The sequence below is a fragment of the Micromonospora sp. LOL_014 genome (assembly GCF_048060245.1).
GTDB lineage: Bacteria > Actinomycetota > Actinomycetes > Mycobacteriales > Micromonosporaceae > Micromonospora_E.
In genome coordinates, this window is sequence record NZ_JBHMIP010000002.1 from 1 (window position 1) to 112,969 (window position 112,969).

The 112,969-nt window shown below is 70.9% G+C and carries 110 protein-coding genes and 4 pseudogenes (1 of these 114 cut by a window edge); 53 read left to right on the plus strand and 61 right to left on the minus strand.

The annotated features are described in order from the left end of the window. Positions 1–304 precede the first annotated feature (304 nt). Both ACFHW1_RS01705 and ACFHW1_RS01710 read right to left on the minus strand, forming a co-directional pair. Positions 305–1,105, minus strand: a complete 801-nt coding sequence (locus ACFHW1_RS01705) for an NPP1 family protein (RefSeq protein ID WP_416552358.1) — start codon at positions 1,103–1,105, stop codon at positions 305–307. A gap of 103 nt (positions 1,106–1,208) precedes the next feature. Further along, a complete protein-coding gene (locus tag ACFHW1_RS01710) occupies positions 1,209–1,508 on the minus strand; it encodes a SelT/SelW/SelH family protein (protein WP_416552357.1) in 300 nt (99 codons plus the stop codon). A 124-nt stretch (positions 1,509–1,632) separates the two neighbouring features. Between ACFHW1_RS01710 and ACFHW1_RS01715 the strand changes: the two genes are divergently transcribed. Beyond that, complete coding sequence (locus ACFHW1_RS01715; RefSeq protein WP_416552356.1) at positions 1,633–2,268, plus strand: helix-turn-helix domain-containing protein; 636 nt, start codon at positions 1,633–1,635, stop codon at positions 2,266–2,268. Between the two features lie 413 nt (positions 2,269–2,681). Then, complete coding sequence (locus ACFHW1_RS01720; RefSeq protein ID WP_416552355.1) at positions 2,682–2,987, plus strand: hypothetical protein; 306 nt, start codon at positions 2,682–2,684, stop codon at positions 2,985–2,987. Positions 2,988–3,227: 240 nt separating this feature from the next. Here ACFHW1_RS01720 and ACFHW1_RS01725 read toward each other — a convergent pair whose 3' ends face one another. After that, positions 3,228–6,539: an SNF2-related protein gene (locus ACFHW1_RS01725; RefSeq protein ID WP_416552354.1), complete on the minus strand. Its 3,312-nt coding sequence runs from the start codon at positions 6,537–6,539 to the stop codon at positions 3,228–3,230. Between the two features lie 47 nt (positions 6,540–6,586). On the opposite strand from ACFHW1_RS01725, the gene ACFHW1_RS01730 reads away from it, so the two are divergent. From ACFHW1_RS01730 to ACFHW1_RS01740, 3 genes are all read left to right on the plus strand, one after another. Beyond that, positions 6,587–7,090 (plus strand): SRPBCC domain-containing protein, encoded by a 504-nt coding sequence (locus ACFHW1_RS01730; RefSeq protein ID WP_416552353.1) that lies wholly within the window; start codon positions 6,587–6,589, stop codon positions 7,088–7,090. Between the two features lie 340 nt (positions 7,091–7,430). Continuing rightward, complete coding sequence (locus ACFHW1_RS01735) at positions 7,431–7,931, plus strand: SigE family RNA polymerase sigma factor (RefSeq protein WP_416552352.1); 501 nt, start codon at positions 7,431–7,433, stop codon at positions 7,929–7,931. Positions 7,932–8,014: 83 nt separating this feature from the next. Next, positions 8,015–8,980 carry a hypothetical protein gene (locus ACFHW1_RS01740; RefSeq protein WP_416552351.1) on the plus strand — a complete coding sequence of 322 codons (966 nt, stop codon included), beginning with the start codon at positions 8,015–8,017 and terminating at the stop codon, positions 8,978–8,980. A gap of 960 nt (positions 8,981–9,940) precedes the next feature. Here ACFHW1_RS01740 and ACFHW1_RS01745 read toward each other — a convergent pair. From ACFHW1_RS01745 to ACFHW1_RS01760, 4 genes are all read right to left on the minus strand, one after another. Next, a complete protein-coding gene (locus ACFHW1_RS01745) occupies positions 9,941–10,465 on the minus strand; it encodes a GNAT family N-acetyltransferase (RefSeq protein ID WP_416552350.1) in 525 nt (174 codons plus the stop codon). Between the two features lie 14 nt (positions 10,466–10,479). Beyond that, the gene (locus ACFHW1_RS01750) at positions 10,480–10,674 is read right to left on the minus strand and encodes a DUF397 domain-containing protein (protein WP_289207543.1); all 195 of its coding nucleotides are present in this window, start codon (positions 10,672–10,674) and stop codon (positions 10,480–10,482) included. Between the two features lie 362 nt (positions 10,675–11,036). Continuing rightward, entirely contained in the window at positions 11,037–11,231 is a 195-nt protein-coding gene (locus ACFHW1_RS01755; protein ID WP_123605197.1) for a DUF397 domain-containing protein, read from the minus strand. Then, positions 11,218–11,991: a helix-turn-helix domain-containing protein gene (locus ACFHW1_RS01760; RefSeq protein WP_416567580.1), complete on the minus strand. Its 774-nt coding sequence runs from the start codon at positions 11,989–11,991 to the stop codon at positions 11,218–11,220. Before ACFHW1_RS01760 ends, ACFHW1_RS01755 begins: the two co-directional genes overlap by 14 nt. A 49-nt stretch (positions 11,992–12,040) precedes the next feature. Here ACFHW1_RS01760 and ACFHW1_RS01765 point away from each other — a divergent pair, with 49 nt between their 5' ends. Together ACFHW1_RS01765 and ACFHW1_RS01770 are read left to right on the plus strand one after the other, a co-directional pair. Beyond that, positions 12,041–12,520 (plus strand): hypothetical protein, encoded by a 480-nt coding sequence (locus ACFHW1_RS01765; protein ID WP_416552348.1) that lies wholly within the window; start codon positions 12,041–12,043, stop codon positions 12,518–12,520. Next, the gene (locus ACFHW1_RS01770; RefSeq protein ID WP_416614679.1) at positions 12,510–12,797 is read left to right on the plus strand and encodes a hypothetical protein; all 288 of its coding nucleotides are present in this window, start codon (positions 12,510–12,512) and stop codon (positions 12,795–12,797) included. The genes ACFHW1_RS01765 and ACFHW1_RS01770 overlap by 11 nt, the downstream gene beginning before the upstream one ends. Positions 12,798–12,925: 128 nt before the next feature. Here ACFHW1_RS01770 and ACFHW1_RS01775 read toward each other — a convergent pair whose 3' ends face one another. Both ACFHW1_RS01775 and ACFHW1_RS01780 read right to left on the minus strand, forming a co-directional pair. Continuing rightward, positions 12,926–14,041, minus strand: coding sequence for an FHA domain-containing protein (locus ACFHW1_RS01775; RefSeq protein ID WP_416552346.1), 1,116 nt, complete (start codon positions 14,039–14,041; stop codon positions 12,926–12,928). A gap of 75 nt (positions 14,042–14,116) precedes the next feature. Further along, positions 14,117–14,410: a 4a-hydroxytetrahydrobiopterin dehydratase gene (locus ACFHW1_RS01780; RefSeq protein ID WP_278167350.1), complete on the minus strand. Its 294-nt coding sequence runs from the start codon at positions 14,408–14,410 to the stop codon at positions 14,117–14,119. Positions 14,411–14,509: 99 nt separating this feature from the next. Between ACFHW1_RS01780 and ACFHW1_RS01785 the strand changes: the two genes are divergently transcribed. After that, positions 14,510–15,334 carry a hypothetical protein gene (locus ACFHW1_RS01785; protein WP_416552345.1) on the plus strand — a complete coding sequence of 275 codons (825 nt, stop codon included), beginning with the start codon at positions 14,510–14,512 and terminating at the stop codon, positions 15,332–15,334. A gap of 244 nt (positions 15,335–15,578) precedes the next feature. After that, positions 15,579–16,355 carry a hypothetical protein gene (locus ACFHW1_RS01790; RefSeq protein ID WP_416552344.1) on the plus strand — a complete coding sequence of 259 codons (777 nt, stop codon included), beginning with the start codon at positions 15,579–15,581 and terminating at the stop codon, positions 16,353–16,355. A gap of 238 nt (positions 16,356–16,593) precedes the next feature. Here the strand turns inward: ACFHW1_RS01790 and ACFHW1_RS01795 are convergent, their stop codons facing one another. The 5 genes from ACFHW1_RS01795 to ACFHW1_RS01815 form a co-directional block, all read right to left on the minus strand. Further along, the gene (locus ACFHW1_RS01795; protein WP_416552343.1) at positions 16,594–17,619 is read right to left on the minus strand and encodes a fatty acid desaturase family protein; all 1,026 of its coding nucleotides are present in this window, start codon (positions 17,617–17,619) and stop codon (positions 16,594–16,596) included. Between the two features lie 228 nt (positions 17,620–17,847). Further along, complete coding sequence (locus ACFHW1_RS01800) at positions 17,848–21,345, minus strand: SCO7613 C-terminal domain-containing membrane protein (RefSeq protein ID WP_416552342.1); 3,498 nt, start codon at positions 21,343–21,345, stop codon at positions 17,848–17,850. Positions 21,346–21,474: 129 nt separating this feature from the next. Then, positions 21,475–21,795 (minus strand): divalent-cation tolerance protein CutA, encoded by a 321-nt coding sequence (cutA, locus tag ACFHW1_RS01805; RefSeq protein ID WP_123605207.1) that lies wholly within the window; start codon positions 21,793–21,795, stop codon positions 21,475–21,477. A gap of 10 nt (positions 21,796–21,805) precedes the next feature. Continuing rightward, complete coding sequence (locus ACFHW1_RS01810) at positions 21,806–22,828, minus strand: 1-acyl-sn-glycerol-3-phosphate acyltransferase (protein ID WP_416552341.1); 1,023 nt, start codon at positions 22,826–22,828, stop codon at positions 21,806–21,808. Next, complete coding sequence (locus tag ACFHW1_RS01815; RefSeq protein ID WP_416552340.1) at positions 22,828–23,664, minus strand: patatin-like phospholipase family protein; 837 nt, start codon at positions 23,662–23,664, stop codon at positions 22,828–22,830. Before ACFHW1_RS01815 ends, ACFHW1_RS01810 begins: the two co-directional genes overlap by 1 nt. A gap of 203 nt (positions 23,665–23,867) precedes the next feature. Here ACFHW1_RS01815 and ACFHW1_RS01820 point away from each other — a divergent pair, with 203 nt between their 5' ends. Further along, complete coding sequence (locus ACFHW1_RS01820) at positions 23,868–25,379, plus strand: protein kinase domain-containing protein (RefSeq protein WP_416614681.1); 1,512 nt, start codon at positions 23,868–23,870, stop codon at positions 25,377–25,379. A gap of 43 nt (positions 25,380–25,422) precedes the next feature. On the opposite strand, the gene ACFHW1_RS01825 is transcribed toward ACFHW1_RS01820, so the two are convergent. The 8 genes from ACFHW1_RS01825 to ACFHW1_RS01860 all read right to left on the minus strand — a co-directional run bounded on the left by ACFHW1_RS01825 (position 25,423) and on the right by ACFHW1_RS01860 (position 36,154). After that, the gene (locus ACFHW1_RS01825) at positions 25,423–26,793 is read right to left on the minus strand and encodes an ABC transporter ATP-binding protein (protein ID WP_416552338.1); all 1,371 of its coding nucleotides are present in this window, start codon (positions 26,791–26,793) and stop codon (positions 25,423–25,425) included. 99 nt (positions 26,794–26,892) lie between these two features. Further along, a complete protein-coding gene (locus ACFHW1_RS01830) occupies positions 26,893–27,708 on the minus strand; it encodes a hypothetical protein (protein ID WP_416552337.1) in 816 nt (271 codons plus the stop codon). Positions 27,709–27,793: 85 nt separating this feature from the next. After that, on the minus strand, positions 27,794–27,949 hold the full coding sequence (locus ACFHW1_RS01835) for a hypothetical protein (RefSeq protein WP_416552336.1): 156 nt from the start codon (positions 27,947–27,949) through the stop codon (positions 27,794–27,796). A 103-nt stretch (positions 27,950–28,052) separates the two neighbouring features. Continuing rightward, positions 28,053–31,514, minus strand: coding sequence for a cyclic nucleotide-binding protein (locus ACFHW1_RS01840; protein WP_416614683.1), 3,462 nt, complete (start codon positions 31,512–31,514; stop codon positions 28,053–28,055). A gap of 127 nt (positions 31,515–31,641) precedes the next feature. Then, positions 31,642–32,097, minus strand: coding sequence for an SRPBCC family protein (locus ACFHW1_RS01845; RefSeq protein ID WP_416552334.1), 456 nt, complete (start codon positions 32,095–32,097; stop codon positions 31,642–31,644). Between the two features lie 102 nt (positions 32,098–32,199). Beyond that, positions 32,200–33,777, minus strand: a complete 1,578-nt coding sequence (locus ACFHW1_RS01850) for a trypsin-like peptidase domain-containing protein (protein ID WP_416614684.1) — start codon at positions 33,775–33,777, stop codon at positions 32,200–32,202. Between the two features lie 62 nt (positions 33,778–33,839). Beyond that, entirely contained in the window at positions 33,840–35,456 is a 1,617-nt protein-coding gene (locus ACFHW1_RS01855; protein ID WP_416614686.1) for a sensor histidine kinase, read from the minus strand. Continuing rightward, entirely contained in the window at positions 35,453–36,154 is a 702-nt protein-coding gene (locus ACFHW1_RS01860; protein ID WP_416614687.1) for a response regulator transcription factor, read from the minus strand. Before ACFHW1_RS01860 ends, ACFHW1_RS01855 begins: the two co-directional genes overlap by 4 nt. 442 nt (positions 36,155–36,596) lie before the next feature. Between ACFHW1_RS01860 and ACFHW1_RS01865 the strand changes: the two genes are divergently transcribed. The 7 genes from ACFHW1_RS01865 (at position 36,597) to ACFHW1_RS01895 (ending at position 46,689) form a co-directional block, all read left to right on the plus strand. Then, positions 36,597–37,367 (plus strand): hypothetical protein, encoded by a 771-nt coding sequence (locus ACFHW1_RS01865; protein WP_416552329.1) that lies wholly within the window; start codon positions 36,597–36,599, stop codon positions 37,365–37,367. A 13-nt stretch (positions 37,368–37,380) separates the two neighbouring features. After that, positions 37,381–38,295, plus strand: coding sequence for an ATP-binding cassette domain-containing protein (locus tag ACFHW1_RS01870; RefSeq protein WP_416567588.1), 915 nt, complete (start codon positions 37,381–37,383; stop codon positions 38,293–38,295). Next, positions 38,292–39,119 (plus strand): ABC transporter permease, encoded by an 828-nt coding sequence (locus ACFHW1_RS01875; RefSeq protein WP_416552327.1) that lies wholly within the window; start codon positions 38,292–38,294, stop codon positions 39,117–39,119. The genes ACFHW1_RS01870 and ACFHW1_RS01875 overlap by 4 nt, the downstream gene beginning before the upstream one ends. Before the next feature lie 226 nt (positions 39,120–39,345). Then, positions 39,346–43,230, plus strand: coding sequence for a multifunctional oxoglutarate decarboxylase/oxoglutarate dehydrogenase thiamine pyrophosphate-binding subunit/dihydrolipoyllysine-residue succinyltransferase subunit (locus ACFHW1_RS01880; protein ID WP_416614689.1), 3,885 nt, complete (start codon positions 39,346–39,348; stop codon positions 43,228–43,230). 13 nt (positions 43,231–43,243) lie between these two features. Beyond that, complete coding sequence (locus ACFHW1_RS01885; RefSeq protein ID WP_199757927.1) at positions 43,244–43,420, plus strand: DUF6104 family protein; 177 nt, start codon at positions 43,244–43,246, stop codon at positions 43,418–43,420. An 81-nt stretch (positions 43,421–43,501) separates the two neighbouring features. After that, positions 43,502–45,565, plus strand: a complete 2,064-nt coding sequence (gene pta / locus ACFHW1_RS01890; RefSeq protein ID WP_416552325.1) for a phosphate acetyltransferase — start codon at positions 43,502–43,504, stop codon at positions 45,563–45,565. 5 nt (positions 45,566–45,570) lie between these two features. Beyond that, positions 45,571–46,689, plus strand: coding sequence for an acetate/propionate family kinase (locus tag ACFHW1_RS01895; RefSeq protein ID WP_416591450.1), 1,119 nt, complete (start codon positions 45,571–45,573; stop codon positions 46,687–46,689). A 52-nt stretch (positions 46,690–46,741) separates the two neighbouring features. Here the strand turns inward: ACFHW1_RS01895 and ACFHW1_RS01900 are convergent, their stop codons facing one another. Continuing rightward, the gene (locus ACFHW1_RS01900) at positions 46,742–46,912 is read right to left on the minus strand and encodes a hypothetical protein (protein WP_416552324.1); all 171 of its coding nucleotides are present in this window, start codon (positions 46,910–46,912) and stop codon (positions 46,742–46,744) included. 92 nt (positions 46,913–47,004) lie between these two features. On the opposite strand from ACFHW1_RS01900, the gene ACFHW1_RS01905 reads away from it, so the two are divergent. Next, positions 47,005–47,967 carry an alpha/beta hydrolase family protein gene (locus tag ACFHW1_RS01905; RefSeq protein ID WP_416552323.1) on the plus strand — a complete coding sequence of 321 codons (963 nt, stop codon included), beginning with the start codon at positions 47,005–47,007 and terminating at the stop codon, positions 47,965–47,967. A 25-nt stretch (positions 47,968–47,992) separates the two neighbouring features. On the opposite strand, the gene ACFHW1_RS01910 is transcribed toward ACFHW1_RS01905, so the two are convergent. The 3 genes from ACFHW1_RS01910 to ACFHW1_RS01920 all read right to left on the minus strand — a co-directional run bounded on the left by ACFHW1_RS01910 (position 47,993) and on the right by ACFHW1_RS01920 (position 50,645). Further along, the gene (locus ACFHW1_RS01910; protein WP_416552322.1) at positions 47,993–48,946 is read right to left on the minus strand and encodes a zinc-binding dehydrogenase; all 954 of its coding nucleotides are present in this window, start codon (positions 48,944–48,946) and stop codon (positions 47,993–47,995) included. 63 nt (positions 48,947–49,009) lie between these two features. Next, positions 49,010–50,176 (minus strand): NAD(P)-dependent malic enzyme, encoded by a 1,167-nt coding sequence (locus tag ACFHW1_RS01915; RefSeq protein ID WP_416552321.1) that lies wholly within the window; start codon positions 50,174–50,176, stop codon positions 49,010–49,012. A gap of 139 nt (positions 50,177–50,315) precedes the next feature. Continuing rightward, positions 50,316–50,645: a S24/S26 family peptidase gene (locus ACFHW1_RS01920; RefSeq protein ID WP_416552320.1), complete on the minus strand. Its 330-nt coding sequence runs from the start codon at positions 50,643–50,645 to the stop codon at positions 50,316–50,318. 109 nt (positions 50,646–50,754) lie between these two features. Here ACFHW1_RS01920 and sodN point away from each other — a divergent pair, with 109 nt between their 5' ends. Both sodN and ACFHW1_RS01930 read left to right on the plus strand, forming a co-directional pair. After that, positions 50,755–51,162, plus strand: coding sequence for a superoxide dismutase, Ni (sodN, locus tag ACFHW1_RS01925; RefSeq protein WP_123605226.1), 408 nt, complete (start codon positions 50,755–50,757; stop codon positions 51,160–51,162). Between the two features lie 188 nt (positions 51,163–51,350). After that, positions 51,351–51,764: an ATP-binding protein gene (locus ACFHW1_RS01930; protein WP_416552319.1), complete on the plus strand. Its 414-nt coding sequence runs from the start codon at positions 51,351–51,353 to the stop codon at positions 51,762–51,764. 49 nt (positions 51,765–51,813) lie between these two features. Here ACFHW1_RS01930 and ACFHW1_RS01935 read toward each other — a convergent pair whose 3' ends face one another. Then, positions 51,814–52,203: a hypothetical protein gene (locus ACFHW1_RS01935; RefSeq protein WP_416552318.1), complete on the minus strand. Its 390-nt coding sequence runs from the start codon at positions 52,201–52,203 to the stop codon at positions 51,814–51,816. 42 nt (positions 52,204–52,245) lie between these two features. On the opposite strand from ACFHW1_RS01935, the gene ACFHW1_RS01940 reads away from it, so the two are divergent. Both ACFHW1_RS01940 and ACFHW1_RS01945 read left to right on the plus strand, forming a co-directional pair. Then, on the plus strand, positions 52,246–53,196 hold the full coding sequence (locus ACFHW1_RS01940; RefSeq protein WP_416552317.1) for a diacylglycerol/lipid kinase family protein: 951 nt from the start codon (positions 52,246–52,248) through the stop codon (positions 53,194–53,196). Between the two features lie 424 nt (positions 53,197–53,620). Then, positions 53,621–53,878, plus strand: coding sequence for a WhiB family transcriptional regulator (locus ACFHW1_RS01945; protein ID WP_123605230.1), 258 nt, complete (start codon positions 53,621–53,623; stop codon positions 53,876–53,878). Between the two features lie 119 nt (positions 53,879–53,997). Here ACFHW1_RS01945 and ACFHW1_RS01950 read toward each other — a convergent pair whose 3' ends face one another. The 6 genes from ACFHW1_RS01950 to ACFHW1_RS01975 form a co-directional block, all read right to left on the minus strand. Beyond that, the gene (locus ACFHW1_RS01950) at positions 53,998–54,759 is read right to left on the minus strand and encodes a sirohydrochlorin chelatase (protein WP_416552316.1); all 762 of its coding nucleotides are present in this window, start codon (positions 54,757–54,759) and stop codon (positions 53,998–54,000) included. Continuing rightward, positions 54,741–55,502 carry a phosphoadenylyl-sulfate reductase gene (locus ACFHW1_RS01955; protein ID WP_416552315.1) on the minus strand — a complete coding sequence of 254 codons (762 nt, stop codon included), beginning with the start codon at positions 55,500–55,502 and terminating at the stop codon, positions 54,741–54,743. The genes ACFHW1_RS01950 and ACFHW1_RS01955 overlap by 19 nt, the downstream gene beginning before the upstream one ends. Beyond that, positions 55,499–55,663 carry a hypothetical protein gene (locus ACFHW1_RS01960; RefSeq protein WP_416552314.1) on the minus strand — a complete coding sequence of 55 codons (165 nt, stop codon included), beginning with the start codon at positions 55,661–55,663 and terminating at the stop codon, positions 55,499–55,501. Before ACFHW1_RS01960 ends, ACFHW1_RS01955 begins: the two co-directional genes overlap by 4 nt. A gap of 19 nt (positions 55,664–55,682) precedes the next feature. After that, positions 55,683–57,374: a nitrite/sulfite reductase gene (locus ACFHW1_RS01965; protein ID WP_416552313.1), complete on the minus strand. Its 1,692-nt coding sequence runs from the start codon at positions 57,372–57,374 to the stop codon at positions 55,683–55,685. A 326-nt stretch (positions 57,375–57,700) separates the two neighbouring features. Continuing rightward, positions 57,701–59,218 carry a histidine kinase N-terminal domain-containing protein gene (locus tag ACFHW1_RS01970; protein ID WP_416552312.1) on the minus strand — a complete coding sequence of 506 codons (1,518 nt, stop codon included), beginning with the start codon at positions 59,216–59,218 and terminating at the stop codon, positions 57,701–57,703. Positions 59,219–59,258: 40 nt separating this feature from the next. Continuing rightward, complete coding sequence (locus ACFHW1_RS01975; protein ID WP_416552311.1) at positions 59,259–60,311, minus strand: SIS domain-containing protein; 1,053 nt, start codon at positions 60,309–60,311, stop codon at positions 59,259–59,261. A 303-nt stretch (positions 60,312–60,614) separates the two neighbouring features. Between ACFHW1_RS01975 and ACFHW1_RS01980 the strand changes: the two genes are divergently transcribed. After that, entirely contained in the window at positions 60,615–62,351 is a 1,737-nt protein-coding gene (locus ACFHW1_RS01980) for a tetratricopeptide repeat protein (protein ID WP_416552375.1), read from the plus strand. An 87-nt stretch (positions 62,352–62,438) separates the two neighbouring features. Here ACFHW1_RS01980 and ACFHW1_RS01985 read toward each other — a convergent pair whose 3' ends face one another. Next, entirely contained in the window at positions 62,439–62,654 is a 216-nt protein-coding gene (locus tag ACFHW1_RS01985; RefSeq protein ID WP_416552310.1) for a biotin/lipoyl-binding carrier protein, read from the minus strand. 222 nt (positions 62,655–62,876) lie between these two features. On the opposite strand from ACFHW1_RS01985, the gene ACFHW1_RS01990 reads away from it, so the two are divergent. Then, positions 62,877–62,951, plus strand: a complete 75-nt coding sequence (locus ACFHW1_RS01990; protein WP_370461611.1) for a 50S ribosomal protein bL37 — start codon at positions 62,877–62,879, stop codon at positions 62,949–62,951. 49 nt (positions 62,952–63,000) lie between these two features. Here ACFHW1_RS01990 and rsrA read toward each other — a convergent pair whose 3' ends face one another. The 5 genes and pseudogenes from rsrA to ACFHW1_RS02015 all read right to left on the minus strand — a co-directional run bounded on the left by rsrA (position 63,001) and on the right by ACFHW1_RS02015 (position 66,625). Next, positions 63,001–63,285, minus strand: a complete 285-nt coding sequence (rsrA, locus tag ACFHW1_RS01995) for a mycothiol system anti-sigma-R factor (protein WP_278174373.1) — start codon at positions 63,283–63,285, stop codon at positions 63,001–63,003. 5 nt (positions 63,286–63,290) lie between these two features. Then, positions 63,291–63,992, minus strand: a pseudogene (locus ACFHW1_RS02000) (sigma-70 family RNA polymerase sigma factor); the annotation flags it as partial. A 451-nt stretch (positions 63,993–64,443) separates the two neighbouring features. Further along, positions 64,444–65,157, minus strand: a complete 714-nt coding sequence (locus tag ACFHW1_RS02005) for an alpha/beta family hydrolase (RefSeq protein WP_416552309.1) — start codon at positions 65,155–65,157, stop codon at positions 64,444–64,446. 50 nt (positions 65,158–65,207) lie between these two features. After that, a complete protein-coding gene (locus ACFHW1_RS02010; RefSeq protein WP_416552308.1) occupies positions 65,208–65,603 on the minus strand; it encodes a WhiB family transcriptional regulator in 396 nt (131 codons plus the stop codon). Positions 65,604–65,854: 251 nt separating this feature from the next. After that, the gene (locus ACFHW1_RS02015) at positions 65,855–66,625 is read right to left on the minus strand and encodes an SOS response-associated peptidase (RefSeq protein ID WP_416552307.1); all 771 of its coding nucleotides are present in this window, start codon (positions 66,623–66,625) and stop codon (positions 65,855–65,857) included. A 48-nt stretch (positions 66,626–66,673) separates the two neighbouring features. Here ACFHW1_RS02015 and aroA point away from each other — a divergent pair, with 48 nt between their 5' ends. The 4 genes from aroA (at position 66,674) to ACFHW1_RS02035 (ending at position 71,178) form a co-directional block, all read left to right on the plus strand. Next, positions 66,674–67,972 (plus strand): 3-phosphoshikimate 1-carboxyvinyltransferase, encoded by a 1,299-nt coding sequence (aroA, locus tag ACFHW1_RS02020; RefSeq protein ID WP_416552306.1) that lies wholly within the window; start codon positions 66,674–66,676, stop codon positions 67,970–67,972. Further along, on the plus strand, positions 67,945–69,147 hold the full coding sequence (locus ACFHW1_RS02025) for a ribosome small subunit-dependent GTPase A (protein WP_416567591.1): 1,203 nt from the start codon (positions 67,945–67,947) through the stop codon (positions 69,145–69,147). Before aroA ends, ACFHW1_RS02025 begins: the two co-directional genes overlap by 28 nt. Positions 69,148–69,213: 66 nt before the next feature. After that, the gene (hisN, locus tag ACFHW1_RS02030; protein ID WP_123605243.1) at positions 69,214–70,005 is read left to right on the plus strand and encodes a histidinol-phosphatase; all 792 of its coding nucleotides are present in this window, start codon (positions 69,214–69,216) and stop codon (positions 70,003–70,005) included. Positions 70,006–70,089: 84 nt separating this feature from the next. Next, on the plus strand, positions 70,090–71,178 hold the full coding sequence (locus tag ACFHW1_RS02035; protein ID WP_416614774.1) for a hypothetical protein: 1,089 nt from the start codon (positions 70,090–70,092) through the stop codon (positions 71,176–71,178). On the opposite strand, the pseudogene ACFHW1_RS02040 reads toward ACFHW1_RS02035, so the two are convergent. Next, positions 71,154–72,401 (minus strand): annotated as a pseudogene (locus ACFHW1_RS02040) (glycosyltransferase); the annotation flags it as partial. The gene ACFHW1_RS02035 and the pseudogene ACFHW1_RS02040 overlap by 25 nt on opposite strands. Before the next feature lie 514 nt (positions 72,402–72,915). Between ACFHW1_RS02040 and ACFHW1_RS02045 the strand changes: the two are divergent. Continuing rightward, positions 72,916–73,383 (plus strand): hypothetical protein, encoded by a 468-nt coding sequence (locus tag ACFHW1_RS02045; RefSeq protein WP_416567592.1) that lies wholly within the window; start codon positions 72,916–72,918, stop codon positions 73,381–73,383. A 28-nt stretch (positions 73,384–73,411) separates the two neighbouring features. Continuing rightward, positions 73,412–73,993 carry a DUF5709 domain-containing protein gene (locus tag ACFHW1_RS02050; RefSeq protein WP_416591428.1) on the plus strand — a complete coding sequence of 194 codons (582 nt, stop codon included), beginning with the start codon at positions 73,412–73,414 and terminating at the stop codon, positions 73,991–73,993. A 30-nt stretch (positions 73,994–74,023) separates the two neighbouring features. On the opposite strand, the gene ACFHW1_RS02055 is transcribed toward ACFHW1_RS02050, so the two are convergent. Together ACFHW1_RS02055 and macS are read right to left on the minus strand one after the other, a co-directional pair. Then, positions 74,024–74,653, minus strand: coding sequence for a response regulator (locus ACFHW1_RS02055; protein ID WP_416552372.1), 630 nt, complete (start codon positions 74,651–74,653; stop codon positions 74,024–74,026). A gap of 41 nt (positions 74,654–74,694) precedes the next feature. Beyond that, on the minus strand, positions 74,695–75,897 hold the full coding sequence (macS, locus tag ACFHW1_RS02060; protein ID WP_416552303.1) for a MacS family sensor histidine kinase: 1,203 nt from the start codon (positions 75,895–75,897) through the stop codon (positions 74,695–74,697). Positions 75,898–76,035: 138 nt separating this feature from the next. Here macS and ACFHW1_RS02065 point away from each other — a divergent pair, with 138 nt between their 5' ends. Then, the gene (locus tag ACFHW1_RS02065; protein ID WP_416552302.1) at positions 76,036–76,554 is read left to right on the plus strand and encodes an ATP-binding protein; all 519 of its coding nucleotides are present in this window, start codon (positions 76,036–76,038) and stop codon (positions 76,552–76,554) included. On the opposite strand, the pseudogene ACFHW1_RS02070 reads toward ACFHW1_RS02065, so the two are convergent. Together ACFHW1_RS02070 and ACFHW1_RS02075 are read right to left on the minus strand one after the other, a co-directional pair. Then, positions 76,535–77,246: pseudogene (locus ACFHW1_RS02070) on the minus strand (ribose-phosphate diphosphokinase); the annotation flags it as partial. The gene ACFHW1_RS02065 and the pseudogene ACFHW1_RS02070 sit on opposite strands and share 20 nt — an antisense overlap. 9 nt (positions 77,247–77,255) lie before the next feature. Beyond that, positions 77,256–78,230 (minus strand): acetylxylan esterase, encoded by a 975-nt coding sequence (locus tag ACFHW1_RS02075; protein ID WP_416552301.1) that lies wholly within the window; start codon positions 78,228–78,230, stop codon positions 77,256–77,258. 84 nt (positions 78,231–78,314) lie between these two features. Here ACFHW1_RS02075 and glpK point away from each other — a divergent pair, with 84 nt between their 5' ends. Both glpK and ACFHW1_RS02085 read left to right on the plus strand, forming a co-directional pair. Further along, entirely contained in the window at positions 78,315–79,841 is a 1,527-nt protein-coding gene (gene glpK / locus ACFHW1_RS02080) for a glycerol kinase GlpK (RefSeq protein ID WP_416552300.1), read from the plus strand. Between the two features lie 206 nt (positions 79,842–80,047). Next, positions 80,048–80,743 carry a class I SAM-dependent methyltransferase gene (locus ACFHW1_RS02085; protein ID WP_416552299.1) on the plus strand — a complete coding sequence of 232 codons (696 nt, stop codon included), beginning with the start codon at positions 80,048–80,050 and terminating at the stop codon, positions 80,741–80,743. Between the two features lie 87 nt (positions 80,744–80,830). Here the strand turns inward: ACFHW1_RS02085 and ACFHW1_RS02090 are convergent. Both ACFHW1_RS02090 and ACFHW1_RS02095 read right to left on the minus strand, forming a co-directional pair. Next, a pseudogene (locus ACFHW1_RS02090) lies at positions 80,831–81,541 on the minus strand (amino acid--tRNA ligase-related protein); the annotation flags it as partial. Between the two features lie 385 nt (positions 81,542–81,926). Next, entirely contained in the window at positions 81,927–82,679 is a 753-nt protein-coding gene (locus tag ACFHW1_RS02095; RefSeq protein ID WP_416552298.1) for a class I SAM-dependent DNA methyltransferase, read from the minus strand. A 170-nt stretch (positions 82,680–82,849) separates the two neighbouring features. Here ACFHW1_RS02095 and ACFHW1_RS02100 point away from each other — a divergent pair, with 170 nt between their 5' ends. Together ACFHW1_RS02100 and ACFHW1_RS02105 are read left to right on the plus strand one after the other, a co-directional pair. Beyond that, positions 82,850–83,182: a YnfA family protein gene (locus tag ACFHW1_RS02100; protein WP_289207609.1), complete on the plus strand. Its 333-nt coding sequence runs from the start codon at positions 82,850–82,852 to the stop codon at positions 83,180–83,182. 157 nt (positions 83,183–83,339) lie between these two features. Next, positions 83,340–84,269 carry an endonuclease domain-containing protein gene (locus tag ACFHW1_RS02105; protein ID WP_416552297.1) on the plus strand — a complete coding sequence of 310 codons (930 nt, stop codon included), beginning with the start codon at positions 83,340–83,342 and terminating at the stop codon, positions 84,267–84,269. Between the two features lie 48 nt (positions 84,270–84,317). Here ACFHW1_RS02105 and ACFHW1_RS02110 read toward each other — a convergent pair whose 3' ends face one another. Further along, positions 84,318–84,569 (minus strand): DUF397 domain-containing protein, encoded by a 252-nt coding sequence (locus ACFHW1_RS02110; RefSeq protein WP_416552296.1) that lies wholly within the window; start codon positions 84,567–84,569, stop codon positions 84,318–84,320. 7 nt (positions 84,570–84,576) lie between these two features. Beyond that, a complete protein-coding gene (locus tag ACFHW1_RS02115; RefSeq protein ID WP_416552295.1) occupies positions 84,577–85,488 on the minus strand; it encodes a helix-turn-helix domain-containing protein in 912 nt (303 codons plus the stop codon). A gap of 48 nt (positions 85,489–85,536) precedes the next feature. On the opposite strand from ACFHW1_RS02115, the gene ACFHW1_RS02120 reads away from it, so the two are divergent. Continuing rightward, positions 85,537–85,902 carry a hypothetical protein gene (locus ACFHW1_RS02120; protein ID WP_416552294.1) on the plus strand — a complete coding sequence of 122 codons (366 nt, stop codon included), beginning with the start codon at positions 85,537–85,539 and terminating at the stop codon, positions 85,900–85,902. Between the two features lie 88 nt (positions 85,903–85,990). Here the strand turns inward: ACFHW1_RS02120 and ACFHW1_RS02125 are convergent, their stop codons facing one another. Further along, positions 85,991–86,632 carry a class I SAM-dependent methyltransferase gene (locus ACFHW1_RS02125; RefSeq protein ID WP_416552293.1) on the minus strand — a complete coding sequence of 214 codons (642 nt, stop codon included), beginning with the start codon at positions 86,630–86,632 and terminating at the stop codon, positions 85,991–85,993. A gap of 109 nt (positions 86,633–86,741) precedes the next feature. Between ACFHW1_RS02125 and ACFHW1_RS02130 the strand changes: the two genes are divergently transcribed. Continuing rightward, positions 86,742–87,332 carry a helix-turn-helix domain-containing protein gene (locus ACFHW1_RS02130; protein WP_416614691.1) on the plus strand — a complete coding sequence of 197 codons (591 nt, stop codon included), beginning with the start codon at positions 86,742–86,744 and terminating at the stop codon, positions 87,330–87,332. A 94-nt stretch (positions 87,333–87,426) separates the two neighbouring features. Continuing rightward, positions 87,427–88,995 carry an MFS transporter gene (locus ACFHW1_RS02135; protein WP_416567604.1) on the plus strand — a complete coding sequence of 523 codons (1,569 nt, stop codon included), beginning with the start codon at positions 87,427–87,429 and terminating at the stop codon, positions 88,993–88,995. 30 nt (positions 88,996–89,025) lie between these two features. Here ACFHW1_RS02135 and ACFHW1_RS02140 read toward each other — a convergent pair whose 3' ends face one another. Beyond that, positions 89,026–89,856 carry a phosphoribosylaminoimidazolesuccinocarboxamide synthase gene (locus ACFHW1_RS02140; protein ID WP_416552290.1) on the minus strand — a complete coding sequence of 277 codons (831 nt, stop codon included), beginning with the start codon at positions 89,854–89,856 and terminating at the stop codon, positions 89,026–89,028. A gap of 393 nt (positions 89,857–90,249) precedes the next feature. Between ACFHW1_RS02140 and ACFHW1_RS02145 the strand changes: the two genes are divergently transcribed. The 3 genes from ACFHW1_RS02145 (at position 90,250) to ACFHW1_RS02155 (ending at position 93,197) form a co-directional block, all read left to right on the plus strand. Next, a complete protein-coding gene (locus ACFHW1_RS02145; RefSeq protein ID WP_416552289.1) occupies positions 90,250–91,503 on the plus strand; it encodes an ABC transporter substrate-binding protein in 1,254 nt (417 codons plus the stop codon). 149 nt (positions 91,504–91,652) lie between these two features. Then, positions 91,653–92,849, plus strand: a complete 1,197-nt coding sequence (locus tag ACFHW1_RS02150; protein ID WP_416552288.1) for a helix-turn-helix domain-containing protein — start codon at positions 91,653–91,655, stop codon at positions 92,847–92,849. A gap of 180 nt (positions 92,850–93,029) precedes the next feature. After that, positions 93,030–93,197, plus strand: coding sequence for a hypothetical protein (locus ACFHW1_RS02155; protein ID WP_416552287.1), 168 nt, complete (start codon positions 93,030–93,032; stop codon positions 93,195–93,197). 10 nt (positions 93,198–93,207) lie between these two features. On the opposite strand, the gene ACFHW1_RS02160 is transcribed toward ACFHW1_RS02155, so the two are convergent. The 7 genes from ACFHW1_RS02160 to ACFHW1_RS02190 all read right to left on the minus strand — a co-directional run bounded on the left by ACFHW1_RS02160 (position 93,208) and on the right by ACFHW1_RS02190 (position 98,722). Continuing rightward, entirely contained in the window at positions 93,208–93,900 is a 693-nt protein-coding gene (locus ACFHW1_RS02160; RefSeq protein WP_416552286.1) for a DUF1775 domain-containing protein, read from the minus strand. A 16-nt stretch (positions 93,901–93,916) separates the two neighbouring features. Further along, positions 93,917–95,632 (minus strand): copper resistance protein CopC, encoded by a 1,716-nt coding sequence (locus ACFHW1_RS02165; protein WP_416552285.1) that lies wholly within the window; start codon positions 95,630–95,632, stop codon positions 93,917–93,919. 2 nt (positions 95,633–95,634) lie between these two features. Continuing rightward, on the minus strand, positions 95,635–96,360 hold the full coding sequence (locus ACFHW1_RS02170) for a YcnI family protein (protein ID WP_416614693.1): 726 nt from the start codon (positions 96,358–96,360) through the stop codon (positions 95,635–95,637). A gap of 135 nt (positions 96,361–96,495) precedes the next feature. Further along, positions 96,496–97,149, minus strand: a complete 654-nt coding sequence (locus ACFHW1_RS02175) for a GNAT family N-acetyltransferase (protein ID WP_416552283.1) — start codon at positions 97,147–97,149, stop codon at positions 96,496–96,498. A gap of 109 nt (positions 97,150–97,258) precedes the next feature. After that, positions 97,259–97,888 carry a GOLPH3/VPS74 family protein gene (locus ACFHW1_RS02180; RefSeq protein ID WP_416552282.1) on the minus strand — a complete coding sequence of 210 codons (630 nt, stop codon included), beginning with the start codon at positions 97,886–97,888 and terminating at the stop codon, positions 97,259–97,261. Continuing rightward, complete coding sequence (locus ACFHW1_RS02185; RefSeq protein ID WP_416552281.1) at positions 97,869–98,186, minus strand: hypothetical protein; 318 nt, start codon at positions 98,184–98,186, stop codon at positions 97,869–97,871. Before ACFHW1_RS02185 ends, ACFHW1_RS02180 begins: the two co-directional genes overlap by 20 nt. 155 nt (positions 98,187–98,341) lie before the next feature. Then, positions 98,342–98,722: a hypothetical protein gene (locus tag ACFHW1_RS02190; protein ID WP_416614695.1), complete on the minus strand. Its 381-nt coding sequence runs from the start codon at positions 98,720–98,722 to the stop codon at positions 98,342–98,344. A 421-nt stretch (positions 98,723–99,143) separates the two neighbouring features. Here ACFHW1_RS02190 and ACFHW1_RS02195 point away from each other — a divergent pair, with 421 nt between their 5' ends. Both ACFHW1_RS02195 and ACFHW1_RS02200 read left to right on the plus strand, forming a co-directional pair. Further along, on the plus strand, positions 99,144–99,764 hold the full coding sequence (locus ACFHW1_RS02195; protein WP_416552279.1) for a hypothetical protein: 621 nt from the start codon (positions 99,144–99,146) through the stop codon (positions 99,762–99,764). An 82-nt stretch (positions 99,765–99,846) separates the two neighbouring features. Continuing rightward, a complete protein-coding gene (locus ACFHW1_RS02200) occupies positions 99,847–100,263 on the plus strand; it encodes a PRC-barrel domain-containing protein (RefSeq protein ID WP_416552278.1) in 417 nt (138 codons plus the stop codon). A gap of 111 nt (positions 100,264–100,374) precedes the next feature. Here ACFHW1_RS02200 and ACFHW1_RS02205 read toward each other — a convergent pair whose 3' ends face one another. After that, complete coding sequence (locus ACFHW1_RS02205) at positions 100,375–101,292, minus strand: DUF6745 domain-containing protein (RefSeq protein WP_416614696.1); 918 nt, start codon at positions 101,290–101,292, stop codon at positions 100,375–100,377. Between the two features lie 107 nt (positions 101,293–101,399). Continuing rightward, positions 101,400–102,764, minus strand: coding sequence for an Nramp family divalent metal transporter (locus ACFHW1_RS02210; protein ID WP_416614697.1), 1,365 nt, complete (start codon positions 102,762–102,764; stop codon positions 101,400–101,402). A 208-nt stretch (positions 102,765–102,972) separates the two neighbouring features. Between ACFHW1_RS02210 and ACFHW1_RS02215 the strand changes: the two genes are divergently transcribed. Beyond that, the gene (locus ACFHW1_RS02215; protein WP_416552275.1) at positions 102,973–103,482 is read left to right on the plus strand and encodes a hypothetical protein; all 510 of its coding nucleotides are present in this window, start codon (positions 102,973–102,975) and stop codon (positions 103,480–103,482) included. A gap of 114 nt (positions 103,483–103,596) precedes the next feature. On the opposite strand, the gene ACFHW1_RS02220 is transcribed toward ACFHW1_RS02215, so the two are convergent. Beyond that, positions 103,597–104,283, minus strand: coding sequence for an SDR family oxidoreductase (locus ACFHW1_RS02220; protein ID WP_416552274.1), 687 nt, complete (start codon positions 104,281–104,283; stop codon positions 103,597–103,599). 60 nt (positions 104,284–104,343) lie between these two features. On the opposite strand from ACFHW1_RS02220, the gene ACFHW1_RS02225 reads away from it, so the two are divergent. The 8 genes from ACFHW1_RS02225 (at position 104,344) to ACFHW1_RS02260 (ending at position 112,247) form a co-directional block, all read left to right on the plus strand. Further along, entirely contained in the window at positions 104,344–104,727 is a 384-nt protein-coding gene (locus ACFHW1_RS02225) for a MerR family transcriptional regulator (protein ID WP_416552371.1), read from the plus strand. Between the two features lie 233 nt (positions 104,728–104,960). Continuing rightward, the gene (locus ACFHW1_RS02230; protein ID WP_416552273.1) at positions 104,961–106,211 is read left to right on the plus strand and encodes a hypothetical protein; all 1,251 of its coding nucleotides are present in this window, start codon (positions 104,961–104,963) and stop codon (positions 106,209–106,211) included. Between the two features lie 194 nt (positions 106,212–106,405). Beyond that, positions 106,406–106,627 (plus strand): hypothetical protein, encoded by a 222-nt coding sequence (locus tag ACFHW1_RS02235; protein ID WP_416552272.1) that lies wholly within the window; start codon positions 106,406–106,408, stop codon positions 106,625–106,627. A 292-nt stretch (positions 106,628–106,919) separates the two neighbouring features. Continuing rightward, positions 106,920–108,509, plus strand: a complete 1,590-nt coding sequence (locus ACFHW1_RS02240; protein ID WP_416614776.1) for a polysaccharide lyase family 7 protein — start codon at positions 106,920–106,922, stop codon at positions 108,507–108,509. A 573-nt stretch (positions 108,510–109,082) separates the two neighbouring features. Further along, positions 109,083–109,829, plus strand: coding sequence for a polysaccharide lyase family 7 protein (locus ACFHW1_RS02245; protein ID WP_416567613.1), 747 nt, complete (start codon positions 109,083–109,085; stop codon positions 109,827–109,829). Between the two features lie 294 nt (positions 109,830–110,123). After that, positions 110,124–111,341 carry an ISAs1 family transposase gene (locus ACFHW1_RS02250; RefSeq protein ID WP_416614698.1) on the plus strand — a complete coding sequence of 406 codons (1,218 nt, stop codon included), beginning with the start codon at positions 110,124–110,126 and terminating at the stop codon, positions 111,339–111,341. 37 nt (positions 111,342–111,378) lie between these two features. Next, positions 111,379–111,960: a radical SAM protein gene (locus ACFHW1_RS02255; RefSeq protein WP_416614700.1), complete on the plus strand. Its 582-nt coding sequence runs from the start codon at positions 111,379–111,381 to the stop codon at positions 111,958–111,960. Further along, on the plus strand, positions 111,846–112,247 hold the full coding sequence (locus ACFHW1_RS02260) for a dTMP kinase (RefSeq protein WP_416614777.1): 402 nt from the start codon (positions 111,846–111,848) through the stop codon (positions 112,245–112,247). The genes ACFHW1_RS02255 and ACFHW1_RS02260 overlap by 115 nt, the downstream gene beginning before the upstream one ends. Here ACFHW1_RS02260 and ACFHW1_RS02265 read toward each other — a convergent pair. Next, a complete protein-coding gene (locus tag ACFHW1_RS02265) occupies positions 112,239–112,781 on the minus strand; it encodes a class IV adenylate cyclase (protein ID WP_416614702.1) in 543 nt (180 codons plus the stop codon). The genes ACFHW1_RS02260 and ACFHW1_RS02265 overlap by 9 nt on opposite strands. A gap of 127 nt (positions 112,782–112,908) precedes the next feature. On the opposite strand from ACFHW1_RS02265, the gene cutA (ACFHW1_RS02270) reads away from it, so the two are divergent. Beyond that, a protein-coding gene (gene cutA / locus ACFHW1_RS02270) for a divalent-cation tolerance protein CutA (RefSeq protein WP_416552265.1) crosses the window boundary here: on the plus strand, positions 112,909–112,969 show its 5' portion. It continues 269 nt past the right edge of the window; the window shows 61 of its 330 coding nt (coding positions 1–61); the start codon lies at positions 112,909–112,911; the stop codon falls past the right edge of the window.

Here is a 112,969-nt window from a genome sequence, read left to right on the forward strand (position 1 = left end):
GGGCCCACCCGCCGGGCCGCCCGGCCGGTGCCTACCGGCTACGGGCCTGGGCCTGGTGGCCGGCGGCCTGAGCCGGGCTGCCGCAGGCCGGATTGCGTGGCGCGACCATGCACAACGACCCCGCCCGCCGGATCATTCCGCGCCGACCTGGACCTCAGGGCCACCCACGCTCGACGCGCAGCGTCACCTCGATGAGCCCACTGGCGACGCGGCGGGAGAGACCGGGTCGCACCAGAGCCGTCGGGCAGCCGGCTGAGGGCTGGTGTTGGCCTAGGCTCTGGTTGGCCAGTGCAGCCATCATGGGTCAGGCCCACGGGTCGAAGGGGATATCTGCCGGTTTCGAGCGGTTGAGCAGGTTACGGAACCGGTCGTCCTGATCGGTGATCTTAATGCTGGCGGAGCCGAAGTCGGCCGTCATCAACCGGTCCCGCAGCGCCGTGCTGGGCCAGCCGTTCCAGTCGACGACCGGCGGGTACCGCCAGGTGCCATAGTGGTTCTCCGGCGGGTCGTCGTTGCTGCTCGCCAGCCGGAAGTTGTGCGAGCCGAAGGCACCTTCCTTGTGGTAAACGACCTTTGGGTGCGTGCCGTCGAAACGCACCGAGGACCGCGGATAGGTTTGCACCTCACCGTGCACCGTACGGGACACGTAGTCGACCCGGTCCGACGTTTGGTTCACCCAGGAGACGACGTGCTCCCAGTCGTGCCGGTGACCGCAGCAGCCCGGCAGAACCTGGTCCTTCTCAAAGTAACTCGCGTACACGATGGCGCACCAGCCGTTGTTGCACTTCGACCTGGCGTACGTCTGAGTCCGGTCGAGATCGGACTGGTCACGGCAGTTGCCGTTGACCGCACCGCTGGTGTTCAGTCCGCCGTTGAGGGTGCCGTCGGGGGCGATCGCCGCGACCGGGTAGCACCCGTCGCCGTCGTAGTCGTAGGCCGGGGAGAACATCAGCTCATAGCCGCCGGCGGACTGGGGCAGGTTGGGCAGGTTCGCGGCCCGCGCGGCCGTGGCTGAAGCGACGACCAGCACAGTGGACAGCGCTGCGGCCGCGATCCAGTTCCGGCTGCGGGTCGGCGTACGGTTCGGGCTGGCGGATCGACGCAAGGCGGCCTCCCTGGGTGACCGAAGTGACCAGCTTATTGTGGTCAACGTCGATATCCAAGGAGTTGACTACCGGTGGCCGTACGGTGCACAGCCGAGCAGTGGATCAGAGCCCGTGCGGCAGGGCCCGGTCGGTGTGGCCGAGGCTGAGATCGGGCGCGATACGGTCCCGTACCAGTCTTTTCAGCTCGGGGATCCCCGGGAAGCCGCTCTCCCCCCGCGACCAGATCGTCTCGCCGTCCAGCCGGACCTCGAACACGCCGCCGGTGCCCGGCACCAGCGCCACCTCACCGAGCCGCAGCGCGAATGTGGTGAGCAGCTCCTGAGCCGTCCACGCGGCGCGCAGCATCCAGCGGCACTGCGTGCAGTACTCGATCTCCAACCGTGGCTGTTTGGTGTTGGTCACCAACCGAGTATGCCTGCGCCGGGCACTGGGTCGACAAGGCCACTGCCCGGCATGTCCGGCACGGCACCGTCGACTAGGCCACCGTACCGGCAAACGCCTTTGCCGGTCTGGCAAGCTGGGTGGCATGGACGACGACCTCGACCATGCCCTCGACTCGGTCGGCCCCCGGCTGCGGGCGCTGCGCAAACAGCGCGAGACGACCCTCGCGGAGCTGTCGGCTGCCACCGGCATCTCGGTGAGTACCCTGTCCCGGCTGGAATCCGGCGCTCGCCGGCCCACCCTGGAACTGCTGCTGCCCCTCGCCCGCGCCCACGGGGTCAGCCTGGACGAACTGGTCGACGCGCCACCGACCGGCGACCCGCGCATCCACCTGCGGCCGGTCAGCCGCTTCGGGATGACCGTCCTTCCGCTCAGCCAGCGGGCCGGCGGCATCCAGGCGTACAAGCTGATCATCCCAGCACTCAGCCCACGCCGCGAGCCTGAGCTGAAAACCCACGAAGGCTACGAATGGCTGTACGTCCTCGACGGGCGACTGCGTGTCCTGCTCGGTGAGCACGATCTGATCCTCTCCCCCGGCGAGGCGGCGGAGTTCGATACCAGGGTGCCCCACTGGTTCGGCGCTGTCGGTGATGAGCCGGTCGAGTTCCTCAGCCTCTTCGGCCAACAGGGCGAACGCGCCCACCTGCGCGCCCGCCCCCGGGAGCGAGCGCGGGAGCGGGAGCGGGCCGGGGAACGAGCCAGGGAGGGTGGCAGGCCCTGAACCGCGTACGTGTCTGGGCCATGCTCGGCTCCGTCTGCGTCGCCGTCGGTCTGTCGACCGCGATGGCCGCGCCGACCTGACCCTGTTCCTCGACGACGCGGTCCGGGCCAGCGCCGGACAGATCGCGCTGTGCCTGGTCGCCGCCCCGGTCTCGGCGGTGGTGACCGCCACCGTGGTCGGCCGGGTGTTCATCCAGTGCGCTCACCTCGGTCGTACGGACTTCCCGGTCTTTCTGCTCATCACGGTCACCTTGACCGCGTCGGCGCAGGTGATGGTCCCGCAGATGTTCGCCTACGCCCGGGAGGCGCTGGCCGGGTCCGCGCGAATAGCGATGGCGATGAGCACCTTCCTTACGCCGTTCTCCGTCGCCTGGGTGGCCAACCCGCCGCTGGCGTCGCTGCTGCTCACCGCCGGTGGATTCCGGCTCACCTACGCCGCCGTCCGCCCTGGTGTACGCCGTCGCCGGCGGCGTCGTCCTGCTCGCCTTGCGGCACCGTCGTCACCCGGACCTCGGTGCGGCGCGGGACACCGACCGGTACGGGACGGACGCCTCCCGCCGGATGATCTGGTTGAGCGTCGCCGCGTTCGGCCCGCGCGGGTTCCGGGAGACCCGTGGCCCGGTCGCCGAGGTGCGGGCCAGCGATCAGGCCCGGGATCCGGGCAACGGCCGCCGGATGTGGGCGGCGGCGGCCCGGCTCACCGGCGTCACGTACCTTTGACCGCCGCAGGAGATCACCATTGGGCCGATCCGTCGATGGGCGCAAGGTCGACCTCGGCCAACCGTCGGGCTCGACACTGCCGGGTCACCACAGTGGCCGGTCGAGGCAGACGAGGTCACCGCCGCCACCCCACAGGTGCACGAACGCTACGTCGACGTCCGCGACCGGGCGCTGCCGCTGCTCACCTGAGGCCGGCCGCCGCGTACGCCGACCCGATCCGGTCCCCGGTGCCAGATCGGCTCAGTCAAGGTCGAGCAGGTCTTTGATGTCGGCGGCGGACAGCTGCGCGGAGGCGAACTCGCCCCCGTCGAGCACACTGCTGAACAGCTCGGCCTTGCGCTGCTTCAACGCCATGACCTTCTCCTCGATGGTGTCCTTGGCGACCATCCGGTAGACCATGACGTTCGACGTCTGGCCGATCCGGTGGACGCGGTCGACGGCCTGGGCCTCGGTCGCCGGGTTCCACCACGGGTCGAGCAGGATGCAGTAGTCGGCCTCGGTCAGGTTGAGACCGAAGCCGCCCGCCTTGAGGCTGATCAGGAAGACGTCGGCGTCGCCGCGTTTGAACTCGGCGATCACGGCGGCCCGGTTGGTCGTCGACCCGTCGAGGTAGCCGCACCGGACGCCGGCGGCGACGAGCCGGTCACGCGCCGCGCCGAGAAAGCGCGTGAACTGACTGAACACCAGCGTACGGTGGCCTTCGGCGACCAGGTTGGTGATCTGGTCGGCCAGCACGTCCAGTTTGGTCGATGGGACACCCTGGTGTCTCGGGTCGACCAGGGCGACGTCGAGGCTGGCCTGGCGCAGCAACGTCAACGACCGGAAGATCTCGAACCGGTTCTTCTCCAGGTCCCCGAGCAGGCCGAGGACCTTCTGCCGTTCCCGTTGCAGATAGGCCTGGTAAATCCGGCGATGCTTACGGTCGAGGTCGAGCTCCAATACCTGTTCCTGCTTTTCCGGCAGGTCGGCGGCGACGTCGGCCTTGCGACGACGCAACATCAGCGGCCGGATGCGGCGGCGCAGCTGGGCGAGCCGGTCACCGTCGCGGTCCTTCTCGATCGGCGTACGATAGTAGTCGATGAACCGATCCAGCCGGGGAAACAACCCGGGGGCGGTGATCGAGCAGAGCGCCCAGAGTTCGAGCAGGTTGTTCTCCATCGGCGTACCGGTGATGGCCAGCTTGAACGGCGCAGTGAGCTGCTTGGCGCAGCGGTGGCTCTGCGACTGGTGGTTCTTGACGAACTGTGCCTCGTCGAGGATCAGCCCCGCCCAGTCGAGCGCCTGGTAGTCGTCGAACTCCAGCCGCAGCAGCGTGTACGAGGTGACGACGATGTCCGCCCCGGCGGCCGCCCCGGCGAGTTCCATGCCACGCCGTGCCGCGGTCTGGGTGACCGCCCGTACGGTCAGATCCGGGGTGAACCGCGCGGCCTCGGCGACCCAGTTGTGGATGACGCTGGCGGGGGCGACGACGAGGAACGGCACGTCGGCGTGGGCGTGCCGGATCAGGGCCAGCGCCTGCAGGGTCTTGCCGAGACCCATGTCATCGGCGAGGATGCCGCCGAGCTGGTGCTCCCGCAGGGCGGCGAGCCACCGAAACCCGTCAAGCTGGTACGGGCGCAGCTCCGCCCGTACCTGCGGGGGCACCTGGTGGTCGACGGCGGCGCCGGCGGTGGCCAGCTCGCGGACCGCGCGCTGCCAGGCGGCGGCCTGGCCGGTGATCTCCCCCAGCTCAGCCAGTTCGGCCCAGAGACCGGCCTGGAAGCGGCCGACCCGCAGCAGGCCCGGTGGCCGGTCCTCCAGTGCCCGCGATTCGTCGATCAGCTCGCGGAGCTGGGCGAACTCGGGGCGGTCGAGGCTGAAGTACGTGCCGCTGGGCAGGATGAGGTACTGCCGGTCCTGGGCCAGCGCGGTGAACAGCTGATCGAAGACGACCTGTTCGCCGCCGACGCTGACCTGCACTGACAGGTCGAACCAGTCGTGTTCGCCGGGATGGTCGGTGCCGGCGAACCGGATGACCGGCGCCTCGTCCGCTTCCCGGTAGTCCGGTACGGGCTCCTCCGCCGACTCGACCACCTCGACGCCGTCGATGTCGGCGAGCCGGGGCAGGACCTCGCTGAGGAACCGGATCATGGCGTCGCCGCGGAGCGTGGTCAGGGCGACGAGTCGCGGGCCGTTCGGAGTCGACTCGATCGCCTCCGGGACCGCTTTGGCCGTCACCTCGGTGACCTGGCCGACGACGGCGTCGCGTGAGTCGGCGTGCCCGCGTGAGTCGGCGTGCCCGCGCGGACCGGTGGCCCACAGCGGCTCGGTCTGCCGGTGCGCGCCGATCGCGCGGACCCACTGCCAGTGGATCGACAGCGCCTGTTCCGGCATCGGGGTCACGGCGAGGGTGAGCGTGGGCGGCGACACCGGTGGCAGGTGCACCGCCGGGCCGGCGGCGACGACCTCGACCTGTTTGAGCAGCTCCGGGTAGAACCGTTCGAAGAACCGCGCCTCGTCGGCAGCGGGGACGCGGATCGCGGGACCGGCCAAGGACTTCGCCGCCGCCGGGGAGACCGCGCCGGACAGCCGTGCCAGCCGCAGCACCCGGTCCCGGGGCTGCGGCTCGACGCCGCCGCGCTCGGCCCACCAGGCGATCCCGTGCGCCGGTCGGCCGACGAAGACGGAGAACTCGGCGGCTACGGGTACGCCGTCGGCCAGCAGCACCGGCTGCACGATCAACTCGTCGTCGGTGCGGTCGACCTGCACCGACAGTCGTGCCGGCTGCCGGCCGACGACCACCGGCCGGCCGTACTTGCCGGGTTGGACCAGCGGCAGCCCGGCGTCGTCGGCCTCGGCCAGCAGGTCCCAGATCCGCCGGCTCGCGAACGCCTCCAGGAAGATCGTCGTCGGGTGGCTGTAGTAGCCGTAGCGGTCGCTGTCCACCGTCGACAGCGTGAGGATCTCGCCGAGCAACTGGCGGTGCCGTTTGGATTCCGGCGATCTGCCGTGCCCGGCGTACTGCACGTTCGACCAGCTGATGCCGGAGCGGACCCAGCCGTTCTGGCCGGGTAGGACCGGACGCAGTGCGACGCGGCCGGCGAGCGCGCCGACGCCGGCCGCGGCCGGTTTGACCAGCTCGAACTGCAGGCCGACGGTGGCCTGGGGCGGCGCGGCGGTGACGACCGGGGCGACGTCGGAGACCAGCGCCGACAGGCTCTTCTCCCAGTCCACTGTTGGCGCATCCGGCGCCCGCCGCTGCTGCGGGACCGTCGGCGACGCTCCGACGACGGCCCGCAGCACCAGCGCGTACGGGTGGCCGCAGGCCCTCTCGCCGCAGGAGCAGGCCCCGTCGACGGTGGCGACGAGCCCGTCGGGGTCGGTGGTGACCGCGGCCGTCACGGTGCCGCCGCGCCTAGGGTCCAGTCGGCCCTGGGCGTGCCCGGTCGTCGCATCCCACCGGGCGTCGGTCAGTTCGCCGTCCGCGAGTTGGGCACGGGCGCGCAGGAACGCCCGTACGCCGACGATCTCACACAACGCCGCCTCTTCGACGGTAAGTTCCAGCTTCGCCACTGTTCGTCGTCTCCCGATCAGGCCGCGTCGCGACGTAGGTTAGCCGGGTGTCAGCGCAACGATCGAACGCCCGTCCCAGTGACGCATCGTCGACCCGTACCGATTCGGCAGCCGGGGTGGTCGCCGCCCCGGTCGCGCGCGTCTACGCAGCTCTGGTCGACCCGGACGCGCTCGCCGCGTGGCTGCCGCCGCAGGGGATGACCGGCCGGTTCGAGCGGTTCGACGCCCGACCCGGCGGCGGGTACCGGCTGGTCCTGACCTACGCCGACGCGACGACCGCGCCGGGCAAGGCCACCGCCGACACCGACATCGTCGAGTCCCGCTTCGTCGACCTCGTCCCCGGCGTACGGGTCGTGCAGGCCGTCGACTTCGTCGCCGACGATCCCGCGTACGCCGGCACGATGACGATGACCTGGGAGGTGTCGACGGTCGACGGCGGCACCCGGGTGGACATCCGCGCCGACGACGTACCGGCCGGCATCAGCGAGGCGGACCACGCCGCCGGCCTCGCCTCCTCGCTGGCGAACCTCGCCACGTACGTCGAACGGTAGCCTGCGCCGGCTCCGCTGCGGCTGTTCCGTACTGCACTGAGCGACGCACAGGTCGACCAAGCCGGTTGCTGGCCGCCGGGTGGCCCTGTTGGGCGTCTGGTAGCCCGAGGGTCCTAACGGCCGCGCTGCCCGCATGTCCTTCGAGTGCCCCGCCTAGCCCAACTGGTCGCCGATCGTAATAGCTATGACCGAAAGATGACATATAAGATAATAACTTTCACATATCAACACTCATCAGTATATTTGACTACCTGAGCAGTTCAGGGACGCCTTAGGCGTACACGCACAGCCGGGCCCCTTGCGCTGCATAGCCGCGATCATCGGGGAGGCGGGGCTGTCGATGGCACACGACGCAGATGAGGTGGAGTTCGAGCGATTTGTCCGTTTGATACGACATTGGCTACGAAAGGAGGCTTACGACATCTGCGGCGACTGGCACGAAGCGGAGGACCTTGTCCAGATAGCGCTGTTCAAGATGTATCAACACTGGAACCGGTTGGACCGGCGGACAGCGCTCGGCGCCTACGCTCGCCGTATCGTGGTCCGCAACTTCCTCACAGAACGCCGTCGGCCGCGCTGGCGACACGAGAGCGCAACGACGTCGATCACGACAACGGATATCGCGCTGGCACCCACACCGCACACCGCCGTCGACGACCGCGTATACCTGTCACCCGCGCTGCGACGACTGGGGCCGCGTCAACGCGCAGTCCTGGCGCTGCGTTTCTTCCACGACCTCAGCGTCACACAGACGGCACACGCGCTCGGGTGCGCGACGGGAACGGTGACCAGCCAGACGGTGCGGGCCCTCGCGGCGTTGCGGAGAGATCTCCAAACCTGACCGCAACCCATGCAGCATCCGTCGGGCACCGGTACGTGTACGCATCGACACCCATCGAGAGTTGCACGGGAAGGAATCAGTCGATGAGGTTACGTCGCACACTTGCAATCGTCACCGCAAGCCTGCTGGCCGGTGCCGCGCTCACCGCGAACACGTCCGCCCCAGCCAACGCCACCCCGACGGGAACGGCTCTGTCTTCCTGGAACCCCGCACTGATCTCGTCAGAGATGATTTACGATGGTTCCGTCGTCCGGCAACGATTCGAGGACGGCATAACCGTCGTCGCGCCTGCCGAATCCCGGGTGATCTTTAAAGGCCAGGTGCCCACCGGGGAAGCCGGCGCGACTGGCGAGGCACGCGTGATCAACCAGGAGGTCCGGGTCATCCTGCCAGAATCCGGTGAACCGACTATGGCCGACGCGCAAAAATACGCCGAAGCCGGACGCAGCGTCTACGCGGACGCCGTCGCGGCGGGCTTCAGTGCCGCCGAGGCTCAGCAGATCTCCAACAAGCTACGTGCGCGAATGCTCGAAAACCCGCCGATCTGGTCGTCGGGGTGCGTCTACAGCGACGACGTCGACCCGGACCCCGACTACAACTGGGACGGCTGCTTCTCGCGGTACGTCACGGAGGACTCCGACCCCAACAACTTCTACTCGACGGAATCCACCCTGGCCAGCGGATGGGGCACCGGCGTACTCGGTGGCGGCAAGGAGCTGAGTTCGGGCTACACGCGGAGCTTCTACAACCTCTTTGAAGGCGAGCTCGTCGAGTGGTCCCCGCCGGGCAGCCTGACCGGCAACAACTGCAACACCTTCACAATCAGCCTGACTCAGATCGTCGGGCTGGAGTTCGGCGTCCCTCTGTGTGATGACAGGTGGGCGGTGACGAAGAACCAGTGGAGCCATACCTCCGACTGGCAGGGCGGCAGCGCCGGCGGCTCCAGTGACACGCGGTACGCGGCCAACGCCACCACCCTGCGCGTGCCGAACGGCCTCAGTGGCGTCTACGTATACCAGATCGGCTGGTCATACCGCTGCTTCTGCTGACCGACGAGAGCGAGGGGGTGGGGCCGCCATTTGCCCCACCCCCTCTGGTCGTCCCTGCGTCGGGACATGCGAGTAGCCGTCGAAGATGGGAGAATGCCGACATGACGCGGCTACACACGCTATCGCCGAGCCGACAGTTCAGCGCCCGAGCCGCCGTTGCTGCGCTGACCGTCGCAGCCACCATCGGTTTGGCATCATGCGCGCAGCGGCACTCCGACCCGGTTGCACCAGCCAACGCCGCCAGCGTCCAAGAGGAGTGGCTACGTAAGTACCCACCAGTTACTGAGAAGCCGGCCCAGCTCGACCAGCAAGGCCGGGAGTGGACGACCCTCGCCTGGCTGTCCACCAACGACTCGCTATGTGTAGCCAGCATCAGAACCAGCCGGCCGACCGGCGACCTTGTCTCTTGCATGCCGGCGCCCGCTGCCCTTCTCGTCCCAGGGCCGCCGACACTGCCGTCCAAACCCCTGCCCCACCTAGGCCCGGTCAATCCCGACGATCCGGAACTACGACTTTTTGTCGGAACGGTCAGAGGACCTGCCGCGACTGTCGATGTCACTGTGTTTGGTACGACCGCAACCGCACCGGTTGTCGCCTTCTCGACAGCTGACCAGCGTCACGTCGGCGTGTACGCAGTCTGGCTACCAACCGCCGGTCAGGGCGGTTTCCATTGGCCCGATATCACTTCCGTCATCGCCCGTAGCGCGACAGGAGACATCACCGCCCGGCTAAGCTGAACGGCCGCGCTGACTCGACCGGCAATCGGCGGCAGCCCTCACACCCCTACCAGCTGCTCAGAACGTCGATCCCCCGTGCGGACGATCACGCCGATCATTTCGACGCTGGTGTCCGCGATCACTCCGACCGCGAGGTTCGCCATCCATCCTCACCGTCGGCCTCCCTGCAGCACTGCTCATACTGTAGCTTCGAGCGTACGGGGTGATCGACCATGATCGAACATCACCCGGTCGTTGGTGACGTATCGAAGCTGAGGCAGATATCCGCAGGTGCGCCCGGCACCGACGCCACCTCGGACCGGTGCCAGTGCGGTCCGACCGCGTCGGTCGCCACCCGCTGCCAGAACGGCTGCGCTCCTGGGTTGTACGCCTGGAAGGCGATCCGCCACCGGCCCGGCCATTCGGCGATGGCCTGACCAGCGGCCACACGTCCCACGCCGGTCCGCCGCAACGGCCGGACCACGAAGAAATCGTTGATCGAGGCAATCTCATCCGCCCGGCCCGCCATGACGAATCCGCCAAGCTTTCCCGCCACTGTGATCAGCCACGCCCGAGTGTCCGGATCCGCGCCGGCCAGAAAGCGGTCGAGACGGCGATTGTTGTAGGTGCCGTCCGCGTTCGGCAGGTGACGGTACGCCTCGGCAAGGTCGTACCGGTACAGCTGCCCCAGGTTGCCGAGCACCGCACGGTGCGACCGGTCGACCGGCGTCAGGCCGACCGGCGTCGACGGAAGCTCCGGCGGGCGCATGCCGGCCCCGGTGGTCAGCGTACGGCTGACGGGGTGTGGGCAACGAAGGCGGACCAGGCGGCCGGCGCGAAGGCCAACGTGCCACCGGCCCGGTCCTTCGAATCGCGCACCAGCACCCGGCCCGGCAGGTTGTCGGCGACCTCCACGCAGTCGCCGCCGTTCGGACTGCTGCGGCTCGACTTGCGCCAGATCGGCTCACTCGTGTTCATCGATTATCCTCACGATCAGGTCGCGGCCCGGATCCACGCCGGGTGTGAACGAGTGCCTGGTGTTTGGACTCCCACAGCCACCGTACCTGCGGAGGCACGACCTGGGTGGGCCAGAGCCGGACGAGTGTCGGGCCGTCGAGCCATCGAACGAGATCATCTGCCGTCGTCGCTTCGCGGAGCACTGTCTCGTACATGCTGGCCAGCCCACGAGGATTGGCAAGGTACGGGCGCTGGTCGGCGTAGCGCGATCCGGGCGGCGCGGCTCGCGCGGCCGGCCTCGCCCCGGCTGGTGGGACGGGGGCGAGGCCGGTCGGCTGAGTGCACATGCCCAGAGGGCTGGGTGGGGCGGCGTTGGGGGTGGGTCAGCGTACGGCGGACGGGGTGTGGGCGACGAAGGCGGACCAGGCGGCCGGCGCGAAGGCCAGGGTGCCACCGGCCCGGTCCTTGGAATCGCGCACCAGCACCCGGCCCGGCAGGTTGTCGGCGACCTCCACGCAGTCGCCGCCGTTGGAGCTGCTGCGGCTGGACTTGCGCCAGATCGGCTCACTCGTGTTCATCGATCATCCTTAGCATCAGGTCACGGCTCTGGCTGACGGTGAGTGCCAGTCCCGACACAGCATCCCACGTCTGTTCCAGGTCGACCACGTCCTGAGCCTCGGTGACGATCCGGCCGCTCAGCTGGTCATCCAGGTAGCAGGCCCGTCGGTCGTTGGGGAGGCAGGCGATGACGAACGCGCCCGCGATCCCGGGGTGCATGCCGACATCGGCGGGGAGCACCCGGATCTGCACATCCGGGCGGTGACCGATGTCGACCAGGTGCTCCAACTGGTCCTTCATGAACGCGCCGGTCAGGCGCAGCACCGCCTCGGCGATGATCGCGGTGAACTGGATGTCCTCGCCGCGGTCCAGCGTGGCCGACTGGCGTTCCAGTCGAACGGCGAGCGCCTCGTCAAGCCGCCGCCGGGTGCGCGGCCCGGCGGTGAGGACGGCGCGGGCGTACGCCTCGGTCTGCAGCAGCCCCGGGATCACCAGCGGCTGGAACGAGCGCAGCACCAGCGCCCGGCGCTCACTCTCCAGCCAGGAGCGCAGCCACAGGGCCTGCGCGTCCTCCCGGGCGGTCCGGGACAGCCGCTGGATCTGGTCGCCGGTCTCGTAGATGCGGTCGAGGTCGACGGCGGTGTCCGGCAGTGGGATCGACTTGCCGGTCTCGAACGCGCCGATGAGGGAATTGCTGACCCGGATGGCCTCACCCACCTGGGCCTGGGTCAGGTTGCGCTTGAGGCGCTCACTGCGCAACAGATCCTGAAGTTCACTCATCTCCTGGCCTCCATTGGAATCCACTGGTACGCGCTGGAATGACTGACGCATGGCAATCGGTGAACTGAGTATTCCGTGTCGAGGTCGCACAGTCCAGGGTAGAAATCGCCACAGGCGCTTCGACGACGGCAAGGGAGATCACGTGGTACGCAACGACGGGATCGGCGGCACACCCCGCCTCGCCCGCTACACCTCGATCGGCACGCCGCCCGGCGGAGAAAAGGATCATGATTCGACGCCGAACCGACCGCCACTGCCGGACAGCGTCCACCTGTCAGTTGATCATCCGGTGGTACGGCGGGCGCGGGAGATCGTCAGCACGCATCTGCCGAGCCGACTCGCCGAATGCCGGGTGTGCAATTCCGCCGCGCTCTGCGAGCCGTTCACGAAGGCGCTCGCGGTGCTGCGCCGGCACGATCCGGGAAAGGCCCGACGGGTGATGGCCGTACTCTATTTCGCCGGCCTGTGGCCTCCGGTGACCCCCGACGACGAAGCCGATGGGAATGGGGATGGTGACGATGTCGCGTGACGAACTGCTCCGCGTCGGCGACACGCTGCGCCTGGGCAAGGCCGACTGGGTGTACGCCGACCGGTCGATGATCGTCCGGGTCGCCGACATCCGCTACGGGCTCGACCAGGAGCAGTCGCAGGTCGTCGGGCTCATCGGCACCGTCGTCGCCGGTGGCCGGGACGGCCGGATGGTGGCGATCGCGGTCTACAAGAGCGCGCTGACCCGCCCCGGTGTCGTCGAGCGCCCGCGCCCGGTCAACGGCGAGACCTACGACAATCGGCCTCATGAGCACTGAGCGCACACCGGCCGTACCGCCCGACTCCGCGCACGCGGTGACCGCGAGCCGCCTGTGCGCCTGGCTCATCGTGGCGGGTTGGCCGGCCGAGCAGGTGTTGCGGGGCTGAAGGAAACGCGGGTCAAGGGTCAGGGGCGGTCCATCATTCGCAGCGCCATGGTCGGCGCGTCGGCCATCACCGACGTCGGGTTCGACACGCCACCGGTGGCCCAGACCTTCGACCGGGCGATGTGCACCCCCGGGTAGAGCTCGACGACGTCGGTGGCCTGCAACGGCCGGGCCTGGCGTTTGATGGTGCGGCGTTCGTCGTCGTCGGGCGAACCCCCCGGCCGTACGCCGGTGCCGTTGGTGCTGACGTCCTGCACGACGAGGTCCCTGCCGTGCAGCTCGAACCGGACGTGGCTGCGGCTGATCCAGCGCCGCGCCTCCTCGGTGAGCCACTGGCCGAGCATGATGCCTTCGCCGCGCTCGGGTGCCCGGCCGACCACCATCGGGTGGTCGGCGGAGACGACGAACCGCTGCCGGACCATGCCGTCGATCCGGATCGACAGCACCTCGGCCGGCGGGCGGGCACCCGTCTCGGTGAGCCGTTCCCCGTGCCGGGGGCAGGTCGGCTGGCCGGTACGCAGCGTCGGCGGCGGCTGCCCGCCGGGGCGGCCGACCCGCATCCGGCCGAACAACGCGCACTCCGGGTCCGGGCAGCTCCACAGCCGGGCCAGCAGTTGCGCACCGGCAGGCGACGGCTCGGCGGTCGCCGGTGTGTTGCCGCCACCGGCGCGGGCGGTCAGCGCCGGGCCGCCGTGGCCGGGCAGCGGGGCGAGCAGCCGGCCAGGCTGGTTGAGCCACTGGTAACGCCCGCGCATGCCGTCGAACCGGTGGCGGCTGAGCACCGGCAGGCCGAGCAGTTCGGCGACCTCCAGCAGCCGGTCGGCGGGGTCGGCGAGCACCTCCACCAGGCCGTCGTCGGACCACCGGCGGGCGACCATCCGCTCGTTGGAGGTCAGGTCGGCGTCGGAGAGCATGCCTCGGTGCACGACCACGTACACCGGAACGTTCTCCTCGGCGACGCTGCGGCCGAGGGCGTCGATCAGCTGCCCGAGGCGCAGCATGTTGGCCGGCCGACCGTTGTCGAAGTCGACGTACCGGACGACCTCGGCCAGGTCCACGACGGCGCGTGCGGTCGCCGGGTCGGTGCTGAGTCGGCGCTCGATCGCGTCGAGCACCTTGCTGACCTCGAATCTCACCGCGTACCTCCCCCGGTCAGGAATCCCACCGCGTACCTCTCCCGGTCTGGGAATGTCACCGTGTCCGCTCCCCCGTCAGCCCTGCGCCGCGACGATCTCGTCGATCCGGCGGGCCAGCTCGATGTCCAGGGCGGTGGTGCCGCCGGCCGAGTGGGTGCGGCACCGGAAGGTCAGGGTCCGCCACCGGATGTCGATGTCCGGGTGGTGGTCCATCTCCTCGGCGGTGATCGCCACCCGGGTCACCACGGCGACCGCGTCGGGAAAGGTCGCCAACGAGACGGTACGGGCGATCGCCTCGGGGTCGCCTACCCAGTCCGTCAGCTCCGCGAGCGCGGCCTGCACCTGTGCGGTGTCCAGCACCTCTGCCATGCGGTGACCTTACCGTCTGTCCCGCCCAACTGATCGGCACGCGGGTCGCGGCGAGTAGGTTGACCCCCTCATCAGTCATTCCTGTTTGGGAAGGCATCAATGCCACAAACGAGGCAGACCGCTGCAATTGTCGGCGGGCTTGTTGTTTCCCTCGCCCTCGCCGTCACCGGGTGCGGCCGGTCGGGCCCCGCCACCGACCCGGACCCGACGGCCACAGCCTCGGCCACCTCCGCCGACGACCGGGCTGACGACCACGGCGACGCCACGCAGGCGCTGGCCGCCGCGATCGGCAAGGCCCAGGAGCAGCCCGCCAGGGTGCGGTTCGTCATGTCCAGCCGGTCCGGCGAGACGACCGAGGCGCACGCCGAGATCGACCCGGAGAACCAACGGATCAAGGTCGAGTCCTACTTTCCGGAGGACGGATCCACGGTGATGATCACCATGATCCTGCTGGAGAAAGACTTCTACCTCATGAGCGGCAGCGGAGAGCGGGCCGGGGTCTGGTTCCACACCGATCGGGCGAACCTCCCGCCCGGGGGCACCTTCGACACGATGGCCAAGGGCGATCTGATCGGCGCGGCCGGTCTGATCGGCGGCGTCACCGCAGCCGAGTGGACCGGGGACAACGTGATCGCCGGCACCGTCGACCTGACCGAATGGTCCTCTGTGGCCCTGCCCGAACTCGATGAACTCGGCGAACTCGGTGAGCTGGGTGACATGATCCGCGCCGTACCGTTCACCGCCGCCCTCGACCGCGAGCGCCGGCTCGTCGACCTGTCCCTCGGCGACGAGCAGCAGATGCCCGAAATGCCGACGATCTGGCTGCGCCTCGGTAACTTCGGCCGGGCCGAGACCATCGAGGCCCCCACCTACGGCGAGATCGTGCCGATGCCGGAGGCGATGGTCGCCGCCCTCGCCGATTGACTCGATTGACCCGATCGGCACCGGACCGCACCTGTCGGCACCGCGCCGCATCTGTCGGCACCGGACCGCGCACCGATCGGCAGCGGTCCACCCCGGACCGGAGCCGACCGGTAGGCTGACGCGGCACCAGCCGGCGGGCGCCGAACCGCAGTGGTACGGCGACGTCTAAGGCGCCACCATCGTGGCGTGCTCCCGCCGGCAATCATTCACGAGGGGACGGAACACTTTCATGCACATTCGACGGATGACGCACGCCGGAATCGGCGTCGTCGCCGCGCTCTCGCTCGCGGTCTCCGGCTGCGGCGGCACGGCTGACACCGACGCACCCGCGACCGACAGCAGCGCCGAGGCCGGTGCCGCCGACAGCCGGGGTGACGCCACGGAGGCGATCGCCACCGCCACCGCTAAGAGCACCGAGGAGAGTGCACGGCTCACCATGAGCCTGGGCACCGAGGCCGACGGCGCCCTGATGGAGGTCGTCGGCGACGTCGACCCCGCCGGTGACAAGGCGAACATCGAGATCAACATGGGTGCCGACGGCGACACGGTGAAGATCGTTCTTCGCCAGCTCGGCACCGACATCTACATGCAGCTCGGCGGCACGGACATGGACGAGCTCGCCGACGTGTGGATGAAGTCGGACACCTCGAAGCTTCCTGCCGGTGCCGGCTTCAGCATGATGCCGACCGGTGACCCGGCCGAGATGATCGGCAGCGTCGCCGAGGCCGAGTGGTCCACCGAAACCGAGATCGCCGGCTCGATCGACATGACCCAGTCGCCGAGCGCCGACGAGGAGATGCTCGCCGATCTGGGTGACGCCGCCAAGGCGGTGCCGTTCACCGCGGCCCTCGACGCCGAGGGCCGGCTGGTCGAAATGGTCATCGACCTGGAGAGCGTGTCGCCCACCTCCGGCACCATCACCATCGGGTACGCCAACTTCGGCGAGCCGGTGACCGTGGAGAAGCCGGACGGCGAGATCATCGACATGTCGGACGACATGCTGGACCTGTTCGACGCCTGACCGGCAGGCGGAGCAGTCCGACCGGCAGGCAGCGCTAGGCCGACCGGCAGGCAGCGCTAGGCCGACCGACGGTGCGGGGCCGCCCACTGAGGTGGCCCCGCACTTGCCACCCAGCGGTCATCATGATCCCTTGACGCTGAGCTGGGCGACACGCCGGCAGCAGACCGAATTTTCATCAACTGATCATGGGTACGGCGGGGAGCGGAACCGGGTGGATCAGCCGCGGCAGCCGGCCGACTCAACGCAGCGGACGGCCGACGGAGTGCAGGTGGCGCAGCGCCTCGGCGTACGAGTCGAGCAACCCGGCCTCGGTGTACGGCAGGTCGCGTTCCTGGCAGTAGCCGCGCACGATCGGTTGGGCGTACCGCAGGTGCGGCCGCGGCATGCTGGGGAACAGGTGGTGCTCGATCTGATAGTTGAGCCCACCGAGCAGCAGGTCGACGGACCAGCCACCGCGCACGTTTCGGGAGGTCAGCACCTGCTTGCGCAGGAAGTCCAGGTCGTCGTCCGGGCCGAACATCGGCATACCCTTGTGGTTCGGCGCGAACGCGCACCCCATGTAGAGACCCCACAGCGCCTGGTGCAGCGCGATGAAGGCCACCGCCCGCAGCGGCGACAGCACCGCGAAGACGATCCCGAGGTACGCGGCGGTGTGCACCGCCAGCAGCGCCCCCTCCACGGCGCGCCGCTTCACCGGGCCGTTGATCACCGCTTGGATGCTGGCCACCCGCAGGGACAGGCCTTCGAGCAGCAGGAGCGGGAAGAACAGGTACGCCTGCCGGCGGGCCAACCAGCGGCCGAAGCCCCGAGTCGCGGCTGCCTGCTCCTCGGTCCAGACCAGCGCACCCGCTCCGACGTCCGGGTCGTCGTCTACGTGGTTCGGGTTGGCGTGGTGCCGGGTGTGCTTGTCCATCCACCAGCCGTAGCCGAGCCCGACCCCGAGATTGCCGAGCAGCAAACCGGCGGTCTCGCTGGCCCGACGGGTGCGGAACATCTGCCGGTGTCCGGCGTCGTGGCCGAGGAACGCCACCTGGGTGGCGGCGACCGCCAACCCGACGGCGGTCAGCAGCTGCCACCAACTGTCCCCGCCGGCCAGCAGTACCGCCCAGCCGGCCAGGTAGGCCCCGACGGTCAGCACGATCCGGGCGGCGTACCAGGCTGGTCGGCGGTCCAGCAGCCCGACCTGACTCACCCGCCGCGACAGGTCGGCATAGTCGCTGCCCCGCGGCTGGGGACTGGTACGGGTGGGTGCGGCAGCAGTCATCGAATACCTTCCGTGGCTCTCCCGGCCCGTCGGGGCCGGCGATTCGGGGGGGGTGGCGGGTGTCTGGGTAGTGGCCGTGCGCCAGGGCGGCCGTGCCCGGGTGGTCGTGTCGGGGTACTGGCGGTGCCGGGGATGGCCGGGCCAGCGGCGTTTTCAGTCTGCGGGGATCCGCCGCACGGGGTAATCCTGTCTGCCCCCGGAACCCGGGTGACGCTAGCCCCCTCCCGGTCAGGTCATCCGGCCGACAACAGTACGCAATCTGCGCAGATCCCGGCGACGGCGCTCGTAGGTGACCGCCAGAGTGATCAACGCCAGGCCGCCGACGGCCAGGAAGCTCCACCGGGGCAGCAGGTCCCAGACGGCGACGAGCTCCCGCACCGCGAGGACCGCCAGCACCGCACCGCCGATCATGACTGGGGCCTGCCGGCGGTACGCCGCACCGAGCAGCACCGCCGCCACCGCCCCGGCCCCGAGCAGCAGCCGGCGCACCGGCTGACCGTCGGCGACCAGCACCGAGCCGAGGCTGGGCAGCAGGGCGGCGGCCAGCCCGGGGGCGTACCCGAGCCAGCTGGACCGCTGCGGGTGGGCGCGCAGGGTCAGCCAGCCGACGCCGAGCGCGGCCAGGGCCACCGGCAGCGTGTACGCCTCGGTCAGCGCCACCTGCTCGCTGGCCAGCAGCAGCCACCAGGCGATGATCTCGCTGGCCAGGGCCGTCATGGCCAGCGCCCACGGCCGGTGCGGCACCGCCTGCCGTCCGCCTGGCCGCAGCGGCACCGGGTGGACGGTTGCCAGCAGTACCCGGGCACCCAGCACGACGCCCCACAGGGTGCATACCCCGGCGGCGTACCGGGCCGAGCCGACCGTCATCAGCAGGGCCGCACCGGCGACGGCGTGCCCGGCTACTTCGACGCCGATCGACTCGGCCCGCCCCCGTCCGCCCCCGGTGGCCGACCGGAGGGCCAGCACCGCGCCGACGACCAGGGCCAGCGCGGCGACGGCGAGCACCGCGTACCCGCCGACCCGGACCGGCAGGTCAGCGGCGCACACGGCGGTCGCGGCGAGGACACCGCCGGCGACCACAGCGACGATCCCGCCAGCCACCCGCACCGGGGTACGGCGACCCACCGCGCCGATTCCGGCGGCGCACGCCACCACGGCGGCCAGCGCGGTCAGGGTGCTGACCCGGGTGGGCAGTAGACCGGCCAACCCGGACCCGGCCAGTGGGGCACCGACCAGCAGGGTGACCGCCACCTGCGGCGCGGCGGTGGACCGGGCGGCGACCACCAGCCCGACGAGTCCGGCGGCGAGGCTGAGTGCCGGCACCACCGGCCACGGCGTCCCGGCGCTGGCCAGGGCGGCCAGCAGGGCTACGAAGGCGACCGGGCCGCCGGCCGGCATCGCGTACCGCGCCCGGTAACCGGCCACGACGGCCACGGTGACGGCGGCTGCGAGCACGGCCAGGGTGACCGCCTCGGCGGCGGGGACCGAGGCCGGCAGCGCCGGGCTGAGTCCGGTCCCGGCCGGTACGCCGGCCCAGCTGGCGTCCAGCCAGCGGTACGGGGTGAGCAGCAGCGACGCCAGCACCGGCAGGGTGCTGACCGCCGCCGGCAGCACCAGCGCCGCGGCCACGCCGGTCAGCAGCAGCCGCAGTACGCCACGGGGGACGAGGGTCGCGGCGACAGCCAGCAGCAGTGCCGCCGCGGCGGCGTACCCGCCGGTGGACTCCCCCGGCACGTACGGCACGGCCCCGACGGCCGGAGCGACGAGGGTGGCGACGACGGTGACCGGCAGCGCCGCCCCGGCGTACCAGAGGTATCCGGGCCACCAGCGGCGGACCGCGACCAGCGCGACCGGCAGCCCGATGGCGGCGGCCGCTGCGGCGCGGGCCGGCCAGCCCGCCGACGTGTCGAAGGTGTGGACGGCGAGCGCGACGAGGGCGGGCCAGCCGGCCACCGCGACGGCGACGCCGAGGCCGCCGATCGGGGCCTGCCACCAGCAGGCTTCGGGTCGCCGCACGGCGCGGCGGGCGACGGCGGCGACGGCGAGCGCGGTGCCGATGACGACCGCGACGGCGGCCGTGGCGACTGCCGGTCGGCCGGCGCTGACCAGCAGCGCGTGGCCGGTCATCAGGGCGGCGACGGCCGCGCTGGGCAACGCGACGACGGCATGCCGGGACCGGGCGGCCCGTACCGCCGCTACCGCCCCACCGGCCAGGCCGCTCGCGGCGACCGCCCACCACGGCACCGGGATCGCCGCCGGTACGGTCAGCAGGCCGGTGGCGGCACCGACGGTGAGCAGCACCGGCCGGAGCACCCGGGGCAGCAGCAGGATCAGCGCGCCGGTGACCGCGACGACGGCGAACGGCAACTGCCAGTCGCCGGGCGCGTCGACCGGGCCGGTGCCGGCCCGCCACAGCGGGCGGGCCGCCGCAATGCCGGCGACCCCGACGACCAGCGCGGCGAGCAGCATGCCGGTCCCGAGCAGCCCGGTCACCAGCAGCGCACCCGCCCATGGCCCGGTGCGGACCACCGCCGGCAGCCGGCCGCGCAGGTAGCGGCCGGCGAGGGCGAGCCCGACGGCGGTGCTGGCGGCGATGGCCAGAGTCAGCGACGGTGCCGGTTCGGTGCCAGCCCGGATGACGGAGATGGTGACCGCCGGTGCCAGTCCGGCCAGGCTGATCGCCTGCAGCGCCGGTACGCCGGTGAGCCGGCCGGCGACGACCAGCACGGCGGCAACCGCCAGTAGCGGCGACCCGGCCAGGGCGGGGGCGCCGGACGGGTGGCCGAGGATGACGGCGGCCAGGGCGGTGATCCCGGCGGCGGTCAACGCCACGCCGACGGCCACCCAGCCGGTGATCCGCAGCGCCAACCGGGCCGGCGGGGTGAGCGCGATCATCGCCAGGGTGCCCAGGGCGGTGCCGAGCAGCAACAGGGTGGTGCCGGCGGCGTCGGCGCGCAGGTCGGCGGCGAGCAGCGGCAGCACGGGTTGCGCGGCGAGCAGGGCAGCGAAGCGAGCCGCGGCCAGGCCGGTGGTCAGGTGGTAGCCGGCGGCGACCAGGCCGGTGACGGCGAACGCGGCGGCGGCGTACCGGGCGGCGGGCAGGTCGGCGGCGCCGAACAGGTCGACGGAGCGAGCGGCGTAGCCGTCGAGCAACACCAGCAGCAACCCGAGCGCGGCGAACGTCTCGGCAGTGCCGCGCAGGCCGCGCCAGGTGGCCAGCGGCGGCAGGGCGAGCAGTACGGCGGTGACGCCGGCCAGGATCGCGGCCCGGCCACCGACGCCGACGCTGGCCCAGGCGACCGCGGTGAAGACGATCGCGGCGGTGCCGAGCAGAAGTCCACCGAGGACGAAGAGAATGGTCTGCACGGTACGGATGGAGGTCTCCGGCCGTGGTGACGGGCCGCCGGCTGGTGGGGCTGCCGTCGCACCGGCCGGCGCGACGGCTGGCCGGGCCGGTTGGACGGTCGTCGCCCGTACCGCTGCCTGCAGCCGGACCGCCAACTGCTGCCGGCGGACCTGCGCGGCGTGCAACTGCCCACTCAGCGTGGCCCACGCGGACCTGGCCTGTTCGACGCGGGCGGCCAGCCCGGCTATCTCGCCGTCGAGCCGGATCACCTCGGCGGCGACCGGGTCGGGCCCTCGGCCGCAGCCCGGGCAGCCGGCGGCGAGGCTCGCCGGCGTGCCGCAGGCTGGGCACGGGTAGTGGGCTGTCGCGGTACTGCTCACAACCGCATCGTCGTCGCCCGGCCGGGTGACCGACAGAGTGCGGGTACTCAGTCCGACCGAGCGGACGACTCGGGTACGGACGGTTCAGGACCAGCCGACCACGAATGGACGACTGAGCTGAGGAACGACTCAGGGACGGGTGTGGTCGTACACCCACCGGGCGTAATCGGGATTGCCGGCTTCGATGACGGCGACCAGGATCTCGGGTACGTCGTAGGGGTGCGCGGTGCGCAGATAGGTGACCAGTGGGTCGCTACGGTCGGTGGCGGTCTTGAACTGCACAGACCACTCCTTTGTGGTCTCCACCCGGCCTTCCCACCAGTAGGTGCTGGCCACCGGACCACCGATCTGGGCGCAGGCGGCGAACCGGCCGGCAACCGCAGAAGCGGCAAGCACCTCGGCGACCGAACGGGCATCCACCACCGTCGTCACAACGGAGATTTGATCCACGGAGCGAACCCTACGCCCTCAAGGTGTCCGAGCGGTTCTTCTCGATCCACAAATCGATCCGCGCCCACCAGTCGTAGAGCCACTCGATGCGTTCGTCACGGCCGGCCGGGATTTCCTCGGGCGACACCGACCAGAACCGCATCACGATCCGTTTGTCCATCGGCAGTTCCCGCCACACGTCGGCTCCGGTCAGCATCCGGTCCAAACCGGTGTGCGCGACGAAGATGACGCCCGCGTCCGGGGCCGCGTCCAGCGCGGCGAGCAGGCCGCCGGGGCGCGGCGCCAGAACGTGCCGCATCGACTCGGCGCGGGCCGCCATCCCGTGCAGTCCCAACGCGTGCAGCCGCTCGATGGCCCGGCTGCGCCGGCCCGGGGTGAAGTTGCCGCCCTCGGGAAAGATGACGAACGCGTCGTTGGCGTCCAGTCCGGTCGCCAGATGCGCGATCTGGGTCTCGACCGGCTCGGCGCGCCGGTCACCGGGGGCGATGAACCGGTTGGGCAGCCGGTTGAGCAGCACATCGATCGCCGGATCCCACTGCAGGGTCTCCTTGAGCACGATCCGCGGCTCCCGGTCGAACCAGTTGACCAAGCCGTGGATCAGGATGAACGAGTCACCCGGGCCGGCGTGCCGGGACACCACCAGTTCGGGACGGCCGGGCAGCGCGGTGTCCGGATCGGTGCCGACCACGTCGATACTCAGCCGCAACGCCCAACGGGCGTGCCAGAAGAAGAACGTCAGGAACCAACCGGTCAGCACGTAGTGGGCGCGTTGAAAGGCCGGGCTGCGGATCTTCCAGCCGCAGCCGGAGGCCAGCCAGAGTCCGAATAGGGCGGTCAGAGCGGCGGTGTCCCACAGCAGATAGACCACGGCGACCCAGAACAGTCGCAACACCCGCAGCCGGCCGGGCACCAGCAGCGAGGCGGCGGCGGCCAGAAAGATCCAGAACGGCAGCGTGGTGAGCACCGCAGCGGCAAGCAGCGGTACGGCCGGGGCGAGCAGTGCCCGGCGTACCCAGCGGGGTGGCAGCGGCATCAGCAGCCGGCCACGTTGGTCTTGAGGTAACGCCGGGAGGCGGTGTAGGCGCGGCTGATCCGTCGGCCGACAGCAGTCATGTCCCGGTACGCCCAGGGTGTGTCGTCACGTGTCTCTCCCCCACCGGTCGGCAGTACGTGCACCTCCACATCGTGGCCGAGCGCCGCCAGTTCCCGGGCGAACCGGTGCCGGCGGGCGATCTCGAAGGCGACCTGGGCGACCTCCCAGGGCCGCCGGGGCGCGCTGAGTGGCCGCTCGATCCGGCCGACCTGGAGCACGAAGACGCGCTTCGCCCCGGCTTCGACGGCCTTGCCGATCGGGATCGAGTTGACGATCCCGCCGTCGACGAAGTGCTCGCCGTCGATCTCGGCCGGTGGCAGCAGGCCGGGCACCGCGGCCGAGGCGAGCACTGCCGGCACCACCGGGCCGGCGTCGAACCAGTGTTCGGCGGCGCGTTCAATGCTGGCGGCACAGCAGTGGAACGGCACGGCCAGGTCGGCGAAGGTGGTGGTGTCGCCCAGTTCGGCCTCCAGCAGCCGGCGCAGTGGCCGTGGCGAGTGCAGGTGGGTACGGGCGGCGAACCGGCGCAGTTGACGGGCCATCGAGTCGCCGTACACCTCGCTGGCCTCCGGGGAGGCCCAGAGCCGGACCAGCCGCAGGGTGACCGCCTCGGAGGGGTCGGCGGCGACCAGTGCACCGTTGACGGCCCCGATCGAGGTGCCGACGACGAGATCGGGCTCGATGCCGGAGCGGAACAGGGCGCGCAGCATGCCGACCTCGACCGCGCCGAGCACCCCGCCGCCGCCCAGCACGAAGGCGACCGGACCGTTGACCATGGCATTCATCCTGGCACGGGCCCGATGGCCGCCGGTCGGGGTCGGCTCACCGCCCGGGCTCGGTCGGTATTACCGGCTCATCGGCAATCCTGGCCCATGTCGGGCTAAATGATAAATGTTCACCTGTTTACCGTGCCGTTGACAGGACGTGCCAATTCGCGCAGCCTGATACGACCTCCACTCCCCAGGCAGGTGCGACAACGATGGCATCGCTGCAAGCGGGCGAACTGCTCGCCCGCAGATACCGTCTCATCGACCGGATCGGTGCCGGCGGCATGTCGGTCATCTGGCGCGCCCGCGACGAGGTGCTCGACCGGGTGGTCGCGGTCAAGGTGCTCGCCGCGTCGTTGGCCGCCGACGCACGGTTCCGCAGCATGGTGCGGGAGGAGGCACGGTCCGCCGCCCAGCTGATCCATCCACACGTGACCGCGGTGCACGACTACGGCGAGGCGGTCGCACCGGACGGCACCGTCACCGCGTTCGTGGTGATGGAGCTGCTGTCCGGTGAGGAGCTGGACGCCCGGCTCACCGCCGGCCCGCTGACCTGGCCGGCGGCGGTGGAGACCTGCGCCCAGGTAGCCGAGGCGCTGGCCGCCGCGCACCGGTTGGGCATCGTGCACCGCGACGTCACTCCGGCGAACATCATGATGACCTCGATCGGTGCCAAGGTGCTCGACTTCGGTATCGCCACCCAGATCGGCGCCCCCGACGAGGACGAGGAGGGCGAGACCTTCGGCACCCCGGCGTACGTGGCCCCGGAACGCCTCGACGGCCGACCGGCACAGCCCGCCGCCGACGTCTACTCGCTCGGCGTCCTGCTCTACGAGACCCTCACCGGCCGGGTACCGTACCCCGCCGACACTTGGGACGACCTGCACCGCGCACTCGATCAGGAGATCCCGCCGCTGACGGTGCCCGGACTGCCCACCCCGGTCGCCGAGATCTGCCTGCGCTGCCTGTCCCGGGACCCGCTGAGCCGCCCCACCGCGCACCAGGTCGGCGCCGCGCTGCGGGACCAGTTGCTACCGGCCGATCCGCAGGCTGCGACCATGCTCGCGCCGACGATGACCCTGCCGGCGGCGGCCGGGTCCGACGCTCCGCCACCCGCCGACGCCGAAACACCGGCCGCCGACGCCGGGCCGCCGGCTGTCGACGGTCAACGGCGGGTCGGCCGGCTCGATTCCAGGGTCGCCACGCTACTGGTGGTCGGCGCCGTAGCGGTCGCCGTGATCCTGCTGCTGCAGCCCGAGGTGCCGCGGCGGCCGGGCAGCGACCATCCGCCGCCCGCCGGGCAACCGCGGTCCGCCGGTACGCCCGCCGGTCCCACCCCGCCGACGCAGCCAGGGCCGTCGGCAGACGCACCTCCCACCGACGCACCCGCCACCGGCGCCGCGCCGACCCCCGCGGCAACCGACACCGCGCCAGCGGCGACCGCACCGGTCGTTCCGACCGTCGACGAGGCGATCACCCTGCTCGGTCAGGTGATCGACGACGGGCTGGCGGACGGCGCGATCCGCCGCGACGCCGGCCTCGACCTGCAAAACCTGGTCCGTAACCTGCGGACCTCGTTGACCAGCGGCACCGCCGACATCGACCGGGACGTCAACCAGCTGCGCCGCAAGGTGCGGATCCGCGCCGACGAAGGCGCGATCACCTACGCGTACGCCGACGAGCTGGACTCGGCACTGGACCAGTTGGCCGGTGCCGCTGTCTGACCGCCGGCAGCCACGGCACCGACCGGGTCGCGGTACAGGCGCGTCAGTGCAGGCGGATGCGGTGCCCGGACCGGTCGAACAGCAGCAGCCGGGCCAGGTCCAGCGCCATGGTCATCGTCTCGCCGGGCCGCGGCGGTGCTGTCGCCGGCACCCGGACCACGACATCGCCGTCACCGTCCGGTGGATCGGATGGATCCGGCTCGTACACCGGGTAGAAGCCGTACCGGGTCCGGGCGGTCGCCGGCGGGTCCGGACGGCGCTGCTGCGGGATCATCCGGGCGATGGTTTCCCGCAGCTGGTGTCGGGGCGGCGGATCCTCAGCCAGCAGCTCGGCCAGGTGGGTCTGCGGATCCGGCAGATCCAGTTGCGACTCAGCCGGAGAGGTGGGCAGGCCGCCGGTGTCCACCCAGGCCAGTGCCTCGTGGCCGAGGTTCTCCACCGCCCGGACCGTGCCGCGCAGGGAGACCGACAGCCTCCGGTCGGACCCGGCCGGGTCCGGGCCGTCGGGCCGCGCCGGGTCAGCGCCGGTCGGCGGTACGGGGTACAGCGCGTCGGCCCGCAACGCCACGGTCACCCGCTCGGTGTGGTGCTCGGCCAGCCGGGCCACCCGGGCGTCACCCACCGGCAACTCCAGCACCTGCGAACCGAGGTCGATCACCATCCGGTCCGGCTCGGCGTAGACCGCCCCCTGCAGCAGGCTGGTCCGTGGGGTGCCGAGGAACGCCGCGACGAACAGGTTCGCCGGGTCACCGTACACCTGCTCCGGCGGCCCGATCTGCTGCAGCCGGCCCTTGCGGAGCACCGCGAGCTGGTCCGCCATCGTCAGCGCCTCGGTCTGGTCGTGGGTCACGTAGACGGTGGTCACCCCGTGCCGGCGGGCCAGCGCCGTCACATCGGCCCGCAGCCCGGCCCGCAGCCCGGCATCCAGATTGGACAGCGGTTCGTCCAGTAGGAACGCCTTCGGCTGGCGCACGATGGCCCGGGCCATGGCGACCCGCTGACGTTGCCCACCGGACAGCACGGCGGGCTGCCGGTGCAGGTGTTCGGCGATGCCCAGCTCGGCGGCCACCTGCCGGATCCGCTGTTCCACCGCCGGGCCGTGACCCATACGCAGCGGAAAGGCGATGTTCTGGGCGACCGTCAGGTGCGGGTACAGCGCATGGTCCTGGAACACCATGGACACCTGTCGTCGCTGCGCCGACCAGCCGTCCACCACCCGGTCGTCGATCAGCACGTGCCCGGACGTCGGAGTCTCCAGGCCGGCGACCAGCCGCAGGATTGTCGACTTCCCGCACCCGGTCGGCCCGAGCAACACCAGGAACTGGCCGGACGGGACGGCGAGACTCACCCCGTCGACTGCGACAGTGCCGTCGTCGAAGACCTTCGTCAGCCGGTCGGTGGCGATGGCGACCACGCGATCACCTCCTGACCCCATCGTCAGGCCCAGCGGCCATCGACGCCAGCCCCTGTCGACGGGCGGCCCGCGACCGCCGGTGAGCGGTCGGCGGGGAGGTCAGCGCAGTTCCTCGGGAAGCTGTAGGTTGTCGCCGATCAGCCCGCCACCGACCGGGGGCGGTTCGGTGCTGGGCGGCTGGTTGGTGACGCTGCGGTCGAGCCACCCGTCGCCGTCGTCGTCGTAGTGGGTCTGTTCGAAGAACCCGTCACCGTCGGTGTCGTACGCCGCGGAGTCGACCAGACCGTCGGCGTCGTCGTCCCGGCCGACGAAGTCGACCCGGCCGTCGCCGTCCCGGTCGACCAGGATGTCCACCCCGCCGTCCGCCCGTCCTCGGACCATGTGCCGGTCCCACTCGCCGTCGCCGTCGACGTCCACCCGGGTCCGGTAGTCCTCCGGCACCGCTGGCTCGACCGGCTGGGGTGCCGTGCCGAACCCAGCGGACCGGTCCGGCACCGGCGGACCGGCAGCCTCCGGCCGTGCCCCGAAGTCGCTGTCCGCCCCGGCCGGGCCGAAGCCGCTCTGCGCACCGGCAGAGCCGAAACCACTCTGCGCTCCAGCCGAACCGAAGCCGCTCTGCGCACCGGCAGAGCCGAGAGCCTCGTCGACGGCACCGGCCGCCGCGCCGATGTCGCCGAAGCCACCCATCATTCCGGTCAACGGGCTCAGCAGCCCGAACGCGCTGGACTGGTTCGCCCGCGTCTCCACCGCCGCCGTCGGGCCGCCCGCGACACCGCCTATCTGGGTCCGCAGCAGTTCCTGCTCCTCGACGGTGAGCTGATAGCCGGCGAGCGCCGCCGTCGGGTCGGCTGCCAGCGCGGCGGCGAATCCAGGATCGGTCAGTAGGCGTTCGAGCGCGATGTCGAAGTCACTCATCACCGGTCCCCTCGTCGATATCGCTCCAGGGTAGTCCGGGCCAACGATCAGCCACGAGGCCGACGGTGACCCGATTCCTCCGCGATCAGTCCAGCTCCGGCATCGGCACCGGCTGCGGCCTGGGTCGGCAGGCGCCGCACTGCAACGCGTCCTCGACGACCAGACCCTCCGCCCGTCCCCGGTGCTCCGACCGGTGCACCTCCAGCAGATACGGACCGAAGCGGGCGTGGTCCTCACACACGCCTCGACCGCAGAACCGGCAGCCACCCCTGGCCGCCTTCGGGCAGAACCAACAAAGCACCTGTATCTCCGCTCGGGTCGATGTCTACGTCACAACGCCGGGTTCACCCGCAATCGACGACCTCTACCTTGCTCTCCACCTGGCGGCTGAGTCCTCCGCTGTCCGTGACGGTGACCGTGATCGTCACGGTCCCTCCGGCGCCCTGCCGGCTGGCCACCGGGCCGATGGAGCCGCTGTGTGTCCCGGCGCCGCTGAAGGTCTCCGTCCTCTCCACTGGTCCGCTCTGCCTCGCGACGACGGTCAGGCCGTCGGGTGAGTCGTCGGAGACCACGACCATCCAGCGCACGCTGGTCGGGTGATCGCTGCAGGGTCCGTTGTTGACCAGCTGGGTGATCCGGCCCTGCGGCTGAACCTCCCAGAAAATGGTCGGGGGTTCGTTCGGGGGTGGCGCGGTGGTCGGCGGTGGTTCGCTGGTCGGCGGCGCGGTGGTCGGCGGTGGTTCGCTGGTCGGCGTACCGGTCGTCGGCGCTGCCGTGGTCGGCGGCGGGGCGCTGGTCGGCGGCGGGCCGGGTGGGCTCGGCGGCGCGGCCGGAATAGTCGGCTGCGGCTGCGGCTGGCGAGTCACGCCGGGGTTCGGCGCCGGGGCCGGCGTCGGCTGGCCGGTCGCGGAGAGATCCGGCGACGGGCTCTGAACGGTCGGCGATCCGCTGGTGGCGCCTGGAGCGGGAGCGCTCGGCGTACCGCCGGGCGGATCGACCACCCGGCCGTCACCGCAGCCGAGCTGCTCCCCGGTAGTCCGCAGGGACACCCCGTTGCGCCGCACCTCGCCGAGCGACACCCGGGCCGCTCCGGCGTTCACCGCGAACCAGGCCTCGCCCCGGTTCGCCAGTACCGCGTCCTGGCTGATCACGGTCATCGCCAACGGCCGGAAGGCACCGGAGACGCTGGCGGTATCGGCCAGGATCCGGCCCCGGTCCAGGATCAGCTCCCCGCTCGGCGCGACCGGCCGGGTACCGTCGCTCCACAGCGCCCCCACCTCCGCTTCGACCCAGGCGCAGAGCACCGTGGCGGCACCACCACGGAAGACGAGTTCGCCGGTCGACCGGTCGGCGACTTCGATCCGGTCTCCTTCGGAGACGTAGGCCGCCGCACCGTCGCGCAACGTCAGCAGACGCCCCCCGGCGGTGCGCACCTCGACGGTGCCCCGCTCGGCCCGCAGCAGCGCCCGATCGGTCGGCATCTCTGCCCAGGCCGGTCCGGGCATCAGATTGCTGCCGCTGATCAGCAACGCGAACAGCAGCAGGAGCAGCACCAGCCACCACAGCCGGCGCTCGAACCGTCGGTCCACCCGGTCGTCGTCGCTCCCCGGTGGTGGTGGGCCGGGTGGGGCGGCCAGCGGCGGATAGTCGGCAGGCGGATGCACGCCGCTGGTCGGCGGAGCGCCGCGGACCGTCGCCGCGGCGGCATCAGCCACCTGCGACGGTGCCGCGCCGAGCAGCATCGGCAGCCCGGCGACTGCCGGCAACTGCCACAGCCGGGTCTGCGTACGGGTGGTCGCGACCACGTCCGGCGGGTCGGCACCGACCGGGCCGATCATCGTGCCCCGGCGCAGTTCGATGCCGTCCATCAGGGCGATCACACCCGACTCGAGGACCACCGCGTCGTACGGGTCGGACAGCTGGACCGGCGCGCCGGGCGGCAACGCCGCCGGCCGGGCCCGGGACACCAGCCCCAGCCGGTCCTCCGGGGTCAGCCCGGACAGCGCGGGGGTCTCGGCGAACAGCGACTCGGCGGCGGTCCGATCGGCCGGCGGCGGACCGGGCAGCGGGCCGACGACCGTGGCGACCGCAGTCGGCGGCACCGCCAGCAGCGTCGTACCGGCGGTACGCCAGGTGAGCGTGGCCGGCGTACCGGTCAGGGCGCTGGCCAGACCGACCAGACCGCCCGGTCCGAGCCGCTGCCGGACCGTGCCGGCCGGGTCGCCGGGCGCGCGACCCTCCACCGCGCCGTCGACCACGACGTAGACCGCGGGCTGGGCGGCGCCGGCGGCGACGAGTTGCTGACCGGTACGCGGGTGCACCCAGCGTGCCTGGGCGGCGAGCCGGTTCAACGCACTGGCCGGCAGCGTCCGCAGCGCGCTGGCGCGCAGCGCGTCCAGCCGCCGTGGGGTGTCGCTGGCGTGCCGCCGCTCGGCGAACGCGCCGCGCAGCCGCCGCCAGCGCCGGGCGAGCCAGCCGGCCGCCAGGTAGACCAGCGGGGCGGCGAGACCGGCGACCACCGCGGCGAGCAGCAGTCGGGCCGGCCAGCCGGACCGCCACAGGCCGAGGACCAGACCGGCGACCCGGTCGGTCCAGATCCGCCAGAACAGGTTCACCGCGATGACCACCCAGAGCACGGCGAGCATCCCGTACAGGGCGACCAGCCGGCCCTCCCGGTCCAGCACCGACCAGCGCGGGCCGCGCCGGCGCAGCCGGCCGACGACGTAGGCCAGGCCACGGGTACGCAGGTTCGGGATCTCCAGCCAGTCCATCAACAGGTAGTAGCCGTCAAGAGCAAGGAACGGATTGAGGTTGAACAGGGCGTTGAGGTACCAGGCGAAGGCGAGTTTGAACGTCCACGGCGCGGCGGCCGGAAAGATCAGCCCGACGATGCCGGCGACGCCGGCCAGTACCAGACCGGCGGCTGGCCCGGCGGCGGTGGTGATCAGCCGCTGGCGGCGGCCGGCCAGCCAGACGTCGGTGGTGTCGACGAAGACCGACGGGATACCGAAGTAGATGAGGAACCCGGCGGCCGGCACCCGGCGGCCGGCGTGTTTGGTGGCCAGGGCGTGGCCGAGTTCGTGGCAGGCGAGGGCGACGACGTTCAACCCGAGCAGCACCGCCGCCCCGGCCGCGTACGACCCGCTGGTGAGGAAGACCGCCTGCTCGCCGCGCCACCAGGTCCAGCAGAACGCGGCGAACCCGACCAGCGCGACGACGGCCAGCAGCACCGCCGCCAGCCGGGTGAACAGGAACCGACCGCCGCCCCGGTAGAGGGCGCCGACCAGCGGATCGACGTCGGCCAGCACGGTCCGCCGGCCTTGGGCCACGGCCAGCAGGGTGCGACCGAACCGCAGCGGCCACGGCCTGCGATGCACCCGCGCCAGCGGGCGGAACGCGTCGACCGGCAACTCGGCGAGCATCCGGTTGCCGGCCAGGTCGGCGACGACCCGGGTGACCTGGTCGGGGGCGAGCCGGCCGGCGATCCGGGCGAACTCGGCGACCAGCCGGGCCACCGTACGGCTGCCGTCCATCAGCTGGGCGAGCCGCCACTCGTCCGGAGCCAGCCGCAGGTAGCAGGCACCGCCGCGACCGTCCGGCGAACGGAGCATCACGTACGGCATCCCGCGTACCGAGGTCAATTCGACGTGCTCGATGCCGGGCCGCAGCACCGGCCGGGCCCGGGCCGGGTTGAGCCGTTCGACGACGGCGTCCCACAGGCCGGAGTCGGCTGGGGCGACCGGTTGCCCCGGCGCCCGCCCGGCCAGGGCCTCCCACACGCTCATCCTGGTCTCGGCGACCGTCACTGTGCCTGCTCCTCTGCCGCTACTCGCGGCTGCAGGTTAGACCGCCTTGTCGACCGCACGCGACTGCTCGACCGCTTTCGCACAGCATGTCGTGCGGAAGAAGTCTCGTCGATCGACTACGCCGGGGTCAGCCGCTCATCCTTTCGGCCAGGGTACGGGCCCGGAACATCTGCACCCGCCTGGCCGTTCGCACCACATAGGAGCGCAGCAGGGTCGGCATGGTGAGACTGACAGTGACGGTGACCGCCGATCCGGTGCCGTCGGGCTCGGTCTCCATCACGAATCGCACCGACACCCGCGCCGGGCTGCGTACCTGCATCACGAGCCGGCGACCCGGATCGGTCTCGGTCTGCCGGACGTGCAGGATGTTGTCGTACCGCAGCGGCCCGACGATCTTGAACCGCTCCACCGCGACGTACCGCAGCACGATGTGGCCGTCGGCGTCGGCGCTCCGCTCGATGTCACGGACCGCGACGATCAGCGGCGAAAGCCCGACGTGGTTGGCCGGGTCGGCCAGGTGGGCGTGCACCCGGTCCGGTGCCGCCGCGACGGTGAACCGGTCGGTGAAGGTCTCGGTGCGCACGCCAGGGACGGTAGCGAACGGCGGGTGGTGTGACCAACCCCCTTGGTCACACCACCCGCCGCTCTCTCTGGGGGGGCAAGTCAACCTGTCGTCATGTCGCGGTCACGGCGCGTCGACGAGGGTGGCGGAGGCGGTCCGCGCCTCGCCGTCGCGCTCGTAGGTGATCTCAATCTGCTCCCCTACCTGGCCGGACTGCACCGCCGCGACAAGATCATCCGAGTCGTTGACCGGGGTGTCGCCGATCTGCACGACCACGTCGCCCTGGGCCAGGCCGGCCTGGTCGGCCGGGCTGCCGTCCTCGACCGCCGCGATCAACGCGCCGCCTTCGTCGGCGGCGGTCACACTCACCCCGAGATACGGGTGGCTGACCTCCTCGCCGGCCATCAGCGCTTCGGCCACGTCCTTGGCCTTGTTGCTGGGGATCGCGAAGCCGACCCCGATGTTGCCCTCGCCCTGCCCGGAGGTGGCGATCGCGGTGTTGATGCCGATCACCTCACCGTTGGTGTTGACCAGGGCGCCACCGGAGTTCCCCGGGTTGATCGGGGCGTCGGTCTGGAGCAGCCCGGACATCGAGCTGACCTGACCGCCGCCGCCGAACGGGCTCTGCTGCTGGCCGCCACCCACCGAGATGGTGCGGTCCTGCGCGCTGATGATCCCGGCGGTCACCGAACCCTGCAGACCCAGCGGGCTGCCCAGGGCCAGTACGGTGTCGCCGACCCGCATCGTGCTGCTGTCGCCCAGGGTCGCCGGGGACAGCCCGTCCACGTCGTCGACCTTGACCACGGCCAGGTCGGTGCGCGCGTCGGTGCCGACCACGCTGCCGGACCCGGAGCCGCCGTCGGCGAAGTACACGGTGACCGATCCGCCGCGCGCCGACTCGACGACGTGGTTGTTGGTCAGGATGAAGCCTTCGGCGTTGAGCACCACACCCGAGCCTTCACCGGAGCCGGTGGAGATCGACACCACGCTGTCCTGGACGGCGTCGGCGATCTCGGCGAGCGACGAGCGGTCGATCACCGGTGCCGCGCTGCCCCCGCCGTTGCTGCCCCCGCCGTTGCTGCCGGTCTGCACCGCCGGCGCCGCGCTGCCGTTGTCGAAGGCGGCCACCACCGCACCGCCGACCGCACCGGAGCCGAGCATCAGGGCGAGGACGACCGCCGAGCCGGCGACGATCCGACCGACCCGGTTCGGCCGCTGGGTGGCGGCCTGGGCGGCGGCACCGGGCGGCGGCGACCAGCTGACGTGCGGCTGGCTGTAGCCGTGGCCGGCGTACGGCTGGCCATGGCTCCACTGCCCGTGCTGGCCGTGCCCGTACGGCACCTGGGCGTAGCCGGGGGCGTACGGGCCGGGCTGCGGCTGGCCGCTGAGCGGCGGCCCGGTGACCGGCTGCGCCGACGCGGGAGTCGCGGACGCGGGCGCCTCAGCTGCGGGTGAGGTGGGCGCGGGCTGGGCCGGCGCGGGTGAGGTGGGCGCGGGCTGGGCCGGCGCGGGTGAGGTGGGCGCGGGCTGGGCCGGCACGGGTGAGCCGGCGTACGGCTGGTTGGTCGGCGTCCAGTCGGTGGACGAACGACCGGTGGCCGGGTCGGGCTGGCCCGACTCGGCAGGGGCCTGCCAAGGGCTGGCCGGCGGTTGAGCCTTGTCCGACGGCTCCGCCGGCGGCGTGGTCTCGTGCTCGCTCATGTATTCAGATTGCCCCCCGGCACTTTGACGCACCTGATCTGCGGCTGAGGCTTTGCTGAAAATCATGATTCGCTGCCGTCGATGGGTTCGGTGTCGACGAGGTTGGTGTCGGCCAGCGGGAGCCGGACCCGGAAGGTGGCACCCTGACCGGGCTCGCTGTGCACCTCGACGGTGCCCGAGTGGGCGACGACGAGGGCGGCGACGATCGCCAGCCCGAGTCCGGTGCCGGTCGGCCGCTCCGTGCTGCGGGTACGGGCGGCGTCGGCCCGGTAGAACCGCTCGAAGACCCGTTCGGACTGCTCCGGGGTGAGACCGGGCCCCTCGTCGGCCACCTCGACCGTGGCGAACCCCGGCTCGGTGGCCCGCAACCGCAGCGTGACCGGCGTGTCGGCCGGGGTGTGGTTGATCGCGTTGGTCATCAGGTTGCCGATCACCTGACGCAGCCGGGCGTCGTCGCCCAGCACCACCAGCCGGCCGGCACCGGGCCCGATGTCCAGCTCCACCCGGCGCTGCGGGTCGACCGCCCGGGCCGCCTGCACCGCGTCGCTGGCCAGCACCGGCAGCTCGACCGGCGCCAGATCCAACGGGCGTTCCCGGTCGAGGCGGGCCAGCAGCAGCAGGTCCTCCACCAGCAGGCCCATCCGGGCCGCCTCGTCTTCGATCCGGCGGACCAGCCGGCCCGCTTCCTGCGGCGACGCGGCGGCGGCCCCCTGCCGGTACAGCTCGGCGAAGCCGCGGATGGTGGTCAACGGGGTACGCAGCTCGTGCGAGGCGTCGGCGACGAACTGGCGCATCCGCTCCTCGGACCGGCGGGCCCGGGTCTCCGAGGACTGGGCCGCGACGGCAGCTTCCCGGGCCGACGCCTCGGCCATCCGGGCCGCCCACTCGGAGCTCGCCCGCGCGGTGAACGCCGCCTCGATCTGGGTCAGCATCGCGTTGAGCGTGCGGGACAGCCGGCCCAGCTCGGTCTGCGGCACGTGCGCGCCCGGCTCCGGGTCGGGCACCCGCCGGCTAAGGTCACCGGCGGCGATGGCCGCCGCGGTCTGCTCGATCTCGACCAGCGGCCGCAGGTTGGTCCGTACGATCGCGGCGCCGGCCAGCGCCAGCAGCGTCACCACTCCGATGCCGACCAGGATGTCGATCCAGACCAGCCGGCTGACCGCCCGGTCGACGTCGACGAGGCTCTGCCCGACCGCGATGACGTCGCCGGTGGGCAGCGACGCGTAGAGCATCCGCCAGCGTAGGGCGCCGTTGCGGGCGTACACGCTCTTCGGCTCGCCCTGCAGCGCGGCGAAGCCGTCCCAGTCGGCCGGCCAGCGTGGCAGCTCGCCGGTGGCGATCCGGTCGTCGTCGTAGTAGGGCCCGCCGAGCGGGCCGTCCTGGTACGAGACGACCACCAGGTAGTTGGTCGGCAGCGGGGCGGTGACCGAGGCGCGCTGGTCCCACACCGGCAGGCGTTGCGCCTTGCTCACCTCGTCGCGCAGGCCCGTGACGTAGTCGCGCAGGTCCGTGTCGATCTGGTCGACCAGGTAGCTGCGCAGGAAGAATGCGCTGCTCACGCTAATCACCAGCAGCGCGGTGAGGACCAGGCTGAGCACCGACGTGACCAGCTTGACCCGCAGCGGTACGCCGCGCAGCCAGCCCGTCACCGGGGCGGGCGCCAGCGTCGGCCTGTTCACGCCGCTGGTTTGCGCAGCACGTAGCCGACGCCACGCAGGGTGTGGATGAGCCGGGGCTGAGCGTTGTCGATCTTGCGGCGCAGGTATGAGATGTAGGACTCGACGATGTTGTCGTCGCCCCGGAAGTCATAGTTCCACACGTGGTCGAGAATCTGCGCCTTGGACAGCACCCGGTTGGCGTTGAGCATCAGGTAGCGCAGCAGCTTGAACTCGGTCGGTGACAGCTGCACCCGGTTGCCCGCCCGGTAGACCTCGTGGGTCTCCTCGTCCAGTTCCAGGTCTGCGAAGGTGAGCCGGGAGGAGGTCTGACCGCCGTTGCTGGTACGCCGCAGCACCGCCCGGATCCGGGCGGTCAGCTCCTCCAGTGAGAAGGGCTTGGTGACGTAGTCGTCGCCGCCGAGAGTCAGCCCGCGGATCTTGTCGTCGGTGGCGTCCCGCGCAGTGAGGAAGACCACCGGGGTACGGGTGCCGGCCTCCCGCATCATCCGAATCACCTCGAAGCCGTCCAGGTCGGGCAGCATGACGTCAAGCACCACGAGGTCGGGCCGGCGCTCGCGGGCGGCGTTCAGCGCGGCGCTGCCGCTGGTCGCGGTGGTGATGTCGAATCCGGCGAACCGCAGACTGGCGGAGAGCAGTTCGAGGATGTTCGGGTCGTCCTCGACGACGAGCAGCTTCGCCTCGGTCTGCGATGCGATCATGACCGCATCATCCCGGATCGGTCTGGGTTCGGCCTGGGGAGCCGCTGACAATCAGCTGAGAGTGAACTCGATGTCCGGGACGAGTGACCTCAGCCGACGAGGTCGAGGGCGGAGCGGGTCGGTGCCGGGTCAACCGGCCGGCGGCGGGCACGGTGGGCAGGGGGCAGGCAGCCGGCCCGCACCCGGATCGGGGTCGCCAGAAGGTGCCGTGCCCGACCGGTCCCCGGCGGGACCGGTGCGGGTAGCGGCTCGGGTTCGGCGAGCCAGGGACGACGTACTCGCTGGTCCTGGTTGGGGTGGCGGCGGTCAGCAAGACGGCCATGACAACTGGGTAAGGTGCCCCGGAACCGTCGGCGTGTCGGTAGCGGATGGCACCGGTGTCGATCCGGTGAACGGCGGTGGCGATCGAACGGCGGTGGCGGCCGGCTGCGAGGATGGTCCGATGCTGATCTCCGCCCGGTTCAACGGCCCGACCGGCTCCGCCAACGGCGGGTACGCGGCCGGCCGGTTCGCCCAGGCGCTGCTGCGCGCCGAGCCGGCCACCGTGGTCGGGGGTCGACCGGTCCGGGTGACCCTGCGCCGGCCGCCGCCGCTGGACACCGAGCTGCGGGTGGTCCGGTCGGCCGAGGAGACGCTGCGGGTGGAGGCCGGCGCGGATCCGGTGACGCTGATCGCCGAGGCCGAGGCGGTCGACGGCGCGATCGACGGCATGACCGGCCCGGTTGACAGCTCGGGCGGCCCGGTGGGTGGGCCGACCGTACCGCCGGTCGACCTGGCCACGGCGGAGGCCGCCAGCGCCCGGTACCCGGGGCACGACGCGCATCCGTTCCCGGACTGCTACGTCTGCGGTCCACGGCACCCCGACGGTCTGCGGGTGTTTCCCGGGCCGGTGGGTGACGGGCGCAGCGCCGCGCCGTTCGTCGTCCCGGACGACCGTACGGTGCCGACGGTCTGGGCCGCGTTGGACTGCCCCGGCGGCTGGACGGTGCTCGCCCCGGGCCGGCCGTACCTGCTGGGCCGGATGACCGCGACGGTGGCCGCGCTGCCGGCACCGGGCCAGCGCTGCGTGGTGGTCGGCGAGTTGCTCGAAACCAGCGGCCGTAAGGCCGAGGTACGCACGACGCTCTACGATGCTGCGGGACAACCACTGGCGGCGGCCCGGGCGACCTGGATCGCCATCGCCGGCCCACCGCCGGACGACGGGGCGGTGTGACGAGAGGAGCCACATGTCGGAGGACGGACGCATCGTCGTCTCCGGGCTGACCAAGCAGTACCGCACCGTCCGCGCAGTCGACGATCTGTCGTTCACCGTGGAGCCGGGACGGGTGACCGGCTTCCTCGGCCCGAACGGGGCCGGCAAGACGACCACCCTGCGGATGGTGCTCAACCTGGTCTCGCCGACCAGCGGTCAGGCCACCGTGGGCGGGCGGCGGTACGCCGACCTGACCAATCCGCTGCGGCACGTCGGCGCGGTGCTGGAGGCGTCCAGCGCGCACAAGGGCCGCTCCGGGATCAACCATCTGCGGGTGATCTGCGCCGCCGCCGGGTTGCCGCTGCACCGCGCCGAGGAGACGCTCGGCCTGGTCGGGTTGACGCCGGCCGCGAAGCGCAAGTTCAAGGGCTACTCGCTCGGCATGCGGCAACGGCTGGGGATCGCCGCGGCGATGCTGGGCGACCCGAAGGTGCTGATCCTCGACGAGCCGGCCAACGGCCTGGACCCGGAGGGGATCCGCTGGATGCGGGATCTGCTCAAGTCGTTCGCCGCGCAGGGCCGTACGGTGCTCGTCTCCAGCCACCTGCTGGCGGAGATGCAGCTGCTCGCCGACGACGTGGTGATCATCGCGGCTGGTCGACTGGTCCGACACGGCCCGGTCGCCGAGGTGATGGCCTCGATGTCCGGTGCCCCGACGATCCGGGTCCGCACGCCACACGGCGAGAAGCTGACGGCGGCGTTGGGCCGGGCCGAGGCGACGGTGCAGGCCGCGCCGGACGGTGCGCTGCTGGTCGTCGGGGTGGACGCGCCGACGGTCGGCCGGACCGCGCTGGCCGAGGGCGTCGAGCTGCACGAGTTGAGCACCGAACGACCCGACCTGGAACGGGTCTTCCTGGAACTGACCAGCGCGAAGGCGGCCATCCGATGAACCTGGTACGCAGCGAGCTGCTCAAGATCACCTCCACCGCCACCTGGTGGGTCTTCGGCCTGATCTACCTGCCGCTGTGGGCGGTCACCCTGCTGGTCAACTACGTACAGACCGCGGTGCTGTCCGACCCGCAGCGGTTCGGCCCGACGACGCCGGAGAACGACGAGGTGCTCAGCGCCGTCAGTGAGGCGCCGGCGCTGGCGGCCAACCTCTACACCAACGGCCAGTTCTTCGGGCTGCTGGTCGTGATGCTGCTCGGCGTGATCGTGGTGACCAACGAGTACTTCCATCAGACCGCGACCACGACCTTCCTGACCAGCCCGCGACGTACCGAGGTGGTGCTGGCGAAGCTGGCCGCCGCGTCGCTGCTCGGCTTCGTCTTCTGGCTGATCACCACGGTGGTCAACCTGATCGCCGGCGCGCTGGTGCTGGCCACCTTCGACATCGGTCCGGAGTTCGGCTCGGGCGCGGTCTGGGAGGCGGTCGGGCTCAACGGCCTGGCCTACCTGCTGTGGGCGGTCTTCGGGGTCGGCTTCGGAGTGCTGATCCGCAGCCAACTCGGGGCCACCGTCTCGGCGATCCTGCTCTACCTGGGTGGCTACCTCGGCACGGCGATCATCCTGGCCACACTGGCGTCCCGGTTCGGCGACTGGATCAGTGACCTGCAGTGGTTGGTGCCCTCGATCGCGTCGCAGCTGATGGTCGCCGGCACCGACCTGCCGGACAGCCCACCCCGGTGGACCGGTGCACTGATCCTGATCGCTTACGCGCTGTTGACCGGCGTCGTCGGTACGGTGATCACCCGCCGTCGGGACATCTCCTGACCGGTCCGGAATATCACCACTGACCTGCCATTCCGGCCGGTACGGCAACCGCCGTGCCGGCCGGTACGGCTGGGGCAACCGTTGTGAAAAGTGACACGAGCCGCATGCGACAATGCCGCCCGTCGGCGTACGGCGTAGCCTGGTAGCCGTCCCCGACCAGCGCCCCGACCCTGGTGGCGTCCCCCGCGTGACAAATCCGACCGCGTGAAAGAGGCGATTACCGGCCGTGTCGACCCAGCAGACTTCGCAGGACAATCCGCTGGCGGGCTTCGGCCCGAACGAGTGGATCGTCGATGAGATGTACCAGAAGTATCTCACCGATCCCGCCAGCGTAGATCCAGCTTGGCACGACTTCTTCGCCGACTACAGCCGCGAGCAGGTCGCCTCGCCGACCGAGGCGGCCGCCGCGACGGCGACCACGGCCGCCGCCCGGGCCGGCACCGACGCGCCGGCCGCGCGGTCCGCCCAGCAGACCGAAGCGTCCGCGCCGGGTAGCGGGACCACCCGCCGGGCGGCCGAGCCCGCCGCGGCCAAGAGCAGCCCCACCCGGGCGAACGCGCCGACCGGCAGGACGGCACCGGCGGGCAAGGCAGCACCGACCAGGCCGGCCGCCGGCACGGAGAGCACCGGAAAGACCGCCGCCGGCAAGCCCACCGGGGGCCGGTCCGCCGCGACCAGAACGGCGGGCAAGGCACCAGCCGGCAAGGCACCGGCCGACAACGGTTCGACGGCCGGCGGCAGCCGACAGACGCCGCTGCGCGGGGTCGCCGCCCGGATCGTGCAGAACATGGACGCGTCGCTGGCGGTGCCGACCGCGACCAGCGTGCGCGCGGTCCCAGCCAAGCTGCTGGTCGACAACCGCATCGTGATCAACAATCACCTGGCCCGGGGCCGCGGTGGCAAGGTCAGCTTCACCCATCTGATCGGGTACGCCATGGTCCGGGCGCTGGTCGAGCACCCGGAGATGAACAACTCGTTCGCCGAGATCGACGGCAAGCCGAACATGGTCGCGCCGGAGCACGTCAACCTCGGCATCGCCATCGACCTGGCCAAGCCGGACGGCTCCCGGACCCTGGTGGTGCCGTCGATCAAGGCGTGCGAGCAGATGGACTTCCGGCAGTTCTGGCAGGCGTACGAGGACGTGGTCCGCCGCGCCCGCCGGGGCGAGCTGACCATGGACGACTACAACGGCACCACGATCTCGCTGACCAACCCGGGCGGCATCGGCACGGTGCACTCCCAGCCCCGGCTGATGACCGGGCAGGGGGCGATCATCGGCGTCGGCGCGATGGAGTACCCGGCCCCGTACGCCGGAATGTCCGAAGAGACCCTCGCCGACCTGGCAGTCAGCAAGGTCATCACGCTGACCAGCACCTACGACCACCGGATCATTCAGGGTGCGCAGTCCGGCGAGTTCCTCAAGACCATGCATGAGCTGATCCTCGGCGAGCACGGCTTCTACGACCAGCTCTTCACCGCGCTGCGGATCCCCTACGAGCCGGTGCGCTGGGTCCGCGACGTCGCAGTCAGCTCCGAAGGGCAGATCAACAAGACCGCCCGGGTCAACGAGCTGATCCACGCGTACCGGGTGCGCGGGCACCTGATGGCCGACACCGACCCGCTCGAGTTCAAGATCCGTAAGCACCCGGACCTGGACGTGCTGCAGCACGGCCTGACCCTGTGGGACCTGGACCGCACCTTCCCGGTGGACGGCTTCGCCGGCCAGCAGCGGATGAAGCTGCGGCAGATCCTCGGCGTGCTGCGCGACTCCTACTGCCGCCGGGTCGGCATCGAGTACATGCACATCCAGGACCCGGAAGAGCGCCGGTGGATCCAGGAACGCATCGAGCGCGGCTACGAGAAGCTTGACGCGGCCGAGCAGAAGCACATCCTGAACCGGCTCAACGCGGCCGAGGCGTTCGAAACCTTCCTGCAGACCAAGTACGTCGGGCAGAAGCGCTTTTCACTGGAGGGCGGCGAGTCACTGATCCCGCTGCTGGACGAGATCCTGCAGTCCTCGGCCCGGGCCGACCTCGACGAAGTGGTCATCGGCATGGCCCACCGGGGCCGGCTCAACGTGCTCGCCAACATCGTCGGCAAGCCGTACGAGAAGATTTTCTCCGAGTTCGAGGGGCACCTCGACCCGAAGTCCACCCAGGGTTCCGGGGACGTCAAGTACCACCTCGGTCAGGTCGGCAAGTTCACCACCCCGGACGGCGAGCACGGCATCACCGTGTCGGTGACCGCCAACCCGTCGCATCTGGAGGCGGTCGACCCGGTGCTGGAGGGCATCGTCCGGGCCAAGCAGGACCGGATCGACCTCAAGTTGGAGGGCTACACCGTCCTGCCGCTGCTGGTGCACGGTGACGCCGCCTTCGCCGGGCAGGGCGTGGTCGCCGAGACGCTCAACCTGTCGCAGCTGCGCGGCTACCGGACCGGCGGATCGGTGCACGTGGTGGTCAACAACCAGGTCGGTTTCACCACCGCGCCGGAGCACAGCCGCTCGTCGCTCTACTCCACCGACGTATCCCGGATGATCCAGGCGCCGATCTTCCACGTCAACGGCGACGACCCGGAGGCGGTGGTCCGGGTCGCCCGGCTCGCCTTCGAATACCGCCAGGCGTTCAACAAGGACGTCGTGATCGACCTGGTCTGCTACCGGCGGCGTGGGCACAACGAGGGCGACGATCCGTCGATGACCAACCCGTTGATGTACGCGATCATCGACTCGAAGCGCAGCGTCCGCAAGCTCTACACCGAGGAGCTGATCGGCCGGGGTGACATCACCATCACCGACGCCGAGGAGCTGCTGCGCGACTACCAGACCCAGCTGGAGCAGGTGTTCAAGGCGACCCGGGACGCCGCCACCTCGGCTACCAGCCGGTTGCCCAGCCGCCAGCCGGAGCCGGAGCCGCAGGTGGCGACCGCGGTGGACGCCGCCGCCGTGCGGGCGGTCGGCGACGCGCACGTGGACCTGCCGGAGGGCTTCACCCCGCACAAGCGCATCCAGCAGCTGCTGGAGCGGCGGGCGAAGATGTCGGTCTCCGGCGACATCGACTGGGGCTTCAGCGAGATCGTCGCGTTCGGCACGCTGCTCGCCGACGGCATCACCGTCCGGCTGGCCGGCCAGGACTCCCGCCGTGGCACCTTCGTACAGCGGCACGCCTCGGTGGTCGACGCCCGCACCGGGCGGGACTACCTGCCGCTGGCCAGCCTGGTCACCGACGAGTCGCGGTTCTTCGTACACGACTCACTGCTCAGCGAATACGCGGCGATGGGCTTCGAGTACGGCTACTCGGTGGAGAACCCGGAGGCGCTGGTGCTCTGGGAGGCGCAGTTCGGCGACTTCGTCAACGGCGCCCAGTCGATCGTCGACGAGTTCGTCTCCTCCGGCGAGGTCAAGTGGGGGCAGCGGTCGGCGCTGACTCTGCTGCTGCCGCACGGCCACGAAGGGCAGGGCCCGGACCACACGTCCGGGCGCCCGGAGCGTTACCTGCAGATGTGCGCCGAGGACAACATGCGCGTCGCCATCCCGTCCACCCCGGCGAACTACTTCCATCTGCTGCGCCGGCAGGCTCTGTCGCCGAAGCGCAAGCCACTTGTGGTGTTCACCCCCAAGTCGCTGCTGCGGCACAAGCTCTGCGTCTCCTCTGTCGCCGACTTCACCTCCGGCACCTTCCAGCCGGTGCTGCCGGACCCGGTGGCCGACGGCCGGCCGGAGGCGGTCAAGCGGGTGCTGCTGTGCACCGGCAAGATCTACTACGACCTGTTGCAGGCCCGTGCCGAACGGCACGCGGGCGCCGGCGGCAACGGTCAGCTCGACACCGACACCGTGATCGTGCGGATGGAGCAGCTGTACCCGCTGCCGGTGGAGCAGATCCGGGCGGCGCTGGCCAGCTACCCGAACGCCGAGGACTTCGCCTGGGTCCAGGAAGAGCCGGCCAACCAGGGCGCCTGGTCGTTCGTCGCGCTCAACCTGCTGGAGCACCTCGACGGCGTACGGCTGCGGCGGATCTCCCGGCCGGCGGCGGCGGCGCCGGCGGTCGGCTCGACGAAGCTGCACGACGTCGAGCAGTCCGCGTTGATCGACGCCGCGCTGCCGCGACGCTGACCGGGAGGCACACGTGTACTTCACCGACCGGGGCATCGAGGAACTGGCGCAGCGCCGCGGCGAGGAGGAGGTGGCCATCTCCTGGCTCGCCGAACGGCTGCGTGACTTCGTCGACCTGCACCCGGAGTTCGAGACCCCGGTGGAACGGTTCGCCACCTGGCTGGCCCGGCTCGACGACGAGGACGACTGAGCCAGGCGTTGACGCTGGACCCGGCCGGGCCGGGACCAAGGTCACCAGACTTCGACCGCCTGCGCCTTGTACGTTGGGGCGGTGGCGCGAAGTGTCTACCTGGCCGGTCTCGGCCCCGGTGGCGGCAAGTCCACCGTCGCCCTCGGCCTGGCCGAGCTGCTGTCCCGCCGGGTCGAACGGATCGGGGTGTTCCGGCCGCTGCTCGCCGGTGCTGGCCCGGACGCGACCCTGACCCTGCTGCGTGAGCGCTACCGGATCGACCTGCCCGACGACCAGCTGTACGGGGCCAGCTACGCCGAGGCGGCCGAGCTGGTCGCCGACGGCCGGCGGGAGGAGCTGATTTCCCGGATCGTCGACCGGTACCGCGAACTGGAGCGGCGCTGCCCGGCGGTGCTGGTGATCGGCAGCGACTTCGACGACGCCGGCGACAACGGCGGTCTCCCCCGCGAGCTGGCGTTCAACGCCCGGCTGGCCACCGAGTTCGGCAGCGTGGTGGTGGCTCTCGTCGACGGGATCCGTCGGGACGCCGCCGAGGTCGCCGGCGCGGCCCGCAGCGCGTACCACTCGTTGACCGAGCTCGGTGCGACGGTGCTGGCCGTGATCGCGAACCGGGTCGACGCCGGGGTGGAGACGCCGACGCTGCCGGTGCCGGTCTACGCCATCCCGGAGATCCCGGCGGTCTCCGCACCGACCGTCGTCGAGGTCGCTGGCGCCCTCGACGCCACCGTGCTGGCCGGCGACGACACCGCCTTGAGCCGTGACGTGCTGGACTTCGTGGTCGGCGCGGCGCACGTGCCGGTGCTGCTGGACCATCTCATCGACGGCGCGCTGGTGATCACCCCCGGCGACCGGGCGGACCTGCTGGTCGCGGTCAGCGCGGCGCACGCCGCCGGGCTGGTGTCGCTGGCCGGGGTGGCGCTGACCCTGGGCGAACGGCCCGACCCGCGGGCGATGCGCCTGGTGGAGCGGCTCGGCACCAACCTGGCGGTGCTGTCCGCACCGGCGGACAGCTTCCATGCGGTCGCCACCGCCGGACGGATCTCCGGCCGGCCCAGCACCGCGAACCCTCGCAAGGTGGAGGCGGCGCTCGGCGCCTTCGAGTCCAGCGTGGACACGACCGAGCTGGCCCGCCGGCTGGACGTGACCCGGTCGGCCCGGGTCACCCCGATGATGTTCGAGTACGCGCTGATCGACCGGGCCCGGGCCGCCCGCCGCCGGCTGGTACTGCCGGAGGGCACCGACGAGCGGATCCTGCGGGCCACCGAGATCCTGCTACGGCGCGGCGTCGCCGACCTGACCCTGCTCGGCGACGCCGACGACATCGGCCGCCGGGCCCGCGAGCTGGGCGTGCAGATCGACGGGGTCGACGTCGTCGACCCGGCGGTCAGCCCCTGGCGCGACGACTTCGCGTCCCGGTACGCCGAGCTGCGCCGACACAAGGGCGTCACCTGGGAGCTGGCGCACGACGTGATGGGCGACGTCAACTACTTCGCCACGATGATGGTGCACGTCGGGCACGCCGACGGCATGGTCTCCGGGGCCACCCACACCACCGCCGCGACGATCCGTCCCGCCTTCGAGATCATCAAGACGCTGCCGGACGTGTCGGTCGCGTCCAGCGTGTTCTTCATGCTGCTCGCCGACCGGGTGCTGGTGTACGGCGACTGCGCGGTCAACCCGGACCCGGACGCCGACCAGTTGGCCGACATCGCGGTCAGCTCGGCACAGACCGCCGCCCGGTTCGACATCGAGCCACGGGTCGCCATGCTGTCCTACTCCACCGGGACGTCCGGCAGCGGCGACGACGTCCGCAAGGTCGCCGCCGCCACCGACCTGGTCCGCAAGCGCTGCCCGGACCTGCTGGTCGAGGGCCCGATCCAGTACGACGCGGCGATCGACCCGACGGTCGCCGCCACCAAACTGCCCGGCAGCGACGTCGCCGGGCGGGCCACCGTCTTCGTCTTCCCCGACCTGAACACCGGCAACAACACCTACAAGGCGGTGCAGCGGTCGGCCGGTGCGGTCGCCGTCGGGCCGGTCATGCAGGGTCTGCGCCGGCCGGTCAACGATCTGTCCCGGGGAGCCACCGTGCCCGACATCGTCAACACCGTGGCGATCACCGCGATCCAGGCGGCCGCGCGATGAGCGACGTGGCCCGGATCCTGGTGCTCAACTGCGGCTCGTCGTCGCTGAAATACCAGCTCTTCGACGGCGACAAGGTGGTCGACAAGGGCACCGTGGAACGGATCGGCGAGCCCGGTGGCGGGCCGGCCGACCATGCGGCCGCGCTGCGGCTGATGGCCGAACGGGTCGACCTGACCGGGCTCGGCGGGGTCGGGCACCGGGTGGTGCACGGCGGTGTCCGGTTCGCCGAGCCGACGCTGATCACCGACCAGGTGGTCGCCGAGATCGAGCGGCTGGTGCCGCTCGCTCCGCTGCACAACCCGGCCAACCTGATCGGGATCGCCCAGGCCCGCCGGCTGCTGCCCGGTGTGCCGCAGGTCGCGGTCTTCGACACCGCCTTCCACCGCACCCTGCCGCCGGAGCAGGCCAGCTACGCGATCGACGCCGACACCGCGCAGCGGTACGGCATCCGCCGGTACGGGTTCCACGGCACCTCGCACGCGTACGTGTCCCGGCGGGCCGCCGCCCTGCTCGGCCGGGCACCGGCCGACGTCGATGTGATCACCCTGCACCTGGGCAACGGGGCCAGCGCCTGCGCGGTGGCCGGTGGCCGCAGCGTGGCCACCTCGATGGGGCTGTCACCGTTGGAGGGTCTGGTGATGGGCACCCGCAGTGGCGACCTCGACCCGGCGGTGGTGTTTCACCTGGAACGGGTGGCCGGCTGGTCGACCACCGACGTCGACCGGCTGCTAAACCAGCGCAGCGGCCTGGTCGGGCTGACCGGGGTTGGCGACATGCGCGAGGTGCTGCGCCGCCGCGCCGACGGGGATCCGGCGGCCCGGCTCGCCTTCGACATCTACTGTGCCCGGATCCGGTTCTACGTCGGCGGGTACCACGCACTGCTCGGTCGGGTCGACGCGATCGTCTTCACCGCCGGGGTCGGCGAGAACGCCGCCCCGGTGCGGGCGGCGGCGCTGGCCGGGCTCGACCGGATCGGTGTCCAGGTCGACGCGCGGCGCAACGACGAGGGTCGCGGCGAGCGAATGATCTCCCCGGACGGCACGCCGGCGCAGGTGTGGGTGGTCCCCACCGACGAGGAGTACGAGATCGCCAGTCAGACGCGGGCGGTGCTGACCAACGGCTGACTCCGGGCCGACCCGGGTCACGGGTGCCGGGTCGGGGCCGGCCAGCGAAGGATCAGAGCACCAGCCAGAGGGCGATCGCGACCACGATCGCCACCGCGACCGCGACCGCGACACCGATGATCAGCGGCAGCCGGGACGGCTGGTCGGCGACCGGCTGCGGCGAGGTCTGGAAGGCCCGGAAGGCCTCGGTGTTGCCGCTCGGATCGACGTACTCGTCAGACATGACGAAAACCCTAGCGAAGTCGGCCGGACGCTGCCACGACCGGCTGGCGCGAGCCGGTGGTCGACTCGGCGGATGCCGGCAACAATCGTCCAATGCGTGACTTCCGTCCGGCGGTAGCCGGCCTGCTCATCGTCGGTCTGCTCACCACCTCGCTGGCCGGATGCGGCACCGCCGCCGCGCCCGGCCCGGTGGCCGACGACCCGACGAGGACGCAGACCGCTGCGGCGGCGGGACAGCCTGACTCGACGTCGGCGCAGCCTGACCAGCGGCCCGGCCGACCGGCACCGACGCGGCGACTCGACGTCGGGACCCGCACCCTTGATCTGAACCGTGGTGACCGGCCGCTGCCGGTCACCGTCTGGTACCCGGTCGGCGGGGACGGCCCGTACCCGGTGGTGCTGTTCAGCCACGGCCTCGGCGGCAAGCCGGCCGACTACCGTACGGTGCTGTCCGAGTGGGCGGCGGCCGGGTTCGTCGTCGCCGCCCCGACCTACCCGTTCACCAGCCAGGGCGGCTCCGGTGGCAACGCACTGGACGTGCTCAACCAGCCGGCCGACGCGTCGCACGTACTGGACGAGTTGCTGGCGCTCGACGGCCGCGACGGTGACGAGTTCGCCGGCCGGCTCGACGTCGAAAGCGTCGCCGCCGCCGGACATTCGGCCGGTGGTATCACCACCGTCGGGTTGTTCACCGCCGCCCGGGACGACCGGCTGGACGCCGGCGTCGTGCTGGCCGGCAGCGCGCTCGGCGTCGGTACGGCGTTCAGCGGGGCCGCCGCCCCGCAGCTGTTCATCCATGGCGAGCTGGACGAGGTGGTGTCGTACGCGTCGGGCAAGGCTGCGTACGACCGGGTGCCGTGGCCGAAGGCGATGCTGAGCCTGCCCGACGGCGACCATGGTCAGTCGCTGCTGCGGCCCGGCAACCCGGCGTACGACGTGGTGCTCGGCACCAGCACCGACTTCCTGCGGTGGACGCTGTACGGCGACGACGCCGCCCGGCAGCGGCTGGCCGACGACCCGCCGGCCGGGATCGCCGTCTTCGACGACCAGCTCTGACCCGGCCCGTTGGTGATGCGGCTCGTCAACGCGGGTGGTCGAGCACCAGTTTGCCGAACGTGCTACCGGCGTGCAGCCGGGTGAACGCGTCGCGCACCTCGCTGAAGCCGTACTCGGTGTCGACGACCGGCCGGATGCCCCGCTGCGCGCACAGCGCCAGCAGATCCCGCAGCTCGTCGGGAGTGCCCATCGAGGTGCCGAGGATCTCCAGCTGCATGGCGAACACCCGGCGCAGGTCGACGGCGGGCAGGTGGCCGCTGGTGGCACCGGACACGACGATCCGGGCACCGGGCGCGGCGGACTTCATCGAATGGTCGAAGGTGGCCGCACCGACGGTCTCAATCACCACGTCGACCCGCTCCGGCAGTCGGCTGCCCGGCGCCAGGGCGGTGGCACCGAGCGCGGCCACCCGCTCCCGCTTTTCGGCGTCCCGGCTGGTCGCGTAGACCCGCTTGCCCAACGCGACGGCCAGCACCACGGCCGCGGTCGCCACCCCACCGCCCGCCCCCTGGACCAGCACCGACTCGGCCTGGTCGACCCGGCCCCGGGTGGTCAGCATCCGGTACGCGGTCAGCCAGGCGGTGGGCAGACAGGCCGCCTCGGTGAAGGTCAGCCCGGCGGGTTTCGGGATCAGGTTCGACCGGGGCACCGCTACCCGGTCGGCGAACGTGCCCGGGTAGCGCTCGGACAGGATCGACATGCCGCGCGGGTCCGCCGGATCGGGCACCACCGAGTGGACGACGACCTCGTTGCCGGCGTCGTCGACCCCGGCGGCGTCACAACCGAGGATCATCGGCAGCCGGTCGGCGGGCAGCCCGACGCCGCGCAGCGACCACAGGTCGTGGTGGTTAAGGGAGCTGGCCCGGACCTCGACCACCGTCCAGTCCGGGGCGGGCAGGTCCGGTTCGGGCAGCTCACCGACGCGCAGCGCGGCAAGCGGGTCGTCGGCGTCGACGGTCGAGGCGAAGACAGCTCGCATGCACCGCACGCTAGCAGCCGTGGTGCCGGCCGGCGCGCCGTGCGTTCCGGCCGGCACGGCAGGTCAGCGACGGGCGACGCCGTCGCGGCGGGCGGCGGCGGCGACCGCCGCGGCGACCGCCGGCGCGACCCGAGGATCGAGTGCCGACGGCACGAACGCCTCCGGTTGCAGCAGGTCGGCCACGACGCCGGCGATCGCGTCGGCGGCGGCCACCTTCATCCCCTCGGTGATCCGGGTGGCACCGGCGTCCAGGGCCCCCCGGAACACGCCGGGGAAGGCCAGCACGTTGTTGATCTGATTGGGGAAGTCGCTGCGGCCGGTGGCCACCAGGGCGGCGTACCGGTGGGCGATCTCCGGGTGGACCTCCGGCGTCGGGTTGGCCAGCGCGAAGACGACCCCGCCGGGTGCCATGCCGGCGACCGCCGATTCGTCGATCTGCCCACCGGAGAGGCCGATCAGCACGTCGGCGCCGACCAGCGCGTCGGCGATGCCACCGGCACAGGCGGCGGTCATCGCGGCCAGCTCGGCCTTGACGCCGGTGAGGTCCGCCCGGTCGGAGTGGATGATGCCGCGCGAGTCGCAGACCACGGTCTTCGCCGGGTCGACGCCGCCGGCGATCAGCATCCGGGTCACCGCGACGCCGGCTGCGCCGGCACCGCTGATCACCACCCGCAGGTCGCCGAGCTTGCGGTCCAGCAGGGCGACCGCGTTGCGCAGGGCGGCCAGCACCACGATCGCAGTGCCGTGCTGGTCGTCGTGGAAGACCGGGATCGGCAGCGCCTCGTCGAGGCGGCGCTCGATCTCGAAGCAGCGTGGCGCGCTGATATCCTCCAGGTTGATCCCGCCGAACGATGGCGCCAGGGCGGTGACCGTCGCCACGATCGCGTCGATGTCCCGGGTGTCCAGACAGATCGGCACCGCGTCGACGTCGCCGAACTGTTTGAACAGCACCGCCTTGCCCTCCATGACGGGCATCGCGGCGCGTGGGCCGATGTCACCGAGGCCAAGCACCGCGGTGCCGTCGGTGACCACCGCGACCGTGTGCGACACCCAGGTGTAGTCGTCGACCAGGGTCGGATCGGCGGCGATCGCCTCGCACACCCGGGCCACCCCCGGCGTGTACGCGAGTGAAAGGTCCTCCCGGTCGGCCAGCGCGACGGTGGGCATGATCGCCATCTTGCCGCCCCGATGCAGGTCGAAGACCGGGTCAGAAATTGCCACAGTAGACATGGTGACTCCAGAGCCGTTGAGCGTGACAAATAGCCGCCGGCTCGGCGCGAGGTCAGCGTTGACCGGCGAGGCGCTGCGGGGGTCACCCGGATTCCGTGTCGAGCATAGTGTCACACAGCACGATTTCCTGCGAAGTGATTCACAGCAGTCGGCGACCCGGGCCCACCCGGCGTGGCCGCGGCCAGTAGCGACACAGCACCCGGCCACGCACGTCGGCCACACCGAAGGCGCGTGAGTCGTCGGTCACCAGATCGTTGTCCCCGCGCAACCACCAACCGCCGGACTCGGCCCGTACCACCCGTTTGACCACCAGCAGTCCGGGACGCGACCGGAAGGTGGCGACCACCACGTCCCCCGGGCGGACCGCCCGCCCGCCCCGGCGGACCAGCAGCGCGTCGCCGTGCCGCAAGGTAGGGGCCATCGATGGTCCGTGCACGAGCACGGCGAACAGTGGTGAAAGCACTTGCACCTCCCGCCAGGTCCGCGAGCCCGATGCGCGATAGGGTCGGCAGGGAGGATCATCCTCCAGCTTACGCGTGCCGGCGATCGTGCCGCCGGCCAACACACGGAGGGTCCTGATGCGACTTCTACGCATGTTTACTCCGCGCACGGTGGTCAGCGCCCACTGCGACCTGCCCTGTGGCGTCTACGACCCGGCGCAGGCCCGGATCGAGGCTGAATCCATCAAGGCGATCGCGGAGAAGTACCAGGCGAACACCGACCCGGAGTTCCGCACCCGGGCGCTGATCATCAAGGAGCAGCGCTCCGAGTTGGTCAAGCACCACCTGTGGGTGCTCTGGACCGACTACTTCAAGCCGCCGCACTTCGAGAAGTACCCGCAGCTGCACCAGCTGTTCAACGAGGCTACCAAGCTCGCCGGTGGCGGCGGTGGGACCAAGGCGTCGGTCGACCCGGCCAAGGCGGACGAGCTGCTGGTCAAGATCGACGAGATCGCGAAGATCTTCTGGGAGACCAAGCAGGCATGATCTGTCGGTCCGGCCGGTGCGCGATGCGCACCGGCCGGCCGGTTCCGCCGGGCACGAGCCGCCCTGCCACAGCCGAGGCGTGGCAGGTGCCGCGTACCACCCGCCCGGCTCGGTCGGACGACGAATCACTCCGGATGACACCGCAGGGATAGACGTCAACCGGTAGAGTCCAGGCGGGGGTATCCGGGATGAGTTCGCTGGTCACACAATCCGAGCCGACCGTCGACGATGACGTGGTGCTGCTCACCGTGCCTGCCGACGGCGGCTACCTGAGCGTGCTGCGTACCGCGACGGCCGGGCTGGCCGCACGCCTGCACTTCGCGCTGGACGAGATCGAGGATCTACGGATCGCGGTCGACGAGGCCTGCGCCATGCTGCTCGCCGTCGCCGCCCGCGACGCGGACCTGCAGTGCCGGTTCTCGGTGACCGACGACGCGCTGACCGTCGAGGTCGCCGTCGCGACGGTACGCGGTGCCCGACTGCCACCGGACTCCTCCTTCGCCTGGAAGGTGCTCCGGGCGCTGACCAGCTCGGCGTCGGCGACCGCCAGCAGCGGCCAGGCCAGCATCAGACTGCTCACCCGCCGGTCCGGCGGCCGCTGACCCCGCAAAAAGTTCTCCACCGGCGGTTGTCCCGCCGGTGTTCGGTTGGTCACTCCAGCCCGAAGGCCCGGGTCGTCGGCGGGGCCACCAGCAGCGCCGTCACCAACAGACCGAGGGCGATCAGCGGTACGCCGAGCCAGGCCAGGCCGCCGACGATCATGTAATAGCCGACCGGTAGCAGCATCAACTGCGCGACGATGCCCGGTGCCCGCGCCGCGCTGCGGCGGCGGGCCACGGCACGCGCCAGCACCGCCAGCAGCACCGCGCCGCCGACGGCGAACCCGGTGACGATCAGCGCCGAGACGAGGTCGGTCGCGGCGCTGGTGACGTCCTGGTACGCGAGGTAGCCGGCGACCAGCCCGACGGCCACCGCCTCCCCGGCCAACGCCCACACCGCCCACCGCAGGGTCGCCGGTGTGGGCTGTGCGTCGATGGTCACGGCGTCACGATACCCGCGACAGCTCGCGATAAAGTGCCGCCCATGCGGGCCCTCTTGGTGGTCAATCCGAAGGCCACCACCACCAGCGAGCGCACCCGGGACGTGATCGTCCGGGCGCTGCGCAGCGAAGTCGACCTGTCGGTGGCGTCCACCCACCGGCGCGGGCATGCCGTCGCGTTGGCCAGGGCGGCCGCTGAGGACGACTTTGACGTGGTGGTCACGCTGGGCGGCGACGGCACCGTGAACGAGGCCGTCAACGGCCTGATGACGTCTGCTCCGGCGAGGGAGACGCTGCCGGGTCCGGCGGCGGACCGGCTGCCGGCGCTGGCGGTGGTGCCGCTCGGCTCGACGAACGTCTTCGCCCGTGCGGTGGGGCTGCCGCCGCAGTGGCCGGAGGCGACGAGTGTACTGCTGGAGGGTCTGCGGACCGGGCGGTTCCGTACCGTCGGTCTGGGCCGCGCCGACGGCCGGTACTTCACCTTCTGCGCTGGGCTGGGGCTGGACGCGGCGGTGATCCGGCAGGTCGAGCGGGCCCGGCTGCGCGGGCGCCGGTCGACCGTCGGGCTCTACCTGCGTTCGATGGTCAGCGAGTTCTTCATTGGCATGGACCGGCGGCATCCGGCTATTCGGTTGGAGCGGGCCGGCGAGCCGGTGGCGGCCGAACTCGCCACCGTCGTGGTCCAGAACACCGCGCCGTGGACCTTCTTAGGTGAACGGGCGATCAATCCGAATCCGGAGGCGTCCTTCGATCTCGGCCTGGACGTGATGGCGCTTCGCCAATTGCATGTGCCGAGCACCACCCGCACTCTCGCCCAGATCGCCGCCAGCCGACCGGATCCACGCGGCCGCCAACTCGTCCAACTGCACGATTTGTCCGAATTTACGCTATCCGCAACACAACCGCAGGCCTTCCAACTCGACGGCGATTATCTCGGGGAGCGGCTCAAAGTCCGTTTCACGGCGGTCCGAGGGGCCTTGCGGGTGGTCTTCTGACACGCTCCGTAACTGAGCTTCGACTGCGGAGCGTGACCGGAGGCACGGAAGACACGGGGCTGAAATGCCTGCACTGTGGCGCGGACCGTACTACATTGATTCTCAACTGTCGCACTCCGGGTGTCGGTGAGCGTCAGAAAACGGACAAATAGGTCGTGACGTTGCTCACCCGATTGGACTTTTTCTGAGCGCTACCCTTGACATCGCAGGGGTTCGTGAAAGTATTCACAAGCGGACCGATTCACCCGGGACGTTGCCTGGATGCGCTCGCCACGCGGCAGCTAGGAGCAACGTTCCACAGGCTTACGCCTGCTCACGCGCTGCCGATCCGACGGATGCAATCCGTTGTGGCCGACTGCGCGGGCGCATAAAGAAAAACCGGAGCATTTACCGCCACCGATCCAGAATGAGGAGTGTTGCCGCCATGGACTGGCGTCACCATGCTGTCTGCCGCGACGAGGACCCGGAGCTGTTCTTCCCGATCGGGACGTCCGGCCCCGCGATCCTGCAGGTCGAGCAGGCCAAGGCTGTCTGCCGGCGCTGCTCCGTGACCGACCAGTGCCTGCAGTGGGCGCTGGAGTCCGGACAGGACGCTGGCGTCTGGGGCGGGATGAGTGAAGAGGAGCGGCGCGCCGTCAAGCGTCGCGGCGGACTGCGCGTCCTGCGCGCTCAAACTGCCTGACCCACCCGACGACCACCAAGCGACGTTCGTACGGCGCCTCGGGGCTGTCCCCGGGGCGCCGTCGTACGTACCTGCACTCCGGCTGCCGTGACCCGGCAACCGCTGCGGTGCGCGGCGCCTCACTTAATCAGTACCGGCGCGGCCACCCGGTCGACCCGCCGCAGTACCAGCCGGGCTAGTTCCGGCGCGCCGGCCAGCGGTGCCGCCGCACAGACCGCGCCGGCCTGCCGGGCCGACGCCATCGCCGTGTCGTAGAGCAGGCCCGGTGCCAAGAAGTACGCGGCCACCGCGACCCGCCGGGCACCCGCCGCACGCAGGGTTTCGACCGCCGCCCCGGCGGTCGGCGGTGCCGCCGACGCGAACCCTTCGACGCAGGGCACCCCGACCTCGGCACCGAACGCCGTCGCGGCCACCGCCACCGTCTCCCGGGCTGCAGCCGACCGGGTGCCAGCGGCAGCCAGCACCACGGCGTCCCAGCCGGAGCCGGCCTCGGCGAGTCGCCGCCGCAGCCCGGCCGTCAACAGCGGGTCCACCGCGCCGGAGCCGACCGACGGGCCGAGCACCTGCGTCGTCGTCACCGGCATCCGCAACCCGTCCCGGTACGCGGCCCGCACCACCTCGGGAATGTCCGTCCGGCCGTGGAACGCCTCGGTCAGCAGCAGCGGCACCACCGTCGCCTCCGGATAGCCGGCAGCCTGCAGGTCGGCCAGTACCGTCCCGGGGCGTGGTCCGGCGTGGTCCAGGTAGGAGGCCCGGACGTCGACCCCCGGCCGGGCTGCGGCTACTGCCCGAACCAGCGCCCGGGTCACCGTCGCGGCCCGCAGGTCCCGGCTGCCGTGCGCCACCAGCACGATCGGTCCGGTCATGAGTGCAGGCCGCACTCAGTCTTCTCGAACATCGCCCAGCGGCCGGCCCGTGGGTCCTCGCCGGCGGTGGTGCGCCGGGTGCACGGCCAGCAGCCGATCGAGGTATAGCCCTGCTTGAACAGCTCGTTGACCGGGATGTTCCACCGGGACACATAGGCGTCCACGTCCGCCTGGGTCCACGCCGCGATCGGATTCACCTTGACCCGGCCGCGTCGGGCGTCGAACCCGACCACCGGGGTGTTGGCCCTGGTCGGCGACTCGTCACGGCGCAGCCCGGCGGCCCAGGCGTCATAGTCGCCGAGCGCCCGCTCCAGCGGCTCGACCTTGCGCAGCGCGCAGCACTCGTCGGGCGCCCGGTTGAACAGCCGGGGACCGAACTCACCGTCCTGCTGGCCGACGGTCATCCGGGGCCGGATCGACCGCAAGTTCACCGGCATGGTCGCGGCCACCTGATCGCGGACCCGCAGCGTCTCCGGAAAGTGCAGACCGGTGTCGAGAAAGACCACGTCGACGCCGGGCGCCACCCGGGAGACCAGATGCGCCAGCACTCCGTCCGCCATCGAACTGGTCACGCAGAACCGGTCGCCGAAGGTTTGCACCGCCCACCGGGCGACCTCCTCGGCCGGCGCGCCCGCCAACTCCCGACCGGCGTGTTCGGCGAGAGCCCGCAGCTCGGCAGGGCTGCGCCGGGTCGGCGGCCGGTCGGCGGCCGGGCCGAGCCGGATCAGGTTCAGGTCGGCGGCGAGCACCGGGCTCATCGGGACACCTCCCTGCGGGCCAGCAGTCCGGTGAACCTGACGGTGAAGACGCGGGCGCAGTCGTGGCACTCCCAGGCGGTGTGCGCGTCGGCGTGCGGGCGGAGGTTCTCCTCTCCGCAGTAGGGGCAGTAGAGCGGTGCCGCGCGTGTCCCGGTGCTCACCACACCTCACCTCGCTCGTTCATCGCAACTCCTCCTCGTCGGCCCGGACGACCCACCTGGCGAACGTCTCGCCGTCGGTACGGCCGGCCAGGTAGCGGCGGACCACGCGTTCGACGTACTCGGGCAGCTCGTCGGCGGTGGTCTTGAGACCCCGCACCTTGCGCCCGAAGCCGGCGGTCTGCCCCTGGGCCATGCCCAGGCCACCGCCGAGATGGATCTGGTAACCCTCGACCTGCTGGCCGTCCGGCCCGACGACCAGCTGGCCCTTGAGCCCGATGTCGGCGACCTGGGTTCGGGCGCAGGCGTTCGGGCAGCCGTTGATGTGAATCGATATGTCGGCGTCCTCGGCGAGGCCGGCCGAGGCCAGTCGCTGCTCCAGGTGAGCCACCAGCTCCTCGCCGCGCCGCTTGGTCTCGACGATGGCCAGCTTGCAGAATTCGATCCCGGTGCAGGCCATCGTGCCGCGCCGCCAGGTGGACGGCCTGGCCTCCAGGCCGATCGCGCGCATCCCGGTGACCAGCGACTCGACCCGGTCCGGCGCGACGTCGAGCACCAGCAGTTTCTGGTACGGGGTGAGCCGTACCCGGTCCGAGCCGTGCTCGGCGGCCAGGTCGGCCAAGGCGGCGAGTTGACTGCCGGAAACCCGCCCGACCACCGGAGCGACCCCGACGTAGCGGCGGCCGTCGGCCTGCGGGTGCACCCCGATGTGGTCGATCGGCTTGGCCGGCAGCTCCGGAGCCGGCCCGTCGAGCAGGGTGCGGCCCAGGTACTCCTTCTCCAGCACCTCGCGGAACTTCTCAGTGCCCCAGTCGGCGACCAGGAACTTCAGTCGGGCCCGGTGCCGCAGTCGACGGTAGCCGTAGTCGCGGAAGATGCCGACCACGCCGGCCCACACGTCCGGCACCTCGGCCAGCGGCACCCAGACGCCGAGCCGCTGGGCGATCATCGGGTTGGTGGACAGCCCACCACCGACCCACAGGTCGAACCCGGGGCCGTGGTCGGGGTGATCGACACCGACGAACGAGATGTCGTTGACCTCGTACGGCGTGTCGGCCAGCCAGGAAATCGACGACTTGAACTTGCGGGGCAGGTTGGAGAACTCCTTGCTGCCCACGTACCGGCGGACGATCTCGTCGATCGCCGGGGTGGGGTCGATCTTCTCGGCGGCGGCAACGCCGGCGACCGGGCTGCCGAGCACGACCCGGGGGCAGTCGCCGCACGCCTCGGTGGTTTCCAGCCCGACGTCATCAAGCGCCTTCCAGATCGCCGGCATGTCCTCAACCCGGATCCAGTGCAGCTGGATGTTCTGCCGGTCGGTGACGTCGGCGGTGTCTCGGGCGTACCGCTGCGAGATGTCGGCGATGGTACGCAGCTGAGCCAGGTTCAGCTGGCCACCGTCGATACGCACCCGGAGCATGAAGTACTCGTCCTCCAGCTCGTGCGGCTCCAGCACGGCGGTACGCCCGCCGTCGATGCCCGCCTTGCGCTGGGTGTACAGGCCCCACCAGCGAAACCGGCCGCGCAGGTCGGCCGGGTCGATCGAGGCGAACCCCCGGTGGGCGTAGATGGTCTCGATCCGGGCCCGGACATTGAGCGGATCGTCGTCCTTCTTGGACCGCTCGTTGGGGTTGAGCGGCTCGCGGTGCCCGAGCGCCCACTGTCCCTCGCCGCGCCGGCGGCCGGGTCGGGTCGGGGTGCTGCTGCGCGCCATCGCGGCGTCCTCCGTGTCTGCGGGTCGATCTCGGTGGGCGGCACGGGCGCCTGCGTCGTCGTCGACGAGTGGGCCAGGGAGGAGGCCGGCGCGGAATGCCGCCCGGAACACAAAAAGGTCGGGCGTGCCTCAGTCGGCCGGACAGATGGCGCTGCGGACGCGGCCGTAATCAACGTGGCGGCGGGCCACGAAGCGGCGCTCAACGGCAGCGGTCATAGCACGAATGTTGCCACATCCGTACCGGTCAGACCAGCGCACCGTAGCCATGTCCCACATGACGGGCGGGCTGTGGGCCGGCTCACCTGCGGGCCGACGGGGTCCGGGGATCACCTGCGGGTCAGCGGGACCACCAGCACCGCCTCGGTGCCGCCGCCCGCGCGGTTGCGCAGCTCGATGGTGCCGCGCAGCTCGCCGGTGGCCAGGGCCCGCACGATCTGCAGGCCGAGCCGGCCGCCCACGGTCGCGTCAAACTCCGCCGGCAGACCCCGACCGTTATCGACGACCGTTACGTGCAGCTGCTTGCGGAACCGGTGCACCGTCACCATCACCTCGGCGGCCGACGGCGACCCTCCGCCGCCCTCGCCGGCCGGGGAAAAGCCGTGCTCGACCGCGTTGAGCAGCAGCTCGTTGAGCACCATCACCAGTGAGGTGGCGATCTCCGCCGGCAGTACGCCGAAGGTGCCCTCCCGGCGCATCACCACCTCGACCTCGGTGGCGGCGACCTCGGTGGCGGCGCTGGCGACCCGGTCCAGGATGCCGTCGAACTCAACCGCCTCGTCGCTGGACATGGCGAGGGTCTCGTGCACCAGGGCGATCGACGCGACCCGGCGTACCGACTCCTCCAGGGCCGCCCGCGCCGCCGGCTGCTCCACCCGACGGGCCTGCAGCCGCAGCAGCGCCGCCACCGTCTGCAGGTTGTTCTTCACCCGGTGGTGAATCTCCCGGATGGTGGCGTCCTTGGTGATCAGCGCCCGGTCCCGGCGGCGTACCTCGGTGATGTCGCGGACCAGCACCAGCGCACCGATCGGCACGCCGGCCGGCATCAACGGCAGCGCCCGGGTGAGCATGGTGGCGCCACGGGCCTCGATCTCCTTGCGGGCCGGCGCCTCGCCGCGCAGCGCGGCCAGCATCCGGTTGGCCGCGTCGGTGCCTTCCAGCGGGTCGTCGGCGAGCCGGTGGCACAGCGCGGCGAGGTCCTCACCCACCAGGTGGGCAGAGAAGCCGAGGCGGCGAAACGCCGACTGGGCGTTCGGGCTGGCGTATGTGGTCTTGCCGCTGGCGTCCAGCCGGATCAGCCCGTCGCCGACCCGGGGCGCCGAGGTGGTCTCGCCCGGGTGTCGAGCCGGTGGGAAGGTGCCGTCGGCGACCATCTGGGCGAGGTCGTCGGCGGTGGTCAGGTAGTTCAGTTCGAGCTGACTGGGGCTGCGGGCGGTGGACAGGTTGGTGTCCCGGCCGACCACCGCGATCACCCGCCCGGTCTCCCCGACGGCCGGGCGGATCCGGACCGGCATCGCCTCGTGCCGGGCCGGCGTGTTGCCGTACCAGACCGGGTCGCCCTCGCGCCAGATCCGACCCTGGTCGTAGGCGATGGTCAGGTGCGCCACCTCCGGGCCGTCCACCGTCCGCCCGACCTGGTCGTCCTGGTAGGCGGTCGGCGCCGTGGTGGGCCGCACCTGGGCCACGCACAGGAACGAGCTGTCGGCGTCGACCGGCACCCAGAGCAGCAGGTCAGCGAAGGACAGGTCGGAGAGTAGCTGCCACTCTCCGGCGAGCCGGTGCAGGTGGTCGATGTCGACCGGCCCCAGGGAGGTGTGCTCCTCGACAAGATCACGCAGGGTGGACACCCTCGTAGCCTGCCATGCGGCGGCGGCGCGGACACAGCCGTCACCGGGTGGAGGTGACCTTGGCCAGCCCACGGGGCGCGTCCGGGTCCTCGCCCCGGGCCAGCGCGAGAGTCAGGGCCAACTGCTGCGCGGGCAGGATGTCCAGCAGCGGCGCGTACCGCTCATCGACGTCGGGCACCCCGATCACCGCGGCCGGGCCGGTCGGGCCGCTCCCGATGGCGGCAGCCCCGGCCCCGATGGCGAGTACGTCGGCCCGCCGTTCGCCGAGTCGGCGCAGCACGTCGCGCATGGCGGTGCCGCCGGGCCCGGAGCCGACCACGGCGAGCACCGGTACGTCGGGGTCGGTCATCGCCAGCGGGCCGTGCAGCAGGTCGGCTCCGGAGAAGGCGAGCGCCGGCAGGTACGACGTCTCCATCAGTTTCAGGGCGGTCTCCCGCGCGGTCGGGTATCCGTACCCGCGCCCCGTGGTGACCAGCCGGGCGGCGAACCGGTAGCGCGGGGCCAGCTCGGCGGCAGTGGAATCGGTCAGCACCCGCTCGGCGAGCGCGGGCAGGGCGTCGAGGGCGGTCCGCTCGGCGGGCGGCAACGCCCCGTCACCGGCGCGGATCCCCTCGACCAGCATCAGCAGGGCGAGCAGCTCGGCGGTGTAGGTCTTGGTGGCGGCGACCGCCCGCTCGAAGCCGGCGGCGATGTCGACGGTGAGCTCGGCGGCGGCGGTCAGCGGCGATTCGGGGGTGTTGGTCACCGCCACGGTCAGCGCGCCCTGCTCCCGGGCCACCGCCAACACCTCGGCGAGGTCCGGTGAGCCGCCGCTCTGGCTGACCCCGACGACGAGCGCGTCCCGCAGGTCGGGGCGGGCACCGAAGAGGGTCACGGCGCTCGGTGAGGCCAGCCCGGCGGGCAGCCCGAGCCGGATCTCGCTCAGGTACGCGGCGTACAGCGCGGCGTGGTCGGAGGTGCCCCGGGCGGTGCACACCACGTGACGCGGGCGGCGGCCGGCGATCGCCGCCGCCACCTCGGCGATCGGGTTGGCGTACGCCGGCTGCAGCAGGCGGGCGTATCCGGTCGGCTGTTCGGCGATGTCGGCAGCCATCCCAATGCCAGGCCGGGCGGTACCTGTCCCGTCAGCCGTCCCAGGCTGGTCCGAAACTGGCTTCCGCTGCGTCACGACGCCTCCCTGTCTGCGCGGTCCAGCTCGAACGGTGATCATTCTTGCACTTTATAGCCGCTGCGGGCAACGAAGCGAGCAGCAATACGCAGGGGTGCGACGTTTGGCGCTTCGTGCCCTAGGCTGCCGGAGCCAGGGGGGACGATCAGCTACGAGGATCGGAAGAACGTGTCCGAGGGATTGCACGACCCGCGGCTGGCGGCCGAGGGCGAGCTGGCACTGGCCCGGATGGCACTCGACGAGGGTGACTACCGGCACGCCGCCGACCACGTCGCCGGTGCGATCACACACGCGCCGACCATGCCCGAGGTGCATGAGATGCTCACCCGGCTGGCTGCGCGCACCGGCGGAGGTCTCGACCTGTTCCCACTGGACGAGCAGGTTTTCATCGGTGCCGTGGTGGCCCGGGCGCATCTGCTGGCCGCCGCCGGCCGGGCCGGCGAAGGGCTCGAGTTGCTGGCCGCCGCGACCGGGCACGCGCCGACCCTGGACTGGGCCGGGGTGCCCTGGGTTGGCGCCGAGGACCTGCCGGCCCGGCTCGACCCGGACCAGATCGCCATCGTGCTGATGCAGATCTGCGCCAGCGTGCCGGACCCGGTACCCGCCGCCGACCGGCCGCCCCTGCTGCCGTACCTGCGGCTCGCCGGGCACGCCACCGCCGCACACCCCGACCACGGCCTGCTGCTCGGCGCCAGTTCAGCGCTGGCCCGGCGGCTCGGGGAGATCGCCACCGCGCTCGACTGGGCGAGCCAGGGGGTCCGCGCCGAGCCGTCCAAGCTGGCCGAGGTGTGGCTCGGGTACGCGTACCGCAGCGCCGGGCGCACCGGTGCGGCGATCGCCGCCCTGCGCCGAGCGAGCGCCCACGACCCGGACGACCTGTCCATCTACGCCGACATCGCCGGCACCCTCGCCGACGCGGGACGCCTCGACGAGGCGATCGACTGGATCGAGCGGGCGCTGGCCCGCAACCCCACCTTCGACTGCGCGGTGCACACCGCGTACCGGCTGCGCTACCGCCGGGACGGCGACCTGCGCCATCTGATCGCCCTGGCGGACTTCCAGCGGGACCACCCGGACGACTCGCACGAACACCATGACCTGGCCGAGTGCTGTCACGACCGGCCCTGGCTGGCCCGGCTGCCGGCGGCCGGCGGACCGGTGGTCGCCACTCTCGAACGGGCACTCACCCGTGGGCTGGTGCCGACCCGGCTGTCGCTGCGCCAGCCGGAGCCGCCCAGCGCGATGCGGCTGCTCGGAACGGCCCTGCCCGGGCTACCGGTCACCGTGCAGCGGACCCCGACACCGGATCCCCGTCAGCCACGCCGCACCTCGGTACGGCAGCTCTGGCGCTACGCCGGCTGGCAGGCCGACCCGGCGCTGGACCACCCGTCGCCGCAGGCGTGCGAGCGAATCCGGCAGATCGCCCAGCCGGTCTGGCACCACCCACCGGCCGCGTACGACAGCGCGGTGATCCTGGCCACCCTCGACGCCGACGACCTGCTCGGCCTGCTGGTACACCCACCGCCGCCGGCGGATCCGGCCGGCACCGACCCGGCCGGCTGGCTGCGGTGCGTGCAGGTGTGGGCCTGCCTGGGCATGCTGCACCACCGCACCGACGAACCCTGGCCCGGCTCGACCCGGCGCCGGGTGCTCGTCGACGTGGCCTGGGGCGTCGAGGACTGGGCCGCCGAGGCCGCACTGTTCGCCCTGGTCACCGCCGCCTGGGTGGATCCGGAGGTACGCCCGGACGTGGCCCGGGTGGTGGCGGAGCGGCTCGCCGACGCGGTGGAGGTCGCCGGGCACCGTACCGTGCCGATCCTGTGGTCGTTGGCCCAGCTGGCCTTGGCGACCCCGGAGCTGGACCCGGACACCGCCAGCACAGCACGCCGGATCGCCGGCCGGTCGGCGCGAATCCCACGCCAGCGCCGGCCCGGTCTGATCCGTCGGTTGCTGGGCCGAGCCTGATCCCCGTCCGGCCGCACGCGATCTCCCGTCCGACCGGTCCGCAAGAAGTCGACCGGTCCGCAAGAAGTCGACCGGTCCGCGAGAAACCTATTCGATGACCGCGATCAGGTCGCCTTCCTGGACCACGTCGCCCTCGTCGACGGCGAGTTTCTGCACCACCCCGTCGGACTCGGCGACCACCGGGATCTCCATCTTCATCGACTCCAGGATCACCAGGGTGTCGCCGTCGGAAACGGTGTCACCGGCGGCGACCACCACCTTCCAGACGTTGGCTACCATCTCGGCCCGGATCTCTTCGGCCATCGGCCGACCCTCCTCCGTACGCCCGGCTCGCCGGCCGGTCCATCCCTCGCGCCGGCCCACCGGCCGGCCCGTCCCGTAACCACCGGCCCGTCCCGATGTGCCGGTTGCGACATGCGAAAGGTATCCAATGACGTGCCCGTCGCGCATGCCGCTCACCGGACCGGCCTAGCATCAACGGGTCAGCTCCCGGTCTACGGGAGACACCGTCCGACGGGAGGACCGATGGCCAAGAAGGCTCGTAAGAAGAAGGCACGTAAGAAGAGCGCCGCCAACCACGGCAAGCGCCCCAACTCCTGATGCCGGTGGGTCGCCGGTCGGGCCACCCGACCGGCGGCCCGCAGCAGGGTCAGTCCGGCAGGTACTCCCGCGAGTCCGTGTCGAACACGAACTCGCTGAGCTTGGCGCGCAGCCGGTCCCGCAACTCGGCCGGCGCCGTCTCGTTGCCACAGCAACGCGCGACGAGTGCCTTGACCTCCTGCTCGATGCCGTACTCCCGCAGGCACGGGGAGCACTCGTCGAGGTGGTGCCGGATGAGTTCCCGCCGCTCCTCGGCACACTCCAGGTCCAGGTACAGGTAGACCTCGGCGAGCACCTGACGGCAGTCCTGGTCGAACGAGTCACCGCCTTGCACGATCGTCACACCTCCTGGCCGGCCGCGGCGGGCTTGGTCGAATGGACCCGGTTGAGGCCTCGGTCGGAGGCGTAGCGCTCCAGCATCCCGCGCAGATTCCGCCGCCCGCGGTGCAACCGGGACATGACCGTCCCGATCGGAGTCCCCATGATGTCGGCGATCTCCTTGTAGGAGAAGCCCTCGACGTCGGCAAGGTAGACGGCGAGCCGAAAATCCTCCGGCAGTTGCTGCAGGGCCTGCTTGATATCGCTGTCCGGCAGCCGCTCCAGCGCCTCGGTCTCGGCGGACTTCAGTCCGCTGGAGGTGTGCGACTCGGCGGCGGCGAGCTGCCAGTCGGTGATCTCCTCGGTCGGCGCCTGCACCGGCTGGCGCTGCCGCCGACGGTAGGAGTTGATGTAGGTGTTCGTCAGGATGCGGTAGAGCCAGGCCTTGAGGTTGGTGCCCTCCTCGAACTGGTGGAAGGCGGAGAACGCCTTGAGGTACGTCTCCTGCACCAGGTCCTCGGCGTCGGCCGGGTTACGGGTCATCCGCAGCCCGGCCGCGTACAACTGATCGACGAAGGGTAATGCGTCACGCTCGAACCGCGCGCGCCGCTCGTCTGTCCGCTCTGATCGGGTCAACCGCTCGTCCCCCCTCGACTGTCCCGCCGAGGATACGCGCAAAGGCTGACCGGCCGTCGCGGTTCGGCCAGGTGTGCCCGTACTCACCGGTCGTGTGGCAGGCTGACCTGTCCGGCGCAAGGTCGACTCACCGACCCGCCGGGTGGCTGACGCCGGCCGGACCGGTCCATGGGGTCGGAACGGCCCCGGCGCGGCGAGCCCTTCCAGGGGCCGCAACTCGGGTGACCATTCGAAGGCGTCCCGCAGCCGACGGCCCCCGTCGTGCTGGCCCGCGGGCTGCGTCGCGCCGCGTATGTGGATGCGCACCGGTTCCACCCCTTCGTCGAGACTGAGCTCCCGGGGTAGTAACGCGGGCCGGGTGGTGACGCATTCCAACCCGTCCCGGCCCCGGAACCCGGTGACGGGCTCCGGAACCGGGAAGGGCCTGGGAGTTCCCGCGGCGGTGTCGCCACCGCGGCGCTCCGGACGCCGGCTCGGCGTCGCGGACATCCGATGCAACGACGGCTACCGGGCACCGGACACGGCCCGGGGCGTGCGGTCACCGGCCCGCCCAGCCGTGCCGGACCAGCCAGTCGACCACCACGTCGGCCGTGCCGGCCGGGTCGACCCGCAGATCGTGCCGTTCACCCGGCCTGATCACCACGTCGCGGCCGGCCGCCGGGGGCGGCACCCCGAACGGGTCGCGATCGCCGTTCACCACCAGCGTCGGCCGGCCGGTGTCGAGCTCGTCCGCCCGGGTCCGCTCCGGCCGCCCGGGCGGGTGCAGCGGGAAGGCGAGGGCAACGACCGCGTCGGCGTGCACCGCCGCAGCCGTACGGCAGGCCACCCGCGCGCCGCTGGACCGTCCGCCGACGATCAGCGGTGGCGCGGGGGTGAATCCGGCGACCGTCTCGGTGACCACGGCATGCCAGGCCTCGTCCAGGTGGTGTGCCGGCGCGGGAGCCCGCCGACCGGCGACCCGGTACGGCTGGGTGACCAGGGCCACCGCCACCGCTGCCCGGGACGCCGCCGAGCGCAGCGCCGACAGGTCGGCGGCGGTCACGTCACCGCCGGCACCGTGCCCGAGCACCAGCAGACCGGCCGGGGGCACCGGCGGCACCGTCAGGTCGACCCAGGCGGTGCCGCGCGGCGTCGGCACCGACCGCCGGTCAGCGCTCGGGTCCACGGGTGCGCCCGGGTCGGCCGGCTCGCCCCGGCCCACCGGTTCACCCGGGTCCATCGCCTTCGGCTGGTCCGGGTCGCTTCGCTTCACCGGACCATTGTGCCGTGGTCGCCGGGCGTACCCGCCTGGCAACGCCCCGATCAGCTCAGCGGCACCAGGGTGAGTAACCGGTCGCGGACCGGCGGGCCGGCTTCGTCGACCGGACCGGGATCCGGACCATCGCCGGAGCCCCGCCAGGCCACCTGCATGGCTCGGCGTTCCCGCGGGGTCGTCGCCCCCCAGACGCCGTGGCTGTCCCCGGCGTCGAGTGCCCAGGCCAGGCACGGCCCCTGGACCGGACAGGTACGGCAGAGCGCGACTGCGGCATCGGCCGGTTCGCTCGGCGCGGGGAAGAACGTCTCCGGGTCGACGCTCTGACAGACCCCGCGAGTCCGCCAGGCTTCGTCGAGGCGGCGTTCCGCCATCGCTGTGAGCAGCCTGGGGTCGCGCCGCGCGGCTGCGACCTCATGTGGACGGGGCATTCGCGCCCGGGTCATTACCCACCTCCCCCGTGGGATCTAAGACAATGATCAACGTCGTTGGTTTGCGGCGAATCGGAATCCACTGTCGGCGCTGGTTTCTATCGCACTTCGGCAGGCATAGACAAGGGCCTGCATCGATTCTGGGGAAAATACGTCCCGGCGATTCGGTCCCAACACTGGCAAACCCCCGCCCGCGCGGTCGGCTGATCACCGGAAGTAGGACCCCGGCGTCACCGCCGAGCCTGGGAGCGGTACCATCCGCAGGCTCAGAAGAGCTCCGGATGCGGCGCCGGACCGGCCGGCCCCGACCCGCTCCCCGGAGCTACCCGTCGCACCAGTTCAGCGCCGTTGTTACGGACGTTGCCCACCGTCGTACCCACCGGCCGAATCTCGATGCAGTCCAGGTAATTGTCATTCGGCGCAGCCAGCAGGGCGGTGCCGTCCACTTCCGGGTCGAGCCATTCGGCCCAGCGGTCCTCCGGCAGCAACAGCGGCATTCGATCATGAACCTCGGCGAGCGGCCCGACCGCCGCGGTGGTAATCACACTGCTCGTGATCATTGGGTCCGGCCGGCCCCAAACCGACCAGAGACCGGCGAACGCCAGTACCCGGCCGTCGACCGGGGTCATGAAGTACGGCTGCCCGCCACCGCGCCGGACACCGGCCGGGCGTACCCACTCGTACCAGCCGTCGGCCGGCACCAGACAGCGACGACGGGCGAACGACGGCGCGAACGCCCTACTGGACGCGACCGTCTCCGACCGCGCGTTGATCATGCGGGTGCCGATCCGAGGGTCGGCCGCCCACGGCGGCACCAGGCCCCACCGGGCCACGCTCACCACCCGTCGGGCAACCGCCGGCTCGGCTACCGGCTGCGGCTGGTCGGTCCGGTCACCTCGGGACAGCCGCACGATGGGCACCGGATCGGTGGGTGCCGCGTTGTAGTCGGCCGCCAGCGAGCCGCCCGTGTCGTCCAGCGCCTCGAACAACGCGGAGAGATCCGCCGCGCTGCGCGTGGTCGCGTACCGCCCGCACATGGTGCCCAGGCTAGTTGGTCGGCCCGGCGTGGTTGGCACACTGTACGGGTGCCTGAACTCAGCAGTGTCCCGCCGCACCAGCCATGGACCGCACCCCGCGCCGCCGGGCCGATCCGGTCCACCCTCCGACTGCCCGGCTCGAAGTCGATGACCGCCCGCGCCCTGGTGCTGAGTGCGCTCGGCACCGCCCCCGGCAGCGTCGTCCGCCCGCTCCGGGCTCGGGACACCACGCTGATGGCCGCCGGCCTGGCCGCGATGGGCACCGGGATCGAGACCGGCTCCGCGCAGCGCTGGCCGGTCGTCCCGGCCGCACTGCACGGCCCGACACACGTCGACGTCGGCCTCGCCGGCACCATCATGCGGTTCCTGCCGGCGGTGGCCGGGCTGGCCGACGGTCCGGTCACCTTCGACGGCGACCCGCAAGCCCGGGCTCGCCCGCTCGGCCCGCTGCTCGACGGCCTGCGCCACCTCGGGTTGCGCATCGACGCCGCGCCGACCGGCGGGTTGCCGATCACCGTGCACGGCACCGGACAGGTCACCGGCGGTGCGGTCGAGGTCGACGCCTCGAAGTCCAGCCAGTTCGTCTCCGGGCTGCTGCTGGCCGCGCCCCGGTTCACCGGCGGGGTGCTGGTCCGACACACCGGGGCGGTGCTGCCGTCCGCCCCGCACATCGCGATGACCGTCGAGATGCTGCGCGCCGCCGGCGCGGTGGTGGACGACTCGGTGCCACAGACCTGGCGGGTCGAGCCGGGCGAACTGCGCGGGCGGGACTGGCCGATCGAGCCCGACCTGTCCGGCGCGCTGCCCTTCTTCGCCGCCGCGCTGGTCACCGGCGGCACGGTCACGCTGGCCGACTGGCCGGCGCAGAGCGCCCAGCCGGTGGGCCTGCTGATCGAGCTGATCGAGCAGCTCGGCGGCTCGGTCACGGTCGACGGCAACGGGCTGACCGTCCGGGGCACCGGCACGGTGCGCGGCGTCACCGTCGACCTGCGCCAGGTCAGCGAGTTCACTCCGGTGCTCGCCGCGCTCGCCGCGCTCGCCGACGCGCCGTCACGGCTGACCGGCGTCGCCCACATCCGTGGACACGAGACCGACCGGCTGGCGGCGCTCGCCGCCGAGCTGACCGGGCTCGGCGCCGCGGTGACCGAGCTGCCCGACGGGCTGGAGATCGCCCCCAAACCGCTGCACGGCGCAGTGTTCCGCACCTACGACGACCACCGGATGGCGCACGCCGCCGCTGTGCTCGGCCTGGCGGTGCCGGGCGTCGAGTTGACCGACGTCGGGTGCACGGCCAAGACGCTGCCGGAATTTCCGGCACTATGGTCGGCGGTGGCGGCAGGAGACTGACCGCGACGGGAGAGGAGCAGATCCTGGCCGGCAGGCGCAGGGAGTACGACGAGGACGACGTGCGGGTACGACCGCGCCGGTCGTCCCGGCCGCGTACCCGCACCAGGCCGGCGCACGACGACGCGGTCGACGGTTTCGTGGTCACGGTCGACCGGGGCCGCTACGGCTGCGTACTCACCGGCCCGCAGGCTCCGCAGCCGGTCGCCGACCCGCCTCCGGTGGTGACCGCGATGCGGGCCCGGGAGCTCGGTCGGCGCGCGGTGGTGATCGGCGACCGAGTCGCGTTGGTAGGCGACGTCTCGGGTGACGCCGGCAGTCTCGCCCGGATCGTCCGGATCGACGAACGGGCCTCGGTGCTGCGCCGTACCGCCGACGACGACGAAACCACCCCGGAGGGCCGGCTGGAGCGGGTGGTCGTCGCCAACGCCGACCAACTGGTGATCGTCAGCGCGTTGGCCGACCCGCCGCCCCGGACCGGATTCATCGACCGTTGCCTGGTCGCCGCGTACGACGCCGGGATCGACCCGCTGCTCTGCCTGACCAAGGCCGACCTGGCCGACCCGGCGCCGGTCGTCGACTACTACCGGGACCTCGACCTGGAGTACGTGCTGTGCCGACCCGGCAGTGACCTGGCCGACCTGCGGCACCGCCTGGCCGGTCGACTGTCGGTGCTGGTCGGGCACTCCGGGGTAGGCAAGAGCACGCTGGTCAACCGGCTCGTGCCGGAGGCGTTACGAGCGGTCGGCACGGTCAGCGCGATCGGCCGGGGACGGCACACCTCGTCCAGCGCGGTAGCCCTGCGGCTGCCGTACTCCGGCGCGTCGCCTGACGAGGCCGACACGTCGGCCGACGACGGTGCCGGTGCGGGGAGTCGGGCCGACGCGCGGGTCGTTCCGGCCGGCGACCCCGGATGGATCGTCGACACGCCCGGCGTACGCAGTTTCGGGCTGGCCCACGTGTCGGCCGAGAGCCTGCTGCACGGCTTCGCCGATCTGGTCGAGGGGAGCCTCGACTGCCCGCCGAACTGCGAGCACACCGGCGACGCCGGCCAGTGCCGGCTGGCCGGCTGGGTGGCGGCCGGCAACGCCGATCCGCGCCGGCTGGCGTCGTACCGGCGGCTGTTGGACTCGCGGTCCGGGGATACCGAGACCGGCCGTAGCGCGACCCGCGGGTGAGCGGGCCGGACCTTACGCGGTGGGACATCCGACCATTGCGGTGAGTAATCAGATACCTTTCCCGCCATGGCCCGGTACGCCGACGATCTCTCCCTCGCCCATCTACTCGCCGACACCGCAGACTCGATGTCGATGGCCCGGTTCCGGGCGCTCGACCTGCGGGTCGAAGCGAAGCCGGATCTCACACCGGTCTCCGACGCGGACACCGCCGTGGAGAAGGCGCTGCGCGCCACCCTGGCCCGGACCAGACCCCGGGACGGCGTGCTGGGTGAGGAGTTCGGCGCGTCGGTCGCGGCGGCGGGGCCCGGCAACCGGCAGTGGGTGATCGACCCGATCGACGGCACCAAGAACTTCATCCGGGGCGTACCGGTCTGGGCGACGCTGATCGCCCTGATGGAGGGGGACCAGCCGGTGGTCGGCCTGGTCTCGGCACCGGCGCTGGGCCGACGCTGGTGGGCCGCGATCGGTCACGGAGCGTACGCAGGACGGCACACGGCCGCCGCGACCGCGATCCAGGTCTCCGGGGTCCGCCGCCTCGCCGACGCCAGCTTCTGCTACTCCTCGCTGACCAGTTGGGAGGAGTCCGGGCGACTACCGGCGATGTTGGACATCATGCGGTCGGTGTGGCGCAGCCGGGCCTACGGGGACTTCTACGGCTACATGCTGGTCGCCGAGGGCGCGGTGGACGCGATGGTCGAACCGGAGCTGTCACTGTGGGACCTGGCCGCGTTGATCCCCATCGTCACCGAGGCGGGTGGCACCTTCACCGACCTGACCGGCCGGGCCGGCCCGGCCGGCGGCAGCGCCGTGGCCAGCAACGGCAGGCTGCACTCCGATCTGCTGCACCGGCTCAGCTGACCGCAGCCGGTCTCAGGTGGAGCAGATCGAGCGACCGTCTATCCTCGCCGGGTGACGTCGACCGGTTGGTGTTTCCTCGCGGCGATGATTGCCACGTACGGCGTCGCACACCTCTTCCAGGCGGTGGCCGCCGCCCGCACCACGGTCCGTCGCTGCTTCGACCCCGGTCTGCTGCTGCGACTCGCCCGGCAGCCGGTGTACCTGATCGGCCTCGGCTGCCAGTGCCTCGCCTTCGTGTTGGCCTTCCTCGCCCGGCGGGACCTGCCGCTGTTCCTGGTCCAGGCGAGCGTGGCCGCCGCTCTCGGCGTGACGGCGCTGCTCGGGGTACTGACCCTGGGCTGGCGGCTGCCGACCGCCGAGGTAGTCCTGCTGGTGCTGCTGCTGGTCGGAGTAACCGCGCTGGTCGTCGCCGCCCGACCCGCGCCGGCGCACCCACTCGGCCCCCGTGCGGTGGCCGTCATCGCCCTCGCTGGCCTGCTGATCGCCGCCTGCGGTGCCGGGGCGGCCCGACTCGACGGCCCGGCCGCGGCCGTCCTGCTCGGACTGCTCGCCGGGTTCGCCTTCTCCGCCGCCGCGGTCGCCTCCCGGCCGCTCGCCGGCACCGCCAGTTACCGCGACCTGGTCACCGAGCCGCTGCTCTACCTGCTGATCGCGCACTCAGCCATCGGTCAGTGGCTGATCGGCCTGGCGATGCAGCGCGGTTCGGTCACCGCCGCCATCGCTGCGATGGACGCGGCGGGCGCGGTCCCGGCCGCCATCGTCGGCCTGCTGCTACTCAACGACAAGATCTGGCCCGGACGCGAATGGCTGGCCGCGGTCGGTTTCCTCATCACGCTGGCCGCCGTGCTCGGCCTGACCCGGTACGCGACGACTCAGCACGCACCCGAGACGGCACAGCCGGCCTGGGCCGGCGGCCCAGGCCGGGCAGGCCGGCCGGTTAGGGTCAGCGGCGGGCCAGACACCGACAGCACAGGTCAGCCGGCCCGGACCGGCGTGGCGGTCGCCTCCGCCGGCGCGGTCGCCTCCAGCGGCGCCGTGGCATCGATCGCCGCCAGATCGATCTCCACGTCGACCGGCTCGACCGAATCACCGTCGGGCAACTGCCCCGTAACGACGCCGCTCGACCCGGCCGGCACCGGGCCGCCGTGGCGCGACCCGAGCACCCGCTGGTAAAGCCGTTCGATGGCGGCAGCGGTCCGGTCCCAGCCGTACCGGCACCGGACCCGGTCGACGGCCGCGTGCCCGTACGCGAACCGCTCGGCCTCGTCGGCGAGCAGCCGCCGCAGCGCGACGCCGAGCGCCCGGACGTCGCCGGGCGGCACCAGCCGACCGGTCACCGCGTCCACCACGCAGTCGGCCACCCCGCCGTGGGCGTACCCCACCACCGGCACGCCGCACGCCATCGCCTCCAATGCCACCGTGCCGACCGGCACGTACCGACTGGTGCAGGCGACCACGTCGACCGACCGGTACAGCTGCGGCATCTCCCCGGCCGGTACCGCCCCGAGCAGTTCGATCTGGTCGGCCACCCCGTACCGGGTGGCCACATCCCGCAGCCGCCGGGCGTCCGGATGCCCAACCAGCTCGGCCCGGTCGGGCCCGCCGACGATGAGCACGTCGACGTCGCCGACCAGCCGGAGCGCGCCGATCAGCTCGTCATGCCCGGAGCCGGGGGTGAGGTCGCCGACGGCGAGCAGCCGGCGACGCCGCCGTACCGGCGGCGCGGGGTCTGGCGCGAACCGTGTGGTGTCCACTCCAGGTGGGATCATCGCGACCGATGCGCGGTCACGTCCCATCCGAGCCAGTTCGTCCACCTCTTCGGTGCACTGCGCGACGGCCGCGTCGACCACCCGGCACAGCGCCTGCTCGAGCGCGATCCGTTGCCGCGGACCCTGGTAGCCGGTACCCAGCTGCCGCTGCTGTTGACTACCGATGCTGTGGAAGGTCTGCACCAGCGGGATCCGGCTGCGGCCGACCGCGCTGGCCGCCGCGAGACCACCCGGCCAGAAGTGCCCGTGCACCACGTCCGGCGTCCACTCCCCGTCGTCCCACTGACCCGCCAGCCAGCGACTGAACTCCGGCAGGTGGGCCAGCAGGTCGGCGGTGCCCAGCCGGGTCGGCGGACCGACCGGCACCCGGATCAGCTGGTAGCCGTCCGACGACTCGCCGTCCGGCTCGCCCGGCCCGGTCCGCCGCTGGTAGACCCGGACCTCGTGACCGAGAGCAGCCAGTTCGGTGGCGAGCCGGGCGATGTGCTGCCGGGTGCCGGTGACCGGCTGCCCGGCGGTGTCGAGACGTCCGGGGTCACGCTGTGCGCGGTCACGCTGTGCGAGGTCACGGTGTACGGGGTGACCCATCGCAGCTCCGTCGTGGGCAGACACCAGACCGACGCGCATCTTCACCTCCGTTGCTCGTCACGGGTGCTAGCGGTTCTTTCTAACCCCTGCGGTACGAGGATTCCTCCGGTTCCGACGAGCACCACCCTCGGGTGAGGGCCACGGGTGAGGTGCGACGACCCACACCGGTGGTATGACACGCCCAAATCGGGGTACCCGTACGCATGGCAGCGACTGGACGCAGAGCAGCCGCTTCCGCCCAACGGGTACGTCGGGACGGCGGACGATCGGTGCTGTCGTCCGCAGCGCCGGGCTGGTGCGGGGCGCCGGGAGGAGGAACGTGCCTACCGACCTGCGATGCGCGCTGGAGTGTGACCCGACCGATCCGGTGATCCGGCTGGTCGGGGTGCTGGACCGGCACGCGGTCGCTGCTCGCCGAGGGCTGTCGCCGGTGGGAGCTGCCGCAGCTGGTCGACTCGGTGGCGCTGCGGTGGGGCTGCACCCGGCTGCGAGGCGGCAAACTCGTCTGGGCAGCCATCGATCCGGCGGACCATCCACAGGACGGAGACTGACAGTGGTACGGCGCGACAGTTCGACCGGCCCGGCCCGGCTCGCCCTGCTGCTGGCCGGGGTGGCGGTCGGCTACCTGGTCGGCAGGCGGACCAGGTCCGGTGGAACCGACGTCACGACGGGGCCGACCGTGGACCAGCCGACAGCCGGCGCCGCGGTGGACCAGCCGGCGACGCACCCGGCGGCCACCGGGCCGGTACGGGTACGGCCCGCGGTGGCGCCGGCCGGCCAACGGCCCGGGACCGACCTCGGGTACCACCCGGGGCGCCCTGCGGACGAGGAATTCGCCGCCGGCGTGGTGAGCGGATCATCGGCGACCACCGCCTCGCACCCGTACCAGGTGCCGGCCGGTCGGACCACGGCGACGCCGGCAGCGCCGGTCGGCGACCCGACCGTGCCGACCGGCGCGGACGGTGACGAAAGGCCGCCGCCGGAGCGACGCCGCCCCGACCCGCCCCAACCAGGTGTGTGACCGCCACCGACCCGGGTAATGGGACGGCATGCGTACAGACGACTTCCCCCGGCCGGTTTCCGACCCGGAGTCCGAAGGGATCCCGCAGACCGCGGACGACGACTCGACCGCGTACGACGACGTGGCCAGCGGCCGCGAGGCCGACGGCCCGGACCCGGAGAGCATCCCGGGCGACGTGCCGGTGGCGGTGGACCACTTTGGCAACACCGCCCAGGAGCAGCTCGACGGGGAGTCGTTGGACTACAAACTCGCCCGGGAGGCGCTCGGCAGGCCGGTTGACGATCCACTCAGCGGGCCGGTCGACCAGGCGCTCGGCGACGAGGCCAACAGCGAACAGGCCGCCGCCCAGGCGCAACGCGACGCCGACGTGCTTGACCCCGGCCCGTACTCAGATCCGGACTCACCGGTCTCGATCTACGACCACGGCCGGCTCGGTGGGGCGGACAACGGGACGGTGGGACGGTTGGTGGAAGCCGACGAGGGGGCGCACACCGACGAGGAACCGGACTCGGTGGCGGCCGACGCCGGGGCCGCCGGTGGTGGGGCCAGTGCCGAGGAGCTGGCGGTGCACGAGACCGAGGCCCCCGAGGACCACCCGATCGACCGTTGACAGCAGCGGCCGGCCCGGCCGGCCAGTCGGTCAGTCGTCGAGGCCCTGTTCGATCGCGTACCGGGTGAGCTCCACCCGGTTGTGCAGCTGCAGCTTGCCCAGGGTGTTCTGCACGTGGTTCTGCACCGTCCGGTGGGACAGCCCCAGCCGGCCGGCGATCTGCTTGTACGACAGCCCTTTGGCGACCAGTCGCAGCACCTCGGTCTCCCGGTCGGTGAGCCGGGGCTCGTCCCCGGCGGGTCGCGCGGTAGCGGCCAGCCGGCGGTACTCGCCGAGCACCAGTCCGGCCAGTCCCGGTGTGAAGACGGGCTCCCCGGTCGCGGTCCGGCGGACCGCGTCGAGGAACTCCTCTGGGCCGGCCGACTTGAGCAGGTAGCCGGTCGCGCCGGCCTTGATCGCGTCGAGCACGCTCTGCTGTTCTCCGCTGGCCGACAGCATCAGCACTCGTACGCAGGGCTGCTCGGCCAGCATGCCGCGGATCACCTCCACCCCGGAGATGTCGGGCAGCTGCAGGTCCAGCACCACCACCTGGGGTCGGGCCGCCGCGCAGATCCGCACGGCCTGGCGTCCCTCCCCAATGGTCGCGACCACCTCGTGGCCGGCCTCGGCCAGGTCCCGGGCCACCCCTTCCCGCCACATCGGGTGGTCGTCGACCACCATCACCCGGATCGGCTCCCCCGCGCCCGCTGCCCCACTTGCCGTCACCCGTACTCCTCCGCCGTCGTATCCGGGCTCGGCACCCGCAGCTCGATCTCGGTGCCCGCGCCGGGCTGCGAGACGACCCGTACCGTGCCGCCGATCTCGGCGACCCGCCCCTCGATCGACTGGCTCACCCCGAGCCGACCCTGCGCGGCCGCCTCCGCCAGCCGACCGGGTCGGATGCCGCACCCGTCGTCCCGGACCGACACGGTAACCGCGTCCGGCTCCTCTTCGACCAGGACCCACACCCGCGCCTGCGGACCGCCGTGGCGCACCGCGTTGTCGACCGCGGCACCGAGCGCCGCGCCGAGCTCGGCGGCGAGCCGACCGGGCAGCAGCACCGGGTCGGCCGGGGTGGCGACCGAGACCCGCGACGACGCGTACCCGTTGACCACGGACCGCAGGTCGACCGGCCCGGCGTCGAACGCCACCGTCGCGGCGGGCTTGTCCGGCGGTACGGTGACCCGGCTGGTGACCAGCGCCCGCAACGCGGCCTCCTGCTCCCCGGCGAGCCGGGCCAGCTGACCGGCCTCGCCGTCGAGGTCGGCCCCGCGCCGGGCAACCATTGCCAGCACCTGCAGCACCGAGTCATGGATGTCGCGGGCCAGCCGTTCCCGCTCCCGGGTCGCGGCGGCCAGCTCCCGGGTCGCCGCCTCCAGCTCGACCGCCCGCTGCAACCGGTCCTCGGCCGCGCCGATCAGCCGGGCCACGTGCCCGACGGCGATGCCGGCCAGCAGCATCAGCACACCGGGAGTGACCGACGACTCGGTGAGCCGGTCCCGAACCGCGAGGTCGGCGGCGGTCAGCACCAGGGCAGCGGTCACCCCGAGCCGCCGGCCGCCGGCGACCGCCCAGGCCAGCACCGGACCGGCCAGCCAGGCAACCGCGATGGTCGGCACTCCGTCGACCAACGCGGGCCGCCCGATGATCCATGGGCTGACCAGCAGCGGGACCAACGCCACGAACAGGTCGACGGCGAGCAGCGGCCAGCGGCGCAGTCGGGGCCGGGCGTACGCCCAGGTGGCGGCGACCGTCCAGGCGATCATGCCGAGCAGGACCGGGACGGCGACGAGCGGATGGGCGTAGTCGGCTACGTTGCGCACGTACAGCACCAGCACATAGCCGAGGGCGGTGAACCGGAACACCGCGAGGGCCCGCCACAACGGGACGATCAGGGTGCCCACCGGGGCGGGGCTCTGCCGCACCCGCCGACGATGGCACACAGCCGGGCGGCCGGCGAGGGCTGGGCGGCCGGACACGCCCGGACCGATGTGCATTTCCCCACAGGTCAACGTAGGGTGAGAATGCCGCGAAAGCACTGACGATCAGCAGCCGGATGGGCCATGACCGACGCAGATCCCCCGTCATCGCGTACGGTCGTGCCTATCGACCCGATGGATCTGCTCAGCGAGGCCTTCGACCGGTCGCAGGTCACTGACCTGCGACACCACGTCGCATCGTGCGCCGGCTCGGCCGGGATGAGCGGCCAGCGGCTCGACGATTTCGTGCTGGCCGTCAACGAGCTGATCACCAACGCGGTCCGGCACGGCGGCGGCCAGGGCTGGCTGCGGATGTGGCGTGACACACAGTCGATGTACTGCGAGGTCGCCGACAACGGGCAGGGCATCGGGTCCGACCGGCTGCGCAACCGGGACCGCCCAGCGCCGAACACGGCGGGCGGCTGGGGGCTGTGGCTCACCGAGCGGTTGACCGACACCATGGCGGTCGCCACCGGCACGGAGGGCACCACGGTACGGATCAGCCTCAGGTTGTCCGAGACTGCGGCGTCCGGAGCCGGGGTGTCCGAGACTGCGGCGTCCGGGGCCGGGGTGGACGATCCGGTCAGCCGAACAGGGCGCTGACCGACTCGCCGTTGTGAATCCGGCGCATCGCCTCGGCCAGTGCCGGCGCGACGGAGAGCACCTGCAGCTTCGGCACCCGTTTGGCGGCCGGAATCGGCACCGTGTTCGTGCAGACGATCTCCAGTACGCCGTCCTGGTCGCTGAGTCGGTCCAGCGCACCGCTGGAGAACAGCCCGTGGGTGCAGGCGATGCGGATCGACCGGACCTTCAGCTCCCGCAGGTGGTCGATCAGCTCGATCACCGTACTGCCTTTGGCGATCTCGTCGTCGAGGACGATCACGTCGCGGTCGACGACGTCGCCGATCACCGCGCTGATCTGCACCCGGTCGTCGCTGAACCGCTGCTTGGCCCCGGCCGCGACCGGCAGACCGAGCATCCGGGCGAAGGCGGCGGCCTCCTTGGCGTTGCCCAGGTCGGGTGAGACGACCACGGTGTCGGTCAGATCGTGGTCGTGAAAGTGCGCAGCGAGCTCACGCAGCGCGTGCAGGTGGTCGACGGGGACGCTGAAGAAGCCGTGCACCTGCGGGGAGTGCAGCGTCATCGCGAGCACCCGGTCGGCACCGGCGGAGACCAACAGGTCGGCGACGAGTCGGGCACCGATCGAGATCCGTGGGGCGTCCTTCTTGCTTGTCCGACCGGGCGTACGCGTAGTGCGGCAGCACCACGGTGATCCGCCCGGCCGACGAGACCCTGGGCCGGGCTCAACCGAGCTGTTTGCGGACGAACTCGATCGACAACTGGTCGAAGTGCGCCCGGCCACCCTCGTGCCCGTCCCACTCGTACACCTCGATCTCCTTCGGACCGACGTACGCGTGGTAGGCGGCGAAGACCGTCGACGGCGGACAGGTCTGGTCCATCAGCGCCGCGCTGAACAGCGCCGGGGCGGTGGCCCACGGCACCAGGTGGGCGGCGTCGACGTAGTCGACGGTGGCGAACACCGCCGCAGCCCGCTCCGGCTGGATCCGGCAGAACCGGACCAGCTCGTTGTACGGGTCGGCGTCGGTGATCGTGACGGCGCGGCGGATCTGGCACAGGAACGGCACCCGGGACACCACCGCGCCGACCCGGTCGCCGGCGAGCGCGGCGGCGGCCAGCGCCAATCCGCCGCCCTGGCTGGTCCCGACCACAGCGATCCTGGACCGGTCGACACCGGGCAGCTCAGGGGCGATCTCCACCGCTCGGGCCGCGTCGGTGATCAGCCGGCGGTAGTAGTAGCCGGCCGGGTCCAGCACGCCCCGGGTCAGGTAGCCCGCAGTGGTCGGCCCGGACCCGTCCGGCCCGGCGTCCGGGGTGTCCCCGCCGCGCCACGACCCGCCCTGGCCCCGGGTGTCCATGATCAGGTGGGCGAAGCCGGCCGAGGCCCACAGCAGCCACTCGTGTGGGCGGCCGCGGCCGCCGCCGTACCCGATGAACTCGACGACGACCGGCAGCGGCCCGGCGGCGCCCGACGGCACGTTGAGCCAGCCCTTGATCTCCTGGCCGGCGAAGCCGGTGAAGCTGACGTCGTACGTGTCGATCATGCGCAGCGCGGTTTCCACCGGGGTCGCCACCGGCGGCACCGCCATCGACCGGGCGTCGGACAGCGTCTCGTCCCAGAACTCGCGCAGATCCGCCGGGGGTGACAGCTCAGGCTGGTAGCGCCGCAGCTGATCGAGGGAAAGATCGAACCAGGCCATGGCGGCACGCTACCAGCGCCGGCCGATCCGACGGGGGCCGATGTCTGCGGCCATGCCGGCCCTGACTACGGCCATACTGGCCCGATGACGGAGCAGACCAGCGTAGCCGCCGCCGGACGGTACGTCGCCGCCATCGACCAGGGCACCACCTCGTCGCGGTGCATCGTCTTCGATGCCGCCGGCGCGATCGTCGCCATGGCCCAACGGGAGCACCGGCAGATCTTCCCGTGCCCCGGCTGGGTGGAGCACGACGCCGAGGAAATCTGGGCCAACGTCGAGCAGATGGTCCGGCAGGCGCTGGCCGATGCCGACCTCCCACCGGGTGGGCTGGCCGCGATCGGCATCACCAACCAGCGGGAGACCACCGTGGTATGGGACCGGGCCACCGGTCGGCCGGTGCACCACGCGATCGTCTGGCAGGACACCCGCACCGGGCCGCAGCTGCAGCGGCTCGGCGCGGCCGTCGGCGAGCAGCGGCTGCGGGAACGCACCGGGCTGCCACTGGCCACGTATTTCGCCGGACCGAAGGCGATGTGGCTGCTGGAACACGTCGACGGGCTGCGCGAGCGGGCCGAACACGGCGAGGTGCTGTTCGGCACGATGGAGTCCTGGCTGATCTGGAAGCTCACCGGCCGGCACGTAACCGACGTCACCAACGCCAGCCGTACCCTGCTGATGGACGTGCGCACGCTGCGCTGGGACGACGAGATCCGGTCCGCAGCGGGCATTCCGGCCGCGATGCTGCCGGAGATCGCCCCGTCAGCCACGATCTACGGTACGGCGGACGCCGACGTCGCCGGCGGGGCGCTGGCCGGCGTACCGGTGGCCAGCGCGCTCGGCGACCAGCAGGCGGCGCTGTTCGGGCAAACCTGCTTCCAGCCCGGCGAGGCAAAATGCACCTACGGCACCGGCAGTTTCCTGCTGCTCAACACCGGTACGAGCGCGGTCACCTCGCAGCACGGACTGTTGACCACGGTGGCGTACCAGATCGGTGACGCCCCGGCGCACTACGCGCTAGAAGGCGCGATCGCGGTGACCGGCTCGCTGGTGCAGTGGCTGCGCGACAACCTGGGCCTGATCTCCAGCGCGGCGCAGATCGAGCAGCTGGCCCGCAGCGTCGACGACAACGGCGGCTGCTACATCGTGCCGGCGTTCTCCGGACTCTTCGCCCCGCACTGGCGGGCCGACGCCCGGGGCGTGGTCGCCGGGTTGACCGGCTACATCACCAAGGGGCACCTGGCCAGGGCCGTGCTGGAAGCGTCCGCGTGGCAGACCCGGGAGGTGGTCGACGCGATGAACGCCGACTCCGACGTGGCGCTGCGCCGGCTACGGGTCGACGGCGGGATGACCGCCAACGAGCTGCTGATGCAGTTCCTCGCCGACGTGCTCGACGTGCCGGTGGTGCGCCCGGCGGTGAGCGAGACCACCTGCCTGGGCGCGGCGTACGCGGCCGGGTTGGCGGTCGGCTTCTGGCCCGACCTGGACACCTTGCGCGCCCAGTGGCGGGCCGACGCGCAGTGGCGACCGGCGATGGAGCCGGCGCACCGTGACCGCGAGTACGCCCAGTGGCGCAAGGCCGTCAGCCGCACCCTCGACTGGGTCGACGACTGACGACCAGCCGAAACGCCGTTCAGCTTCCAGAGATCTACGCAGCGTCACCTCTTCGGGTCGGTCTACTCGTCGGGCGTGCTGCCACAGGTGCATCTTGATGAAACCTGTGGCAGCACGCCCGCGAAGGCACCTGGGGTTCCCGGAGCCAGCAACCCGGCGCGGCTAAACAGTTCGCAATGGACGGCGCACGGCGGGATGCTGTCCTGATGCCCGCCCGCACCGCCTACCACGACGAGCTCGGCGACCACTTCGCCCGACACGCAGACACCAGTCCGTACAACGCCTACGTCGACCGGCCGGCAATGCTTGCCCTCGCCGGCGACGTCGGCGGGCAGCGGATTCTGGATGTCGGCTGCGGGGCCGGGCACTACGCGGCGGAGCTGCTGTCGCGTGGTGCCGAGGTCGTCGGAATCGACGGCAGCGCGACGTTGCTGGCGCACGCCCAGCGCAGGCTGGGCGACCGGGCCGACCTACACCGGCACGACGCCGAGGATCCGCTCGACTTCCTCGACGACGCGTCGTTCGACGGGGTGGTGTGCGCGTTGATGCTGCACCACGTCGCCAACCGACGACAGTTGCTCGGTGAGCTACGACGGGTGCTGCGGCCGGGCGGGTGGCTGCTGATCTCCACGACCCATCCGACCGCAGACTGGCGGCACTTCGGCGGCTCGTACTTCGCCGTCGACTGGGTGGACCTTCCGCTAGCCGGCGGGCAGATGTCTATCCACTATCAACGGATGACGCTGGAGATGTTCCTGGGCGAGCTGCTGGCCGCCAGCTTCAGCCTGGAACGGCTCGTCGAACCACGCCCGGTGCCCAGTCTCCGGGACATCGACGAGGCGGCCTACCGCAAGCTGCACCAGTCGCCGTCCTTCGTCGCCGTCCGGCTCCGGCGACCCTGACGCCCGGCGGTGGTCCGGTGCCCCGCTGGATCCGGGGCACCGGACGACACCGTCTCGCCTCGCTCGGCGAGCGCGTCGACGTAGTCGCCGAACCGGTGCAGCCGCCAGCATCCTGGCGACGGTGGCGTGGCAGGCGGCGATCACGTCCCGGTGGTCGTCGACGAAACCGAGCTCGGCGTCGAGCGACGTGTACGCGGCCAGGTGCCGGGCGGTGTCGCTCGGCTCGGCGCGGAACACCGGCCCGACCTCGAAGACCCGCTCGAAGACGCCCACCATGATTTGCTTGTACAGCTGCGGTGACTGGGCCAGATAGGACCGCCGACCGAAGTAGTCGAGGGCGAAGACGTTCGCGCCGCTCTCGGTCGCCGTACCGACGATCTTCGGGGTGTGGATCTCGATGAAGCCCATGCCGGTCAGGGTTTCCCGGAAGCCGGCGACGGCGGCGGCCGATATCCGGTGCGTGGCGGCCAGCTTCGGGTGCCGCAGCGCGACCGGCGCGTGGTCCAGGATCGTCGGCAGGTTGGCCCGCAGGTCCGGCCGATACAGATCAAACGGTACGGGTGCCGCCGGGTCGGTCAGCGGTGTGATCACCGGGTCGGTGACTTCGACGCCACCAGGGGCGGCCGGCTGGGCGGTCGCCGTGCCGGTGACGGTGACGGTGGTCTCCTCCGGCAGGTGTTCGAGCTGCGCCCGTACCGCCGGGTCGGTGACGACGACCTGGGCGAGCCCGGCGGCGTCGCGCAGGATCAGAAACGCGACGGATTTCAGCAGCCGCCGCCGGTGAATCCAGCCAGCCAGCCGTACGGGCTATTCGACCTAGGTGGGCAGTTGAGCGGAAAGGATGCGTTGCATGTGGTGACCTCCTCCGGTGTGCGCAACGCGTCCCCAGTCAGGCGTGGGCGAGCGGGATCCTCGCGGTACCACCACACCTTCACCGCGCCACCGCGTGGTGTACGCGTGGCGCGGCCTTCGCTTACCCGTGACGTGGGCGAGTCGGCGGGAGTCTACTGAGCCCGGATGGGCCGTTCTTTCCCGCAGCTCAGGAGGGTCTTCGCGGCAGGGCCGGAGTCCGCCTTCTCAGCTGTGGGCGGCTCTCTGTCGCTCCGGTGGGCGCAACCGCTACTCGGCTCCGTCATCGCTGTTGCCTGCAGACGCTAGCCGCTCACCGCCGCCGTCCGCATCCTCATTCCGGATCGAGAGGCTTGCGCCAGACGGAGACGTGCTTGTCGCTGTCGGCGGTGAACGGCGAGCCGTCCCAGTCCGCTACCCGCTGCTCCAGCTCCAGGCCGGCGAGCCGGGCCATCAGGTCGCACTCGGCCGGCCAGATGTAGCGGAAGTTGCTGGCGCCGTAGCTGGCGCTGCCGTCGTCGCGCCGCCGATAGTGGTGCGAGGTGCCCTGCTGGGTGACCATGTCGTAGGTGTCGAAGCCGACGTGCCGGTCCGTCACCTCGAACGGCACCGCCGCCTGCCCCGGTGGGAACCGTCGGATGCCCGGCACCCACAGCTCGACGACGAAGCGCCCACCCGGCGACAGGTGCCGGGCGGCGTTGCGGAAGCACTCCACCTGCTCGTCCTGCGTACGCAGGTTGCCGATGCTGTTGTACACGACGTAGACCAGGGAGAACCGCCCCGGAACCGGCGCCGTCGCCATGTCGCCGACGACGACCGGCAGGTCGCCTGCCAGCGGGACCTTGCGACGCAGCTGATCGACCATCGGCTGCGATAGATCGATCCCGCTCACCGCAATGCCCTTCGCAAGAAGCGGGATCGCCACCCGGCCGGTGCCGATCGCGAACTCCAGCGCAGGGCGGCCGGCACCAGCCAACTGCGCCAAAAACTCCACCGTCGGCGCAAGCACGTGCGGAGCGAACATTTCTGCCGAAGTACGGTCGTACCCCTGGGCTGTCTGCTCGTCCCACAGGTCGCTGCTCGTCATGGGCGCGATCCTGCACATGTCTGCCGGCTCCGCGCCAACCATTTACGATCTTTGATCTACACCGAGGTGACGCTGGCGCACCTCAAAATCGCGAGATGAGGTACGTCAGCGTCATCTCGACGCAGCGGACAGTGCCCGGTGTTCGCGGGGGTCTGGGTAGGGTCGGCGTCGTGACCGTCGCGCGCTCCCTCGTCCTGTTCGTCTTGGCCGCAGTCGCCGAGATCGGTGGGGCGTGGCTAATCTGGCAGGGCTGGCGGGAGCACCGTGGCCTGCTGTGGATCGCCGCCGGGGTGATGGCGCTCGGGCTCTACGGGTTCGCGGCGTCGCTGCAGCCGGATCCGAACTTCGGCCGGATCCTCGCCGCCTACGGCGGGGTCTTCGTCGCCGGCTCACTCGCCTGGGGCGTCGTCGTGGACAAGTTCCGCCCTGACCGCTGGGACATCACCGGCGCGGCGATCTGCCTGATCGGCGTCGCCGTCATCATGTACGCCCCACGCGGCTGAACTACGAAGTCGCTGTCGGCGGTGCTCCTGTGCCCGGCGGTACTTCTCTGGAGTCGGCGGTACTCCTGGAGTCGGGGATGTTCTTCCTGAGTCGGATGCGCGACTGGATCGGCGTACCGGGCAGAAAACGACGACGGCGACAGGGCAAGCTGCTGCGATGTCCCGCCCCGCCACGGTGCCACGCGAGCTGAGCTTCGAGCCGTTCTCCGCAAGCCGCGCCATCGCCGCCGGCCTGATCACCCGGCGGATGCTCAACGGTCCGTCCTGGCGCCGCATCCTGCCCGACGTCTATGTACACAAGAGCTCGTACGACCCCGACGACCACCGGATGTGGTGCAGAGCCGCCGCCGCACGGCTGCCGCCCGGCGCGGCAATCCACGAGCTCAGCGCAGCATTTCTATGGGGGGTCGATATCCTGCCGCGACGCGGTCCCGGGCAGGCAGTAGTGCCGGTACACGTCGCCCTACCGAAGACGGCCAGGCGGTACTCACACCCCATCTTGAAGTCCGCGCACCGGACGCTCGCCCCTGACGACATCACCTCGTTCGCCGGGTTGCCCTTGACCACTGGAGTCCGTACCGCGTTCGACCTGGGTCGATCCTTGCCGCGTGCTGCTGCGCTCGGCGCCCTCGACGCCGTCCTGCGCCGCCGCCTCGTCACGCGCAAGCACCTCGCGGCATACATCGACACCCGCCCCGGGTTGCGCGGCCTGCAGCAGGTTCGGGAGCTACTCGCCCTCGCCGAGCCGTTGAGCGAATCGCCGATGGAGAGCCGAATCCGTCTGCTGCTGCACGACGCCGGCCTGCCAAAACCCACTTCGCAGTACGAGGTGCGGGACGCGGCGCCGGGCGAGAAAGGGCGGTTCATCGCTCGGGTCGACCTGGCGTACCCGCAGTGGCGGATCGCCATCGAGTACGAGGGTGACCACCACCGGGAGCGGGCGACGTTCCGCAAGGACGTGTACCGCTTCAACGCGCTCCGGGAAGCCGGATGGCTTGCGCTCCGCTTCACCGCCGACGACGTCCTCCGGCGAAAAGAACAAGTGGTGCGAAAGGTCCGGGACGCGATCGCCGAACGCGCCACCTGACCACATCGCGCCCGTCGAGGTGACGCTGACACACGCTATTTTCGCGTTTTAGCGTGTGTCAGCGTCACCTCGACGCCGCAGCGCCGAGACAAAGCCGGCCCAGGAGTCGCCGGAAAAGGACAAAACTGGGCCGTACGGATCCTTCGAGTCCCTTACCTCGACGCCGGAGGCGCCGGAGACACCCTCGTCAGTGAGCCCCGCCACCCCAACGAGCCCAGCTACCTCGACGCAGTTGGAGTCGGAGCCGCTGCGGCTCGACTTACGCCACGCCAAGCCAACTGGCAGGTCGGCTGCGTTCATCCTCGCCTCACTCACGCTCGTGTTCTGCCGCGATCTCGCCGATGAGCTGCGCCGACCGGTCAGGGTCGAGCGCCACAGCAGCAAGACTATCGATTTCTCGACGGTAGAAGGCGATTTGGTCCGGCTCCTCCAGGAACAACCCGGAGATCTTGTGCTCCAGGTGTACGACAGGCTTGTTCCTCGGGAAGTCGAGGAGCATGAAGGGTCCGTCCAGCCCGGTATGGCCTCCGGTCACGAACGGCACGACCTGGATCGCGATGTTCGGTCGCTCCGCCGACTCGACCATGCGCCGTAGTTGCCGGGCCATCACCGACCCACCGCCCAACGGCCGGCGCAGTGCACCTTCGTCGATGACGAAACGCACGGTCGGTGGCTCGTCACGGGTCAAGATCGCTTGACGTCCGAGTCGAGTTGCGACCCGCAGCTGGGTGTCGGAGTCGGAGATGCCGCAGGACCTCATCAGCGCCCGCGTGTAGTCCGGGGTCTGTAGCAGTCCTGGCACCAGTAGCGGTTCAAAGTTGAAGATCGCCGTCGCCTCCGCTTCGAGCTGCAGCAACGTGCGGGACCACGCTGACAAGCCGGACCCGTAGGTCTCCCACCAGCCAGGTTCGGCTGCCCGCTCGGCCATGGCAAGGAGTCGCTTGCGATCCGCACCCGTTACTCCGTAGATCACCAGCAACGATGCGGCATCCTCGATCCGAATTCGCTGCTGCCCGGTCTCCATCCGGGACAACTTGGAGCCCTGCCAGTCCAGCTTGCCAGCCACCGCACGGACGCTCAGGCCTGCCGCCTTCCGTAATTCACGCAGCTCACCGGCGAGCCCGCGACCGACGATGGTGGGCAACTCTCTATTGATCATTTGCTCTCCGTCAGATGAGGGCTTGACTTGATCTCCGCACAGTCCGAGAGCAATCGACAACGTTGCGATTCGCCATCCTTAAGATGCAATCAGTGAGGTGAGCTTGTGATGTTGGTGAAGGTGCGGGCGTACGACCCGGCGGACAGTCCGGGGCCGATCCCGTCGGTGATCGATCGCTTCCGGCCCGGCCCGGAGCTGCCCGAGCAGCTCAGCGAGGCGGAGCACACGGCGGCCCGCTACACGGTGATCCTGGTGCCGCCGGAGGAGGCGGAGGTCCTCGATCTCGGCCGGGAGAACCCGGGGCTCAAGCTCTACCTGGACCGCCACTGGGAGGCGGACGTTGCCGACCTCGACGAGGCGGCGACGCTGATCTCCGAGCACTGCGGCAAGCAGGTCACCCTGGTCGAGCACCGCGCCGACCTCTGCTACTGGACGGCGTACGTGGAGCTGCCCTACGCCGATGGCGGGAGCTGACGCGCCGCCAGGCGGGCGAAATGCGTACTGACGAACGGCTGCCGGGCTGGCCGTGATCGGCCAGCCCGGGAACGCACAGTGCGGTTTCTCAGGGCGACGGCGTGCGGTGGGCCCGGACGACGAAGTCGTGGATGGTCAACTGCTTCGCGTCGTGGTGCACCTCGCGGGTCCGGGACTCCGCCACGGCCACCTCCCACTGGGCTTCGGGCAGGGACCCGACGATGGTGTCGAGACCGATCGACGCGGCCTCCGGGGCGTGGGCAGCCGAGTGGGTGTCGGCGTGATCGTGGCCGACGACCAGCAGCGTCCCGCCGGGGGCGACGGCTGCGGCCAGCCGTGCCACGAACTGGTCGAACGGCAGGTCGGGGTGCACGTACTGACTGGTCACCAGGTCGTAGCGCTGCGACGGCTCCCAGCTGGTCAGGTCGGCGGTGAGCCAGGTGATGCGCTGCGCGACGCCTAGATCCTGCTGCGCGACGAGTTCCTTGGCGCGGGCGACCGCGGTCGACGAGGCGTCGACGGCGGTCACCTGCCAGCCCCGGCTGGCGAGCCAGATCGCGTCGGCGCCGGTGCCGCAGCCCGCGTCGAGCGCCGTACCCGGGGGCAGGTCCGCGACCTCGGCGACCAACTGCGGTCCTGGCGAGACGTGTCCCGCCGGGTGTGCCTGATAGTGCTGCTCCCACCAGTCGGCACTGAACGCGGGATGATCGGCGTGGGTGTCGTTGCTCATGCTTCGACGGTAGTGAGCCGCCCGAAAACGGGAAGAGTTCATGCGGTTTCCGCAAGAAGGTGCCGTATATCAGCGGGGCCGGACGCCGGACGGACCTAGCATGGTCGGCGTGTCAGAGGTCGAGCTTTCCGACGTGGTCCGGCAGCGCATCCGTGGTCTGCGGCAGGCGCGCGGCTGGAGTCTCGACTCGCTCGCCGCCCGGTGCCACCTCAGCCCGTCCACGCTGAGCCGCATCGAGACCGGCCACCGGCGGATCGACCTCGACCAGCTCGTCGCCCTGGCCAGGGCGCTGGACACCACGATCGACCAGCTGGTCGAGCCGGTCGACGACGCCGATGTGATCATCCGGCCGATGCAGCATCAGGAGCCGGGTCTGGCCACCTGGGTGCTGTCGCGCAGCTCAGGGCAGCCTGGCGGCAGCATGGTGGCGAAGATGCGGATCACCCCGGAGCGGCGGACCGGCCCGGGGCATCTGAGCGTGCACCCGGGGCGGGAGTGGTTCTTCGTGCTCAGCGGCACCGCGCTGCTGCATCTGGGTGAGCGGCAGATCCCGGTCGGGCCGGGGAACGCGGCGGAGTTCTCCACGATGATCCCGCACTCCATCGGTGCGGTGAACGGTCCGGTGGAGATCCTCACCATCTTCGACCAGGACGGCGAACGGGCACACGCGCAGTCGTCGAACGACACCCCCACCAGTTAGTCTTGCTATTACTGCAAGGCTTGGTGCCGATAGCGCAAGGCGGCGCTAGCTTTCCCGCATGACCTCTCCAAGCCTGTCTCCGCAGGTGTCAGCCGTGGCGGACGCCACTGCGGCGGATTCCGACCCGACGATCCACGATCCGCGCCGACGCCGCGCCGTCCTCGTCGCGGTGTGCATCGCGCTGATGGCGGTGATCGCCTCCGTCTCCGGGCTGAACGTCGCCCAGCAGGAGTTCGCCGTCGCGTTCGGCGCCTCGCAGAGCACCGTCCTGTGGATCATCAACATCTACACGATCACCCTGGCCGCGCTGCTGCTGCCGCTCGGCGCGGTCGGCGACCGGTGGGGCCGCAAACCCGTACTGCTTGCCGGCCTGGTCATCTTCGGCGCGGCGAGCGCCGCCGCCGGCCTCGCCACCTCGACCGAAATCATGATCACCGCGCGGCTGCTCAGCGGCGTCGGCGCGGCGATGATCATGCCGATCACGCTGGCCGTGATCACCTCGACCTTCCCGGCTCAGGAACGGTCCCGGGCGATCGGCGCCTGGACCGCCGTCGCCGGCGGCGGCGGTCTGCTCGGCATGTACCTGTCGGCCTTCCTGGTCGACGTGGCGGACTGGCGCTGGCTGTTCGCCCTCCCGGTCGCGCTGGTCGTCGTGGCCGCCGGCCTGACGATCCGGTACGTCCCGAACTCCCGCGAGGAGTCGGACCACCCGTTCGACACCGTCGGTTCGCTGTCGTCGGTGCTGGCCGCCGTCGGGCTGATCTTCGTCCTGCATGAGGGGCCGGAACGCGGCTGGACCGCGCCCGCCACCCTGGTGGGTCTGCTCGTCGGTGTCGTCGGAGCCATCGTCTTCGTCGGCTGGGAACTGCGCCGACGTACGCCACTGCTCGATGTCCGGTTGTTCCGCGACCGGGGCCTGTCCAGCGGTTCGGTGGCGCTGCTCGCGGTGTTCGGCGTGCAGGCTGGCATCTTCGTCGTGCTCTTCCCGTACTTCCAGGCGGTGCTCGGCTGGTCCGGGCTGCGTTCCACGCTGGCGATGATGCCGATGGCCCTGCTGATGATGATCGCCTCGGGCCTCGCCCCACGAGTGGCCGCGCTGGTCGGTGCCCGCGCGACCATGGCGGCCGGGATCTTCCTCGGCGGCGCGGGCCTGGCCCTGATGGCCAGCTTCGTCTCCGTCGACGGCGGCTACCTGTCGGTGCTGCCCGGCATGCTCGCCATGGGGCTCGGCATGGGCCTGTCGATGACCCCCTCCACCGAGGCGATCACCAGCGCCCTGCCCCGCGCCCGCCAGGGCACCGCGTCCGCGCTCAACGACGTCACGCGAGAGTTCGGTGCCGCGCTCGGCGTCGCGCTGCTCGGGGCGATCGTGTCCGCCGGCTACCGCACCGCCGTCGACACCCGGCTCGACGAGCTGGCCGTCGATGCGCCGGACGCGGCCCGGGAGGGCATCGCCACTGCCCTGGCCGCCGCCGACGCCGCCGGCCCGTACGCGGACGAGCTGGTCCGGGCCGCTCAGCAGTCGTTCGTCGACGGCTGGCAGCAGGCGATGTGGGTGGGCGTCGCGGTGCTGGCGCTCCTGTTCGGCTACGTGCTCGCCCGGGGTCCGCAGCGTCGGCCGCAAGCCGATCAGCCACCCCGGTCGCCGGAGCAGGGCAGGTAGTCGAGGCATGGCCGCACCTGGTGAGCGGGCTCACCAGGTGCGGCCGGTGATCCGTTCGTAGACCTCGACGTAGCGGCTCCGGGTCACCTCGACGATCTCGGCCGGCACCTCGGGGGCCGGCGGGCGCTTGTCCCAGCCGGTGCTCGCGGCCCAGTCCCGCACGTACTGCTTGTCGAAGGAGAACTGGGGGCGGCCCGGCTGGTACGCGTCGGCCGGCCAGAACCGGGACGAGTCGCTGGTCAGCACCTCGTCGGCGAGGACCAGGGTGCCGTCGGGTGCCCAACCGAGCTCGATCTTGGTGTCGGCGACGATCAGGCCACGTTCCTCGGCGAGCGCCGCGCCGCGCCGGTAGACGTCGAGGGTAATCTGCCGCAGCCGCTCGGCGGGCTCCGCGCCGACCTGCGCGACGACATCGGCGTACGTGATGAACTCGTCGTGCTCCCCGACGGCCGCCTTGGTGGTCGGGGTGAAGATCGGCTCGGGCAGCTTGGATGCTTCGACCAGACCGGCGGGCAGTGCGACGCCGGAGACCGAGCCCGACTTCTCGTACTCCTTCAAGCCCAGGCCGGTGAGGTAGCCGCGGGCGATGCACTCCACTGGAACCATGTCGAGGCGGCGGCAGCGGATGGCCCGGCCGGCGAACTCGGCTGGCACGTCGGTGGCGGAGACGACGTGGTGCGGCACCAGGTCGGCGAGCTGCTCGAACCACCACAGCGACAGCGCGGTGAGCAGTTTGCCCTTGTCCGGGATCGGCGTGGGCAGCACCACGTCGTAGACGCTGATCCGGTCGGAGGCGACCAGGATCAGGTCGTCGCCGTCGGCGTACACGTCCCTGACCTTGCCCGAGTGCAGCAACTCCACGCCGGCAAGTACATCACGACGGCGGCCGGCGAAGACGGGTGCCCGTCCGCCCTGGGCTGGTGGGCGGACGGGCTGGCCAGGTTGGGGGCTCGATCCTGGCCGGCCGCCGGTTCGTCGGCGTTTCCCGGGCCGACGAAGCGACGCGTACTGGCCCTGAAAGGTCTCAGGAAAACGCTTTCCAGTGAGACGAACGCTACGCGGTCAGCCCGCACGCCGTCAATCATCGATGAAGGAGGCGTCACGAACAGCCGGACGGCCCGTTGACACCCGACCGGGTCGCTTGTGTAAATGATCGGGCCGCAGACCGGCCAGCCCAGCCCTGATCAGGAGAAACCCGTGTCATCATCCGCCGCATCGACACGCGGAGCTGTTGCCCGAACACTCACTGCCCTATTGGCGGTCGCCATCGGACTCGGCGCCTGCGCCACCGACGACACCGGCGAGCCGACCGAGGACGGGCCGGTCGAACTCTCCATCTTCTGGTGGGGCGCGGAGCGCCGGGCCGAGCTGACCCAGCAGGCGCTCGACGTCTACGCCGCCCGCAATCCGGGGATCACCTTCAGGGTCACCTGGCAGGGCTACAGCGGCTACTACGACAAGCTGGCCACCCAGGCCGCCGCAGGCAACACGCCGGACCTGTTCCAGATCGACGACAACTACCTGACCGAGTACGCCGAACGTGACGTCGTGCTCGACCTCACCCCCTACGTCGACAGCGGTGAGCTCGACCTTTCCGGCTTCCCCAACAGCCTGGTCCAGTACGGACAGGTCGGCGGGCGGACCGTGGCGGTCGCCGCCGCCGCGAACACCCCGGCGATGGTGTACGACAAGACTCTGCTGGCCGAGCTCGGTGTCGACGAACCGACGATCGGGATGACCTACCCGGAGCTGATCGACTGGGCCAGCCAGATTACCGCGCTCACCGACGGCGAGGTGGCCGGCACGATGGACCCGTCGGCTGACTACAAGGCGCTGTGGCTCTGGCTACGCAGCAACGAACTCGAGCTGTACCGGGGCCGGCAACTGGGCTTCAAAGTCGACGACTTGGAAGCCTGGTTCCAGCTATGGCAACAGGCCCGCGACGCAGACGCCACCCCGAGCGTCGAGCTGATCAGGGCGGCGAACAACGGCAACGCCACCCAGCAACTCGTCGTCACCGGCGACGCGGCGACTTCGTTCATGTGGTCCAACCAGCTGGCGGAGCTGCAGAAGCACACCACCGCCGACCTCGGTGTGGTCTCCTACCCCGGCGACCCGCAGGGCCAGTGGGCTCGGGCGTCGATGTATTGGGCGGGATTCCGGGGCACCCGGCACCAGCAGGAGGTGGTTGGCCTGATCGATTTTCTGGTCAACGACCCGCAGGCCGGCCGGATCCTCGGCACCGAGCGCGGCCTCAGCTCCAACCTGGAGGTCCGCGAGACGGTACAGGCAACGCTCGCCGACGAGAAGATGCAGGCATCGGTCGCGTTCGAGCAGCAGATGTCCGACCTGTTCGGTCCGGCACCGGTGCCCCCGCCACCCGGCCACACCACGGTCCGGACGCTGCTGGTCACAGCGGCAGAGAGTGTACAGAGCGGCGCGACGACCCCCCGGCAGGCCGCCGAGGAGTTCGTCGCACAGGCCAACGCGGTGTTGGCGAACGGCTGACACGACTCCGGGCAGAGCGGCTGATCCGACAGTGGCAGGACCGATCGGCCGAGCACCCGGTTCACCATTAGGCGGGACAGGCGTAACAAGCAGTTACATTGGTCGACGTCGCGCCGTTTCGACCGTACCGTCGGCATGGGAGGTCTCCCATGCCGGAAGATTACATCGGCCTGCGGGTCGCGCGGTGGCGTGACATCGCCGGCATGACGCAGCAACAGCTCGCCGCCGAGATCGGGGTAAGCCGCGAGTACGTTTCCATGATCGAGAACGGCAAGCGCGCGGTGACCAAGAGGTCCATGCTCATCGCGCTCGCTACCGCGCTCGGGGTCTCTACAATGGACCTCACCGCGCAGCCGTACCTGCCCCGTTCCCGCAACGACTTGGCGCTCTACGCCGCCGTACCGGCGATCCGCAAGGCGATGGACGACGACGAGCCGGCCGCCGCCCGCCCGGCGGCGCTGCTCGCCGCCGAGACCGACCGGGCGATGCGGGCCCGGATGGCCTGCGACAACCCGACCCTCGGCATCCTGCTGCCCAGGTTGATCGCCGAGATCCGCTCCACAGCCAACGCCGACGAAGACCCAGTCGCCCTGCGGATCGCGGTGCAGGCCCTGGTCACCGGTTCGCTGGCGCTCAAACCACAGGGCCACGTCGACCTGGCGATGCGGCTCGCCGAGCGCGCCGTCCGGGCGGCGCAGCTCGCCGACGACCCGGCCTGCGTCGCCGCCGCCGACTACGCGCTGGCCCAGGCGGTCCTGGCCACCGGGCTGCGGAAGCGATCCTGGACGTTGGCCTGCGACGCCGCCGAACGAATGCAACTTCACACCGGTACGGACGAAGGCCGCGCCTGGTACGGCATGCTGCACCTGCACGCCGCGCTGTCTGCCGCCAGCCTCAGTCAGCACGACGTCGCCGAAACCCACGTCGCCGAGGCCGCCGACGTCGCCCGGCGTACCGCAGGTGATCCTTGGCGGATGGAGTTCACCTCGGCGAACGTCGCGGTGTGGCGGGTCGGGGTGGTGCTGGAGAACGGCGAGCCGGGTCGCGCCCCGGAACTCGCCCGCAAAGTGGACCAGAGCGCGCTGCGGACCCCGCAGCGCCGGGCCAGGTTGCACATGGACGCCGGGCGCGGGTTCCACGCCGCCAAGCGCAACGAAGAGGCGGCACGGGCGTTCCTGCGGGCCGAGGCGATCGCCCCGCACGAGACCCGCAGCCGGGCCACCGTACGGGAGATCATCGCGCACATCGTGCGGGACTCGTCGCCCCGTAGCGGCTCCGACGAGCTGCGGCAACTCGCGGTACGGATGGGAATAGATCCACTATCGCCAGAGGATCATTCGACGTAACCACTCGTTACGCAGAATCGGCTTGCGGTCTCGTACCGTCATGAGTACGGGGTGCGGTGCCGGGTGTCAGTGGAGAGCCCCCGGTGTCGCACCCCGGCTTTCGGGTCGCACCCGTGGCTCCGCTCGGCGGTCCCCTGTTGCGCTCGCACCGTCGTGAATGGCTGTCGTGGAGGGAGGGACATGGTCTCGTACGACGAGTACCTCGTCGCCGTCGCGGCGACACTGGCCCGCCGACACCGACCACAGTGGTCGTGGCGCCGGTGGCGGCGGACCTGCCGATGTGGCGCCGAGCTTCCCTGCCGCACGCTGCACCGGGTGCCGATCAACCGGGGCCACTGGCCACGATGAGGCTCCGCCGTCACCGTCCGGTCAGTCGGTAGCCGACCAGACCGGCACCGACCACCAGCAGCCCTACGGCGGTCAACGCCTGCGCCACACTGGCACCGCCACCGCCGGCCGGCTGATCGGCCGGAGCCGCCGGTGGTGCCGGCGCGAGCACCGCGTTGGTCGCGATCAGCGACGGGGCGGGCCGCTCAGCACCCGGCCCGGTGTCCGACCACTCGTAGCTGTCGCCGTCGACGCACCGCTGCACCGCCGGGAACCAGAAGGTCTGCCCGACCGTCCCGGTCAACCGGACCAGCACCGAGAACTCGGCGACCCCGGCGGCGATCTGCTCGGCGCTGATCGCCGGCCCGGTCCAGCTGACCCGGCCGGGGGTGACCTCGGCAGCCCACCCGGGCGGCTGTCCGGTCGTCGAACCGGCGATCGCCCCGGCCGGCATTTCGACCACCAGCTCGTCGGTGTCCGCGTTGTCGCAGCCGTGGTCGAAAGTGAAGGTCAATGTGGTGGCACCGGCACCGTTCGGGGCCGCGCCGGCCAGCTGGGTGTGGGCCGCCGCCGGCGCCGCCGACCAAAGCGTCACCAGCGCCGCCGGTGCCAGCCCCGGCAGCACCGCGCCGAGCAGCCCCAGCAGTGCCGCGCCGAGCAGTGCTGCGGCACGGCCCACCGCCGGTAGCGACGCCGCTGCCAGTTGTGGTCGGAACCTGTTCATCGGATCTCCACCAGGCTCATCGGATCTTCACCGGGATGGTCGCGATCGGGCTGTCGAACCGGGAGGTACGCGCGTTGACGGTGACCTCCCAGCTGCCGGGCAACGGGAAGTCAGCGACCGCCTCGTAGCGTCCCGGGCCTGTCTGGGCGAGTCGGCGGTCCAGCGGCCCGACCCCGACCTCGGGCAGCGTCACGGTCACCGTCGGCGGCGCGACCGGCTCCAGCGGCTGCCCGGCGGCGTCGAACAGCGCCAGCTCCAGCGCGTTGATTCCGGTGGCACCCGGGGTGATCCGGATCTGCACCCGGCCGTCGCCGAGCGCGGAGTCCGCGACGACAGCCTGCTCGAGGGCGCTGGTACGGCCGTCGGCCGAGCCGGTGGCGGTGGTGTCGGAGGCCCGGTCCGTCGGGTCCCGGGTGACCAGCACACCGGTGACGGCGAGCACCCCGACCAGCAGCACCGCCTCCGCCCGGACGGTGCGGCGCAGCGAACGCATCGCGGCGGCCTCGGCGTCAGGTCGGCGGGTACGCGGCACCAGCCGGTACCGGTTCCAGCCGGCGATGCCGACGAGCACCCCCACCGCCGCGACCTTGCCGAGCAGCACCAGGCCGTACGTAGTGCCGAACAGCGCCGACCAGGAGCCGACGATCCGCCAGCCGAGCAGAACTCCGGCCACCGCCAGCAGGGCGACCAGGAACGCGGCGGTCTGGGAGAACGCGGCCACGACGCCGGCCCGCTGCACGGCCGACGTGGTGTCGAACCGGCGGGACAACAGGTGCACCAGACCGAGGATGCCGCCGAGCCACACCGCGGCGGTGACCAGGTGCAGCAGGTCGCTGCCCAGGGTCAGCCAGACCGGGCCGAAGCTGCGGGTGTGTCCGACCAGCGCCAACGCGCCGAGAGCCAACCCGGCCCCGGCGAATACCGCCACACCGGCCGGGCGGCGGGCCGCCCCAGCGCCGCCGCTCGCCAGCCGGGCTCCGACCAGGACCGCGAGCACCCCGACGGCGGTGAGCGCGGCGGCCAGGCCGAGGTCGGACAGGTAGCCGGTCCGCCAGGTTGCCGGGCCGGCCAACGCGGCGACGTCGGCCGCGTCCTGCCAGGCGGTGGTGACCGGCGGCATCACCGCCACCGCGGCGAGTGCGACGACCCCGAGCCCGACCACCGTGGGCAACTGTCGTCGACGCGCCGGGATCGGCAGGAACGACAGGCCGAACACGGCCAGCCCGGTGCCGCCGAGCACGCCGACATACAGCAGCGCCTCGGTGACCGGACGGAGCACCCGCAGGGCGAGGTCCGGCTCGGTGACCGGGATCGCGACGCTGCCGGCGGTGGGCGCGCCGATCGCGAAGCTGAACCCGCCGGCAACCGGGTGGCTGTCCGCGGAGATCACCCGCCAGCTGACCACGTACGTGCCGTCGGCCAGGCCAGTCGGCAGGTCGACGACCACGGTGCTGTCCACCGACCTGGCGGTGGCGTCGACAATGGACCCAGCGGCGTCGAGGACCTGCACGCCCTCGGTGCGGACCTGGACCGGCTCGTCGAAGGTCAGGGTGACCGACGGCGGTGCCTCAGCGAGCAGCGCGCCGTCCGCCGGATCGTTGGCCAGCAGCGTGGCGTGCGCGGTGGCCGGACCGGCGCCGGCGAGCGCGAGCAGCAGACCGAGCAGGCTTCCGAACAACAGTCCGGGTACGGCGAGCCGCGCTGCTCGCCGTACCCGGCGCGGCGACCGCACGCCTATGTGGTCTTCCGGGTGCGCTGCAGCGCCAGGCCGCCGGCGGTCAAGCCGAGCAGGCCGAGGATCAGGCCGATCCAACCGACGACGGAGCCGCCGTCGCTGGTGGTGGAACCGGCGGTGGTGAGGTCGGTCGGCTCGGCGTCATCGGCGGGCTCGTCACCGGCGGCATTGCCGTCGGCATCGTCGGCGGTGATGACGAACGACGGTGCCGGGTAGTCCAACTCGTGGCTGTCCTGGCCGTCCGCCGGCACCTGGGCCCAGGCGGTCTCGCCCTGCTCGCAGGTCTGGATGGCGGGGAAGATCAGGGTCTTACCGGCCGCGTCGGGCAATCGCAGGGACAGCTCGAACACGTCGCGGTGGCCTTCGGGCAGTGGGGTCTTGGCGGTGTAGACGATCTCCGCGACTCGCTCGGTGAGCTCGTTGCCGTGGCTGTCGGTGACCGGCGGGTCGAGCGTGGCCATCACCTTCTCGACCGTCCAGCCCTGGTTGATGGTGGGTGTCACCGAGTTGATCAGGTCGGGGATCTGGATCGCCACCTTGGTGGTGGCCGAGCCGTCGCAGCCGTGCGGCACCGACACCGTCAGCACGGTGTAGGAATCGGCGGTGGTGACGGTGGGGGTGACGGTGACATGCGCCGCCGCCGGGGAGCTGGCGAGCAGGACGGCGGCGCCGGCGATGGCGGCGCCGGCACCGGCTCGGGCAACGCGACGAAGGGTGGGGTGCATTGACGGTAACCTCTCGATCATCGGGCCGCCGAGGGTGCCGCTCGACGGATTCTACGCATTGGTCGGCTGCCGACGCCCGCTGGTTCCCGGCGGATCCGATGATCTCGTGAAGACCAATGGTCACACAGGCCAATGTCAACGGTCCTGACCCTGGTCACCGTCGCTGCCGGACACCCGGTCGCCCTGAGCCGGCGTGCGCCACATCGGCCAGATCGGCGGGCCGTCCGGCAGCTGGACCGGTTCGTCGGCGACGTACCCGTGCCGAAGGTAGAGGCCACGGTTGCGCGGCGTGGTGGCCTCCAGGTACGCCGGGGTGGCCGATGCGTCGAGCAGCCGGTGCTGGTGGGTCAGCAGGGCGGTGCCCACGCCTCGGCCCTGCAGCCAGGGTGTGACGCCGAGGTACGCGAGATACCGGTGCGGCCGATCCGGCTGTCGTCCGCTTAGGACGCCGTGCAGGGCGGCGACGCGGTGCTGCCAGATACCGGCGGCGAGCATCAGTCGACGCTGGTGGACGGTGCTGTGGTTGGTCGACTCCGGCTGCTCGCGCTGGTACCAGATCGCCACCCCGGTGAACGGTCCCGCCACGTACACGTCGGCACCGGTGTCGATGGCGTGCTCGAGTTCGATGGTGAACAGCGACCGGAAGGTGGTGACCCGGGCATCGATGTCCCCCACCAGCCATTGGGAGACCGGTGCGATCAGAAACGCCTCGGTGAGCAGCGTCGCCGCCTGAGGGATGTCATCGTGGGTGGCTGCCCGGACGGTCATCGCGGGTGTGGTCGCGTTCATCGGCACGCTCCAAGAGGGTGAGAGTGTGGGTGGGATGAGACAGCTGGGATTTGCCCGGTAGGGGATCGTGCGGTGACAGGTCGAGCCGGCCCTGGCTGGGCGGGCCGGCTCAGGTACGACCGCTCAGCACCGCGTTGCCGACCGCCGCGCCGGTCTGGCCCAACAGGTCGCACAGCGCCGGCCGCAGCGCCCGCGGCAGGACGTCGAGGTGACGGGCCACCTCGGGTTCGGCACCGTCGAGCAGGTAGGTGTCCAGCCCGGTCGCCACGGCCAGCCCGGCAAGGAACAGGTCAGGTTCGTCGAGCGGTTCCATCCGGCGCAGCCGCAGCGACAACCGCGCCCACGGCCAAGCCGCGAGGTTGATGTCGACCGGCACGTAGATCGTCCGGGTGCGCATCAGCCGGCGGACCTGCTCGGGTCGGACGACACCGGCGGCGGTCAGCCGCTGGGCGACGTGGTCCGGGGCACGCTCCGACAGTACGGTCAGCCAGACCCGTACGCTGGTGTGCTCCGGCTCGTCGAGCAGCAGCCGCAGCGCGGAACGACCGAGCGCGTCGGCCGGCGCCGCCGGATCGACCACCCAGACGTGACCGGCGTCGACGACGACGGCCTGCGCGGTGACCAGCTCGGCAAGGACCGCGCTGGCCAGACCGAGCCCGACCGCCCGGGGGTGCAGCCGGGCGCGCCCGGTGACGTCGTGATGTGCGAGCAGAAAAAACTCATCGGCGAGCAGCGGCACCGTCTACCACCACCTGCTCGGCGGGCGGCGGCTGGACGCTGGCCCGTCCACCGACGGCGGCCCGCCGCACCGCGGCGACGCTGACCAGCGCCTGTTGGCAAGGTGGATGGTCGGGTCGACAGTCGACGTGGTGGCCGTCGGCCCACACCCACTGCCCGCCGTAGCTGCGGGCCGAGCTGATCCGCACGCAGGTGATCAGCAGATCGAAGGGCTCGCCGGGCACGGGACCTCGCCCGTACCGCCATTCGGAGACGGCGAAGCGGAACACCGTACCCGGCGGCAACTCCGGAATTTTCACGTTCTCAGCATTGTAGGTCATATGTATCAATCCAGCCGGAATCATCGGACGCGCCACTGGGGGCATGCGTCGCCATCCGGAGCACCGCAGGCGATCCAGACAACGTTTTTCTAACGTGAAGTTCCAGGTCGGGGAGAGCACTTGGCGGACATTGGTCACGTGGACCAGATGAATTCCAACTCGTCGGCGGCACCACCGATCCGGACCTCGGACAGCACCTCCCGGAGCGCCGAGGAAAGATCCCCGATGGCCGCGCCGGCCAACAGATCCGGATGATGAGCCGCCACGGCGTTGAACACGAGGCGTTCGACGGTGAGCGCGTCCACTGGGCTCAGCCGGCAGCCGCACGGAGCGCCGTACACCCAGCCGTTGAGCCTGGCCATCGGAATCATTTGCCGTTCGCAAGTTGCACAGAAGAGCAGGCCGGCCAGGGGTGACGGATAGCCACCCGACGACGTTTTGGGAGCAGCGACCCGAGCATTATTCAGCTCGACGCCGTCGGCAATCTCCCAGTGCGTGCCACGGCTTCTCGCCATCGCGGACTCCTCACCCTGGGACACCATCGATTGACCGCCATCGGCGGACGCAGATCGAGTCTGCCAGGGCACCCACAGTGGTGCAATGCTCAACGCGCCAGTGAAACCACACTGAAAGTTTGAAAACCCGAGACAGCTGCGGGTTCGCCTTCGTAGATGCTCCGGATATCGTCCGGATTCCGGTGACGGCGCCCCGATCGGCTACCTCCACCACACCGGCCAACAAGGACGGTGCACGCACCGGCCGATCCCGCACTGGCGGATGTCAGATACGCTGGTACGCCCACGCCTCGCGCGGGTGATCCCGGTGGCCGGCGGGATCCCTCCCCATCACCGTTCCGTCGGCCACCGCCACCGCCGTCGCGACCGGGTGCCAGCACCGCCGTCGCCGGCCTTGATCGACAGTGGCACGATCTCCGCCATGGATCACGGGCACGGCAGACTTGAACTGTCCATCGGATACCCAACCAGCCGGCCGACCCGGCTCGCGGTGTTGTCGGTACTGGGCGTCGGGCTGGTCACCGCCGGGTGCTGCCTCGGCAGCCTGCTCGGGCTGGTGGTCTCGGGCGGCGGAGACGAGCCGACCCTGCCGATGCTGCTCGGCACCGGGCTCGCCCTCGCTGCGTCGGCCGGTATCGGCCTGCCGATCGCCCGGGTCGCCCGGACCGGGGCGTGGCTGTCCGGCACCCAGCTCACCGTACGCGGACTCGCGACCCGCACCGTCGACCTGCGTACGGCCGAGACCGTGACGATCTCGCCCGGCTCCCCCGCGACCACCGATGCGGGCCTGGACAGCGGCACGGGCCCGAACAGCGGCAGGAAATCGAAAACCGGCGGCGCCCCCGGCACTCCGGTGCTCACCGTCAGCGGCCCGGACGGCACCGTCCGGCTGCCGCTGCGCAACCGGGAGGGCACCCTGCTACCCGCCGCCGAGATGATCGCGCTGGCCCGGGCGTTCTCTGCCGCTTCCTGCCCCGGCGCACACGAGGCCGCCCATCTCCTACACACCATGGACGCCGATCCGAGCCCCCTGGTGCTGTGACCACCGCCGTCGAGCGGGTTTGCCGGCCGGTCGAAGTGGTAACCCGGAAAGGGTGAGGCGACCAGCGAGCGAAGGGGGCATCATGACCGAGGGGTTGTCGAAGCTGGTCAGGATGAGCGACGCCCACGAGATGGTGGCCGATCCGGCCGAGGACATTCGTGGCCGGAAGGTGTGCGACGCGGTTGGCAAGGGCATCGGCAAGGTCGACGACCTGCTGATCGACGAGTCCGAGCACAAGGTCCGGCTGCTGCGGGTCGAGCATGGCGGAATCCTCGGTTTCGGGGCCACCCCGTCGTTCGTCCCGGTCGACGCGATCGTCCGGATCACCGACGACGTGGTGCACATCAACGAGTCGAGTGAGCGGGTGGCCGGCGCCCCGCACTACGATCCGGAGCTCGTGTCACAGGACAAGTACTACGAGGAGCTGTACGGCTACTACGGATACCCTCCATTCTGGGGCGTCGGGTACGTGTACCCGGGCTACCCGTTCTACCGTTAGCCGGCACCGGACCAGGTCGGGGCGAGGTAGGCGCTTCAGCGCCGGGTAGCCACCACCCGGTACCGCAAGCCCCGACATGGTTGGTTGCGAGCCGCTGACCGGCCACGACTGCTAACCGATTGGTCGCCAGCCGTCCCGGTACCCGATCAGACCGTCGCCGTCCCGCGCGGTTCGGCGCTGCCCGTGGCAGCTGCCCGGCACCAGCCCGGTCCGGATCACCGCCGGACGTTCGACCAGTACGCAGGTCCGCTCCCCCGGCCACCACCAGCCGGCGGAGCGGGCCAGCGCCGCCCACTCGTCGAGTTGAGTCTCGTCGGCCCGCCGGTACCGGGCCAGCCCGAGCCGGCGCAGCACGTCGTAGTACGCCACCCAGTGCGCGTCCTGCTGGCCGTACCAGGCGGTCGGCACCGGCTGTCGCCCGACGGCCGCGAGTGCCGCGCGGACCGGTAGGGAGAAGCCGTCGACCAGGCTGGTCCGCAGCGCGTCGCGGACCCCTTGCTGTAGGACGACCCGCAGCGGTACACCGGCCGCGAGCGCCTCGGTCGGTGGCAGCACCGGCCATTTCGGTCCGGCACCGTCCGGTTTCTTGCCGGCGTCCTTCTTGCCGGCGGCCTTCCTCCGGCCGGCCTGTGCTGGGGTCAGGTCGGGATGGTCGGCACCCGCGTCCAGGGCGCTGCGCAGCCGGGACAGCCCGGCGGCGATGTCGCTGGCCAGTGGGGGTTTCCCGGCCGGCTGTCGAGCTCTGATCCACTGCTGGAGCAGGTCGTGGGCGGGCAGATCGGTCAGCAGCGGCAGTGCCTGACGGGGTGAGTCGACCCAACGGAACCGGGGTCGGCTGCGGCGGTGCCGGGCATAGATGCGGGACAGGATGTCCTCTGTGGTGGCCCGGTCGGCGGGCGCGGTGTCGAGCCCGTGGTCGAGCCATTCGCGCCGGACGGGTTCGGTTAGCCGCCAGTAGGCGACGGCCCGATCGGAAGATGGTGCTGGGGAGGTGGAGCGGGCGGCGTCACGCCGCGTGGGCGCGGTCACCGCGCGAGGGCGGTTCCGCCCTTCCGGTAGGAAGTGATCATGTCCACCATGGTGGCGGATCCAGCCACCGACCGCAACCGGCCTGCCCTTCGGCCGGCCGCTTCCGGTCAGCCGGCGAACTGCTGCCACAGGTAGTAGAGCGCGAACCAGGTGAAGAAGACCACGGCGGCGACCACCAGTGCGGTCGCGGCCCACCCGGCGCGCAACGCGCGTGGCATGGTCCGCCGGTTGAGCCACAGCACGAGTCCGGCGACCAGCGGGATGTGCACGGCCTCGATCGACCCGGCGAGGGTCAGCAGGGCGACCGGATTGCCGAAGATCAGAAACACGGCGTACGGCAGGGTCGCCAGCCACACCACGATGGCGGTCCGGCTGATCACCGTCGGGCGGGCGAGGCTGTGCTCGGCGAGCCGTTCCGGCAGCACACGCCGTACGCCGTCGGTGTAGAGCCGCTGCCACCCGTCGATGTTGGTGAGGGTGGCGGTCCAGAACGCCGAGACCAGTCCGACGACCATCAGCCAGAAGCCGACGCTGCCGAACACCTCGCTGAACAGGCGGGTCAGGTCGCGGGCGACGTCGGCTTCGGCGGGCACAATGCCTTCCGGCCGCAGCAGCTCGGCGCCGAGGACCAGGAACGCGACGGTGATCAGCGCGACGCCGACCACCGCGAACGTCGAGTCGAGGGTCATCGTCCGCAGCCAGCCGCGTACCCGGTCGATCTGGTGGCTGTCGAGGTCCCGTGGGTCGCGGCGGTCGGCCGCCGGCACCCCGGCGTGGCCGATGCCCTTGGCGGTGATCCAGTAGGAGTACCACATGAGTCCGGCCGCGCCGTTGGACAGGAAGCCGAGCCAGGGCAGGATCTCGGCGACCTGCAGGTCGTCCGGCGGCACCGGGACGAACCCGGCGGCGGCCTCGGTCAGGTCCGGCCCGACCTGGATCGCGGCGACGACGGCGCCGAGGGCGAGCGCGATGCCGAGGACCCGGGACACCCATTCGACGCCGGTGTAGTGACCGACCAGCACCAGCCCGGCGGCGGCGGCGATGACCGCGCCGGTCCAGACCTGGATCGGACCGGGTACGGCGAGCGCGAGTGCGCTGCCGGCGGCGCTGGCGATACCGGCGATCGCGGCGATCCCGACAACCAGCTGCGGCACCAGGATCGCCCAGATGGCCCAGCGACGCGGCCCCGGCAGGTCGGCCAGGCCGGTGAGCAGTCGGCGGCCGGTGACGACGCTGTAGCGGCCGATTTCCCGGGTGACGAAGAGCTTGAGGACGAGTACGGCGACGAGCGCCCACATCAGACTGTAGCCGTACTGGGCTCCGACCCGGGGGGTGAACAGCAGTTCACCGGTGGCGAGGGCGGCGAGCGCCCACAGCACGCCGGGGCCGATGTAGCGGAAGCGGCGCCAGCCGGTCGGTGCTTCGGGTACGCCGGTCGACCGCTGCGGCGCGGCCTCGGTGACCTGGCTCATGCCGTGTCTCCTTCGGGGGGTGGACTCGTCGGGTCGATGCCACTGCCCGAGCCGGTACCCAGCAGGCGACTCCTTCACGCACAACACCCACCGGCCAACAGCTGACTTCACAGCGTTACATTGGTAATCTTTGATGTATTCGTCGCCGCACCCGCACCAGGTGCCAATGACCGTCCACGAAGCATCCGAGACAGCAGAAAGGAAGCAGATGAAGCGCGCAGTCCTGCGTGCGGCGACCGTCCTCGCCGCCGCGATCGCCGCCGCTGCCCTCGCGGCCAGCGGAGCCACCGCCAGCCCGTCGATCCTGCAGCGGTTCTCCGTCCCGTCCGGGGACAACTGCACCTACGGCTACACCCAGGGTCACCTGGAGTGGCGCTCCGCCCCGCCGACCAGCGCGGTACGGGTGACCGGGGTGCTCGCCGACCGTCCGTTCCCGAACGACCCGGGAGCCGTCTGCCGCGACGACAGCCGCTACACCATCGCCAGCTATACCGCGTACGCCGGCGAGTGGGTCGTCAACGAGACCGCCCGCCGGGTGAACAACGGCGTCGTCGAGATCGAGTTCGTCCTCGGTGCGAACGCCGCCGTCCGAGGGATCGACCGCGTCGTCATCCAGGTCTGCCGGGTGTCACTGCTCGACATCACCCCGATCCCGGACTACTGCGGCCGCCCGCACACCTTCACACCGTCGACCGTCACCCCGACCGTGCCCCTCTGACAGGGCAAGCGACTCCGCCGTCCTGATGGCGCAGATGCATCGACATGCGCCTGCGCCATCAGACCGATCCGCGGAGCATCCGCAGCATCGGCGTCCATTCGCCGTACGCTCTGGTCAGGTTTTCTGACCGCCGGAGCGGTCTGCGGCGAAGGATGCCTTGACCGCACGGGCCGTCTCGTCGGCGAGCACCTCCCACTCACCCGCTTCGAGACCGTCCAGGGCGGCCTTGACGATCACCGCCGGGTCGCTTTTCGGTACGTCGTAGGAGGCCATCATGTCGGTGTCGACGGCGCCCATCAGCAGGCCGGTGACCTGGGTGTGCTGTGCGGCCAGCTCCAGCCGTACGGCGTTGGTGAGGTTCCACTCGGCGGCCTTCGCCGCCGCGTAGCCGCCGGCACCCGGATAGGCGCTCCAGGACAGCGCCGACAGAACGTTGAGGATCGCGCCGCCGGCCAGCTGCGGCGCGAAGGCCCGGATCATGTGCAACGTTCCCCAGAAGTGGGTGTCCATCTCCCGGCGGATCAAATCGAGGTCACCGCCGACCAGATCGGCGCCGGTGGTGACCCCGGCGTTGTTGACCAGCAGGGTGACGTCACCGGTAGCCGCCGCAGCGGCGGCGACCGAGTCCGGGTCGGTGACGTCCAGCGGCAGGACCCGTACGCCGGGCAGGTCGACGGACTCGGGGCGGCGGGCGGTGGCGTAGACCGTGGCGGCACCGCGCTCGACCAGCTGGGCGGCGAAGTGCCGGCCGATACCACGATTGGCCCCGGTGACCAGGGCGGTTGCTCCGGAAATATGCATGCTGGCTACCCTAGAACTTGACGTTGACGTCAAAGGCAAATGCTTGTGATGGGGGTCACTGTGCGGATCGGTGAGCTGGCTGGCCGCGCCGGGGTGAGCACCCGGGCGCTGCGCTACTACGAGGAGCAGGGTCTGCTGGTCGCGCAGCGCAGCCCGGCCGGTCAGCGCCGCTACCCGGACTCGGCCGTCGAGCGGGTCCGGCTGATCCAGCGGCTGTACGCGGCGAACCTGTCCAGCCGGACCATCGCCGACCTGATGCCCTGTGTGGACGCCAAGGTCAACACGTCCGAGTCACGCGCCCTGCTGACCGCCGAGCGCGACCGGATCGACGCGCGGATCGCCGAGTTGACGGCGGCCCGCTCCCGCCTGGACGAGGTGATCGCGCTGGCCGCGCACCCGGCCAGCGGCTGCGCGTACGAGTCCGCCCCGGCCGGAGCCGGCTGACCTCGACGCACCGGGAGGTGCGGCTCGCCACCGTCCCGGACGGTTCGGCGGCGGTGAGCCAGACGTGGCGACTGCCTAGATTCGCCGGTAGCGACTGGTCAACGGCCTGCACCGATTGGCAAGATTTCCCGCTGGTGCCTTTGTTTGCGCCGGGCACCGTGCCTTGGCCCCGGTGCGCCGCGTCCGGATTCCGGACGACCCGTACCTTGTCGCTGATCCGTCAGGAGTTGTCAATGTCGCAGGGTGATCCGGTCGACCCGTGGGCGGATGTCGATCCGGCAGTCGTCGTCATCGGCACCCCGACGGGTGAGCGCAGCGGCGATGTCGGCATCGACAGTGCCGCCACGGGCCCCGGTGGGGTGTCGCGTCCCGGCACGGTCGACGACCTGCCGCCGACCCGACCTCGGCGGCCGGCGCTGCTGCTCGGCGCGCTCGGCACGGTCGCCGTGGTGCTGACGATCGCAACGGCCGTGGCCTTCGTGAACCGGCCCGATGAGATCGGGCCGCAGGGGGCGGTGGCGCTGACCGGCGAGCCGGCGGATCCGGGAACGTCCGATCCGGCAGCACCGTCGCCCAGCGCCACGCCGAGCCCGACGGCGTCACCGGCAGGCCGGAATCGGCAGGCCGTCGCCGCGACGGCGTCGCCCGCCGCCCCGGCGCAACCCGCCGCCGGCGCGATCCGGACCGGCGCGTTCGTCGGCGCGACCAGGATCGGCAGCCAGCTCAACGCGAACACGACCATGTACGCAGGCGAGTACATTCTCTCCCCCGACGGCCGGTTCGGCCTGCTGATGCAGACCGACGGCAACCTCGTCGCCTACGGTCCGTCGCCCTGCGGGGCGCCCCGACCCAACATCTGCCAGGGCCCGTACGACTGGTGGTCCAGCAAAACCGATGGCCAGCCCGGCAGCCGGGTCGTCATGCAGAGTGACGGCAACCTCGTCATCTACCGCCCCGACGACAGCGTCGCCTGGGCATCGAACACCGAGGATTCCGGCGCGACCAGGGTGATGGTCGCCAACCAGGGCCACTTCCATCTGACCCGCGGGGACGGCTCGACGGTGATGATGCTGGCGGGCCTGTCCGAACAGAACAGCTCCCTGTCGTACGCCGGCACCATGCCGGCCGGCTACCGGCTCACCGCCCTGCGGTACCTGTCCTCGCCGAACGAGGTCTACCACCTGATGCAGCAGCAGGACGGCAACCTGGTCCTGTACGGGCCCGGCAACAGCGTGCTCTGGTCGTCCGGCACACACCAGATCGTGGTCGGCGGCATGAGCGTGTGGGAGACCAGGATGCAGCCCGACGGCAACCTCGTCGTCTACGACAGCTCGGCCGCTAGCGCGGCGGCGGTGTGGGCGTCGGATTCTGTCGGGGCTGGCCCCAGCCCGGAGTTGGTGCTGCGCGACGACGGGAACCTGGTGCTGCGGTCCGGGTCCACCCGGCAGGTCTTCTGGCAGACCGGCACCGGTGGCCAACCGTAGCGAGTGCACGCCTCTGGCCCCTGGTGGCCTGGACACTCGCGTCCGGCGCGTGGTAGCAGTAGGTCCACCAGGTGTGGAAGTTGACGCACTTGATCTGCGAGTGCAGCCAGACGTCCTCGACCTGAGCGTGCTCGGCGAGCAGAAATCCGGCCAGTTCGGTCAGGCAGATCGGCGGTACGGCGACGTGGGGCATGATGCCGGTCGGCGGGTTCTTCGGCGGCTTCCTGGTCCAGGCGGTCGGGGAACGGACCGCACTGTGGGTGTGCGCCGTCGGGATGCTGGCCAGTTTGCTGCCGAGGCTCGGCCGACCGGTGCTCCGGCTGCCCCGCGACGCCGGCATCGACCAAAGACGACCAAGCCCGGTCGGAGCCGGCCGCTCGGGCGTCTTCCGCTGCGCGTTCCCGGCGCGGGTCTGACGCAGTCTCGCACGATCCTTCCCCCGTCCCTTCCCCCCGTCGCCGGTCGTCGTCTTGCCGGTCGCGCCTACTCCGACTGAGGTCCGCACGGTGCATCGATCCACTCCGCAGCAGGAGCTAGCAGCGACGGCTTGGGCTTCAACGCGCGGGCGTCACACCTGATGGGACGACATGGATCGGTCTCGTAGCGCGCGACTGTGCACCTAGATCATCGACATGCATTGACAGTCTCCCTGGCGTGCCCAGATAATGATGAATCTCAGTAAAACGATACACTGGACTTAGGGTGACGATGCGACTACTCTGCGCCATGATCCGCGGACCTCCACCACGCCGCCACCACTCGCTCCGGACCGGATCCACGTCGTCGATCACCCCGGTCAGACCCCGGGCGGCTCCGGCCGACCCCGGGAGCGAGCAGGGTCCGATCGATCTCCGCGTCCCGGGCGAACAAGCCCGATCGATCTCGACGTCCCGGCCGATCGAGGCAGACAGCCAACTGGTTCTCGACGCACCGACCTCGCCGCAACAACCGTCCCGATCTGCGATCCGGAAGGAAACCCGCACCATGGGAACAATCAGAAGACGGACCACGTCGCTCGCGCGGATAGCAGCAGCAGGCCTCATCGCCGCAGTTGCCTCCGGCACGTTGGCCAGCACCGCGAGTGCCGACACCGTGGCCGTCGCCAATCCCGGCTTCGAAAGTGGCTACTTCGACGGCTGGCGTATTATCAACTCCCGCAAGGTGGCTCTTTCTGATATCGGCAATACCGGCCACCATTCGGCCAAGATCCAAGGTACGGGCGGCGAAGTCCGGCAAGACGTCACTGTGACGCCCGGCGCCGACTACACCTTGACCGCGTACGTCCGGGGCAAGGGCGTCATCGGCGCCAGGGTGGGCGGCGACACCTACACCTCTTCCGGCGGTGGCCGTGGCTTCGAGCCGGTCAGCGTCGACTTCAACACCGGCAGCGCCAGCACCGTCGAAGTCTTCGCTGCCTACGGCGGCAAGACCGGCCGATTCGACGATTTCACCCTGTCCACCGGACTGGCACCGGGCACCGGCTTCGACCCGGGCGTCTGGGACAGTTCGGAGGCGGGCGACTACATCAAGTCAAGCGACCCGTACGTATTGAGCTTCGACGGCTTGGAGCAGTTCACCGTCACCGGCAAGGGCGGCGGTCCGCGCGACGAACTGAAGACACCGGTGAACGCCAGGAAGGCTTCGGACGAGATCTACGAATCCTTCTCAGCCGACATTAGGTTCGATCTCGACGACGGGGTCAAGCTCATCGCCCACCAGATCCACGCCGGCACCGGTGCCGGCTTCTCCACCCAGGTCAAGCTCTACGTACAGGATTCCAGCCCGCTCGGAATCTTCAAGGGCGAGGGCGAACAGGACTTCTCCATCGACGACTACCCGCTGCTCGAGGGCGTACCCAGCAACGGCGTCTTCGACGTGTACGTTCGTGTCCAGATTCCGGGCTTCGTGAGCGGTGACGGTGAAATCAACGAGGAGATCTTCGACCTCGGCACCATCCGGAGCGGAAAGACCATGAGGTACGAGTTCATCAACGACTACGGTGTGGTCACGGTCAACTCGACCATCGGCCGTACGTCGACCAGCTTCACCTACGACATGCAGGATTCCCAGGCGTCCTACATGAAGTTTGGAAGTTACGTCCAGGCCCAGGACGCCGAGAGCGGCTGCAACGTCACCAACGATCTCGACTGCGAGTACCCCGGGTGGGTACCGTACGGCGAAGCCAGCAGCCCGGAAGAGGCGGAGGTGCTCTGGCGGCAGTACTTCGCCGACTCCGACATCAGCACGGCCAGGGTCACCTTCAGCAACGTCGTACACACGGGAGGACCGCTCCAGTAGCCGCCTCGACGAGACATAGGTAACGACGCCAACATCCGCCGCGGCGGCTGATCGGCACGCGCCGATCGTCCACGACAGGCGAGCTCGCGTGGTACTGGTCGTGGAAATGGGAGCCCGACTCACGTCCCCACGACCAGTACCACAGCCAGAACCAGAACCGATACAGCGCGATTGCCGGATGGGCACACCACAGGCACGCTCTGACCTTCTGATGCCGTCAGCTCCCTCGGCACGACCGACACCGGTCGCGTCGATGGTCGAGCGACGCGAGAATTCCGCCTGCCGGCTGACGCCTGCGCGGCATCGCCACATGAGGGACACCCCGACAGTTGGCGCATCGCCTGGCAGCTGCGAGCACTGCACAAATTTTCCTATTGACGTGTGTAACTACATCTCCTACTCTCACCTGGCACCGATGCCCAACAGTTCACAACTGTGAACGAATACCTTTCTTGATGTGACGAATCGGCGCGCGACGAATCGTCCATCAAGGATGAAACGGCATCGACACCCATCACCAACCACCCCGAAAGGCGACAACCAACGATGAAAAAGCTCCGCAGACAGCGACTCGTGACCGCGCTGCTGGCGACCACAGCCACTCTCGCGGCCTCGCTCCTCACCCCAGCGAGCGTCGCCACCGCCGCCGCCCCGTGCGACTACCCGGCCCAACAGCTCAACCTGACGAACTGGAAAGTCACGTTGCCGACCGGGTCATCCGGATCGCCGACCGAGATCAAGCAACCCCAACTCGCAACCTATTCGAGCAATCCGTGGTTCAAGGTCAACTCCGCCTGCACCGGGGTGCAGTTCCGATCCCCGGTCAACGGTGTGACCACGCCCAACTCGAGTTACGCACGCTCCGAGCTCCGCGAGATGGCCAGCAACGGCACTAAGAACGCCTCCTGGTCGGCTACCTCGGGCACTCACACCCTGACCTTCCGGCTGGCATTCAACAAGCTCCCGAAGGACAAGTCACATGTCGTCGGAGCCCAGATCCACGACGGCGACGACGACGTCACCGTCTTCCGTTTGGAAGGTAGCAACCTGTACATCACCAAGGGAAACACCACTCACCACAAGCTGATCACCAGCAACTACAAGCTGCACACGGTCTTCGAGGGCAAGTTCGTCGTCAGTGGCGGCAAGATCAAGGTGTACTACAACGGCACCCTGCAGACGACCATCTCGCACACCGCGTCCGGCAATTACTTCAAGGCCGGCGCCTACACCCAGGCAAACTGCGGTAACTCCTCCCCGTGCAGCAGCTCGAACTACGGTCAGGTAAGCATGTACAAGTTGCTCGTCAATCACTCCTGACAACAGGTGATCTGTCGGGAGCCCCGGAAGCGGGGCTCCCGACACCACGAAGCCACACCGGACAGTTGCAGCACCACCCACCCCGCTGATGGCGAACTGCCTGGTATTCACCGGTACAACGGCCGTCATCAGACCACCTCCTGACCACCTCCTGACCACGGCCCCGGCGTTGTTCCGGATTGATTGGTTCTGTCCGTGTTGAGAAACGGACGAGAGGCGAGTTGCAGGACGAGCGCGACTCCTGATGATCTTCCGGGTGTCTAAGTCCTGAAGGTCATCGCTGGAGTCGCGCTCGTGACGTCATCTTCCCTGATAGACCCTGTTGTTGACCACCTCGCCGACATGGCGTTGTGGGAGGCCGAACTCGCCGAGGACGTGGCGGCGGCCGATCCGCTGCAGGTGGTGTCCCCGCTGGTGACCCGGCTGGCACAGGTGCCGGACCCACGCCGGCTGCGCGGGCTACGCCATCCGCTGCTGGTGATCCTGGTCCTGACCGCATGCGCCACCCTCGTGGCCGGCAACGACAGTCTGGCCGCGATCCGGCAGTGGGCGGCCCGGACCCCGCAGGACGTCCCGCACCGCCTCGGCGCCCGCCGCAACCCGCTGACCGGCCGCTACCTGGTGCCCAGCGAACGCACCTTCCGGCGGGTCCTGGCCGCCGTCGACGGCGATGCCCTCGACACGGCGACCTGTGGCTATGCGGCCGACATCGTCCGTGGCGACGCCCCCGTCCCGCAGATCCCCGCCGCCGCGGACGAGCCCGTCGAACGAGAGCAACGCCGCGCCGTGACGCGGGCGGTGACCCATCCGGCGCCGGCCGGGCTGTTGCCCGCGGTCGCAGTCGACGGGAAACTGCTGCACGGCACCCGCACCACGTCCGGTCAGGTGTTCCTGGCCGCCGCGGTCACCCACGACACCGGTGCGGTTCTGGGGCAGCGGCAGGTCGCCGACAAACGCGGCGAGACCACCGTGACCGAAGACCTGCTCGCCCCGCTGGATGTGGCCGGCTTGCTGCTCACCCTGGACGCACTGCACACCACGAAGAAGACCGCCCGGCTGATCACCGGGCCCCTGCACGCCCACTACCTGCTGATCCTCAAACGCAATCAGCCCCTCGCCCTGCAAGCCGCCCAAGCCCTGCTGTCCGGCAACGACATCGAGTTCGCCGACCAGACCGACATCGACTCCGATCGCGGGCACGGACGCACCGAACGCCGCACGATCCGCGTCGCACCTTCGACGACAGCCTGTTCCCGGGCGCCCGACAGGTGTTCCGGCTACGCCGCGACACCGGCGGACTCGACGGCGTACGCACCAGCAAACAGATCATCTACGGCATCGTCAGCCTCGACGCCGAACAAGCCCGCCCGCAGCACCTCAACGCTTACCCGAGAGGGCACCGGGCGGTGGAGAATCGTCTGCACTGGACCCGAGACGTCACCTTCAACGAAGACAAATCCCAGCTCAGGACCAGCACGGCTCCCCGCAACCTGGCCGCCATGCGCAACCTGACCCTCAACACCTTCCGCCTTGCCGGACGAGCCCGTTCGTGGATCGCGCGTTTCTGGCTGACGACCCGTACCTCGCCGCTGACGGACGGCTGGAGGCGAACATGGTCGGGGCTCGGGGCTGTCCCTACGACTGCTCGTTCTGCGGAGCGGCCGTGTCAGCCAACCCTGACATCACCATCCGCACCCGTACGCCGGAGAACATCATCGGGGAAATGGTGGACCTGCAGACACACTGCGGGGTGACCGCCTTTCGCTTCGTCGACGATCTGTTCCTGGGGTACGAGCGCTTCATCCGACCCTGCATGGCCACGTTCACGGCAGCACGCATTGGCGACCGCTTCGTCTGGGATGCGACCGGCCGCATCAACATCCTGCACCGCACGAGCGACGACATGCTGCAGACGTTGAAGCTCAACGGCTGCCGGGAGGTCGCACTCGGCATCGAGTCCGGCAGCGAGCGAGTTTGGTGCTCGCCTGCCTCGTCACCGCTGACCGGTATCACCACCTGGAGCACACCATCCTGCCTGCCTTCCGGACAGGCACCATGGTCGTCTGTGACCGGTACGTGCCGACATCTCTCGTGCTGCAGCGGCTCGACGGCGTCGATCCAGAGTTCTTGACCCAGCTCAACCGGTACGCGGCCAAGCCCGACCTGACGGTCGTGTTGACCGGAGAGCCGGAGCGTTCAGCCCAACGCGCGTCAGACCGTGGCATCTACAGCCGGTTCCACTATGGCGGGGCAGCGACTCGGGCAGTCGAAGACCGGCTCTACCGAGACCTTGTACGCCAGCTTCGCGAGACCGATTCGGACGTGCTGCACCACGAGGTCACGGACGAACCGGCCGAGGCCGTGGCAGCCGTCGTGCTCGGTGCCGTGCTGCAACGGTGGGAACAGCGATCAGGTTGAGGCGAGGGCCGCGCGGACGAGGGAGTCGTACGTTTCATCGGTACGGGACGCCGCGATCCCGAGCGAAGCAACGAACGCCGCCAACTCGGCCTGCACCGCCTCACCCGGCACGCCGTCGGCCACCATGCGCTCCAACTCCAGGAACGTGCCCAGTCCCGCGACCTCGTCCACGCACAGCTCACCACCGGGCATCCTGGCGGTACGGCGTACCTTGGCGATCCGCACCGTGGCGCGGAAACCCATCGCCAGGATGGCGTTGTGCATCTGCTGGCGGTCGGTGACCTCCGCCTCGTACTCGTCACACGACAGGGCGTTCTCTGCGGGGCGCTTCAGGGTGAAGGTGTGCCGCCCGTCGACGGTCCGTAGCCGCACGAACGGGACGCCGAGCTTGCTGTCGCCGTACGACCAGTCCTCAGGCGCGTACGCCTGATCGTCCTGCACGACCGGCGCACCCAGCTCGATACCGCGCGCCTTCAGCGCGGCGAGCAGCGCTTCGGTGTCCTGGACGCGGTATTTGACCTCGACCTCGCGCACAGTGCCTCCGTCGTTCCCGCCATGCTGACGGCGCAGCTTTGCACGATCAGCACGACGGAGCAAAGCAACGCGCCAGCGCGGGTCTGGCAACGGACGACGCTGGCCGCGGCGATAAGGAAGGTTGTTCATGCGCGAGTCAGAGCACTGTCAGGTCGTCACGGCTACCGACTCCCGTGCGGTGGCGGAGA

Bases quoted from the DNA above. Each gene is read 5' to 3' on its own strand.
- ACFHW1_RS01955 (WP_416552315.1), bottom strand. From the start codon at position 55,502: ATGAGCCCGGTGCTCGCCGCCGACCTGAACCTGATCCGGCTCGGCCCG.
- ACFHW1_RS02210 (WP_416614697.1), bottom strand. From the start codon at position 102,764: ATGAGCCAGGTCACCGAGGCCGCGCCGCAGCGGTCGACCGGCGTACCC.
- ACFHW1_RS02235 (WP_416552272.1), top strand. From the start codon at position 106,406: ATGCCGGTCGGCGGGTTCTTCGGCGGCTTCCTGGTCCAGGCGGTCGGG.
- ACFHW1_RS01980 (WP_416552375.1), top strand. From the start codon at position 60,615: ATGGCACTCGACGAGGGTGACTACCGGCACGCCGCCGACCACGTCGCC.
- ACFHW1_RS01820 (WP_416614681.1), top strand. From the start codon at position 23,868: ATGGCATCGCTGCAAGCGGGCGAACTGCTCGCCCGCAGATACCGTCTC.
- ACFHW1_RS01780 (WP_278167350.1), bottom strand. From the start codon at position 14,410: ATGGCAGAGGTGCTGGACACCGCACAGGTGCAGGCCGCGCTCGCGGAG.
- ACFHW1_RS01755 (WP_123605197.1), bottom strand. From the start codon at position 11,231: ATGAACACGAGTGAGCCGATCTGGCGCAAGTCCAGCCGCAGCAGCTCC.
- ACFHW1_RS02160 (WP_416552286.1), bottom strand. From the start codon at position 93,900: ATGAACAGGTTCCGACCACAACTGGCAGCGGCGTCGCTACCGGCGGTG.
- ACFHW1_RS01865 (WP_416552329.1), top strand. From the start codon at position 36,597: ATGCTGATCTCCGCCCGGTTCAACGGCCCGACCGGCTCCGCCAACGGC.
- ACFHW1_RS01815 (WP_416552340.1), bottom strand. From the start codon at position 23,664: ATGGTCAACGGTCCGGTCGCCTTCGTGCTGGGCGGCGGCGGGGTGCTC.
- ACFHW1_RS01965 (WP_416552313.1), bottom strand. From the start codon at position 57,374: ATGGCGCGCAGCAGCACCCCGACCCGACCCGGCCGCCGGCGCGGCGAG.
- ACFHW1_RS01750 (WP_289207543.1), bottom strand. From the start codon at position 10,674: ATGAACACGAGTGAGCCGATCTGGCGCAAGTCGAGCCGCAGCAGTCCG.
- ACFHW1_RS01760 (WP_416567580.1), bottom strand. From the start codon at position 11,991: ATGAGTGAACTTCAGGATCTGTTGCGCAGTGAGCGCCTCAAGCGCAAC.
- ACFHW1_RS01790 (WP_416552344.1), top strand. From the start codon at position 15,579: ATGACGCACGCCGGAATCGGCGTCGTCGCCGCGCTCTCGCTCGCGGTC.
- ACFHW1_RS02120 (WP_416552294.1), top strand. From the start codon at position 85,537: ATGTTGGTGAAGGTGCGGGCGTACGACCCGGCGGACAGTCCGGGGCCG.
- ACFHW1_RS02240 (WP_416614776.1), top strand. From the start codon at position 106,920: ATGCGACTACTCTGCGCCATGATCCGCGGACCTCCACCACGCCGCCAC.
- ACFHW1_RS01860 (WP_416614687.1), bottom strand. From the start codon at position 36,154: ATGATCGCATCGCAGACCGAGGCGAAGCTGCTCGTCGTCGAGGACGAC.
- ACFHW1_RS02065 (WP_416552302.1), top strand. From the start codon at position 76,036: ATGACCGACGCAGATCCCCCGTCATCGCGTACGGTCGTGCCTATCGAC.
- ACFHW1_RS01830 (WP_416552337.1), bottom strand. From the start codon at position 27,708: ATGAGTGACTTCGACATCGCGCTCGAACGCCTACTGACCGATCCTGGA.
- ACFHW1_RS01735 (WP_416552352.1), top strand. From the start codon at position 7,431: ATGGCACACGACGCAGATGAGGTGGAGTTCGAGCGATTTGTCCGTTTG.
- glpK (WP_416552300.1), top strand. From the start codon at position 78,315: ATGACGGAGCAGACCAGCGTAGCCGCCGCCGGACGGTACGTCGCCGCC.
- ACFHW1_RS01870 (WP_416567588.1), top strand. From the start codon at position 37,381: ATGTCGGAGGACGGACGCATCGTCGTCTCCGGGCTGACCAAGCAGTAC.
- ACFHW1_RS01930 (WP_416552319.1), top strand. From the start codon at position 51,351: ATGAGTTCGCTGGTCACACAATCCGAGCCGACCGTCGACGATGACGTG.
- ACFHW1_RS02170 (WP_416614693.1), bottom strand. From the start codon at position 96,360: ATGCACCCCACCCTTCGTCGCGTTGCCCGAGCCGGTGCCGGCGCCGCC.
- ACFHW1_RS02125 (WP_416552293.1), bottom strand. From the start codon at position 86,632: ATGAGCAACGACACCCACGCCGATCATCCCGCGTTCAGTGCCGACTGG.
- ACFHW1_RS02190 (WP_416614695.1), bottom strand. From the start codon at position 98,722: ATGGCGAGAAGCCGTGGCACGCACTGGGAGATTGCCGACGGCGTCGAG.
- ACFHW1_RS01940 (WP_416552317.1), top strand. From the start codon at position 52,246: ATGCGGGCCCTCTTGGTGGTCAATCCGAAGGCCACCACCACCAGCGAG.
- ACFHW1_RS01900 (WP_416552324.1), bottom strand. From the start codon at position 46,912: ATGTCTGACGAGTACGTCGATCCGAGCGGCAACACCGAGGCCTTCCGG.
- ACFHW1_RS01975 (WP_416552311.1), bottom strand. From the start codon at position 60,311: ATGGCTGCCGACATCGCCGAACAGCCGACCGGATACGCCCGCCTGCTG.
- ACFHW1_RS02010 (WP_416552308.1), bottom strand. From the start codon at position 65,603: ATGACCCGGGCGCGAATGCCCCGTCCACATGAGGTCGCAGCCGCGCGG.
- ACFHW1_RS01785 (WP_416552345.1), top strand. From the start codon at position 14,510: ATGCCACAAACGAGGCAGACCGCTGCAATTGTCGGCGGGCTTGTTGTT.
- ACFHW1_RS02155 (WP_416552287.1), top strand. From the start codon at position 93,030: ATGGTCTCGTACGACGAGTACCTCGTCGCCGTCGCGGCGACACTGGCC.
- ACFHW1_RS01850 (WP_416614684.1), bottom strand. From the start codon at position 33,777: ATGAGCGAGCACGAGACCACGCCGCCGGCGGAGCCGTCGGACAAGGCT.
- ACFHW1_RS02050 (WP_416591428.1), top strand. From the start codon at position 73,412: ATGCGTACAGACGACTTCCCCCGGCCGGTTTCCGACCCGGAGTCCGAA.
- ACFHW1_RS02150 (WP_416552288.1), top strand. From the start codon at position 91,653: ATGCCGGAAGATTACATCGGCCTGCGGGTCGCGCGGTGGCGTGACATC.
- ACFHW1_RS02095 (WP_416552298.1), bottom strand. From the start codon at position 82,679: ATGACGAGCAGCGACCTGTGGGACGAGCAGACAGCCCAGGGGTACGAC.
- ACFHW1_RS01945 (WP_123605230.1), top strand. From the start codon at position 53,621: ATGGACTGGCGTCACCATGCTGTCTGCCGCGACGAGGACCCGGAGCTG.
- ACFHW1_RS02035 (WP_416614774.1), top strand. From the start codon at position 70,090: ATGATTGCCACGTACGGCGTCGCACACCTCTTCCAGGCGGTGGCCGCC.
- ACFHW1_RS01715 (WP_416552356.1), top strand. From the start codon at position 1,633: ATGGACGACGACCTCGACCATGCCCTCGACTCGGTCGGCCCCCGGCTG.
- ACFHW1_RS01795 (WP_416552343.1), bottom strand. From the start codon at position 17,619: ATGACTGCTGCCGCACCCACCCGTACCAGTCCCCAGCCGCGGGGCAGC.
- hisN (WP_123605243.1), top strand. From the start codon at position 69,214: ATGGCCCGGTACGCCGACGATCTCTCCCTCGCCCATCTACTCGCCGAC.
- ACFHW1_RS02215 (WP_416552275.1), top strand. From the start codon at position 102,973: ATGAAGCGCGCAGTCCTGCGTGCGGCGACCGTCCTCGCCGCCGCGATC.
- ACFHW1_RS02175 (WP_416552283.1), bottom strand. From the start codon at position 97,149: ATGAACGCGACCACACCCGCGATGACCGTCCGGGCAGCCACCCACGAT.
- ACFHW1_RS01765 (WP_416552348.1), top strand. From the start codon at position 12,041: ATGGCAATCGGTGAACTGAGTATTCCGTGTCGAGGTCGCACAGTCCAG.
- ACFHW1_RS01770 (WP_416614679.1), top strand. From the start codon at position 12,510: ATGTCGCGTGACGAACTGCTCCGCGTCGGCGACACGCTGCGCCTGGGC.
- ACFHW1_RS02200 (WP_416552278.1), top strand. From the start codon at position 99,847: ATGACCGAGGGGTTGTCGAAGCTGGTCAGGATGAGCGACGCCCACGAG.
- ACFHW1_RS01740 (WP_416552351.1), top strand. From the start codon at position 8,015: ATGAGGTTACGTCGCACACTTGCAATCGTCACCGCAAGCCTGCTGGCC.
- ACFHW1_RS02015 (WP_416552307.1), bottom strand. From the start codon at position 66,625: ATGTGCGGGCGGTACGCGACCACGCGCAGCGCGGCGGATCTCTCCGCG.
- ACFHW1_RS01810 (WP_416552341.1), bottom strand. From the start codon at position 22,828: ATGCCGCTGCCACCCCGCTGGGTACGCCGGGCACTGCTCGCCCCGGCC.
- ACFHW1_RS02105 (WP_416552297.1), top strand. From the start codon at position 83,340: ATGTCCCGCCCCGCCACGGTGCCACGCGAGCTGAGCTTCGAGCCGTTC.
- ACFHW1_RS02230 (WP_416552273.1), top strand. From the start codon at position 104,961: ATGTCGCAGGGTGATCCGGTCGACCCGTGGGCGGATGTCGATCCGGCA.
- ACFHW1_RS02075 (WP_416552301.1), bottom strand. From the start codon at position 78,230: ATGGCCTGGTTCGATCTTTCCCTCGATCAGCTGCGGCGCTACCAGCCT.
- ACFHW1_RS02220 (WP_416552274.1), bottom strand. From the start codon at position 104,283: ATGCATATTTCCGGAGCAACCGCCCTGGTCACCGGGGCCAATCGTGGT.
- ACFHW1_RS02055 (WP_416552372.1), bottom strand. From the start codon at position 74,653: ATGGTGGTCGACGACCACCCGATGTGGCGGGAAGGGGTGGCCCGGGAC.
- ACFHW1_RS01985 (WP_416552310.1), bottom strand. From the start codon at position 62,654: ATGGCCGAAGAGATCCGGGCCGAGATGGTAGCCAACGTCTGGAAGGTG.
- sodN (WP_123605226.1), top strand. From the start codon at position 50,755: ATGCGACTTCTACGCATGTTTACTCCGCGCACGGTGGTCAGCGCCCAC.
- ACFHW1_RS02195 (WP_416552279.1), top strand. From the start codon at position 99,144: ATGGATCACGGGCACGGCAGACTTGAACTGTCCATCGGATACCCAACC.
- ACFHW1_RS02085 (WP_416552299.1), top strand. From the start codon at position 80,048: ATGCCCGCCCGCACCGCCTACCACGACGAGCTCGGCGACCACTTCGCC.
- ACFHW1_RS01745 (WP_416552350.1), bottom strand. From the start codon at position 10,465: ATGCGCCCGCCGGAGCTTCCGTCGACGCCGGTCGGCCTGACGCCGGTC.
- ACFHW1_RS01910 (WP_416552322.1), bottom strand. From the start codon at position 48,946: ATGCGAGCTGTCTTCGCCTCGACCGTCGACGCCGACGACCCGCTTGCC.
- ACFHW1_RS01905 (WP_416552323.1), top strand. From the start codon at position 47,005: ATGCGTGACTTCCGTCCGGCGGTAGCCGGCCTGCTCATCGTCGGTCTG.
- ACFHW1_RS02110 (WP_416552296.1), bottom strand. From the start codon at position 84,569: ATGAACGCAGCCGACCTGCCAGTTGGCTTGGCGTGGCGTAAGTCGAGC.
- ACFHW1_RS01875 (WP_416552327.1), top strand. From the start codon at position 38,292: ATGAACCTGGTACGCAGCGAGCTGCTCAAGATCACCTCCACCGCCACC.
- ACFHW1_RS01915 (WP_416552321.1), bottom strand. From the start codon at position 50,176: ATGTCTACTGTGGCAATTTCTGACCCGGTCTTCGACCTGCATCGGGGC.
- ACFHW1_RS02025 (WP_416567591.1), top strand. From the start codon at position 67,945: ATGGTCGGCGGTGGCGGCAGGAGACTGACCGCGACGGGAGAGGAGCAG.